Origin of the sequence: Sphaerisporangium rufum, assembly GCF_016863395.1 — a bacterium.
In the GTDB taxonomy this organism is placed as follows: Bacteria; Actinomycetota; Actinomycetes; order Streptosporangiales; family Streptosporangiaceae; genus Sphaerisporangium; species Sphaerisporangium rufum.
Genome location: NZ_BOOU01000044.1, coordinates 1 through 114,559, shown reverse-complemented (window position 1 = coordinate 114,559; position 114,559 = coordinate 1). Strand labels below are relative to the sequence as shown.

Below are 114,559 nucleotides of genomic sequence, written 5' to 3'. Positions count from 1 at the left end.
TCACCGCGCCGCCGACGGCACACGCCAGGGCCGCCAGCGTCGGCCCGCCTGTCCAGCCGTGCGCCGGCACCCCGGCCAGGGCGTACACCGACGCCGATAGCACTCCGGCGATCAGCAGCGTCCCGGTGATCGCGAACCGTTTCGCCGGCCGGTGCCGCGGCGGGGGCGCCGGGGTGGCCATGGCCAGCGCGGCGACGGCCAGCGCGATGGGGGCTTGGACGGCGAACACGCTGCGCCAGCCCAGCTGTGCCACAAGCAGGCCGCCGAGGATCGGCCCGGCCGCGCCGGCCAGCCCGATCGCGCCGGTGCGGACGGCGATGGCGCGGCCGAGCCGGTCGGCCGGGTGGGTCAGCCGCAGCAGCGCCAGCGTCGCCGGCTGCAGCAGGGCGGCGAACAGGCCCTGGAGTACGCGCAGGGTGATCAACACGCCGATGCCGGGAGCGAGTGCGATCCCGGCCGAGGCCGCGGCGAAGCCGCACAGGCCGCACAGCAGCAGCCGCCGATGGCCGTACCGGTCACCGAGCCGTCCGGCGATGACCAGCAGCGCCGCCACCGACAGCAGATAACCCGTGCTGGCCCACTGGGTCTGCGTCACGCTCGCGGCCAGGTCGCGCCGCAGCGAGGGCTGGACCATGAGCAGGACCGTGCCGTCCAGGGCGACCAGCATGGCTCCGGCCGCGCTGACGGTCAGGGCCGACCGGCGCCGGGCCGTGCCGCTCACCGGGCCTCCTGACCCAGGTGGGCGTCCAGGATCTCGGTGATGAGCCGGTCGAGCCGGTCGCCGGTCGGCGGCGGGTCCGGTTCACCCAGCATCAGCTCGACACTGCCCCACCCCGACAGCTCGGCCAGGCCGTGCACGTTCGCCCACAGCGCGACCGCGGTCACCTGGGCCGGGACTCGCCGCCGGGCGCCGGCGCCCGGCGGGCACAGATCGACCAGTTCGACGATGCGGGCGAACAGCGGCAGGCTCGCGTCGCGCAGCGGTGGCTCTCCGGTGGCGCGTGCCTGGCCGCGCAGTAGGTCGTGACGGAACATCAATTCGAACATGCCGCGGTGTTCGCCGGCGAACCGCAGGTAGGCGTGGGCCATCGCCCGCAGTCGTTGTCGTGGCGGCGCCGTCTGGCCGGTCGCCTCGGTGAACCGCCGGGCCAGGTCGATGAAACCTCGGCGGGCGATCGCGGACAGCAGTGCCGCGTGGGTGGGGAAGTACCGGCGCGGGGCGCCGTGCGACACTCCGGCCCGGCGGGCGATCTCGCGCAAGCCCAGCGCGGAGACGCCCTCGGCCTGCACGAGTTGCACGCCGGCCTCGACGAGCCGTTCGCGCAGTGAATCCTCCGGCTGCATAGACAGTGTCTACCAGAGGACGTAGACACTGTCTACTAGGGATCGGGGCAGGTGCCGGGGCGGACCAGGCCGCTTTCGTAGGCGATGACGACCAGCTGGGTGCGGTCGCGGGCGTCGAGCTTGGTCAGCAGGCGGCTGACGTAGGTGCGCGCGGTGGCCGGGCTGATGTAGAGCGCGGCGCCGATCTCGGCGTTGGAGCGGCCGGTGGCGATCTGGGCGAGGACCTCGCGCTCGCGGTCGGTCAGCGCGGCGACGCGGCCCGGGTCGAGCCGGCCCGGCACGGCGGCGACGGCGTCCATGACCCGCCGGGTCACCGCCGGGGACAGCAGCGCCTCGCCGGAGGCCACGGTGCGCACCGCCTCGCGCAGCTCGTCGGGCCGGGTGTCCTTGAGCAGGAACCCGGCCGCCCCCGCGCGGATGGCGGCGAACAGGTGCTCGTCGGTGTCGAAGGTGGTGAGCATCACCACCTGCACCTGGTGCAGGTGCGGGTCGGCGACGATCCGCCGGGTCGCCTCGATACCGTCCATGCCGGGCATCCGCACGTCCATGAGCACCACGTCGGGCCGTTCGGCGCGCACCATGGCCAGGCCGCCCTCGCCGTCGGCGGCGTCCCCGGCGACCGTGATGTCCGGGGCCCGGTCCAGCAGGGCGCGCAGCCCGGCGCGCACCAGATGCTGGTCGTCGACGATCACGACCCGGATGGCGGGCGGGGCGCTCATCGCAGGGCCGCCGTCCGGCCGGCGGACCCGCCGGCCGGCGCGGCCGTCGGCAGGGTGACCTGGACCTGGAAGCCGCCGCCCTGCCGGGGGCCGGCGTGCATCATCCCGCCCAGCAGCTCGACCCGTTCGGCCATGCCGCGCAGCCCGTGGCCGGCGCCCGCGGCGGCCGGGTCACCGCCGCGGCCGTCGTCGGTCACGGTGATCCGCAGCCCGGCCCGGTAGTCCAGGTCGATCCACGCGCGGGTCGCGCCGGCGTGGCGCAGGGTGTTGGTCAGGGCCTCCTGGACCACCCGGTAGGCGGTGGCGTCGACGACGTGGGGGAGCGGCGCCGGCCGCCCGGACACCCGCAGCGTCACCGGGAGCGCGCCGGTGGCGGCGATCAGGCGGTCCAGGGCGGCCAGGCCGGCCGCTCCGGCCGGCGGTTCGGGAGTGGGCGCGCCGGCGTCCCGGCGCAGCAGGCCGAGGGTGGCGCGCAGCTCGCCCATCGCCTCGTCGCCGGCCTGCCGGATCGCCTCCAGCGAGGAGCGGGCGGCGACCGGGTCGCCGGGCAGCGCCTCGGCGCCGACCGAGGCCTGCAGCGAGATGACGGTGACGGTGTGGGCGAGCACGTCGTGCAGCTCGCGAGCGATGCCGAGCCGTTCCTCCTGCATGCGCCGCATGGCGATCTCCTCACGTTCGGCGGCGGCGCGGGCCTCCCGGTGGCGCATCTCGGCGCGCAGCAGCCGGCGGCTGCGCAGCCCGTCACCGAGCGCGATCATGGCGACCATGAGGCCGAGCTCGGAGGTGAGTTCCAGGCCGAACAGGTAGGCGGGGTCGTCGCCCTCGGCCAGCCGGAAGTACCCCGACAGGGCGAGCATCGCGGTGGCCACGCCGGCCGCCCACCACTGCCGCCCGGCCTCGGCGGCGGAGAACAGCGCGCCGGCCACCGGCACGGCCAGGCCGATCGGCGGCAGCCCGGCGGCGTAGTACACCATCAGCCCGGTGGCGGTGACCAGCAGCATCGCGACCGGCAGCCGGCGCCGCAGCAGCATCAGCGCGCCGCAGCCGACCGCGAACAGGTAGGCGGCGACCGGCGGCGCCGACCGGCCGCCCACGTCGGCGGTCACCGCCACGGCGATCACCGCCGTGACGGCCGCCGCGATGCCGGCGTCCACCACGCCGGCCGATGGCCGCACCCTTCTCATTCCGGCAGTGTATGGAACCGGCCGGCCGGTGGTCGGCCGCCTGGCGACGTCATCGCCGGGCGGCCCGGTACGTCGAAAGGCGACAGCGGTCCGGGACGGGGGGCGGACGCGCCGGGGGAGGGGTCGCCCCTAGCGTCGTGGTTCCGCGCCGACCGGATCCGGTGCGGGGCGACCGCGGCGGGCACCGCAATGCCGGCCGCGGTCGCCGCCGATCCGCACGCCCCGGGGGCGCGCCTGGTGGACTGGAGTTGTCATGGTGAAGCCGCCGAACCTGCCGCGGGTGACCACGGTGGTGCTGCTGTACCTGGTGGTCACGGCGATGATCTCGTTCGGCGGGGTGCTCGGGGAGACGGTGATGTTGTACCCGAACATCTTCCGGGACCCGCCGGCGTCACTGGAGCTGACCAGGGAGTTCATGGTGGCGGGCAGCCCGTCGGACTTCTTCCCGCCGCTCGGGCTGAGCATCTCGCTCAGCGCCGCGGTGGGCACGCTGCTGGCCTGGCGGTCGCCTGCGCGCTGGTGGATCGCCGCGGCCACGGTGGTGTTCGTGCTCGCGGAGTTCCTGTTCTCCGCGTGGTTCTTCTGGCCGCGCAACACCATCATGTTCGTCGACCCGGTGGGGACGCACTCGGCGGACTACCTGCGGCAGGTGGCCGCGGAGTTCAACGCGGGGCACTGGGTGCGGGTGGCGGGCGGGGCGCTGACCTCGGGCCTGGCGTTCACCGGGTTTCTGCGCTGGTACCGCCTGCGCACGGGCACCGCCACGGCTCCGGCGCGGTCGCCGGCGACCGGACAATGAACTTACTTTGTAAAGCCGCTGGGTTGATGAAAAACCAAAACACCTGAACATCAAAATCCGCTACGACGCCAAGACCGCAGGCGTCGGCAGCGATGGCCGGCGACACCCGTCACGCCGTTCGAGGCGCGGGGGAGATGTCGTCAGTGGACGGCGAAGCCGCCGTCCACGTAGACCGTCTGGCCGGTGATGTAGGCGCCGGCGTCCCCGGCGAGCAGGATGGCCTGGCCGATGAAGTCGCCGGGCACGGCGTTACGCCCGATCATGGTACGGGCGGCCATGGCCTCCACCCGGCCGGGAACGGCCTGGGCGGGTGCGGTGAGCGGGGTGAGCACGAACCCGGGGATGATCGTGTTGCAGCACACGCCGCGGGCGGACCAGGCCTCGGCCTGGGAGCGGGTGAGCCCGGCGAGGGCGGCCTTGCTGACGCCGTAGACGCCGCTGTCGCCGAAGGCGCGCACGGACTGCTGGGACCCGACGTTGATGATGCGGCCCCATCCGCGCGCCGCCATCAGCGGGCCGAAGTGCTGGCCGAGCAGGTAGGGGGCGGTGAGGTTGACCGCCATGGTCTGTTCGTAGTCGGCGGTGGTGAGCTCGCCCATCGGGCGGCGAATGTTGCCGGCGGCGACGTTGGCGAGGATGTCGATGTCGCCGAGATGCCCGGCGGCCTGGTCGCACACCCGCCGCACCTCGGCCGGGTCGGCCAGGTCGGCGGGCAGCGCGGTGGCGCGGACGCCCTGGTCGCGTAGCTCGCGCACCGCGGTGTCCAGCTCGGCGGGGCGGCGGGCGACCAGTACCAGGGCGGCGCCGGCGCGGCCGAGGGCCTCGGCCATGGCGCGGCCGATGCCGGAGCTGCCGCCGGTGACCAGGGCGGTGCGGCCCGCCAGGGAGAACAGCCGTTCCAGGTAGGCGGCGGGGCCGGGCGCGTCCGTCGATCGCATGGCAGTGGACGGTATCACCGCGGGGGGTGCGGGCGGCGGGGAGGTCAGCAGGGGCCGTACAGGTCGGTGGCGGCGCGGTGCAGCGCGGTCATGACGTCGTCCATGCGGCGCAGGGTGTCGAGGTCGAGGCGGTCGAGCAGGCGGCGGTAGCCGGCCAGGCCGGCTTCGGCGAGTTCCCGGGTCATGCGGCGGCCGGCGTCGGTGAGGTGGACGCGGCGGACGCGGCGGTCGTCGGGGTCCTCGCGGCGGGTGACGAGTCCTTGGGCGACGAGGCGGTCGACGATGCCGGTGACGGTGCCGAGGCCGGTGCCGAGGGCGGCGGCGAGTTCCTGGCCGGAGGCCGAGTCGTGGGCGGCGAGGATGAGGGTCACCTTGAGCTGCTGCATGGTGAGGTTGAGCGCGAGCAGTGGCGTGGAGCGGTCGTGGGCGAAGGCGCGGGCGAGCGCGTGCTGGACCTCGCCGATGCGCGCGATCAGTTGTTCTCGCTCGTCCACGTTGACCTTCCGCCGGGGGCGCCGTCAGGTTATCAGGAGTTCACACTGGCGCTGAATGTTCGTATCAGATGAAGTGTTAGCATGGCGAGAATTCTTTCTTGACGGACATACCCCCGGAAGGTCCGGTTCCCCTTATGACCGCTCTGGCCAGGCTGAGCCTCGCCAATCGCAGCCTTGTCGTGCTGGCGGCGCTGGTGATCAGCGCGTTCGGCGTGTTCGCGATCCCCTCGCTGAAACAGCAGTTGCTGCCGTCGCTGTCGTTCCCGGGGGCGTTCGTGGTCGCCCCGTACGCCGGTGCGGCGCCCGGGATCGTGGAGGAGCAGGTCACCCGGCCGATCGAGGGGGCGTTCGAAGGGCTGGAGGGGGTCACCGAGGTGACCTCGACCTCGCAGGAGGGCCTGGCGCAGGTGCAGGTGTCCTTCGAGTACGGCACCGACGTGGAGGCGGCGGTGGGCCGGCTGCAGCAGGCGGTGGCCCGGCTCGGGCAGCGGCTGCCGGCCGGGGTGGAGCCGACGGTGGTGGCGGGCAACACCGACGATATCCCGGTGATGGTGCTGGCGGTCGGTGACGACGGGGACCAGCGGGGGATGCTGGACCGGCTGGAGCGGGTGGCGGTGCCGACGCTGCAGGGTGTGACCGGGGTGCGGGAGGTGTCGGTGACCGGGGCCCGCGAGCAGCGGGTCGTGATCACGCCGGATCTTGGCAAGATGCTGCTGGCCGGGGTGTCGCCGGCGACGATCCCGCAGGTGCTGCAGGCCAACGGCACGCCGGTGCCGGCGGGCAGCCTGGTGCAGGACGGCCGATCGCTGTCGGTGCAGGTGGGCCGGCGGCTGGCGTCGGTAGAGGATCTGCGCGGGTTGTACCTGACGCCGCAGGCGCCGTCCGGCGCCGCCGCGCAGGGCCGGCCCGCCGGTCAGGCCCAGGCACAGGCACAGCAGGGCCAGGCGGCCGGCCGGGCCACGGGCGCCGGTGCCGATGCCGTGGCAGCGGCGGCGCCCAAGCCGGTCCGGCTGGGCGATGTGGCGACGGTCGAGGCCGAGCCGGCCGAGGCGACGACGATCACCAGGACCAACGGGGCGAGCAGCCTGGGGCTGTCGATCACGATGACCCCGGACGGCAACGCGGTGCAGATCTCCCACGACGTGCGGGACGAGCTGGCCGGGCTGACCCGGGCGCTGGGCGACGCCGCGGAGATCACCGTGGTGTTCGACCAGGCTCCGTACGTGGAGCGGTCGATCGAGGACCTGTCCACCGAAGGGCTGCTGGGCCTGGTGTTCGCGGTCCTGGTGATCCTGATCTTCCTGCTGTCGCTGCGTTCCACGCTGGTGACCGCGGTGTCGATCCCGCTGTCGGTGGTGATCGCGCTGCTGGCGCTGTGGCTGGGCGACTACTCGCTGAACCTGCTGACGCTGGGCGCGCTGACCATCGCGATCGGCCGGGTGGTGGACGACTCGATCGTGGTGCTGGAGAACATCAAGCGTCACCTCGGCTACGGCGAGGGCAAGCGGCAGGCCGTGCTGACCGCGGTGCGCGAGGTGAGCGGCGCGGTGACGGCCTCGACGCTGACCACGGTGGCGGTGTTCCTGCCGATCGCGTTCGTGGGCGGGATGGTGGGGCAGCTGTTCGCGCCGTTCGCGATCACCGTGACGGTGGCGTTGCTGGCGTCGCTGCTGGTGTCGCTGACGGTGATCCCGGTGCTGGCGTACTGGTTCTTGAAGTCGCCGGCGCTGTCACCGGAGGAGGCGCGGCAGGTGCGCCGGCAGGCCGAGGCCAAGGAGTTGCGCAGCCCGTTGCAGCGCGCGTACCTGCCGGTGCTGCGGTTCGCGACCAGGCGGCGGCTGGTGACGCTGCTGGCCGGCCTGGTGATCTTCGTGGGGACGCTGGCGCTGGCGCCGGGGCTGAAGACCAACTTCATCGACTCCTCGGGCAACGACACGATCTCCATCACCCAGAAGATGCCGCCGGGTACCGACCTGTCGGCCACCGACGCGGCGGCCAAGAAGGTCGAGCAGGTCCTGTCGGGCACCAAGGACATCGCCTCCTACCAGGTGAACGTCGGGTCGGGCGGTACGTTCTCCGGCGGGGTGGGCGGCGCGGCCGACCGGGCGTCGTACTCGGTGACGGTGGCCGAGGGGGTGGAGACCCCGGCGCTGGAGGAGCGGCTGCGGCAGCGGCTGGCGGCGCTGCGGGACGTCGGCGAGGTGACCGTCGGCGGGCAGCAGGGCGGGGGGTTCGCCTCCGACCGCGCCGAGGTGATCTTGCAGGGGCCGGACCTTTCGGCGCTGGAGACGGCGGCGGATTCGGTGACCACGGCGCTGCGCGGCATCGAGGGGTTGCGGGACGTGAGCTCCAATCTGGAGGCGAGCGCGCCGCGCCTGGAGGTGCGGGTGGACCGGGAGAAGGCGGCGGCGCGCGGCCTGACCGAGGCCGGGATCGGGCAGACGGTGGCGCAGGCGTTCCGCGGCGCGCCGGTCGGGCGGATCACCGTGGACGGCCGGGAGAGCGACATCGTGCTGCGCGCGGGTGGGGACGCGCCCGATGATGTGGCGGCGGTGCGCGGGCTGCGGTTGCCGGTGGCGACGGGCACGGTGAAGCTGTCGCAGGTGGCGTCGGTGCGGCAGGTGGAGGGGCCGACGCAGATCACCCGCCGGGACGGGGATCGGACGGCGTCGGTGTCGGCGGCCGCGGATGCGGGGGATCTGGGCGCGGTGACCGCGAAGATCACCGATCGGATGCGGACGCTGGGGCTGCCGGCCGGGGTGAGTTACACGATCGGCGGGGTGAGCGCCGACCAGGAGGAGGCGTTCGCGCAGCTGGGCATGGCGATGCTGGCGGCGGTCGCGATCGTCTTCATGATCATGGTGGCGACGTTCCGCAGCTTCGCCCAGCCGCTGATCCTGCTGGTGTCGATCCCGTTCGCGGCGACCGGCGCGATCGGGCTGCTGCGGGTGACCGACACGCCGCTGGGCGTGCCGGCGCTGATCGGCATGCTGATGCTGATCGGCATCGTGGTGACCAACGCGATCGTGCTGATCGATTTGATCAACCAGTACCGGGCGCAGGGGATGGGCGTGCGGGAGGCGGTGATCGAGGGCGGCCGGCGGCGGCTGCGGCCGATTCTGATGACGGCGATCGCGACGATCTGCGCGCTCACCCCGATGGCGGTGGGCCTCACCGGGTCGGGCGGGTTCATCTCCCAGCCGCTGGCCATCGTGGTGATCGGCGGGCTGGTGTCTTCCACGCTGCTGACGTTGGTGTTGGTGCCGACGCTGTATTCGATCGTGGAGGGGATCAAGGGGCGGGTGGCGCGCCGCCGGGCGCGCCGCACCCCCGACCCCGAGCCGACGGTGTACGACGCCGAGGCCCTCGGCGCCCGCTGAGCCCGCCGCTCGGCCCCGCCCGGTCCGGCCGCCTCGCGCGGGCGGGCCGAGCGGGCCCGGGTGGGCGGGGGCCGGGCGGCGGGCCATAGACTGGGCCGACGTGACCGTCAAGCCGCACATCCCCGACGTCCTGGCCGCCCGCTACGCCTCGCCGCAGATGGCGCGGGTGTGGTCTCCTGAGCACAAGGTGATCGCCGAGCGCCGGCTGTGGCTGGCCGTGCTGCGCGCGCAGGCCGACCTGGGCGTCGAGGTGCCGGCCGGGGTGGTGGGCGACTACCAGGCCGTGGTGGACAAGGTCGACCTGGCGTCGATCGCCGCGCGGGAGCGGGTGACCCGCCACGACGTCAAGGCCCGCATCGAGGAGTTCAACGCGCTGGCCGGGCACGAGCACGTGCACAAGGGGATGACCTCGCGTGACCTGACCGAGAACGTCGAGCAGATGCAGGTCCGCGACGCGCTGGCCCTGGCCCGTGACCGGTGCGTGGCGCTGCTGGCCCGGCTGGGTGAGCAGGCGGTGCGGTACCAGGACCTGGTGGTGGCGGGCCGGTCGCACAACGTCGCCGCGCAGGCGACCACGCTGGGCAAGAGGTTCGCCACCGCGGCCGACGAGCTGCTGGTCGCCTTCGCCCGGCTGGAGGAACTGCTGGCCCGCTACCCGCTGCGCGGGATCAAGGGGCCGGTGGGCACCGCCCAGGACATGCTGGACCTGCTGGGCGCCGACCACGGCCGGCTGGCGGAGCTGGAAGGCCGGGTCGCGGCGCACCTTGGGTTCTCCTCGACGCTGACCAGCGTGGGGCAGGTGTATCCGCGGTCGCTGGACTTCGAGGCGGTGACGGCGCTGGTGCAGCTGGCCGCGGCGCCCTCCAGCCTGGCCCGGTCGGTGCGGCTGATGGCCGGGCACGAGCTGGTCACCGAGGGGTTCCAGCCCGGCCAGGTGGGGTCCAGCGCGATGCCGCACAAGATGAACACCCGCTCCTGCGAGCGGGTCAACGGCCTGGCGGTGGTGCTGCGCGGGTACGCCTCCATGGTGGGGGAGCTGGCCGGCGACCAGTGGAACGAGGGCGATGTGTCGTGCTCGGTGGTGCGCCGGGTGGCGCTGCCGGACGCGTTCTTCGCCTTCGACGGGCTGTGCGAGACCATGCTGACGGTGCTGGCAGAGTTCGGCGCGTTCCCCGCGGTGATCGCCGCCGAGCTGGAGCGGTACCTGCCGTTCCTGGCGACCACCAAGATGCTGATGGCGGCGGTGCGCGCCGGGGTGGGCCGGGAGACCGCCCATGAGTTGATCAAGGAGCACGCGGTGGCGTCGGCGCTGGCGATGCGGGAGAGCGGCTCGGCCAATCCGCTGCTGGACCGGTTGGCCGGCGACGAGCGCTTCCCGCTGGACCGGGCGGCGCTGGCGGCGCTGCTGGCCGATCCGGCACCGTTCACCGGGGCGGCCGGCGCGCAGGTGGCGGCCGTGGCCGGCAAGGTGGCGGCCGTGGTGGCGCGGCACCCGGAGGCGGCGGCCTACCGCCCGGGCGCCATTCTGTGATCCGGGAGCTGTCGGGGCCGGCGCGGCAGGCGGCGGCCGGTGGCCGGCTGCTGCCGTTGTGGGCGATGCAGGGCCTGCCCGCCGGGGTGCGGGTGTTCGCCTCCGGTGAGGCGGTCGCGGTGGCCTGCCCGGCGCTGGCCCGCCGCGACCGGCTGGTGGTGTGCGGGCCGGCCGGTGAGGCGGTGCCGCTGGTGGCGCACGCGCTGGCCGAGGTGGGGCCGTCCTACCGGCCGATGGCGGTGGAGCCGCTGGTGCGCGAGCTGGCCGCGCGGATCCCGGGTCTGGAGTTCTCCGCGGCGTTCGTCTGGATGGACTCGGCCGGCCCTGGGGGCGTGACCGGTATCCCCGCCGCACCGCGCGCCGCGGCCGCCCCGGCCCCGGACCCGCTGGTGCCGCCGCTTCCGGCGGCGCGGCCGGTTCCGGCGGGGGAGCACCGCCCGGCGGGATGGCTCAGGGAGCGGGACGCCGAACCGGTGGCGGCGCTGCTGGCGGAGGCCAACCCCGGCTCCTACGCGGTGCCCGGCCTGCCCGGGGTACGGCGCTGGTCGGGAGTGCGCGACGGCGACCGGCGGCTGCTGGCGGTCGGCGCGGACGCCTGGTCGGCGCCGCCGGTCGGGTTCATCGCCGGGGTGGCCACCCGGCCGGGGCATCGTGGCCGCGGCCACGGGACGGCGGTGTGCCGGTTCCTGGTGGAGACGCTGCGGGCCGAGCACGGCCGCGTCGCGCTGATGGTCGACCAGTGGAACGCCACCGCCATCGCGCTGTACGCGCGGCTGGGCCTGCACCCGGTCACCGTCGCCGCCGCCCGGGTGAGCGGCCACTGAAACCCCGGGCCGGTGCGGCCGCGGCGGACGGCTCCGCGGGACTGCCGGTCATGGGGCGTGCCGGTCACACCCGCGCCGCCCGGCGTGTGCCCCGGAGGGCCGGGTGTGCCCGCCCATCCGCGGCCCGACAGGCGGCCGGGTGGAAAACCAGGTGAACGGCGGCGGCCGGGGAGGCACAGTTATCGAGTGATGTCCGATTTCGCTGCCGGGTTCGTCCCCGGCCGGGAGCTGTCCCGCGCCTTCTACCACCAGGTCGTCGCCCCGCTGGCCGGCGCCGTCCCGCACGGCGCGGCGCTGATCGGCCCGGGGTCGGAGGTCCTGGCCTTCGATACCGAACGCTCCACCGACCACGACTGGGGCCCCCGCGTCCTGATCTTCACCGACCCGGCCGCGGCCCGCCCGCTGGCCGACCGGATCGCTGCGCACCTGCCCGACCGGTTCGGCGGCTACCCCACCGCCTTCGGCTCCGACCGCCACCCCCTGCACCACGGCGTCCAGGTCACCGATCTGGCGTCCTTCGCCCGCGCCCATCTCGGCTTCGACCCGCGCGGCCAGATCACCACCGCCGACTGGCTCGGCGCCTCCTGGCAGCGCCTGGCCGAGTTCACCAGCGGCGAGGTCTTCCACGACGGCTTGGGCGAGCTGGCTCCCGCCCGCGCCGCGCTGCGCTGGTACCCCGTCCCGCTGTGGCGGTACGTGCTGGCCTGCCAGTGGCGGCGCATCGGCCAGGTGGAGGCCTTCCCCGGCCGGTGCGGCGAGGTCGGCGACGACCTCGGTTCCCGGCTGGTCACCGCGCGCATCGCCGAGGACGTCATGAAGCTGTGCCTGCTGATGCGCCGCCGCTACCCGCCGTACACCAAATGGCTGGGCAGCGCCTTCGCCCGGCTGCCGGGCTCGGCGGAGATCGGCGAGGCGTTGGCCGGCGCGCTCGGCGGCCGCACCTGGCGGGACCGCGAACGTCACCTGTGCCGCGCCTACGAGCGGCTGGCCGCCCTGCACAACCGCCTGGCCCTGACCGAGCCGCTGGACCCGGCGGTTCGCCCCTTCCACGACCGGCCGTTCCAGGTGATCGGCGCCGACCGGTTCGCCGACGCCCTGCTGGCCGCCGCCGGCCCGGTCCCCGGCGCCCGGTCCCCGGCCGGCAGCGTCGACCAGGTCAGTGACGCCGTCGAGGTCCTCACCGACGCCACCCGTTCCCGGGCCGTCACCCGCGCCCTGCACCCGGCCCGGTGACCCCGGCGCCCTACCGCGCGGGGACGGGCACGTTCACCGCGACAGCTCGCCGACCGCCCGGTCCAGCCGCGCCGCGCGGCCCCGCGCCGTCCGGGCGGTCAGCAGCGGCAGGACCAGCCGGTACCGGGCGGTCTTGCCGAGTGCCTGGAAGCGGGTGGCCGCCACCGGGTCGGCGGCCAGCGCCGCGGCCAGGTCGGGTGGGAGGGGGGCGTCCCGCTGCGCGGCGTAGGCGGCCGCCCAGCGGCCGTCGGCCCGCGCCGCGGCGATCTGCGCCAGGCCGGGCGGGCGCATCCGGCCCGCGGCGATCAGCGACTCGGCGCGTTCGACGTTGACCCGCGACCACCGGCTTCCGGCGCGGCGGGGGGAGTACCGCTGCAGGTAGGTGTCCTGGTCGCCGGCCTTGCGATGGCTGTCGATCCAGCCGTAGCACAGCGCCACCTCCAGCGCCTGCTCGATGGTGACCGTCCCGGCGGTCGCCCCCCGCCTGGCGATCGCCAGCCAGATCTCGCCGGCGGTGTCGTGGTGGCCGGCCAGCCATGCCTCGAAGTGGGCCGCGTCGGTGAACCGCATCATCGCTGCAGCATCTCCAGGTAGTGCTCGTTGTACATGACGCCGAGCACGTTGCCGAACGGGTCGATGACCGAGGCGGTGACGAACCCGGGGCCGTGCTCGGTGAGCGGCTGGTAGGGGGTGGCGCCCAGCTCCAGTAGCCGGTCCAGCGCGGCCTTGACGTCGTCGACGTGCCAGTGCATCACCGCTCCTCCCGCGGGCTGCGCGGCACCGGGCGGGCCGTAGCGGCGGTCGATCAGCCCGAACTCCGCCTGGTGGTCGCCCAGCCGGAACTCCAGGTAGGCGGGCGGCAGGCCCTGGCCGGGCCGCTCGAAGTACGGCTCGACGCCCAGCAGGTCGGCGTACCACGTGCCGGCCGCCGCCACATCGTCGGCCCAGAAGTTCAGCGTGGCGAATCCGCGCAGCATCGGCGGTCTCCTTCTCCTTGTTCCGCGGCCACCTCTTGGTGGTCATCACCCATGCTCCGCCGTAAACTGCTCACCTTCTGAGCACTTTTCCGCGGGGTTTTCCACCGCCCGGAAGGGGGAGGGGCGATGCGCGCCGACCGGCTGGTGGCCGTCCTGCTGCTCATGCAGTCCCGGGGCCGGGCCACCGCCGCCGAGTTGGCCGCCGAGCTGGAGGTCTCGGTGGCCACCGCCCGCCGTGACCTGGAAGCCCTGGCGGCCGCCGGCGTGCCGGTCTACGCGCAGCCCGGCCGCGGCGGCGGCTGGTCACTGGTCGGCGGCGCCCGTACCGACCTCAGCGGCCTGACCGCCACCGAGGCGCAGGCGCTGTTCCTGCTGGCCGGACCGGCCGCCGCCGGCTCCGCCGACGTCCGTGCCGCGCTGCGCAAGCTGGTGCGCGCCCTGCCGGCGACGTTCCGCGCCGACGCCCAGGCCGCCGCCGGTGCCATGCTGGTCGACCCGGCCCGCTGGGGCGAGACCGGCCGCGACCGGCCGCCGATCGCCGGGCCGCTGCAGGCCGCCGTGGTCGCCCGCCGCAAGGTCCGCCTGGCCTACGCCGCCCGCGACCGCACCCGCACCGAACGGCTCGTCGACCCCTGGGGCCTGGTCGACAAGGACGGCGTCTGGTACCTGGTCGCCGGCACCGAACACGGCCGGCGCACCTTCCGGCTGGACCGTGTCCTGTCGGCCGAACCGACCGCCCTGCCCGCCGAACGCCCCGACGACTTCACCCTGCCCGGCACCTGGCAGCAGGTCGTCGGCGAGGTCGAGCAGCGCCGCGCCGCCACCTGGGCCACCGTGCTCATCGACCCCCGGCACGTGCCGATCTTGCGCGACCACTTCGGCCGCCATTGCCGGCCCGACGACCGGCCGGGCCCGGGCGGCCGCGCCCGGGTCCGCCTCGGCGCCCCCACCCCGCTGGACATCGCCCGCCAGCTGGCCGGCTGGGGCTCGGCCGTCGAGGTGCTCGACCCGCCGCAGGTCCGCGCCGAACTCGCCCGGATCGGCGCCGAACTCACCGGCCGCTACCCGCCGGTCCCGCCCGTTGCCTGACGCCTCCGGCGAGGTGGCGAGAGGAGGCGCCGATGGTCGATCGAGGCGACGGCGCGCCGGGATGCTCGGCTGGATGCGGGCGGGTCGCACCTTGGCCGGGTGGATCGTGGGTGCGTGTCAGCCCAGGGCTTTGCGCAGCAGCGCGGTCAACTGATCCTGCTCGTCGGGTGAGAGTCGTCCGATCGCCGTGCGGGCGAAGGTGAAGGCGTTCGCGAACCGGTCGTTGATCTCGTCTCCTCGAGACGTTCGCGCGACCAGGCGTGCGCGACGGTCCTGGGGATCCGGCTCGCGGGTCACCAGGCCGATCGTTTCGAGGCGCGCGACGATCTGGGTGATGTTCGAGGCATCGCAGCCGAGTTCCTCGGCCAGGGCGCCCATGCCGCGTCGCTCATCGAGCCGCCCGAGCACACATGCCTGCGCCGAGCTGAGCGACAGCTCGGCGGCGGCCGCCTGGTAGGCGCGGTCATAGACGTCGACCAGGTCGAACAAGACGGCCTCGGCCTCGGAGGAGGCGGCTACGGGTCCGTTCGGCAGTGCCACGGCTCCCAGCTTAGAACACATGATTACTTGATTCACTCAAATAATTATGGTCCACTACCACTTGATTCACTCAAGTAACACGGAGGACCGATGGACGGCACAGGCACCCCCACAACCGGCACGATCGTGACGCCGCAGATGAACGCGATCGTCATCGACCGGTTCGGCGGAATCGACGAACTCTCCGCACGCCGGATACCGCTCCCGCAGGTCGGCGACGACGACGTCCTCATTCAGGTGGAGTTCGCAGGCGTCGGGTCCTGGGACGCGGGCGAACGGGCAGGGGAGTTCGACGGCTATTTCGATGGCGCGTCGACCTTCCCCTACATCCTTGGCTGGGATGGCGCGGGCACGGTGGCCGCGCTCGGACGCAACGTCACCCGGTTCGAGGTGGGCGAGCGCGTCTACGCCGCGACGATGCCGGTACCGCGCGGCGGCTTCTACGCCGATTACAGCGTCGTCGAGGCGGAGTTCGTGGCCCGCGTACCCGACCGGGTGCCGACCGAACAGGCCGGCGCGATGGCATGGGACGCCCTGACCGCACTGAGCGGCCTCGATCTGCTCGACCTACGGCCGGACCAGACGCTCATGGTCTTCGGAGCCAGCGGAGGCATCGGGCACATGGCCGTACAGCTGGCGCGGCACAGCGGCATCCGGGTGCTGGCCGTGGCCTCCGGCGACGACGGTGTCGCCCTCGCCCGACGACTGGGCGCCGACCACGCCATCGACGGCCGCAAGGACGACGTGCCGGCCGCGGCGTCGGAGTTCGCGCCAGGCGGGCTTGACGCGGCCCTGGTCACCGCGGGAGGCCGGACCGCCGAACGGTCTCTGCGCGCGATCAAGAACTCGGGACGGATCGCCTGGCCGAACGGTGTCCTGCCGGTACCGGTCACCTCGCCGGGCGCACCGGTGTCCTACTACGACGGAGATCGAGGCCGCATCGCCACCGATCGGCTGAACGCGATCATCGACGCGAGCCCCTTCGAGGTCCACCTCGCCCGAACCTTCCCGATGGAGCGGGTCGAAGACGCGCACCGCGCCCTGAACGATCACTACGTCGGGAAACTGGCCCTCAAGATCCGATAGGAGGCGACAACCGGTCCGAGACACCGGCCGCCGCAGGATCCGGCGGCCGGCTCACCAGCGGTGGTGCACCAGCGGGCGGACCAACTCGTCGTACACCCCGGCCACCGCCTGGTGCGCCGCCTCGCCCAGCGGAGGCAACCCGGCCACCGCGGCGTTCGCCCGCGCCTGCCCGGCGTCGCGGGCACCCGGGATCACCACGCTCACCGCCGGATGGTCGATGATCCACCGCAGCGCGAACTGCGCCGTCGTCATGCCCTGCGGCACCAGCGGCCGCAACCGCTCCACCGCCGCCAGCCCCGTCTCATAGTCCACCCCCGAGAACGTCTCGCCCACGTCGAACGACTCGCCGTGCCGGTTGAACGCCCGGTGATCGTCGGCGGCGAACCGGGTGCCGGAGTCGTAGCGCCCCGACAGCAGCCCGCTGGCCAGCGGCACCCGCGCGATGATGCCCACCCCCGCCCGCGCCGCGGCCGGCAGCACCCGCTCCAGCGGCTTGAGCCGCAACGCGTTGAAGATGATCTGCACGCTCGCCACCCCAGGCCGGGCGATCGCGCTCAGCGCCTGCTCGCAGGTCTCCACGCTCACCCCGTAGGCGGCCATCCGACCCTCGGCCACCATCGCGTCCAACGCGTCGAACACCGCGTCGTCGGCGAACACCGCATCCGGCGGGCAGTGCAACTGCACCAGGTCGATGGTGTCCACGCCCAGGTTGCGCCGCGACCGGTCGTTCCACGCCCGGAAGTTCGCCGCGTTGTACGCCGACGGCTCCTGCGCCACCCGCCGGCCCATCTTGGTGGCCACCGTCACCCCGGCCCGCCGGGCCAGCAACCGGCCCACCAGCCGCTCGCTGCGCCCGTCGCCGTACACGTCGGCGGTGTCGACGAAGTCCACCCCCGACTCCACCGCCGCGTCCAGCACCGCCAGCGCCGCGTCCTCGCCCACCTCGCCCCAGTCGCCGCCCAGCTGCCACGCGCCCAGCCCGACGACCCCGACCTGCCTGCCCGTCCTGCCCAATTCCCGGTGTTCCACGACACCGATCGTAGGCCCACCCCGCCACCGCCCCGCCCCCGCCAACGCACCCGGGGGTGGCCTCGCTGTAGTCCTGGGGAAATTTCCAACGGATGTCCCTGGCCTGCGCTGATGCAGGCCTGCTCCGTTTGTTGATCACTTCCGCTACGGTTCGTCGGTTCGCCGGTCCTCATCGCTACGTTCGTCTCGAACCGTCCGGCCCGTGCCGTCGTTGTCGGCCATGCGCGCTCCTCCCGGTGTCGAAGCCGCCGCTCAGCCTTGGCCAAGTCCCATCGCTGGACTCAAAGCGGGTGGGCGCCGAGGCCGGACGGCCACCACGGGGCAGATCGCGTGCTGGACACAGTGCAGACTGACGGAGCCCAGGAGCATCAGGGCGAACGCGCCGCGTCCGTGACTTTCGACCACCAGCAGGTCTGCAGTGGCGGAGGCGTCGATCAGGGCGGGTGCGGGAGGGCTCTGAATCACTTCGGTGACAACGTAGACCTGCGGGTCAGCGCCCAGGACCTCCACGATGGCCTGCTGGGTCTGCTGGCGTTCTTCTTCATCGAAGTCCGCGTCGCTGTAGTCCACCGGGAAGCCTTACTGGGGTGGAAGCCGCCAAGCACGGATGACCTTCAAGCTCGCGCCTGTGAGGTGCGCCTGCTGGGCGGCCCAGCGCGGCGCGTCTGTGCTGGCTTCGGCCCCGTCTACACCGACGATGACGATGGTCTGCGATATCTCGGTCATGGTCTGCCCCTTCAGAGGTGCGGGGTAGGTAGCGTCCGTTACCAATCATGTGGTGGGCGCAGCGGCGGAAATGGGGTCCTGGCGCTGTCGGCTGGCGCGTTGCCGTCGAAGCGCCACAGCCGGTGCAAGCCAAGCGCCTTGAACACCTGCACCTTGATGAGGTCGGCGGCAAGCGCTCCGGCGAGAACCGCTGCCAGCGCGGCTACCAGAGCGATAGGTAGCAACGGCGCCATCAGCGTTCCAGTTAGGGCGAGGGCGGAGGCCGTGAGCAGCCATCGTCCCGGCGCGCTCATCCAGGCGTGGTTGCGGGTGCGCACCAGGTAGATGCTCAACTGGCTGCTGGCCACGAGGGTGACGAAGATGAGTGTGCGCAGGTGATCGAGGTCGATGCGTGGCCACAGGTCGCGTCCGATCCACAGCACGCCGATGGAGGCCGCCAGCAAAGGGGTGGCGACCACGGTGGCACCGATGATGATCTTGCGCACGTCCCAGCGGTCCGGTCGGCGAGAGGCCTGGGCGCGGTCGGTGACGATGGCCATGCTGACGACGTCGTTACCGAGCAGGAGCAGCGCCATGAGCAGGGGGGTGAAGACGAACTGGTGCCAGGCGAAGACGCTGACGGCCAGCAGGACGGGGACTTCCAGCTTCTTGACGCTGACGTTGAGGGCGTAGGTGAGGGATCGCTGGTAGGTTCTGCGGCTCTCCTTGATGAGGCCGACGATGCCGATGAGGCCTTCCTGGGGCAGGACGACACCGGCGGCGGACTTGGCGACGTCGGACTTGGCGACGTCGGTGGCTGCGGCCACAGCGATCCCGACTTCAGCCTGGCGCAGCGCGGGTGCGTCGTTGACCCCGTCACCGGTCATGCCGACGACGTGCCCGGCGGCCTGAAGGCCGCGGACGAGGCGGTGTTTGTCCTCGGGCAGGACCTCGGCCACCACGCCGAGTGCGGAAAGGTCTGCTTGGTGCTCGCGCAGGGCGCCGGCCGTGCAGGCGGTTCCAGTGATGCCTACCCGGGTGGCGATGGCTTGGGCGGTGGCGAGGCTGTCGCCGGTGACCATCACCACCCGCACGCCGAGATCGGTGAGTTGGTGGACGAGTTCGCCCGCTTCCGGGCGGGGACGGTCGGCCAACGCCACCAGCCCGGCCTGATGCCAGGAGCGGCCGTCGCTGCTGATGGCGATGGCCAGGACGCGGGCGCCGCTGGCTGCCAGTGTGCCGAGGTTCGGGTTGAGGGCTTCGGCCGCGAGGTCGGCGATGACCTGGGGGGCGCCTTTGGCCACCCGCAGGAATCCGCCGCCCGCGTGCAGGGTCGCTTCGGAGCGTTTTGTCGCCGGGTCGAAAGGCACGAACGCGGTCCGCTCGGCCTGGTCGGGGGTGTGGCTGTTGTCGGCGTGCAGGATGGCCAGGTCGATAGGGTCCTGGGTGGCCGCATCGGAGGCGGCGGCGGCCCACGCGAGAACGTCGGTGTCGCGGTAAGGGGGGCGCGCGGTGACCGCGGTGACGGTGAGCCGGTTGCAGGTGATGGTCCCGGTCTTGTCCACGCACAACACGTCTATGCCGGCGGCGTCCTGCACGGTGGCCAGCCGGGTGGTGAGGATGCCCAGCCCGGCCAGGTGCTGCGCGCCGAGCGCTCCGGCCAGCGCGAACGCCGCCGGCTCTCCTCCGTCGGCGGCCGGGGCGGCTGTTCACTGGATGAGCAGGCCGACTCCCGCCAGGATGGCCACGGTGAGGGCGAGCGCCGCGATCATCAAGAAGAAGCGTGGGTCGGGTACGGTCAGATGGCGACGCGGTGACCCTCCGTGCGCCTGGTAGCGATGTCGGTAGGCGTGCACGCCGAGTAGCACGGCGATGGCCAGACTGAGCGCCCCCGCCGCCAGCTGGGCGTCATTGCGGCCGGTCGTCAACATCACCAGGCCGGCCACCAGCGCGGTGGCGGCCGCCAGACACCGGTTCTGGGTCGCCTGACGTGCCCGGTTCTGAGCGTCATCGGCCGGCAGCCATGGTGTCGCCATCATCAGCCTCCGAGATATTGGGGCGGCGCGTCCGCGAGCGTGTCGATGCCGCGGGCCAGCGCGTCCAGCGCGGGTAGCGCCTTGGCCAGCACACGCTGGTGGTGCGGGCCGAGCCCGGCCAGTGCGGTGTGGACGAGGACGGCATTGGTACGCATCCAGCGCGCCAGTACGCTATGTCCGTCGGCGGTCAGAGACAGCGCGAACGCGCGTGCGTCACCCGCCGCCCGTGACCGGGTGACCAGGCCACGCGTGTACAGGGCGTTCACCAGCGTCGTGACCGAGTTCGGGGACAACCTCATGTGGCGGGCCACCTGGCTGGGACGGGCACCCGGTACTGCTGCCAGGCAGGACAGCACCTCAAGCTGCGCGACCGTCAACGGGCAGTCGGGATCGGCGGCGCGGGCAGCGCGGCGCATCGCCCGCCGTAGCCGGGCGACGGTGTCGGCCAGCACCAGCCCGGGGGAAGCCACCGGCCCGGCAAGACCGTACGGCGTCGCGCTCGTCGTCATCGTGTTCCTCCCTCCTCGCAATCGTCAAAGATCCGGTGCCGTGTGGTGATGATCGTGGCCGGGCGGCGCGCCGAATGAGGTGAGCGCGGCCAGTACGGCGACCACCGCGAGCACGACCAGCGCGGCCCGTGCCCCCACCAAGTAGGAGGCGCCGGCCAGATGCAGCGCCAAGGTCACCGCCGCGATGCCGAACGCCGTGCCGATGCCGCGGGCCATGTTCACCATGCCCCCGGCCGTGCCCGACACCTGTTCCGGAACCGCGACCATGACGACGCTGTTGTTGGCGGGAATGAACGTGCCCAGCCCGGCACCCATCACCAGCAGACACACCACCAGAAGTCCTACCTGGCCCGGCGACAGGACCAGCAGCCCAGCCCCTACCGCGGCCAGCACGGCACCCGTCGCGCACCGCAGCCGGTTGCTCCACCGCGCGGGCAGCACCTGCTCCGCGCCCAACGCGGCCAGCGCGAACCCGGCTGGCAACGCCGTCAGGATCAAACCTGCGCCAAGCTCACCCATGCCGCCGGCCACCAGCACCTGGGGGACCAGCACCAGCGGGCCGAACAGCACCAGATAGCCGCCCGACGCACCCGCCAGCCCGGACGCCACCGCCCGCCTGTGCAGCAATCCGACGTCGATCAGCGCGGACGGCGTTTTCCGCTCCCACAGCCAGAAGGCGGCCCCGGACGCGGCGGCGACAGTAAGCAGGGTGGGCAGCGACCATGGCGGCAACGCCAGGCCGGAGATCATCGACGCGGCCAGCAGCAGGCCGGTGGTCGTGCCGGCGAGCAGCGCCAGCCCGACCAGGTCGAAGCGGCGTGCGCGCCTGCGCCGGCGGGTACGCGGCAGCAGGTAATGGCCCGCGGCGATGGCGGCCAAGCCGACCGGCACGTTGATCCAGAACACCCATCGCCAGCCGAGCGTCCCCACCAGCAGCCCGCCCAGCGCCGGGCCCAAGGCGAGACCGAGCGCCTGAGCCGCCGCCTGCAACCCCAGCCCCGCCCGCGCCCGCGTTCGGGGGAGGCTGGAGACCACCAGCGCCACGCTGTTGGCCTGAAGCATCGCCGCCCCGACCGCCTGCACCACGCGAAAACCCGCCAGCGCCGCCAGCGACGGCGCCAGCCCGCACGCCGCGGACGCCGCCGTGAACACGACAAATCCATACAGATAGACCAGCTTGCGACCCGCCGTATCGGCCACCCTGCCCGCCCCGGCCAGCAAGGCCACAAGCGTGAGCAGGTACCCCAGCGACACCCACTGAACCGCCGCCAGCGAGGAGGCGAACTCCCCTTGCAGCGCCGGGAAGGCCAGCGTGACGATGCTCGCGTCCAACTGCCCCATGAACGCGCCGATGCACACCGCCCCCACCGCGAACCACGCCGCGTTGGGGTGCTCGCGCACCCGCAGTGGCCGGCGGGACTCCCCGAGCAGGTCAGGAAGCCCGCGACGGCTCCGCGCGTTCATCACTCGACCCGCAACTCGCAAATCAGCCAGCCGAATCGACCAACCCGAAGCCGTACTCTCCTACGTTTCGGCAGCAGGCGAAAGCGGCGTCGTCCCCAACCGCCGGAGCGCAGCCCCTGACCGCTTCCGAACAGCACATATCCCCGTCGGTGGCACATTCATGATCCCCCCGGACTACTTCTGTGCCAGAACCAATTCCACCCTACTCCCGACCATTCCGACCACCCGTGGCCAACCCCTGTCGACCGGGCACGGGCCACACACGCCTCACCTGTCCCGCAGCCGCGCCCGCCGGCGCAGGTCTGATCAACGCGCACTGCAGCCTCCTCCGCAGCCGCTACGCGAAGCAGGACAATGTCACGTAAGACCTTGGCGGCCAATTCGAGCCGGGTTGGATGTGACAGGTAATGTGAACTCGGCGTCCCGATCCCGCACAGTCCACAGCGGCCGACCGCCCGCGCCTTACCCAAACTCCGGCTTGTCGTCGCTCACGCCTTCACCGTAAGCGAATCGACACCATAGTCACAGAGCCGTGCATCGTCGCAGGTCAGGCAAATCCGTTGGAAATTTCCCCAGAACTACAGCGAGGCGCGGGTGGAGCAGTGGTGCCACGGCGCCACCGCTCCACCCGATCACCCGAAAAGGCGGATGGTGAGGGGAGCCGGGGGACGGCGGCGGCAGCCGAAACCGTCAGGCAGCGACGGCACCGCCGCGGTGCGGCCCGGTGGCCGTCAGACCGCCCGCTCATAGTCCAGGAACAGCGTCCCGTTCGCCGCCCGCGCCATCTCTTCCAGCCGCCACGACCCCAGCGCCCCGCCGTCGAACACCCGCCGGCCACGGCCCACCGTGGCCGGCGACACGACCAGCCGCAACTTGTCCACCAGCCCATCGGCCAGCAGCGACCGCGCCAGCTCCATGCTCCCGTGCACCCCGATGTCACCACCGGGCCGCCGCTTCAGCTCCGCCACATGCTCACCGGCCGGCGCGGTCACCACCGAGGTGTTCGCCCACTCCGGCGTGAACGGCCGGGAGGCGAAGACGTGCTTGGGCGTGCCGTTGATGAAATCGGCGAACGGCTGAAAATCCGACTTCGGCCAGTGCCCGGCCCAATAGTCGTAGGTGCCCCGCCCGAGCAACACGTCATCCTGCGTGCCGATCACCCGGCCGAGATAACCCACCAGCTGCGGGCCCTCATCGACGAACCACTCGTCGTCCTCGAAGGCGACCGCGTCCAGCGACATCAGATGGTAAAGCACGACATCACGCATATGAATCTCCTTGAACGACGGTCCGGCACCACACCGGACCACGACCCTTGAATCCGCTTGAACGGTGATCGGGCACCACACCCGACCGCGACCGCACCGACCCCGCCGAGCCGGCCACGGCACACCACCACCTGCGACGACTCAATCCTCGGTGGCGGGGGAGCGGCCACCCTCACCCGGGCGCAACAGCGGATGCACCCGCATCGCCACCTCCAGCTCACCCGGCAACTCGTCCCGGTAACGCCCCAGCGTCGCCAGATCGCTGTGCCCCAGCACCCGCCGCACCGCGTCCATGTCCACCGCGTCGGCCAGCAGATGCGTCGCCGTGGTATGCCGCAACCCGTGCGGCGTCACCGAACGCCGCTGAGCCGGATCCACCCGCCGCTGCACCCGGTCGATCACCGCCTGCACATCCCCCCGCGCCAGCCGCCGCCCCCGCCACGACAACAGCAACGCCTTCTCCTGCGTCACCGGCCGATGACCCGACAGGTACACCTGAAGCACCTCGGCCACATCCACCGGCAACGGCACATCACGCGTCCGCCCGCCCTTACCGAAGATCCGCCAGTACCGCACCCCGCCGTCGGTATAGAAATCCTCCACATTCGCCCGCACCAGCTCCGACACCCGCGGCCCCAGCGTCGACAGCAACAACACGATCAACGCATCCCGCACCTCGGTCCGCTGGTCCCGCCGCCCGCCCTGCGGCCCCGACTCCGAAAGCGCCCGCGCCGCCCCCACCAGCCCGCGCGCCTGCTCCCGCGTCAACGCCCGCCGCTCGGCCCGCAACCCGCCCCGCTCCCGCGCCGTCACCGTCGACGCCGTCATCGGATCGACCTGCACCCACCCCGCCAGCGCCGCATGCTTGAAGAACGCCGACACCGACCGGCGGAACCGCGCCTGCGACCACGGACTCTGCACCGCGCCGCCGCCCGCCTCCGGCACCGCCCGCCGCCCGTCCGGCTTACGGGCGAACGCCAGCAGCACCGCGTCCACATCCTCACCCGTCAAATCGTCCAGCACCCGCCCCGGCCCGGCCAGCCGCGCGAACGTCGCCACGTCCCGCGCGTACACCTCCGCCGTCGACGCCGACAACGCCCCCGTCACCGTCTTGGCCGCCACCAACTCCACATAACGGTCGGTGGACTCCTCGACGGTCAGTCGCGTCAGCTCGGCCGGCCGCATCGCCCAGCACCATCCCTTCACCCGGTGACCCGCCGACCGTACCGGCCCGCACCGACAAATCCACGGCGCACCAGGCCCGCCGACCACCCGGACCGCCCGCCCCCCCGCCACCGGCCCGCGCATGCGGCGGTCACCCGGCCGCCGCGCGAGAGGGGAGAGCGGCCCGCTCGACCACAGGACGGGGGAGAGGCGCACGTCACGACCGGTGACATCCACTTTCAACCGGCCTGACCACCCCGGCGCCCACGACATCCCTCCAGGGCGCACATCCCACGCCATACGCACGGCGACACCGCTCACCGCTCCGCGTCGCGCTCCCCGCCACCGGCACCCAGCCGGTCCAGCACCGCGTACGCCGGGTTCGCCCGCGCCGCCGCGCGCACCTCCCGCGCGGTGGACGCCACATACGCCTGCCCCGTCACGATCGAGGAGTGCCCGAGCAACTCCATCAACTCGTGCGCCGAGGCGCCCCGCTCGGCCAGCCGGGTCGCGAACTCGTGCCGCAGCGCGTGCACCAGCGTGCCCTTCTGCACCCGGTCGTGCACCCCGGCGTACCGGTAACACTGCCGCACCAGATACTGCAGCCCGCCGCGCCGCAGCGGCTCACCCCGGTTGTCCACCAGCAGCGGCGCCGACCGGGGGAGGGAGGCCAGGCCGAACCGGCTCAGCCGGCTGGCCAGATAGGCGTCCACCAGGTGCTCCACCGGCGGCTCGATCGGCAGCGACCGCGTCCGCCCGCCCTTGCCCACCACCTGGATCCGCCGGTCACCACTCGATCCGCCGATCGCCCCCGCCGTCAGGCTCAGCAACTCCGCCGACCGCATCCCGGTGACCAGCGCCAGCGCCAGCACCACCAGGTCGCGCTCCACCCACGGATCGCGCGCCTGCCGCGCGCCGGCGGCGATCCGCTCCAGCAGCGTCGCCGACGCCGACCCGTCGCCGAGCAGCGGCTTGGGCGCCTTGGCCGGCTGCTTGGGCCGGGGGACCGCCGCCATCGGGTTGCCCTCCAGCATCTGCTCGGCGACGCAGAAGGTGAGGAACTGGTTCCAGGCGCTCCACGCCCGGTTCACGCTCGCCGGCGAACGCGGCCCGGCGAACTCGGCGAACGCGCCGCGCACCAGCCGGCCGGTCAGGTCGCGCACCGGCAGCTCCTGCGGCGGGACCCCGGCCAGGCCCGCGGCCAGCTCGGCCACCAGCCGCAGGTCGCGCTGGTAGCCGGCCAGGGTGTGCGGGGACAGTTTCTTGGCGCGCAGCGCGGACAGGAACTCCGACGCGGCCTGTGGCACGCGCATCAGCACCAAAGGTGCGCGATCGTCCACCGCGGCCTCCGCACCGGTGCCGTAGCACCCTTGACCCGCCGATTCGGTGTGATTATGCGGCGAACCGGTGCGGCCTGGCCCGCCGACACACCGGGGAAGGAGCCGGATGATTGCTGCATAAGTGCGATTATGCATCAATCGCGTGATCGGAGGGGTCGGAGAAGGGCGTCACCGCATGGCCGGCCCGCGCGGGCCGCCGGATCGATCCGGCGGCGCCGGCTTGCGGCCTGTACCTGGCGCGCGCGGCCGGCACAGGGTGCAGGCGTGCCTGCCAGGCGCCGGGTCCGGCGGGCCGGACCCGGCCGATCCGGCCGGCGTCCGGTGATGACGCGGTCTGCGGCCCGGAATGATCGAACAGCTGAAATGATCAAGCCCTTCGGGGCCCACCGGTGACGCGCGCCCCGCGCGGCCGTCCGTCGGCCGGACCGCGGGGTCGCGGGGCTGCACGATGATGTTCCGGCGCCCGGGGCGCGGGACGATGCGGGGTCGGCAGCAAGATCGACATCTCCGTCTGACAGGGCTTTACCTGGGCAAATCATCTTTAACCGGACAGAAGCTGAATTCTGTTTGGTTACATTCGGCGGTTCCGCCGGGTCGTGGAGCCGGTCGCGCCGCCGTCCCGAGCCGTCCCGTCCGAGCGCGAGCCCGGTGTCTATGTACGCCAGAATGGAACCATGATCGAAGAACAGCGCCTTCCCGGGGGGAACGCCGGCGGAGCGGTCCGCGTCGGTGACACCGTCCGCCGTGTCCCCGGCCGATGGACGCCCTCGGTGCACGCACTGCTCCGGCACCTGGAGGACGTCGGCTTCGATGGGGCTCCACGGGCACTCGGATTCGACGATCAAGGCCGAGAGGTGCTCTCCTTCGTGCCCGGTGAAACGGTCGGGACCGCACGGCCATGGCCCGGCTGGGTGCACAGCGATGACGCGCTTCGCCAGGTGGGCCGCTGGCTCCGCGACTACCACACCGCCGTGGCGGGTTTCGTCCCTCCGGCGAACGCGGTCTGGCGCGAGGGTGGGACGTGGCGGCCGGGCATGATCGTCGGGCACAACGACGCCGCGCCCTACAACGCGGCCTGGACCGATGGACGCCTTGTCGGCTTCTTCGACTGGGACTTCGCCGCTCCCGTCACACCGGAGTGGGACCTGGCCTTCACCGCCTTCGCCTGGGTGCCGCTGCACGCCCGGGACGTCGTGGCCGCCGAAGGCTTCACCGCGTTCGCCGACCGGCCCAGAAGGCTGCGGCTGTTTCTCGACACCTACGGTTGGAGCGGACCGGTCGGGCCGTTCATCGACATCGTCCGCCGGCGGGTGAGCGCCTCGGCCGAAGGCATCCGGCGCATCGCGGCGGAAGGGGACCCCGCCTATCAGGCCATGGTGGCCCACGGAGTCGACAGCGCACTGGAAACGGCCATGAAGGAGCTGGCCGACTTCCCGGATGAATGAACGCCTGGGTGCGGCTCGCGGCCTGCGAATGCGCAAGGTCGCGCTGAACGGCCGTCATCAGACGCGCTGAACGGCCGTGATCAACGGCGTTCAGGTCTCCCCCGCGAGGCACGCGCGGGCAGGACGAGCACCCTTGCCGGGGATTCTCGGTGCGCGTGCGAATCGCGGCCGGGCCGCGGTCTGGTCGCTGATCGAGTTGACGGGATGTGCCGGCTGAGTGGCCGGCGGGCGGAACCGCCCGTGTGAGGGCCGCGTGAGCCCTCCTCCCCCGGCGCGGCGCTCGCCCGGAGGCCGGTCGTCCGGCACCACTCCCCCTTCGCCGGGTGAATCGGGCCGACCATGAGGTGGGGCGGCCGGATGCATGGTGCGGATACGTGGACGGCATCGTCACGCAGGGCCAGGATCGTCGCGCAGGATCAGGATGGATGACGGGTGACAAGGGGGCCGATGGTGGAAGAGTCCGAGATGCGGTACCTGCGGCGGTGTGTGGAGCTGGCCGAGGAGGCGCTGGCGGCGGGTGACGAGCCGTTCGGGTCGGTACTGGTCGGCGGGGACGGCACGGTGCTGGGCGAGGACCACAACCGGGTGGCGGGGGGCGACGGGACGCGGCATCCGGAGCTGGAACTGGCGCGGTGGGCGGCGGCGCGCCTGTCCCCCGCCGAGCGGGCGGCGGCGACGGTGTACACCTCGGGTGAGCACTGCCCGATGTGCGCGGCGGCGCACGGGTGGGCGGGGCTGGGGCGGATCGTGTACGTGTGCTCCTCGGCGCAGCTGGTGGAGTGGCTGGCCGGGTGGGGGGTGCCCGCTCCCCCGGTGCGGGCGCTGCCGGTGCGCGAGGTGGTTCCGGGCGCGGTGGTGGAGGGGCCGGTGCCGGAGTTGGTGGATCGGGTGCGGGAGTTGCATCGGCGGTTCCACGGGGGCCGGTGACGGCGCTCGCTGCGCGGGGGCGGTGCCCGGTCCACCGGGCCGGGCGGTCGGTGCCGCCGGGTGGCCGGGTAGTCCGGCGTGAGCCCTGGTGAGGGCCGGGGTGGTGGCGGCGTCTTCGGCCGGCGGGGCCCCGGGTGGCTGCGGCGGTGCCGTGCTTTCGGTGTTCCGGTGTTCTGGTGTTCCCCGTGTGTGGTCAGCGGGTGCGGCGCAGGGCGGCGAACCAGCGGCGGGCGTGGTGCCAGACGTCGGTGACGGTGTAGCCGGCGGGGTGGGCCAGGCGGGTGATGTCGTCGGCCGAGACGCTGGCCCAGGGGAACCAGGGGCCGGTGGTGGTGGCGGTGCGCAGCCGTACCTGGCCGGCTCGGCTGGGAGTGCCGGGCGGGTGGAGTTCGGTGATGAGGTCGCCGCCGGGGCGAAGGAGTTGGGCGGTTCGGTGGAGCAGTGCGGTGGGGTGGCCGCCGATGCCGATGTTGCCGTCGGCGAGCAGGGCGGTGGCCCAGCGTCCGCTGCCGGGGATGCGGTCGAAGATGTCGCGGCACAGGGCGAGGCCGCCGGCGCGGCGGGTGAGCCGGACGGCGTGCGGGGTGATGTCGATGCCGAGGGCCGGGACGGCGCGGCGGGTGAGGGCGATGGTGAGGCGGCCGGGGCCGGATCCGATGTCGAGGGTGGGGCCGGTGCAGCGGTCGAGGATGGTGTGGTCGCCGTCGATGGGGTGGAGCCAGCGGTGGGCGTCCAGGGGGTGGGTGGTGCCGTCGAGGTGTTCGATCTCGGTGGTGGTTCCGGTGAGGGATCCGGTGTAGAGGTCGCCGATCATCGCGGGGTGGGGGTGCCGGCCGGGCGGCGGGTGATGGGGCGGTCATGGGGGCTGGTGCCCGTGCCCGGACCGGTGGAGGTGCCGGTGGAGGTGAGGGCGGTGTGGGCGGCGGCGAAGCGGGTGCCGGGGGCGTGTGCGGCGACGTGGGCGGCGTCGTCGGCGGTGTCGATGTCGGTGAGTTCGGGGAGGTGGGCGGCGGTGAGGCCGGCCTCGGTGAGGCGGTGGAGCAGCGCGGCGCCGGTGGTGGGGGTGGACATGGGGACGCCGAGCAGGAGGCGGGGGTCGGGGTGGCGCAGGCCGAGGAGCCAGAAGCCGCCGTCGGTGGCCGGGCCGTAGACCGCGTCGTGGTCGTGGAGCAGGGTGGTGGCGGTGGTGAGCAGGTGGGGGGTGATCTGGGGGGTGTCCATGCCGATGAGGACGGCGGGGGCGGGGTGCAGGCGGTGGGCGTCGGTGAAGGCGGCGGCGAGGCGCTGGTCGAGGGTGTGACCGCGCTGGGCGATGACGGTGATGCCGGGGGGCAGCCAGGGGCCGGGTAGTCCGTCGAGGGCGAGGACGCGGTGGGCGGCGGGGGTGGCGGTGACGGTGTGGAGGGTGTCGGTGAGGGCGGCGGTGGCCAGTTGGGCGGCCTGGGCGGGGAGGTAGGGCGGGGTGAGGCGGGTCTTGACGCGGCCGGGGAGGGGTTCTTTGGCGATGACGATGATCTGGGTGGGGGTCATGCGGTCTCCGTCATGACGCGGCGCATGTCGGCGATGGCGCGCATGGTGCCGCGCACGGTGCCGGTGACCTTGGAGCGGCCACGGCGGGGCAGGTGGCGGACGGGGGTCTCGGTGATGCGCCAGCCGGCGCGGGCGGCTTTGAGGACCATTTCGAGGGGGTAGCCGAAGCGGCGGTCGGTGAGGTTGAGGTCGAGGAGGGCGGTGCGGCGGCAGGCGCGCATGGGGCCGAGGTCGTGGAGGGGGGCGCCGGTGTGGCGGCGCAGGTGGGCGGCGAGGGCGGCGTTGGCGAGGCGGGCGTGGGGTGGGCGGGGTGGTGGGGTGCGGCGGCCGAGGACGAGGTCGGCGGCGCCGGTGGCGATGGGCCAGGTGAGGTGTGGGAGTTGGCCGGGGTCCAGGGTGGCGTCGGCGTCCATGAAGCAGATGATGTCGGCGGTGGCGGCGAGGAGGCCGGCGTGGCAGGCGGCGCCGAAGCCGCGGTGGGGTTCGGTGACGAGGTGGGCGCCGTGGTCGGCGGCGATGCGGGCGGAGTCGTCGGTGGAGCCGTTGTCGACGACGATGGCGCGGTGGCCTGGGGGGATGCGTTGCAGGACCCATGGGAGGGCGTCTTGTTCGTTGAGGCAGGGCAGGATGACGTCGATCTTCATGGGGTGAACGGTAGTGCGGGGGTGGGTGGGCGGCTCTTACGAAGTGGTGACGTGTGTTCACCGGGTGTGCGGGGGTGTGCGGGGGCGCCTTAGCGTGACGGCGTGATCGGTGATGGTGGGCGGGTGGCGGGACGTGCCGGTGGTGGCCGTGGGCCGGTGGCGCGGTGGTCGGGGCCGGGTGGCGGGGTGGCTGGTGCTGCCGGGGTGGGTGCTGGGGTGAGCGGTTCCGCTGATCTGCCGGGGTCTGCCGGCCGGGTGGGGGTGACCGGCTCCCCCGGCTCCCGGGGTTTGTCCGGGGCCGGCCGCTCCTCTGGTCTGGGCGGCCGGACGGGGGTGGCCGCGGTGGCGGGGTGGGCCGGGCTGCTGGTGGTGGTGGCCGTGGTGGGGGCGGTGCTGCATGCGCGGGGGGTGTTGCGGATCGATCATCTGCCGCCGCTGCACGGGCATGCGCGGGTGCCGCCGGTGGGGTTGTGGGCGGCGGTGGTGGTGGGGGCGCTGGTGGTGGGGTTTTTGCCGCGGGTGTCGGCGCGGTGGCGGTTCGGGGTGTTGCTGGGGGCGGCCTACGGGTGTGCGGTGGTGTGGGCGGTGGCGTTGGCGGTGGGGGCCGGCGGGGTGGCGGGGGTGGCGGGTCCGCTGGCGCGGCCGGAGGAGTATCTGGCGGTGTTGCCGGCGGTGGGGGGTGATCCGCTGGGGTGGCTTTCGGGGTTCGTGGTGGATCTGCCGGGTTATCCGACGCATGTGCGGGGGCATCCGCCGCTGCCGGTGCTGGTGGTGTGGGTGCTGGCGGTGGTGGGTCTGCCCGGTGGGGGCTGGGCGGGGTGTCTGGTGGTGGCGGTGGGGTGTTCGTCGGTGGTGGCGGTCGGGGTGGTGGTGCGGGAGCTGGCCGGGGAGGCGGTGGCCCGCCGGGTGGTGGCGGTGGCGGTGGTGACGCCGGCGGCGGTGTGGGTGGCGACGAGTATGGACGCGTTGTTCGCGGGGGTGGCGGCGTGGGCGGTGGCGTTGGTGGTGCTGGGGCGGCGGCGCGGGGTGGCCGGGTGGGTGGCGGTGTCGGCGGGCGGGGTGGCGGCGGGGGTGTTGCCGTTCCTGAGTTATGGGCTGGTGCCGTTCTTGCTGGTGGTGGTGGCCGCCGGGTGGGTGGCGGGGGTGGGCCGGTGGCGGGCGGTCGTGGCGGTGGCGGGGGTGGCCGGGGTGGTGGGGGTGTTCGCGGTGGCGGGTTTTTGGTGGCCGGCGGGGGTGGCGGCCACGGGGGTGGAGTGGGCGGCGGATCCGGGGGCGGCGCGGCCGTACTGGTATTTCGTGGTGGCGAACGTGGCGGTGCTGGGGTTGGTGGCGGGTCCGGGTGCGGTGGCGGGTCTTGCGGAGTTGTTTCGCCGGGTCGGGGCGGCGGGCGGCGATGGGGCGGCGGGGCCGGTCGGTCGGTGGCGGGGTGCCGGTGTGGTTCGGGTGGTTCGGGTGGTCGGGGTGGTTCGGGAGGTCGTGGCCGGGTGGGTGGCGGGGCGGCCGGTGGCGGTGGTGGTGGCAGCGGTGCTGGTGGCGGTGGCGGCGTTGGATGTGGCGGGGGTGACGCGGGGCGAGGTGGAGCGGATCTGGTTGCCGTACGCGGTGTGGGTGGGGGTGGCGGCGGGGTGGGCGCCGGGGCGGCGGTGGTGGTGGGCTCAGGTGGGGTGGGCGTTGCTGGTGCAGGGGGTGGTGGTGTCGCCGTGGTGATGCGACCGGCCGGACCGCCGTTGCGGCCTGGCCGGCGGTCGGTTCGACCTGTGCACTTGTCCCCGGTGCGGGTGGCGGCCCCGGCGGCGGGCCGGCCGTGGGGTTCCTTTGTCAGGCGAGGGGGGCGGTGGCGAACTCGGTGATGCCGTCGGTGAAGGGGATGGTGGCGGTGAAGCCGAGGTGGGTGCGGGCGCGGTCGGGTGCGGCGACGATGTGGCGGACGTCGCCGAGGCGGTATTCGCCGGTGGTGATGGGGTGGGGTCCGCCGTGTGCGGTGGCCAGGGCGGTGGCCATCTCGCCGACGGTGTGGGGGTGGCCGGTGGCGATGTTGTAGGCGGTGAGGGTGGCGGGGTGGCCGCCGCGGGTGAGGGCGGCGAGGTTGGCGGCGGCGACGTCGCGGACGTGGATGAAGTCGCGGCGCTGGGCGCCGTCTTCGAAGACGCGGGGTGGGCGGCCGGCGTGCAGGGCGGAGCGGAACAGGGCGGCGACGCCGGCGTAGGGGGTGTCGGCGGGCATGTGGGGGCCGTAGACGTTGTGGTAGCGCAGGGCGATGGCGGTGCCGCCGGTCTCGCGGGCCCAGGTGGCGGCGAGGTGTTCTTGGGTGAGTTTGGTGGTGGCGTAGGCGTTGCGGGGGTCGGTGGGGGCGTCTTCGTTGATGGTGGCGGGGTTCAGGTGGTGGTCGCCGTGGGGGCAGCGGGGGTCGAAGGCGCCGCGGGCGAGGTCGTCGGGGTCGCGGGGGCGGGGGCGGACGGGGCCGTGGTCGGGGCAGGTGTAGGCGCCTTCGCCGTAGACGACCATGGATGAGGCCAGTACCAGCCGGGGGGTGTGGTGGCGGGCCATGGCGGCGAGCAGGACGGCGGTGCCGTGGGCGTTGGTGGAGGTGTAGTCGGGCAGGTCGGCCAGGCTGACGCCGAGGCCGACCTTGGCGGCCTGGTGGCAGACGGCGTCGGTGCCGGGCAGGAGGCGGTCGAGGGCGGTGGGGTCGCGGACGTCGGTGCCGGTGCGGATGTCGAGGGGGGTGACGTGGTGGCCGGCGTCGGTGAGCGCGGTGGCGATGTGGCGGCCGATGAAGCCGGCGGCGCCGGTGAGGAGGATCTTCACGCCGGTGAGGGTAGGCGGGGCGGGGGCGGTGGGGGCCGGTGGGTGGTGGTTTCGTTCGCACGTCGTAAGAAGTGGCCGGGTCTGGGGGTGCCGGGGTGCGGCGGGCGGTGCCTGCGGGTGGGGGTGGGCGGGCGTGTGCGGGTGGCGGGGGTGGGGTGGGTGGTGCGCCCCTGGTGGGGGGCGGGTGGGGTCGGGGGTGGCGGCGGGACGACCCCTGCGGATGAATCCGGTTTATGTCGGCTTTTTTGGGAGAAATGGGCAGGCAGTTCCCGTCCCCCGGAGAGGTCGCTGATGAGTTCCGAGGAGTCCTCTGGTCCCGCCCCGTTGTTGCCCGCGCCGGCGCCGCTGCTGGTGGTGATGGGGGTGAGCGGCTCGGGCAAGTCCACCGTCGGCACGGCGCTGGCGAAGCGGCTCGGGGTGCCGTACGCCGACGCCGACGACTTCCACAGTCCGGCGAACGTGGCGAAGATGTCGGCCGGGGTGCCGCTGGTGGACGACGATCGGTGGCCGTGGCTGCGGTCGATCGGCGCGTGGCTGGCCGACCATTCGACGGGCGGCGGGGTGGTGAGCTGTTCGGCGTTGCGGCGGGCCTATCGGGACGTGCTGCGGGAGGCGGCGCCGCAGGTGGGGTTCGTGCATCTGCACGGGCCGCAGGAGGTGGTCCGCGAGCGGGTCACCGGCCGGGCGGGGCACTTCATGCCGGCGTCGTTGCTGGCCTCGCAGTACGAGACGTTGGAGCCGCTGGGCGGTGACGAGCACGGGGTGGTGCTGGATGTGACCCGTGGCGTGCCGGAGCTGGTGGACGATTACCTGGCCGCCGCTCCCCCGGCGCGCGGGGGTGTGCGGTGAGCCCGGCGGGCGGGGCGCTGCTGGCGGCGGCGGCTCCGGCGGCGCAGCAGGCGGGCGGGCGGCTGGTGGTGGCCGCGTTGCTGGGGATCGCGCTGATCGTGGTGCTGATCACCCGGTTCCGGTTGCATCCGTTCCTGGCGTTGACGCTGGGGTCGTTGCTGGTGGGCGCGGTGGCCGGGCTGCCGATGGCCGACACGATCGAGTCGTTCGGGGACGGGTTCGGTTCGACGGCGGCCGGGGTGGGGACGCTGATCGCGCTGGGTGCGATGTTCGGCAAGCTGCTGGCCGACTCCGGTGGCGCCGACTCGATCGTGGACACGATGGTCGGCCGGTCGGGGCCGCGCAGCCTGCCGTGGACGATGGCGGCGGTGGGCGCGGTGATCGGGCTGCCGATGTTCTTCGAGATCGGCCTGGTGCTGCTGATGCCGGTCATCTTCCTGGTGGCGCGGCGCTCAGGGCTGTCGCTGATCCAGGTCGGTGTTCCGGCGCTGGCGGGGTTGTCGGTGATGCACGGCCTGGTGCCGCCGCATCCGGGGCCGCTGGTGGCGATCGACGCGTTGAACGCCGACCTTGGGGTGACGCTGGCGCTCGGGGTGGCGGTGGCGGTGCCGACGGTGGTGCTGGCCGGGCCGCTGTTCGCGCGGCTGGCCGCGCGGTGGGTGGACGTGCCGGCGCCGCGGATGTACCAGGGGCGCGGGGGTGAGGTGGAGGCGGCCGGTCCCGGGGAGGCACGGAACGCCGGAGCCGGCGACGGCGCCGACGACAGGACCGATGACAGGACCGGTGACCAGGCTGACGGCAGGGCCGCGGCGGGCCGGGAGGCCGGGCGGCGGCCGTCGTTCGCGGTGACGCTGGCCACGGTGCTGCTGCCGGTGGTCTTGATGATGGGCAAGGCGGTGGCCGACCTGGTGGCGGCCGAGGGCACGGTGGTGCGCTCGGCGCTGGACTTCGTCGGGACGCCGCTGGTGGCGCTGCTGATCGCCGTGGTGGTGGCCATCTTCACCCTCGGTGTGGGCGGCGGGATGGGCGGCAAGGGGATCGCCGGGTCGCTGGAGTCGTCGTTGCCGCCGATCGCGGGGATCCTGCTGATCGTGGCGGCGGGCGGCGGGTTCAAGCAGACGCTGGTGGACACCGGGATCGGCAAGCTGGTGGCCGGGTGGGTGCAGGACAGCGGGTTGTCGGTGCTGCTGCTGGCGTGGCTGGTGGCGGTGGCGATCCGGCTGGCGACCGGGTCGGCGACGGTGGCGACGGTGACCGCCTCGGGCATCTTGGCGCCGCTGGTGTCGGGCATGGACACCGCGCAGACGTCGCTGCTGGTGCTGGCGATCGGCGCGGGGTCGCTGTTCTTCTCCCATGTCAACGACGCGGGGTTCTGGCTGGTGAAGGAGTACTTCGGGTTGACCGTGGGCCAGAACCTCAAGACGTGGTCGTTGATGGAGACGGTGATCTCGGTGGTCGGGCTGGTGCTGGTGCTGGCGTTGAGCCTGGTGTTGTGAGCCCCGCGGGGCCGCGTCGTGGAGCGGCCCGCAGGGTGATGGATGGTGCCCTTCACGACCCTGCTGCCGCGATTTGGAGGTTTTCGCGGTTGTTGGGAGGATCGGGGGCGTTGACGGGACGACGGCGGATGGAGGCCGGGCCGGGTGGACATCGAGCAGACGGCGCTGCCGGGTATCGGGCTCAAGCACGAGTTCACCACGCACACCGGCCGGCGGCTGGCGGTGGTGTCGCACCGTGGTGGCCGCCGCGATCTGGTGATCTACGATCGGGGCGATCCCGACCGGGCGTGCGAGGCCATCCAGCTCAACGACGAGGAGGCCGACGCGCTGGTGGAGCTGCTGGGCGCGCCGCGCATCGTGCAGCGGCTCAACGAGCTGCACAGGGAGGTGGAGGGGCTGGTCAGCGTGCAGCTGCCGGTCACCGCCTCCTCCCCCTACGCCGGCCGGCCGATGGGCGACGCGCGGGTACGCACCCGGACCGGGGCCTCGGTGGTCGCGGTGGTGCGCGCCGGGCAGGTGCACACCAGTCCCACGCCGGACTTCGCGCTGGCCGCCGGGGACGTGGTGGTCGTGGTGGGCGACCCGGAGAACACCGCCGCCGTCGCCGACATCCTGTCCGACGGTTAGGCCGCGCGTGCACACTGCGGAACTTTTCATAGAGCTCGGCGGGATCGTCCTGGTGCTCGGCGTGCTCGGGGCGCTGGCGCTGCGGGCGGGCATCTCCCCCATCCCGTTGTATCTGGTGGCGGGGCTGGCGTTCGGGCAGGGCGGCATCCTGCCGCTGGCGACCAGCGAGGAGTTCGTGGCGGTCGGCGCCGAGCTCGGCGTGGTGCTGCTGCTGCTCACCTTGGGCCTTGAGTACAACGCCGACGAGCTGGTGGCGAGCCTGCGCGGCAACGCCGGCGGCGGGCTGGTGGACCTGGTGCTGAACGCGGCACCGGGCGCGGCGGTGGCGCTGCTGCTGGGGTGGGGGCCGGTGGCGGCGGTGGCGATGGCCGGGGTGACCTACGCCACCTCCTCCGGGATCACCGCCAAGGTGCTGTCTGATCTGGGGTGGATCGGCAACCGGGAGACCCCGGTGGTGCTGTCGCTGCTGGTGTTCGAGGATCTGACGATGGCGCTGTACCTGCCGGTGCTGACGGCGATCCTGGCCGGGGTGAGCCTGGCGGCGGGGGCGACGACGGTGGCGATCGCGCTGGGCACCGCCGGGGTGGTGCTGGTGGTCGCGCTGCGGTTCGGCGGGGTGATCGCCTCGTTCGTGGCCAGCCCGAACTCTGAGGTGCTGCTGCTCAAGGTGGTGGGGCTGGCGCTGCTGGTGGCGGGGGTCGCCCAGCAGTTGCAGGTGTCGGCGGCGGTGGGCGCGTTCCTGGTGGGCATCGCACTGTCGGGTGAGCTCGCGCACGAGGCGAGGGCGCTGCTGATTCCGCTGCGGGACCTGTTCGCGGCGGTGTTCTTCGTGTTCTTCGGGTTGCAGACCGATCCGACGGCGATCTGGCCGATGGCGGGGCTGGCGGCGCTGCTGGCGGTGGTGAGCATGGTGACCAAGCTGGCGACAGGGGTGTTCGCGGCGCGGCGGGCCGGGATCGGCCGGGCCGGGCAGGCGCGGGCGGGGATCGCGCTGATCCCGCGCGGGGAGTTCAACATCGTGATCGCGGGGCTGGCTGTGTCGGCGGGGGCGCATCCGCAGCTGGGGCCGCTGGCGGCGGGGTATGTGCTGATCCTGGCGGCGTTCGGGCCGCTGGCGGCGCGGTTGCTGCAGCCGCTGATCACCGCGGTGGGGCGGCGGGCCGCCTAGCCCCGCTCCCCCGGCCGGCGCTCGGGCGCGGGCCGGGGGGCGGGACGGGGCCGCGTCAGTGCCGCCAGGTCCAGTCGCTGATCTCGGGCAGGTCCTCGCCGTGCTCGCGGGTATGGGCGCGGGCGCGCATCCGCTCGTCGGCCATGTGCTGGCGCAGGTGGGCGCAGCGCTCGCCGAGGCCGGGGACCCGGTCGATGACGTCCATGACCAGGTGGAAGCGGTCGATGTCGTTGAGCATGGCCATGTCGAAGGGCGTGGTGGTGGTGCCCTCCTCCTTGTAGCCGCGTACGTGCAGGTTGTCGTGGCCGTTGCGGCGGTAGGTGAGGCGGTGGATGAGCCAGGGGTAGCCGTGGAAGTTGAAGATGACGGGCTTGTCGGTGGTGAACAGGGCGTCGTAGGCGACGTCGGGCATGCCGTGGGGGTGTTCGGAGGGGGGCTGCAGGCGCATCAGGTCGACGATGTTGACGACGCGGACCCGCAGGTCGGGCAGGTGGCGGCGCAGCAGGTCGGCGGCGGCCAGGGTCTCCAGGGTGGGGATGTCGCCGGCGCAGGCCAGCACGACGTCGGGTTCGGCGCCCTCGTCGGTGGAGGCCCAGGGCAGGATGCCCAGGCCGCGGGCGCAGTGGGCCTGGGCCTGGTCCATGGTCATCAGGTCCAGGACGGGCTGCTTGCCGGCGACGATGACGTTGACGTAGTCGCGTGAGCGCAGGCAGTGGTCGGCGGTGGACAGCAGGGTGTTGGTGTCGGGCGGCAGGTAGACGCGGGTGACGGTGGCCTTCTTGTTGACCACCACGTCCAGGAAGCCGGGGTCCTGGTGGGAGAAGCCGTTGTGGTCCTGGCGCCAGACGTGCGAGCTGAGCAGGTAGTTCAGCGAGGCGACCGGCCGCCGCCAGGGGATCTTGCGCGCGGATTCCAGCCATTTGGCGTGCTGGTTGAACATGGAGTCGACGATGTGGATGAACGCCTCGTAGGAGGTGAACAGGCCGTGGCGGCCGGTGAGCAGGTAGCCCTCCAGCCAGCCCTGGCACAGGTGCTCGCTGAGGACCTCCATGACGCGGCCGCCGGGGGCGAGGTTCTCGTCGGTGGGCAGGCGCTCGGCGTTCCAGGCGCGGGAGGTGACCTCGAAGACGGCGCCCAGGCGGTTGGAGGCGACCTCGTCCGGGCCGAGCAGGCGGAAGGTGTCGGGGTTTTCGGCGATGACGTCGCGCAGCAGGGCGCCCAGCACCCGGGTGGGTTCGGTGGTGGTGGTGGCCGGGGCCTCGACCTTGGCGGCGTAGTCCCGATAGTCGGGCAGCACCAGCGGTTTGAGGAGTTCGCCGCCGTTGGCGTGCGGGCTGTCGCTCATCCGGCGCCGCCCGGCCGGCACGGTGGCGCGGACGTCGGGCACCGGGCGGCCGGTGTCGTCGAACAGTTCTTCGGGGCGGTAGGAGCGCATCCAGCGTTCCAGCTCGGCCAGCGCCTCGGGATCGTCGTGCACGTGGGCCAGCGGCACCTGGTGGGAGCGCCAGGTGCCCTCGACGGGCAGGCCGCCGACGGTGGCCGGGCCGGTCCATCCCTTCGGGGTGCGCAGGATGATCATGGGCCAGTGGTCGGAGGATCCGCTCTTGACCTCGTCGATCTGGGTGAAGACGGTGTCCAGGGTCTCGGCCATCAGGTGGTGGACGGTGGCCGGGTCGTGGCCGGCGACCACGTGGGGGCGGTAGCCGTAGCCCTCCATGAGCTTGATCAGTTCGGCTTCGGGGATGCGGGCCAGCACCGTCGGGTTGGCGATCTTGTAGCCGTTGAGGTGCAGGATGGGCAGGACGGCGCCGTCGCGGCGCGGGTCGACGAACTTGTTGGCGTGCCAGCTGGTGGCCAGCGGGCCGGTCTCGGCCTCGCCGTCGCCGATGATGCACGCCACCACCAGGCCGGGGTTGTCGAACGCGGCGCCGTAGGCGTGGGCCAGGGAGTAGCCGAGCTCGCCGCCCTCGTGGATCGAGCCGGGGGTCTCGGGGGCGGCGTGGCTGGGGATGCCGCCGGGGAAGGAGAACTGGCGGAACAGCCGGCGCATGCCGGCGGCGTCCTGGGAGACGTGCGGGTAGACCTGCGAGTAGCTGCCCTCCAGCCAGGAGTGCGCGACGGTGGCCGGTCCGCCGTGCCCGGGGCCGGCGATGTAGATCATGTCCTGGTCGCGTTCCCGGATGATCCGGTTGAGGTGGGCGAAGCAGAAGTTCAGCCCCGGCGTGGTGCCCCAGTGGCCGAGCAGGCGGGGTTTGACGTGCTCGGGGCGCAGGGGTTCGGTCAGCAGCGGGTTGTCCAGCAGGTAGATCTGCCCGGCCGACAGGTAATTGGCGGCCCGCCAGTAGGCATCGATTCGCTCCAGCTCATCCATGCCTGCCAGGGTCCCCCGGGCGGCGGGGGTTATTCCAGAGACCTTGGTCCCGCGCGGCGGCGCCGTTGCGCCCTGGGCGGCGGGCGGGGAAAAGGGGTTGCCGGAGTGTCGGTGGCGGCGGCTAGGGTGGGGCGCCGTGGCTGAGCAACCCTTGATCTTCGCCCGTGGCCTGGTGAAGCGGTTCGGTGACTTCACCGCGGTGGACGGCATCGATCTGTCGGTCGCCCCCGGGGAGGCGTTCGGGTTCCTCGGGCCGAACGGGGCGGGCAAGTCCTCCACGATGCGGATGATCGGCTGTGTGTCGCTGCCGACCGCCGGTGAGCTGCGCATCCTCGGCATGGATCCGGCGCGGCAGGGGCCGGCGATCCGGGCGCGCCTTGGGGTGTGCCCGCAGCTGGACAATCTGGATCCCGATCTGACGGTCGAGGAGAACCTCATCACCTATGCCCGCTATTTCGGCATGCCGCGCGGGCTGGCGCGGCGCCGCGCGGCGGAGTTGCTGGAGTTCGTGCGGCTGGCCGACCGGGCCGGCGGGAAGGTGGAGCCGCTGTCGGGCGGGATGAAGCGGCGGCTGACCATCGCGCGGGCGCTGGTCAACGAGCCCGACATCGTGCTGCTGGACGAGCCGACGACCGGGCTGGACCCGCAGGCGCGGCACCTGCTGTGGGAGCGGCTGTTCCAGCTGAAGCGCCGCGGGGTGACGCTGGTGTTGACCACGCACTACATGGACGAGGCCGAGCAGTTGTGCGACCGGCTGGTGGTGATGGACGGCGGGCGGATCGTGGCGCAGGGGTCGCCGCGGGCGCTGATCGCCGAGCATTCGACCCCGGAGGTGGTGGAGCTGCGGTACGGGCAGGAGTCGCCGGCGGAGGTGGCGGTGAAGCTGGCCGGGGTGGGGCGGCGGGTGGACGCGTTGCCCGACCGGGTGCTGGTGTACGCCGAGGACGGCGACGCCGCGGCGGCGCAGGCGCATGAGCGGGGGCCGGCGCCGGCCAGCGTGCTGGTGCGCCGCTCCACGCTGGAGGACGTGTTCTTGCACCTGACCGGCCGGACGCTGGTGGACTGATGGCGGCGGTCGGGGATGCGCGCGGCGCGCGGCCGGTGTCGCCGGCCTCGACGCTGGCGGTGCTGGAGCGGGCGTTGACGGTGTACCGCCGGGTGTGGCGGGGGTCGGTGTTCTCGGGGTTCCTGTTCCCGGTGATGTTCCTGGTGGCGTTCGGCATCGGGGTGGGCGGCCGGGTCGGGCAGGTCGGCGGGGTGGACTACCTGGCGTGGATCGTGCCGGGGGTGCTGGCGGCCACCGCGTTCCAGACGGCGGTCGGCGAGTGCGCCTTCCCGGTGTTCGGTGACTTCCGCTGGACGCGCGCCTACCACGCCATGCGGGCCACCCCGGTGCGGGTCGGTGACATGGTGGCCGGGTGGCTGCTGTACATCGTGGTGCGGGTGGAGATCGCCACGGCGGCGTTCCTGCTGGTCAGTGCGCTGTTCGGTGCGTTGCGCTCCCCGTGGGCGCCGCTCACCCCGCTGGTGTGCGCGCTGGTGGCGCTGGCGGCGGCGGCGCCGATGATGGGGGTGGCGGCCCGGGTGGAGCACGACGGGTGGTTCGCGCTGGTGTTCCGGTTCGTGGTGATCCCCTCGACGCTGTTCGGCGGGGTGTTCTTCCCGGTGGAGCGGCTGCCGGCGGTGGTGCGGCCGCTGGCGTGGCTGTCACCGCTGTGGCACGGGGCGGAGCTGAACCGGGCCGCGACGCTGGGCGGCGTGCCGCCGTGGCCGGTGGCCGCGCATCTGGGCGTCCTTGTGGCCTTCGCGGCGGCCGGCGCGGTGTTGGCGTGGCGTTGCTTCTCCCGGCGGCTGGAGGACTGACCGTTGATGACGATGATGGCCGCCGCGAGGGTGGCGGGCCGGGCGGCCGGGGTGTCGCCCGGGCGGGTCGGGGCGGTGATCGCCCGCAACGTGGGGGCGTTGCGCTCGGGGCCGGCGTACTGGTGGGTGCTGCTGTCGGGGTTCTTCGAGCCGGTGCTGTACCTGCTGTCCATCGGGGTCGGGGTGGGCGCGATGGTCGGGACCATCGAGGCGGGCGGGCGGGTGATGTCGTACGCGGCGTTCGTGGCACCGGCGATGCTGGCGGTGGCGGCGATGTCGGGGGCGCTGGCCGAGACGACGTTCAACTTCTTCTTCAAGGTCAAGTACGGCCGGACGTTCGAGGCGGTGCTGGCCACGCCGGTGCGGCCGGTGGAGATCGCGCTGGGCGAGCTGGGCTGGGCGATGATCCGTGGCTCGGTGTACACCGGGGCGTTCATCGTGCTGCTGGTCGCCACCGGGCTGTCGTCGGTGGCGGGTGGCCTGCTGGCGTTTCCGGCGACGATGCTGGTGGGGGTGGCTTTCGGGGCGCTGGGCATGGCGGCGAGCACGCTGATGCGCGGCTGGCAGGACTTCGATCTGATGGCTGCGGGGCAGTTCGCGTTGTTCCTGTTCTCGGGCACCTTCTCTCCGGTGGGTGACTATCCGGCGGCGGTGCGGGCGCTGGTGGAGGCGCTGCCGCTGTATCACGCGGTGGAGCTGGTGCGCGGCCTGACGGTGGGGCCCGGCGGCTGGGCGCTGGCGGGGCACGCCGGCTACCTGGTGGTGCTGGCGGCGGGGTGCCTGGCGGTGGCGGCGCGGCGGCTGGAGCGGCTGCTGTGCCGGTGAGCGGCCGCCGCCGCGGCCGGGAAAGGTGCCGCGGGTCGGGCTCGCAGCCCGGGGGCGGGCGGGCCGGTGAGGCCGTGACCCGGGCGCGGGGGCGGGCCGCCGGCGCCGGGGTGAACCGAGCACGGGCCGGCCGGGCGCGGAGAAATCGGGTGCGGGAGGGCCGGGCGCGGCGGGTCAGCGCGGCGGGCCGGCGGGGGTGTAGGGGGTGACGGTGGTCACGGCGGCGACCGGGACGGGGCCGTAGATGTGCGGGAAGGCCTCGGCGGCGCCGGGCGGGACCTCGGTCACCACCGGGCAGCCCAGCCGGCCGGGGTCGATGGCCAGCACCACCAGCGGCTCGCTCACCCCGGCGTAGTAGCGGCCGGCCACGCCGTGCAGTTGCCGCTCGTCGGCGCAGGCGTGGATGAAGCCCTCTTGTGCCAGGGTGCGGCCCAGGGTGGAGACGCGGTACTCCCCCGCCGCCACCGCGGCCCGCCAGTCGGCGGCCAGCGCCAGATGAAGGATCGTCACTCCGCCCAGCCTAGGGGTGATGTCGCGGCCGGCCCAGGCCCTGTGCCCGCCGGTAGGCCCCGGCCTGCGCGACACCGGCGGTGGCGGCCGGAGAGGGCGGCCGGAGGGGGCGGGGGTGCCGGTCGCCGCGGGCGCGCCGCGCCCGCCGCTCCCCCGCCCCGCGGATGGGCCCGACCGGGCCGATTCCGGTCGGTCCGGGACGGGAAAGGCGGATCGGGGCGGTGCGGTGTTCGGGTTGCCACCGGTATCGAATGCGTGTTCCACTGTTGGTCATGCGTTTCGACGCCCTTCCTCTCGCCGGACCGGCGCCGCCGCCGCTGCCGCGGGTGGCCAGGCGCGCGGTGCGGCGCGTCGACGGCGCCACCACCTTCTACGAGGTGCCGGCCCGCACGGTGATCGAGCCGGTGCGCGACCTGGCCGAGCTCGGCCTGCGGCACGGGGTCAGCCCCTACCGGGGGTGCGGGCATTCGTGCCTGTACTGCTCGGCGCGGCCCGGGCACCGGGCGCTGGGCCTGGACGGTGCGCGCGACTTCGGCACCTCGATCGTGGTCAAGACCGATGCCGCGCGGCGGCTGCGGGCCGAGCTGGCCGCGCCGCGCTGGCGCGGCGAGATGGTCGGTATCGGGTTGAGCGGGGACTGCTACCAGCAGGCCGAGCAGACCTACCGGTTGATGCCGGGCATCGTGGCGGCGCTGCGGGACGCGGGCAATCCGTTCCAGGTGCTGACCAAGAGCCCGCTGGTGTTGCGGGACGCCGAGTTGCTGGCCGAGGCCGCCGAGGTGGCCGAGGTGCAGGTGCGGGTGTCGGTGGGGTTCGTGGACGACCGGTTGCGCCGGGCGGTGGAGCCGGGGGCGCCGCCGGCGCAGAAGCGGCTGGAGCTGTGCGCCGAGCTGGGCGAGCGGGGGGTGGCGTGCGCCGTGGTGATGGCGCCGGTGCTGCCGTGCCTGACCGACTCGGCCGACCAGTTGCGGGCGGTGGTGCGGCGGGTGGCCGAGACCGGTGCGGTGGCGGTCACCCCGGTGGTGCTGGCGCTGCCGCCGGGCACCCGCGAGTGGTATCTGGGGTGGCTGGCGGCCGAGCATCCCGGGCTGGTGGGACGCTATGAGGAGCTGTACGGGCAGGGGCCGCTGGCGGCGGAGTCCTACCGGGCACGGGTGGTGGCGCAGGTGGCCGAGCTGGCCCGGTTGTACGGCATCGGCGCGCGCCGGCGTGCCTGGCGGGCGCGCCGGTCGGCCGACCACCAGCTCTCGCTGATGTGAGCCCTGCCCGGTACGGGGCGGTCCGCACCGGCCCGGGCTCGGGCACCGGTCAGCCGGTGGGCGGGGTGCCGGGGCGCAGGGTGGTGGCGGCCTGGCCGGTGGCGGGGTCACGAGGGCTGGACAGGTGCTGGTGGATCATCGACCAGGAGCCGCCGGTGCGGCGCAGCACCCGCGTGCCGCGTGACCACATCTCCTGGGTGGTGCCGTCCGGGCCCGGCAGGCGTACCCGGTCCAGGCCCCAGGCAACGGCCAGGTCCCCGTCGCTGACCACGGTCATCTGTGGCACCGTCCATTCGGCGCTGCGCGGGGCGGCGGGCAGGTTGCGTGCGCAGACCTCCCGGACGGCGGCCGCGCCGCGGTACTCCAGCGGGCCGTCGTGCTCGTAGGAGACGACCTCGGCGGCGATGGGTTCCATCAGGCCGTCCAGGTCGCCGGCGGTGGTGCGCTCGAACCAGCGGTCGAACAGGGCGCGGATCTGGCGGTGGGCCTGTTCCGTGCCGGCGGTCCGGCCGGCCGGCCGCCGCTTTTCTGTGTCGCCGCCGGTGTCGCCGCCGGTGTCGCCGCCGGTGTCGGCGTCTCGGCCGGCGTCACGGCCGGGGTGGTGATCGGTGCCGGCATCCGGGCCGGGGGTGGCGGGGGCGTCGCGCAGCGGGAAGGAGTGGTGCTCGTGGGTGACGACCCAGCGGCCCGAGCGGCGGCGCAGGCCCAGCGTCAGCCGCAGCCGGACCCCGGGGGCCTCGGCAAGTCCGCCCTCGGTGCCGCAGCGCAGCAGGGCGTGGGCGAAGGCGACGTCCTGGCCGGCGGTGACGGTCAGGTCCGCCAGTTCGAACCGGGCGCCGCCGCGCTGCCAGGCCAGGAACGCCGGCCAGGCGGCGCGGTAGGCGTCGATGCCGCGCACGCCCTGGTCGGGGGGCGGCACGTCGAACATCACGATGTCGTCGTCGCGGCCGGCCAGCACGCCGGCCAGGTCGCCGGCGTCCACCGCCGCGACCCACCGGTGGATCAGTTCGGTGATGTGCCGCTCGGTGTCGGCGGCGGTAACGCCGGGGGCCGTGGTGTGGCCGGGTGGCGTGGTCATGGGTCCTCCAGGAGGTTGCCGGGGGCGGTCGCCGCGGTGGATGCCGCGCTCACCCCTACAACCCCCGGCGGGGGTGCCGACTCATCGCCGGACTCCACCCGGCTTCGCCCCGGGCCGGTCCGGGATGTGCGCGCGGGCCGCACCACCGCCCGTACGACGGGCCGCACCACCGCCCGTACCGGCCGGTGGTGCGGCGCGGCCAGGCCGCGTGCCGGTCGAGCGCCTTCCGCGCGGCCGGCACGCGGCCTCGGCCAGGCGGCCGCGGGGATCCGCCGGCGGTGTCCTCCGGTCCCACGGGGCCCGTCAGGTCCGGTGCGGCGGACGGCGGGCGGGGACGTGCGCGGCCGGTCAGGCGGGCAGGTTGGCCGGTAGGCCGAACGCGGCCGGGTCGGCCGACAGGAACGAGACGACCTCGGCGATGTGGTCGCCGCGCACGGTCAGCACGTCCACCCCGCCCGGGATGTAGTGGCCGCGCTCGCCGTCCCACCGGTAGGTGGCGAACGCCGGCTGGCCGTTGGCAACGGCCGGGCGGAACCGCCACCGCCACCGCAGCGGCCCGTCCGCGAGGAACGCCCTGATGGCGGCGCGGCCGCGGAACCATGCGGGTAGCGGCGGCATGGAGTACCGGGCGTCGGCGGCCAGCAGCGTGACGATGGCGTCCAGGTCGCCGGCCTGCCAGGCGGCGGCGTATCGGCGGGCCAGCTCCTTGACGCGCGGGTCGGCGGGCGATGGTGCCGGACCGCTCGCCGGCGGGCCGGGCAGCGCGCGGCGGGCCCGCTGCAGGGCGCTGTTGACGGCCGGCACGGTGGTGTCCAGCAGGCCGGCGACCTCGGCGGCGGTGAAGCCGATCACCTCGCGTAGCAGCAGCACCGCGCGCTGGCGGGCGGGCAGGTGCTGCACGGCGGCGACGAAGGCCAGCTCCAGGCCCTCGCGGGCCACCAGCGTGTCCTCCGGGGCGCCCTCGGCGGCAGGGGGGCGGGGCGGGTAGGGCTCCAGCCAGCTGATCTCGGCGGCATCGGCGCCGGCGGCCAGGCCGGTGGGCAGCTCCCGCCGGCGCCGCCGCTCGATCATGGTCAGGCACCGGTTGGTGGCGATCCGGTAGAGCCAGGCGCGGGCCGTGCCGCGCTCGTCGTAGCCGTCCAGGCCGCGCCAGGCGCGCAGCAGCGTCTCCTGCAGGGCGTCGTCGGCGTCGTGCGCCGAGCCGAGCATCCGGTAGCAGTGGGCGTGCAGTTCGGCCAGGAAGGGTCCGACCAGCGCCTCGAAGGCGTCGCGGTCGCCGGGGCGCGCGGCGGGCGGGTCGGGGAGGCGAAGGTGTGCCGGTCCGGCCATGGCGGACATCCTAGGTCCGCCCGGGCGTTGCCGGGCCGGGAGGGGGCGTGCCAGAGTGTCGGGGTGATCGCGCACAGACCGCTCACCGAGGTGCCGGTTCCCGGGCCGATCGCCGCGATCGCCGGCGGGGACGAGGTGCGCGCGGTGTGGCGCAACGAGCGGGACGGGCTGACGTTCGAGCTCACCGGGCCGCACCGGCGTCGGTTCGCCAAGTGGGCGCCGGCGGGCAGCGGGCTTGACCTGGCCGCCGAGCGGGAGCGGCTGGCGTGGGCGGTGGAGTTCACTGCGGTGCCGCGGGTGCTGGAGTGGGGGTCGGGGCAGGGCGGTGAGTGGCTGGTGACCGCGGCGCTGCCGGGTGACAGCGCGGTGTCGGGGCGCTGGCCGGCCGATCCGGCGCCGGTCGTGGCCGCGATCGGGCACGGGCTGCGGGCGTTGCACGAGGCGCTGCCGGTGGCGTCCTGCCCGTTCTCCTGGGGCGTGCCCGAGCGGGTGGCCCGGGCCCGGGCCGCCGGGCCGCAGGACGCCGAGCGGGTCGGCTACGGGGGGCTTTCGCCGGCCGAGGCGCTGGCGGCGCTGGAGCGGGTGCCGCCGGTGGACCGGGCGGTGGTGTGCCACGGCGACGCGTGCGCGCCCAACACGCTGGTGGACGGCGCCGGGCGGTGGGTGGGGCACGTGGACCTGGGCGAGCTCGGGGTGGCCGACCGGTGGGCGGATCTGGCGGTGGCGAGCTGGAGTCTGGACTGGAACTACGGGCCGGGGTGGGAGCCGCTGCTGCTGGAGTCCTACGGGGTGGCGGCCGACCCCGAGCGGATCGCCTACTACCGGCTGTTGTGGGACATGACCCCCTGAGCGGTGCCGCGCCCCCGACCGGCGACGCGGGCGATGCGGGCGGGCGGTCAGGGTTGGTGCACAGGCCGGGCGGCGGGCGCCGGGGTCGCCACCGCCCGGCCTGTCATCGTGATCACTACGTCAGGAGAGCGGGGTTCGACATGAACAAGGCGACGGGCGCCATGGCGGGAATCCTGGCCGGCCTGTTATCGGTCCAAGGATGCGCGACCGGTGAGCGGCCGCCCGGGCCCTCCCCGACCGGTTCCTCCGCCGGGGCCGGTGCCGGGAAGGGTGCGGGAGCGGGGCCGGACTCCACGGCGGGTACGCCGTCACCGGCCTCCTCGCCGGGAGTGGGCACGGCGCTGGGGGTTCGGCCGCTGGCGGTGGGCGAGCGGGTGAGGGTGGAGCTGACGGCGCTGGACCGCGTCTCGCCGCGGCGGGTCGTGGCCCGCCTGCGGGTGCGCAACGACCAGGACGAGGAGTACGTCTTCGGCGCGTCGCTGAGCATCCCGTGGAACAGCACGCGGGTGAACTCCAACAACATCGGCGGCGTCTCGCTGGTGGACGGCAAGAACGGCAAGCGGTACTTCCCGCTCGGATACCGTGACCTGTCGTGCCTGTGCACGCGCGGCTGGCCGCGGATCAAACCCCATGCCTCGGTTGATCTGGTGGCCGTCTTCCCCGCGCCGGCCGCCGACGTGACGCACCTGGACGTGCTCTTCCCGCCCGCGCCCCCCTTCCTTGACATCCCGCTGGGCAGCGCCAGGCCCGAACCGCTGACCGTCGACGACTCCGGGAATGACCCGGTCGATCCCGACTCCGCCCGGGCCGGCGCGCCTGAAGTGCTGTCCCTGGTCGAGCAGGTGGACGACGCGGTCAAGTCACGCGATGACGACGGCGAGCGGCTGACCGTGCGGCTGTCGACGGACGTGCTGTTCGCGGTGAACAAGGCCAAGCTCACCGCGCGGGCGCGGCAGGCGCTGCAGCAGGTGGCGGCCGAGATCGACCGCTCTCCCGGTGATCGGGTCACCATCGAGGGCCATGCCGACAGCACCGGCACCGACGCCATCAACGATCCGCTGTCCACCCGCCGCGCCCGCAGCGTGCGGGCGGCACTGGGCCGGTTGGTGACGCGATCCGGTCTGGACTACCGGGTGCGCGGCTACGGCTCACACCGCCCCATCGCCGACAACGACAACGCCGAAGGCCGCCGCGTCAACCGCCGCGTGAGCGTCATCTTCGCCCGTCCCCGGCCCGCCGCCACCCCCGTACCGGTCCCCCCGACGCGATCGTCGGGCCGCACCGGACAGGCGGGCCTGCCCGTCATCGGCACCGCCCCGGCCGGCTCGGCGCCCTGGATCATCGGCCCGGAGTACTGGCCGAAACGCGCTGAGGTCCGTATCAATGAGCTCAAGCGTGACATGTACGGATATGTGGCTCTCACCTGGACGGTCCGCAACGATGACGAGCGGCCGCTCAACGTCTGGAGCTCCTCCCACGACCACAGCGGCCTTTACGCCGAGGTGACCACGAGCACCAGCGCCGCCTTCCTGGCCGACGGGGACCGGCGTTACCGCGCGCTGCGCGACGATCGCATTCGCCTCGCCCTCGGCCCCAACCTGCACAGCACCGACCGCGACCAGTACCTGGTGGAAAAGGGGGAGGAGTACACCCTGTGGGCGATGTTCAAGCTTCCCTCGCAGACGGCCAGGGTCACGGTCCACATCCCGGGATTCCAGCCGGTCGCCGAGGTGCCCGTCTCCTGAGCGTGGTCTGAGGCCGGCGGCCACGTCCACGGGCCGCCGGCGGGCCGCTCGGTGGCGGCGGTGCGGGTCCGGTGGGCGTCGCCGCACCGGTCCGGCTCGCCGGGGCGAGGCGGCCGGGCGGAGTGGGTCAGCCGGTGACCTTCAGGGCGCTGCCCTTCTTCCACTGCTTGAAGGGCATCTGCCAAAAGCCCCAGCCGTTGTTCCATTCAAGGGCCCGGTTGGTGCCCTTGATGACGACCACGTCGCCGCGGTGGAAGTTCTCGTAGTACCAGCGGGCCTGGTCGGGGCGGGCGTTGAGGCAGCCGTGGCTGACGTTGGCCCGGCCCTGGGAGCCGACCGACCAGGGGGCGCTGTGCACGTACTCGCCGCTGTTGGAGATGCGCACCGCGTGGTTGACGACCTCCTTGTAGTAGCCGGGGTCGCCCTCCTTCTTGCCCGGGGAGATCATGGTGACCGGGTTGCCGCGCTCCATGGTGAGGTGGACCCCGGAGGTGGTGGTGTACTCGCGGGTGGTGGCCTTGCCGGCGCTGATCGGCATCCGCTTGACGACCTTGCCGTCCCGGCGGACGACCATGGTGTGGGTGCGGGTGTCGGCGGTGCTGATCCAGGCGGCGCCGATCTTCATGGTGGCGGTGTAGTTCTTCACGCCCCAGGTGTCCTTGCCGGATTTGACGCCCTGCAGGCGGGCGGTGAACTTCACCTTCTGGTGGGCGGGCCAGTATTTGGCGGGCCGGTAGATGGCCAGGGAGTCGTCGATCCACCGCCAGGCGCCGGTGGTCTTCTTCTCGGCGGTGACGGTGAGGGACTTCTCCACCGCCTTGCGGTCGCCGACCGGCCGGGTGAACCGCACCATGATCGGCATGCCGACGCCGACGGTCTCGCCCTTGACGTTGGGGGTGATGTCGGCGATGCGGAGTTCCTGGGCGGGTTTGAGGGTGGTGAAGGTGCTGGTCACCGTGGCCGGTCCTCCGGCGCCTTCGGCCTTGGCGGTGACGGTGTACTTGGTGGCCGGCTTGAGCGGGCCCTTGAAGACCCAGCGGGTGCGCTCGGCGTCATAGGTGCCCTCGGCGGCGACGGTCTTGCCGCCGGCCTGCAGGGTGACCTCCTGCAGGGTGCCGCCGCCGGCGGTGACCTCGACGCCCTTGTCGGGGCGGACCTTGGCGGCGCCCTTGGCGGGGGTGACGGTGATGGCGGGGGCGGGCGTCGGGGGCGCCTGGGTCTCCCCCGCGGCGCCCGGCGGCGTGCCCGTGCCGCCGGTGGAGCCCGAGCATGACGCGGTCAGCGCGGCGGCCGTCGCGACGGCCAGGGCGGCGATCGGAGTCCTCAGACGCTGACGGTTGTCCCGCACAGACCTCTCCCCCACAGCGGCAAAGTGCATTAAAAAAACCCTAATAGGGATTGGCACCTGGTCGCGCAGGTTTCGTCCGACTTAGAGCACATTTCGACAACGAGCCTGGGTACGCGCCCCGAAAAGAGTCCGCCCGGCGCGGCCGCTCAGGCCTGCCGGCCGCCGGGTGATCGGCGAAAGCGCGCGGGAGGGGCGCGTGCCGGATGACGGCGGCGCCGCCGGTCAGGCCCCGTGACGGTCTCGCGCCGCGCACGGTGAGCGCGGCGAGGGGAGGGCGGCCCCGTCAGTCCTGGCGCAGGCGGTGGGTGAGCCCGGTATGCCGGCGGCCGGCGCCGCGGGTGCGCACCGCCTGGGCCAGCGCGCGCCGCGAACCCACCAGCACCACCAGTTTCTTGGCCCTGGTCACCGCGGTGTAGAGCAGGTTGCGCTGCAGCATCGTCCAGGCGCTGGTGGCCAGCGGGACGACCACGGCCGGGTACTCGCTGCCCTGGGAGCGGTGGATGGACACCGCGTAGGCGTGGGCCAGCTCGTCCAGCTCGTCGAACGCGTAGTCGACGTCCTCGTCCTCGTCGGTGCGCACGGTGAGCCGGCCGTCCTCGGGCCGCAGGTCGACCACCACGCCGACCGTCCCGTTGAACACTCCGGCGGCGCCCTTGTCGTAGTTGTTGCGCAGCTGGGTGACCTTGTCGCCGATCCGGAAGACGCGGCCGCCGTAGCGCCGCTCGGGCATCCCCTCGCGGGAGGGGGTGAGGGTCTGCTGCAGCTCGGTGTTGAGGTTGCCGGCGCCGGCCGCGCCGCGGTGCATCGGCGCCAGCACCTGAACGTCGCGGCGCGGGTCCATCCCGAAGCGGCGGGGGATGCGCCGGGCCACCACGTCCACGGTGAGCGCGGCGATCTCCTCGGGTTCCTCGCAGGGGAACAGGAAGAAGTCGTCCATGCCCGCAAGCAGCGGGTGGCGGCCGGCGTTGATGCGGTGGGCGTTGACCACCACCCCCGACTGCCCGGCCTGGCGGAAGATCTGGGTGAGCCGTACCCGGGGGATCTGCTCGGCGGCCAGCAGGTCGCGCAGCACCTCCCCCGCCCCCACCGAGGGGAGCTGGTCGACATCCCCGACGAACAGCACGTGCGCGCCGGGCGGCACCGACTTGGCCAGCTTGTTGGCCAGCAGCAGGTCCAGCATGGAGGCCTCGTCGACCACCAGCAGGTCGGCGTCCAGCGGATTGTCGCGGTCGAAGGTGGGATCGCCGCCCGGGCGCAGCTGCAGCAGCCGGTGCACGGTGGTGGCCTCGTGCCCGGTGAGCTCGGCCAGCCGCTTGGCGGCCCGGCCGGTGGGGGCGGCCAGCACCACCTTGGCCTTCTTGGCCCGCGCCAGCTCGACGATCGAGCGCACGGTGAAGCTCTTGCCGCAGCCCGGACCGCCGGTCAGCACCGCCACCTTGCTGGTGAGCGCCAGCCGCACCGCCTGCGACTGCTCGGGCGCCAGGTCGGCGCCGGTGCGGCCGCGCAGCCAGCTCAGCGCCGCCGGCCAGTCGACGCCGGTGAAGGCGGCCAGCCGGTCGTGCCCGCCGGCCAGCAGGCGGCGCAGCGTCCCGGCCAGCGACTGCTCGGCGCGGTGGAAGGGCGGCAGGTAGACCGCCGGAACCTCGCCCTGCTCGGCCGGGACGTCCTCGGCCACCACCCCCTCGGCGGCGGCCAGCTCGGCCAGGCACGCGGTGACCTGCTCGGACTCCACTCCGAGGATCTTCACCGCCTCGGTGACCAGGTTGGGGGCCGGCAGGTAGCAGTGGCCGGCGTCGGCGGCCTGCGACAGGGTGTAGCGCAGGCCGGCCTTGATCCGCTCGGGGCTGTCGTGCGGGATGCCCACCGCCTGGGCGATGGTGTCGGCGGTCTTGAACCCGATGCCCCACACGTCGTCGGCCAGCCGGTAGGGCTCGGTGCGCACCACGGTGATGGAGGTGTCGCCGTACTGCTTGAAGATGCGCACCGCGATCGAGGTGGACACCCCGACCCCCTGCAGGAAGATCATCACCTCTTTGATGATCTTCTGTTCCTCCCAGGCGGCCGCGATCATCTTGGTGCGCTTGGGGCCAAGGCCCGGCACCTCCACCAGCCGGCCGGGTTCCTTCTCGATCACCTCCAGGGTGTCCAGGCCGAAGTGGTCGACGATCCGCTCGGCCATCTTCGGGCCGATGCCCTTGATCAGCCCCGACCCCAGATAGCGCTGGATGCCCTGCACGGTGGCCGGCAGCACCGTGGTGTAGGACCACACCTCGAACTGTCGGCCGTAGCGCGGGTGGGAGGTCCACCGGCCGGTCAGGCGCAGGCTCTCGCCCACCTGCGCGCCCAGCAGCGGCCCGACGGCGGTCACCAGGTCGGCGCCGCCGCGCTCCACCGCCACCCGGGCGATGGTGTACCCGGTCTCCTCGCTGGCGAAGGTGATGCGCTCCAGGACCGCGTTGAGGCTCACACCTGGGGGGCGATCCGATCCGGTCGACACGCGATGCCCCTCTCCCCCAACGCTTTCGCCAAGGTTAGAGCAGCCGGCCTTCTCCCTGAGCGCTTCTCCCCGAGCGATCACCGCTCGATGCCCGGCGCGCTCGGGCCGGGCATATCGGCGGTCCCGCGCGTCACCGGCGCGGGTGTTCACCGGCGTCGTCCAGGACCTCGTCAAGAGCCGGTGTCGTTCGCCCGTCGGGCGAAAGGGGCGACTCGCTGCGTCGTGCTCGGGCCGCCGGTCCCGCACGCCGTGGCGAGATGCGGGGCCAGCGGCCCGCGGTGCCGCCGATGGCCGGGTCCGCGACGGATCCGCGACGGATCCGGCCATCGGCGTCTCACCCTCAGCGATGGATCTGCACCCCACCCGATGTCATGTCGCGCGGGAAGATCGAATCGACGTCCCAGTTGCCGTCGCTCGGGGCGTTGTCGTAGACGGTCGCCCCTGTGGCGCTGTTCAGGACCACCATCCGGATCCGGTCGTTCGGTATGTTCTGGCAGCCGCCGTCACCCGGGCAGGCGTCCCAGCCGTAGGTGATCCAGGTGTATCCGGCCTGCCCGCCGATCGTCCCGCTACCGAGCGCGGCCACCTTGCCGTCGGGTGTGACGACCAGCCAGTCCATGCCGGTGCCTTCGAAGCGGAACGTGGTGCCGTCCACCCACACCTTGTTCTGCCCGCTCGGCCGGGTCGCCGAGGTGTAGGCGCCGGTGAAGTGCAGCCAGCTTTGACCTGTGGCGGCGGGCTGGGAGGTCAGCGACCCGGCCGGAGTGGTGGTCGAGCCGTCGATGTTGGCCGAACCTGCCTCGGGGTCATAGACGACGATCATGACCTTGGCGAAGCCCTGCCCGCCGTCGTCGTCGGTGACCACCAGCTCGATGCTGTACATGCCGGCGTGCTCGTAGCTGCGGGTCGTCCCGCAGTTGCGGCCGGCGGCGGCGAACGGTTCGTCCCAGGCGTCGCCGGCGTCCCAGCCGTACTGGCACTGGTGGGTGTCGTTGGCGGCGTCGGTGATGGGCGCGTCGAAGACGATCGGCTGGCCGACGCGGAAGACCTGCCAGTCCTTCGGCGTGACGAACCGCACCGACGGCGGGCGGTTGAGCACCCGTACCCGGGTCCGGCCGGTGACCGCGGGATGAACACCGTCGTCCACGGTGACCGTGGCGATGAAAGTGCCATTGTCGTCACAGGTGACGGTGGGGGCCGCGATCGTCTCCTTGCTGAACTGGCAATCGGTGCCCGGGTCGGTGTCCGAGCCGGGTTCGGGAGCGATGCTCCACTGCAACGACGATGGGTTCCCGGTCACCGACGCCAGTAACTCGATCGGTTCACCTTCGAAGCCCTGCACCTCGTCCAGCGTTCCCACCGAGGGCGGGCCGCTGACCGGGCCGCCGTCCCGGTCCCTGATCTCGACATAGAACGGATCCTGCTGGTACAGAATCCGGTCGTCATCGTAGAACCGGCGTAACAGGTTACCGGCCGACGAGTTCTGTGTCCCGGGCACGTATTTGACGGAGAAGTCCCATCGCGGACTCGATGCCCCTTGCAAGGTGCTGGCGAATGGATACTCGTCGCACTCCGGTCTTTCCATCCCGGCCGGCGGTGTGATCTTCGCGCACGCCCGCCCCACTTCGGCGCGGTTATCGCTGTAGGTGCTGCCCGTCGTCGTATCCGTGACGATCCGGGTGAGGTATCGGTCGTCGAGCAGGCCCGTATATTTCCCAGGGATGTCCTTGTCGCCGTCCGGCTTCACCGGAACGGTGCTGTTGGGATCATCCTGTGCCTGTCGAATGTGCTCGGCGACCGCGCGCTGGTTGGTGTCGTTGCCGTCCCGGTCGAGTATGGAGTACTGCAGGTGGGGGAGCACGGCGCTGAACACGCACGCCTTCGGCCGGGCGTTGAAGTAGTCGGCCGAGTCGCAGCGGAACCCGAAGTCGCCGAGCTTCTTGCTCTTGCCGTCCCAGAAGACCACATGCTGGTCGAACCAGTGCTGCGACATCTTGTCGGCGAGTGTGGAGAACGCCTCGTCGGAGCTGACGTTCCACCGGAACCAGTCGTCTGTGTTGCCGACCATCGTCAGCAGCTGGGCCATCGTGGCCCGGTGCGCCCCGCCGCCGCTACACCCGGCGGCGCCGAGGGAGCAGTCGACGGTCATCGAGATGATCGTCGCCGGTGTGTAGATTCCGCTGAACGACACGCTGGTGGGGCGGGCGTACAAGGCGACGTTGCGCGTGCCGTCGTCCCGGCCGTATCCGATCATCTGATAGGTCATGATCATGGAACCGGTCCGGGCGCCTCTCGAGTCGTACTGAATGTCAACGGCCACCGCATTGACGCACCATTCGATCCGATTCTTCACCCAGCCGTACTGGGAGCCCGATGCGGACTGGCCATGGCACTCGATCACGAAACTCGAGTCCGGAGTCGCCGGCGGCGTGAAGCGTTCCCGCAGCACGCTGAATTCCGGCGGGTCGAAGTAGGACCTGTTTCCCGACTCGCGCGCCTCCCGCAATGCCTGCCGTGTCGGGTCGGGCAGCCGCGCACGTTCGTTCGCCGCTTCGGCGGCGCGCAGGCCCGCCGCCAGATCCGGTTCACTGAACGCATAGTTCTCCGGCATCACGCCCATGACCCGCCGGCCGCTCGGAGCCGGCCCGGTAGTGGCGGCCTTGGCGGCGATCACCGGGTTCGGCGGTGGAGTCCGTGGCGCGGCCTGCGCCACGCCTGGGATCAGCAGTGTCCCGAACATCGAAATGGCCGCAACGACCGCGGCCCGCGCTCTTTTCCGCACGTTTGTCTCCCCGTATGAGACCACCCGCGAGCGAGGGTGTGAATTGAAGGGCGGGACCATGCCGCCCATGCGTACGTGCGGCGGTGACATGGCACCGCCCGAATCCCCGTTGCACACTAAAGGATCACTTTATAGTGAATATGCCGATATCGGGGACTAGTTCGCGATATGCCCATTTTCGGGTCATCCGATCGAACGCCACCGTGGCCCTTGTCCGGCCGGTCACCGGCCGGGAGCCGTTATCGGTCGACACGTTATGGAAAATATGGGGGTTTTGGGGCTCGCCAAGCAGGTGACGTGCGCCGGCAGCCTGGGGGTCGCCGGCGGCGGCGAAGGTGGTGATCGAGGCGTTAGGGTGGCTGCCGGATCAGGCGGCGGGAGAGGCGAGACAGGTATGGCGGCGGTTGGTTCGGGCACCGGGCGGGCGCTGCTGCGCCGGCTGGCCGTGGAACAGGTCGAGACGCGGATGCCGTCACTGGCGGCGATGGTGCTGCGGGCGGGGCGCCCGGTGTGGTTCGGCGGCCGCGGCCGGGTCGGCGGCGCCGAGCCCGGCACCGACACCCAGTACCGCATCGGATCGATCACCAAGACCCTGATCGGGGTGATGGTGATGCGGCTGCGCGACGAGGGCCTGCTCGATCTCGCCGACCCGCTGGACAAGCACCTCGGCGGCACCCCGGTCGGCGAGGTGACGCTCGGGCAGCTGATGTCGCACACCGCCGGCCTCACCGCCGAGCCACCCGGCCCCTGGTGGGAGCGCACGCCCGGCGCGTCGATGGACGACCTGGCCGCCGCGCTGGACGAAGGCACCGGCCGGTTCCGGCCCGGCCGGCGCTTCCACTACTCCAACCTCGGCTTCGCGCTGCTCGGCGAGCTGGTGGCCCGGCACCGGCGCACCGGCTGGGAGCAGGCGGTACGCGAGGAGATCCTGGCCCCGCTCGGCATGTCCGACACCACCGCCCGGCCGCGCGAGCCGCACGCGCGCGGGTACGCGGTGCATCCGTGGGCCGACGTGCTGCTGGAAGAGCCCGAGCACGACGCCGCCGCGATGGCGCCGGCCGGGCAGCTGTGGTCCACCCCGGCCGACCTGGCGCGCTGGGCGGCGTTCCTGTGCCAGGGCGACGAGCGGGTGCTGGCCGGCGCGACGCTGGCCGAGATGCGCGAGCCGGTCACCGTCGACGACGGCGACGCCTGGTCGGTGGGTTACGGCACCGGGCTGCAGCTGATGCGCCACCACGGCCGGCGGCTGGCCGGGCACGGGGGTTCCATGCCGGGCTTCCTGTCGCTGATATGGGCCGACCCGGCTGACGGGACGGGCGTGGTGCTGCTGGCCAACGCCACCTCCGGGCTGCGCCCGAGCCTGGCCACCGACCTGCTGGACATCCTGGACACCCTGGAGCCGGTCATCCCGCCGGCCTGGACGCCCTCGCCCGCCGACCCCGACCTGCTGGAGCTGACCGGCCCGTGGTACTGGGGGCCGGCCGCCTACCTGCTGCGCCTGCTGCCCGGCCGTGACCTGTCGCTGGGCCCGGTGGGCGGCGCGGGCCGGTCCTCCCGGTTCGTCGCCCGGCCCGACGGCACCTGGCGCGGGCTGTCGGGCTACTACGCCGGGGAGACCCTGCGGGTGGTGAGGCATGCCGACGGCACGCCGAGCCACCTGGACCTGGCCACCTTCGTGTTCACCCGCACCCCCTACGACCCGGCCGCGCCGGTCCCCGGCGGGGTCGCCGAGTCCGGCTGGACGGCCGGCTGACCCGCCCCGCACCCGCCGGGCCGCTCCCCGGCGCCCCGCCCGGCCCGTTCCGGCGGGCCGGCCGGGCACCATAGGCGCCCGGGCCGGCCAGTACCACAAGACCCGGCGGCGCGCCCGGCCGGGCGGATCCGATCGACCAGGCCGGACCGGCCTGACGAGGCTGACAGGGGCTGACGGGCCGGACACCTTCGCGCCGTCCGCGCGGCCGGAGCGGTTCCCGGTACGGCCAGGTTTCGGTAAGGCACGGCCCGGTCGTCCCGGGGCGTCCCCGGTCATACGCCGATCATCGACGCATGCGGCGCACGCCCGGACTCGGTCCCGATTCCCGGCATGCCCGCCGGTTCCCCGTCGACCCGGGGCAGGCGTGAGGGAAAGGCGCGGACATGAGCGGTGAGCGGACGACAACGGTGCGGTGGCCGTGGCACCGCCGCCGGCACGCGGCCGGCTCGGTGGCCGCGCCGGCGGTGGCCGTGGTGACGGCCGCCGTGACGGCCGCGGCGGCGGCCCTGCAGCTGATCGCCCCGCCGGCGGCCCTCGCCCAGGGGAACGTGCTGTTCGCGCAGGGCTTCCACGGCAACGTCCCCGACCCGGCCTACCCCGTCGTGCTGCCCGCCCTGCCGTCCGGGCCCGCGACCACCAACGCCGCCTGCCTGACGGCCACCGGCGGCGCTGGACCGGGCCTGCACAGCTGTGCCGACGCCGCCGACCCGCCCGGCGCGGGCGCGCTGCGGCTCACCGGCACCGGCGACTACCTCACCGGCGGGGTCTTCGCCGCCACCAGCGTGCCGGCCCCCCAAGGCCTGGACGTCCGGTTCAACACCTACCAGTACGGTGGGACCGGGGCCGACGGCATCGCCTTCGTGCTGGCCGCGGTGGACCCCGCCGACCCCCGCCCGCCCGGCACGCTCGGCCAGTCCGGCGGCGGCTTGGGCTACTCGATGGCTCAGGCCGGCCACCCGCCTGCCGGCCCGGTAGACCTACCGGGCTTGTCGCATGCCTACCTGGGCGTCGGCCTGGACGTCTACGGGAGCTTCAGCGCCTCCTGGCCGCAGGGACGCGACTGCGCCGACCCGCCGTTCATCGGCCGGCGCATGCCGGGGCAGGTGGTCGTGCGCGGCCCCGGTGACGGCACCACCGGATACTGCGGGCTGGCGAGTTCGGCGGTCAACCTGGAGTCGCCGCCGCTCAACCTGGAAGGCCCCACCCGGGCCGACTCGCGGGTCCCGGTGCAGGTGCTGATCAACCCCACCGGTACGGCGCACACTTCCGGCACCGGAGCGGTGGTGCCGGCCCGGTCGTTCTCGGTGGTGTTCACCGACCTGGGCGGCGTGCAGTACACGGTGGGCGGCCCGTTGCCCACCGTGCCCGCCGGGCTCTATCCGCCGGGGTGGCTCACCGCCGAGGGCACCCCGCGGCAGCTCGCCTTCGGCTGGGTGGCCAGTACCGGCGCCGCAACCGACGTGCACGAGATCGACGACGTCACCGTCACCGGCTTCACCGACGTACCGGTCCTGGGCGTGGCACAGACCGCCTACGCCCCGGCGACCCTGGCGCCCGGCGCCCCCGTCACCTACCTGGTGCGCCCCTCGGTCGCCGCCGGGGTGAGCGAGACCCGGCCGGTCACCGTGGTGGAGACGCCGCCCGCCGGGGTGGTGCCCATCGCCGCCGCCGGCGAGGGGTGGGAGTGCCGGCCCCCCGCCGCGGGCCGGATCAGCTGTACCAACGCCCAGACCCCGTTCCCCGCCGGGCGGCCGTTGCCGCCGCTCACCGTCAGCGCCACGGTGACCGCCGGCCGCGGCCGGGCCGGCGCGCTGGCGGTGACCCCTGACGACATCCGCACCGGGTCGGTGGTCGTCGCCTACTCCGATGACGCCGTCCCGGCCGTGGCCACCCTCACCCCGCTGGGCGTGCCGCCGGCGCCGCCCTCCGGGCTGTCGGCCACCCCGGCCGCCGGCCCGCCGGCCGGCGGCGGGCAGGTGGTCATCGCCGGCAGCGGGCTGGCCGGGGCCACCGTGGTGCGCGTCGGCACCCCCGAGCAGCAACAGGCCGGCACCGCGGTGGCGCTGCCGCGTTGCCCGGCCGGGCCGGCGGCCGGCTGCTTCACCCAGGACGCCTCCGGCCAGGTGGTCATCGCGGCGATGCCGCCCGGCGCGGCCGGCCCGGTGCAGATCACCGTGGTCACCCTGGGCGCCGCCGGTTCGGCCGCCTACACCTACCAGGCGGTGGCGCCGCCGGGCGCGCCGCGGGCCGTCTCGGCCGTCGCGGCCGAGCGTGCCGCCACCCTGACCTGGGTCGCGCCGGCCGGCCCGGTCACCGGGTACGTGGTGACGCCGTTCCGGCTGGGCGTCATGCAGCGCCCCTGGCATCTTTCCGGGGACCTCACCGGCGTCACGGTGACCGGCCTGGACGCGGGTGTGCCCTACACCTTCACCGTCACCGCGCTGAACGACTCCGGCGCCGGCCCGCGGTCGGCCGCCTCGGCGGCCGTGGTCCCCGGGCCGGTGCCGCAACCGCCCGGCGGCGGGTGCGCGGTACACCGGCCGGGCCGGTGCGCGCGCCGGTGAGCGCACGGCCGCCCGGCGAGCAGGCGGGCGGCAGACGGGCGGTTCAGCGGTCGCCGGCCAGCCGGCCGGCGACGTGGACCACCCGGCCGGCCAGGTGGTCCAGGGCCGCGAACTGCACCTCGGTCAGCGGATCGGAGTTGGAGCCGCCGGTGACATGCGAGACGCCGTAGGGGTTGCCGTCGGCGAACTTGAGCGGATCGGTGTAGCCGGGGGCGACCAGGATGCCACCGAAGTGGTGGACGGTGTTGTACAGCGCCAGCAGGGTGGACTCCTGGCCGCCGTGCGCGGTCATGGTGGCGGTGAAGCCGGCGTAGACCTTGTCGGCGAGCAGGCCCTGCTGCCACTGCGGGCCCAGGGTGTCGAGGTACTGCTTGAGCTGGCTGGCGACGTTGCCGTACCGGGTGGGGGTGCCGAACAGCACCGCGTCGGCCCACACCAGGTCGTCGGGGGTGGCGACCGGGATGTCCTTGGTCTGTTCGGCGTGCCGGCGCCAGTCCTCGTTGGCTTCGATGGCCTCGGCGGGGGCCAGCTCGGCGACCCGGCGCACGCGCACCTGCGCGCCGGCCTTCTCGCCGGTCTGGGCCAGCCGCTCGGCCATCGCGTGCACGGTGCCGGTGGAGGAGTAGTAGATGATGGCCAGCTTGACGTTGCTCATGCGGACGGCTCCCAGCCCCCCGATTGGGGGTTCTGTCGTGATTTATGTCCACCGGCATGTACTCGCTGGGCGAAGGGGTAAACCCCCGGCGCCGCCCGGCCACCGGTGCCGGCAGGCCCGCCCGGAACACGCCCGCCCATCGCCGCCATCCCGGCCGGCCTGCTCGCCGTCCCCGTCACGGGCGCCGCCCGGACCCGCCGGCGTCGCGGGGGGCCTCGTCGCGGGGGGCCTCAGGGTCGCCCGGGGCGCCGTCGTCGTCCAGCCGGGCGAGCACCTGGCCGGCCAGGGTGTGCAGCGCGGCGACCTGGTCTTCGGTGAGCGGGTCGAAGAACAGCCGGCGCACCGTCTCGACGTGGCCGGGGGCGGCGGTGGTGATCGCCTGGCGTCCGGCGTCGGTGAGCAGCACGTGCGCCCCGCGCCGGTCCTCGCCACAGCGCTCGCGGGTCACCAGGCCGCGCTGCCGCATCCGGGCGAGCTGGTGGGACAGCCGGCTCTGCTCCCAATCCAGCGCGCGCTGCAGCTCGTGCGGGCGCGCCCGGCCGCCGGCGGCCTCCGACAGGTGGACCAGCACCTCGTAGTCGGCCAGCGACAGGCCGCAGGCGGCCTGTAGTTGCCGGTTGAGCCGCGCGGCCAGCCGGGAGTGCATCAGCAGGAAGGCACGCCAGGCGCGCTGCTCGTCGGCCGCCAGCCATCGGGGCTCGGTCATGGCGCCATCCTACCTCCATAGATGATGTGTCATGGAGATGGAATAAACGGCCGGCCGCCCGCCTTTCACGCGGTACATGACACATCATGTGAACGAGGAGCGATGATCATGATCCGAACCGCCCCGGCTCCCCGGGTGGACGTCCGCCGCGCCGCCGACCGCTTCGCCACCCGCATCGCCTGGCTGGACAGCAAGCACTCCTTCTCCTTCGGCCACCACCACGACCCGGCCAACACCCACCACGGCCTGCTGCTGGTGAACAATGACGACGTCGTGGCGGCCGGCGACGGGTTCGACACCCACCCGCACCGGGACATGGAGATCGTCACCTGGGTGCTGCGCGGCTCGCTGGTCCACCAGGACTCCACCGGGCACAACGGCGTGATCTACCCGGGCCTGGCCCAGCGGATGAGCGCCGGCACCGGCATCCTGCACTCGGAGAAGAACGACTCCTGGCGGCTGGATGGCGGCGACGCCCACCGCGACCCGGTGCATTTTGTCCAAATGTGGGTGGTTCCGGACGAGAGCGGCGTCACTCCCGGCTACGAGCAGCTGGAGATCGACGGCGAGCTGCTGTCCGGCGGGCTGGTCCCCGTGGCCTCCGGCATGCCGGCCCACGCCGGCGAGGCCGCCATCCGGATCCGCAACCGCTACGCCGCGCTGCACGCCGCCCGGCTGGAGCCCGGCCGCGGCGTGCAGCTGCCCGAAGCGCCCTTCCTGCACCTGTTCGTGGCGCGGGGCGCGGTCGAGCTGGAAGGCGCCGGGCCGCTCGCCACCGGGGACGCGGTGCGCTTCACCGCCACCGGCGGCCAGCGGGTCACCGCCACCGAGCCCGCCGAGATCCTGGTCTGGGAGATGCACGCCACCCTGGCCGCCTGACCGCCTCGCCCGCCTTTCACCCGCCCACCCGCGACCCGGGGATCCGCCATGACCGCCCAGCGCACCGACACCACGCACCCCACCACCGGCACGCCCCGCACCAGGCGCGGCCCTCTCGGCGACACCGCGGCCGCCGGCACCGCCCCGGCCGGCACCGCCGCCGGCGGCCTGGCCGGTCCTGCGGCCCCGGCCCCGCACGCCAAGGCCGCCGACACCGCCGTCCCGGTGCACCCGCTGCTGGCCGGCCGCTGGAGCCCGCGCGGCTTCGACCCGGCGCACGAGCTGGACGACCACGCCCTGCTGGCGCTGCTGGAGGCCGCCCGCTGGGCGCCCTCGGCCGTCAACAGCCAGCCCTGGCGCTTCGCCGTCGCCCGCCGCGGCGAACCGGCCTTCGCCGAGCTGCTCGCCGCGCTGGCCCCGGGCAACCGGTCCTGGGCGCACACCGCCGGCGCGCTGGTGCTGGTCGCCGCGCGCACCACCGACGCCCAGGGCAGGTCGCTGCCCTGGGCGCACTACGACGCCGGTCAGGCGGTCGCCGCCCTCACCCTGCAGGCCGGGCACGACGGGCTGAGCGTGCACCAGATGGGCGGATTCGACGCCGCCGCCACCCGCCGCGTCCTCGGCCTGCCGGACACGCTGGCCCCGCTGGTGATCCTCGCCGTCGGCCGGCACGACCCCCGCGCCGACCTGCCCGCGCCGCTCGCCGAACGCGAGCGCGCCCCCCGCACCCGCCTGCCGCTGGCCGACCTGCTGCTCTCCCTGCCCGCCGGCCACCGCCGGGCCGCCTAGCACCGCCCCGGGCGGGCTCAGCGGGGGGCGGCGCCGATGGCCTCGATGATGCGGGGACGAAGTTCCGCGGCGCCGATGACCGCGTCGACCGAGCCGACCCGCACCGCGCGCCGGATGTCGTGCACGCGGTCGAACTCGGCGGCCACCTCGCCGAGCTTCTCGGCGCGCACCGCCGAGCGCAGCTCGTCCAGCTCGGCGGCCAGCGCGCCGCGGTCGGCGCCGGAGGCGGCCGCGGCGCGGGCCTCCAGCTCCCGCACCCGCGCATCGGCCGCGGTGCGGGCGTCGACGTCGCCGGAGAACACCACCGCGGCGGCCGGCGCGCCGCCGAGGACCGAGGCGAACGAGCCCTCCAGCGCGAGCACGGTCATGTTGGGGTTCAGCGCCTTGGAGAACACCACGAACGCGCCGCCGTGGTAGCGGGAGATGACGCAGAACACGATGGGCCCGCGGAAGTTGACGATCGCCCGGCCGATCTCGGCGCCGTACTCCAGCTGCAGCCGGCGCATCGACTCCGGGGAGCCGTCGAAGCCCGACAGGTTCGCCAGCACCACCAGCGGCCGGTTGCCGCTGGCCGCGTTGATCGCCCGCGCCGCCTTCTTGGACGACCTCGGGAACAGCGTTCCCGCGGTGTAGGTGTCGGGGCCGTCGGTGGGCGGGAAGCCGCGCCGCGGCACCGACCGCGACTCGATGCCGAGCAGGCAGACCGGCATGCCGCCCAGGTGCACGTCCTGCACGACCGCGGTCTCGGCCTCGGCCATGCCCGCCCAGCGTTCCAGCACCGGGTGGTCCTGGTCGGACAGGGCCCGCATCACGGTGCGGATGTCGAACGGCTTCTTGCGGTCGGGGTTGGCCTCGGCGGAGAAGATCTCGCCGACGGTGGTGAAGTCGCTCCCCGGCAGGGCGTGCGGGAAGTCGCGGACGTCGCGGTCGATCGGGTCGGAGGTCGCCGCCCGTCGCGGCGCGCTCTCGCCGGGGGCCACATAGGTGTGGTCGTAGTACGACATCAGCACGTCCCGCGCGGCGGCCAGGTTCGGCGCCCAGTACTGGGCCTGCCCGTTGGGGCCCATCACCCGGTCGTAGCCGCCGATGCCGAAGTTGTCCTCCGCCGACACCCCGCCGGAGAAGTCCAGCGACTGCTTGCCGGTGAGCACCATAGCCGAGTCCGGCGTCATCACCAGGATGCCGCGGGTGTGCATCAGCATCGTGGCCTCGGCGTTCCAGTACGGCTGCGCGCCGACGTTGATGCCGGCCACCACGATGTTGATCTCGCCGCCGGCCTGGGTGAACTCCACGATGCGCTTGAGCGCCGCGGCCACCCAGTCCATGTTCTCGGTGCCCGACTCCATGGAGATCCGGGCACCGGCCGACAGCGCGTACCACTCCAGCGGCACACCCATCCGCTCGGCCAGGTCCAGCGCCGCGATCACCCGGCGGCACTCCGGCTCCGACAGCGCGCCGAGCGATTTGGTGGGATCGCCGAGCAGCACGACCCGGGTCACGCCCTGCGGGTGGCGGCGGGTCGGCGTGCTGACCACGCCCGCGACGATCGCCGCGGTGTTGCGTCCCCGCGGCCGCTCCACCGGGACCAGCGCGTGGCCGGCGTCCAGGTCGTACTCGGTGAACTCACCGAGCAGCCCGGTCAGCTCGTAGGGGTACACGGTGTTGCGGGCGGCGGCGCGCAGCACCTTCTGCCGGTAGTCGTCGACCGGCTCGACCGGCTCGACCGGCGGCTCGCCGACGCTCACCCGGGTGCGGCCGGTGACGTCGAAGGCGACCCGCACCGCGATCTTGGCGAGCTCGCCGGTCCGCGGGTCGCGCTGCCGCGCGATGATGAGGATCTCCTCCAGCCCGGCGCCGGCGGTCGTCGGCAGCACCCGCCGGGCGATCCGCTGCAGCTCGGCGCGGGTGATGTCGCTGGGCGGCCACACGTAGAGCACGATCCGGTTGGTGGTGGAGTGCTGCCGGGACGACCGCTGGGAGCGGGCGCGGCGGATGGAGTCCAGGCAGGCGGCCAGGGTGTCCTCGGCCGTCGGCAGCGCGACCAGCCGGCCCGAGTGCTCGCGCAGCGCGGTCAGGTCGCGCACCTGGGCGAACGCGACGAGGCGGTCGTCGGCCGGGTTGCCCCGGGCCACGCACCGGAACAGGTAGACCTCCTCGTCGGAGGACGGCAGCCGGGTGAGATCGAAGGCGCTCAGCCGTTCCATCTGCATCCGCTGCGCGATGTAGGGGTGCAGGCCGCGGATCAGCCGTTCCTCGGCCATCCCGGTGGCCGAGGGGCGGAAGGTGAAGTGGTGGTGCATCACCGCGCCGCCACCGCCGGCGACGGTGGCCGTCAGCCTGCGGACCTGGGGCGGCAGCGGGTGCGCGGCGATGACCTGCTGCAACTCGGCCGCCATGGTCTCGGGGTCGGCCGGCTGCCGTTCCCAGGCCAGGTAGACGTCGGCGTCGATGGCGTCCTCGCCGCCGGCCAAGGCGGCGAGCCCGCGCAGCGCGCCGCCGAGGGCGGTGAAGTCGACCGCGCAGGAGGCCAGGCACGAGCCCGCCCGCTCGGCGACCACGAACGTGCAGCCCGACGCCTGGCGGGTGCGGACGCCGGTGAGACCCTTGTTGCCGTAGTAGCGCCGGGTCAGCACCTCCAGCATGACGCTGTTGTCCAGGTCGGTGCGGAGCAGCCGGCGGCCGAGCAGCCGCACCAGCGGTTCGGTGCTGCGCACCATGGCGGCGATGCGCTCGTCGCGGTCGGCGGCGCCGGGGTCGGCGTCCAGGTGGCGCAGGTGCCTGCGGACGTCGGCGTAGACGCGGGCGCGGTTGCGGCGCAGCAGCGGCTGGCCGAACCAGGCGAACACCAGACCGCGCGCCAGGTCGGCGATCACCGGGAAGCGGACCTGGGTCGCGGCCACCAGCCGCTCCAGCGCCAGGCCGGTGGGCTCGCGCAGCGTCTGGTCCGGCGGCGGCTCGCGCAGCCACGCCCGCAGCAGCGCGGCGATGATCGCGGCGTCGGCGGCCGCGCGCTGCTGGGCCAGGAAGATCCGGAACACCGCGGCCTCGAGCTCGGCAGAGGGCGTCAGGGTGGTGACGCCGTAGTGGCCGAGAGCCTTGGCGAGCCTGGCCTGGAAGGCCTCCGGCAGCCGGGCGCGTTCGACGTCCAGGCTCTGCAGGTAGGTGTGGAAGTACTCGCGGGCGCTGTGCACGTGGCCCTCGCCGCCGCCGTCCTCGCCGGCCGGGCGGTTGCGGCTCAGCTCGGCCAGGTCGGCGAACACGTCGAGCAGTTCGAGCTCCTCGGCCAGCGGCCGGTGGCCGCCGTCGGCGGCCTCCCGGCGGGCGGCCAGGTAGTCCTCCACGACCCGGCGTTCGTCGTGCGGGTCGACGTCGAAGCCGAGCAGCAGGCCGCGCAGGTCCTCCCGGCCGCGGGTGGCGCGCTGCCGGGCCGGGACGGCGGCGGGTGCGGCGGGCAGGTCCAGCTCGACGGTGGGCACCGCCGCGGCCGGGGCGGCGGCCCCGGCGTCGGTTCCGTCACCGAGCGGCTCCAGGCGCAGCAGCGGCGCGCCGGTCTCCACCTGGCCGCCCACCGACACGGCGCATTCCTTCAACCGCGCCCGGAACGGCGCCCGAAGCACCGTCTCCATCTTCATGCTCTCCAGCACCAGCACCGGCGCGCCGGCCTCCACCTCGGCGCCGACCGGCACCGGCGTGGCGACGACCAGCGCGGGCGCGGGCGAGCGGACGACGCCGCCCTCGTCGCGGCCGACCCGGTGGGTGACGCCGTCCACCTCCACCAGGTGGACCGGCCCGTGGGTGCCGGTGAGCAGGCGGTAGGGGGTGCCGTTGACGACGATCCGGCCGGTGTGGGCGTCGAAGCGCTCGAGTTCGACATCGGCGGTGCGGACCTCGCCGCCGGCCTCCACACCGACGCGGAACCGCTGCGCGCCGATCCGGGCGACGCGCACGCGGTAGGCGGCGCCACGCAGCGTGAGGTCCAGCGGGCGGCCGCTTCGATGCCGCACCTGCGGGCGGCCGCCGTAGGCGGTCGACAGCAACCGCCGGCGTTCGGCGTGCTCCTCCTCCTCGTAGGCCTCGATGGCGGCGGCGGCCAGCGCGACGGCCGAGTGGCGGTGGCCGACCAGGTCGCCCTGGGCGCGGACGCGGTCGATCCAGCCGGTGTCGGCGGTCGCGCCGATCACCTCGGGCCGGTCCAGCAGGTCCAGCACGAAGCTCTTGTTCGTCGCGCCGCCCTCGATGATCACCGTGGTCTGCGCCATCGCGCGGCGCAGCCGGCCGAGCGCCTCGTCGCGGTCGTGCCCGTAGGCGATGATCTTGGCGATCATCGAGTCGAAGTCGGCGGGGATGGTGTCGCCCTCGCTGACGCCGGTGTCCACCCGGATGCCGGGCCCGGCGGGCAGGTCCAGCCGGGCGATGCGGCCCGGGGCGGGGGCGAAGTCGCGGTCGGGGTCTTCGGCGTTGAGGCGGGCCTCGATGGCATGCCCGCGCTCGGGCGGGGGCGCGCCGGTCAGCCGGCCGCCGGAGGCCACCTGAAGCTGCGCCTTGACCAGGTCGAAGCCGGTGGTGGCCTCGGTGATCGGGTGCTCGACCTGCAGCCGGGTGTTGACCTCCAGGAAGGCGAAGAGCTCGTCGCCGGGGTGGTAGAGGAATTCGACGGTCGCCGCGCCGCGGTAGTCCACCGCCAGGGCCAGCCGCTCGGCCGACGCCTTGAGCTCGGCCACCTGCGCCGGGCCGAGCACCGGCGAGGCCGACTCCTCGATGATCTTCTGGTTGCGGCGCTGCACCGAGCAGTCGCGGACGCCGAGCGCCCAGGCGGTGCCCTGGCCGTCGGCGATCACCTGGACCTCGACGTGCCTGGCCCCGGTGACCAGGCGTTCCAGGAAGACCACGCCGCTGCCGAACGCCCGCGCGGCCTCCTGGCTGGTGCGCTCGTAGGCGTCGGCGAGCTCCGCCGCGTCGTTCACCACCCGGATGCCGCGCCCGCCGCCGCCCGCGGTCGCCTTCAGCATCAGCGGGTAGCCGATCTCCGCCGCCGCCGCCAGGGCGTCGTCCAGGGTCTGGACCGCGCCGCGGCTCCACGGCGCGACCGGCACGCCGACCTGTTCGGCGATCAGCTTGGCGCCGATCTTGTCGCCGAGCCTGCGCATGGCCTGCGGGCTCGGCCCGACGAAGGTGACCCCGATCTGCTCGCACAGCTCGGCGAACGCCGGGTCCTCGGCCACGAAACCCCAGCCCACCCAGGCGGCGTCGGCACGGGTGTGCACCAGCGCACGTTCCAGCGCCTTGAGGTCCAGGTAGGGACGCGCGGCGGCCGGGCCCAGGTCGTAGGCGAGGTCGGCCTGGCGCACGAAGGTGGCAGCACGGTCGACGTCGGTGTGCAGTGCGACGGTCTCGATCCGCGTCCCGGCTTCGGCGGCCAGTTCCCGGACGGCGTGGATGAGCCGCATCGCGGCCTCCCCGCGGTTGACGATGGCGACACGACTGAACACCCGACCAAGCCCCTTTCCGATGGACCGACCTCTGCGCGCGCGGGACATGGTCGCCCCCACGGCATTGTCCACCCTTTCGCCTCTAAGACCGCGACGCCATGTCGGCGCCAGCGCACGCTTGGTGGCTTCAGTTGTGGAAACCGGCCAAGCCGCCGCCGAGCCGCCACCGAGCCGCCCTGCCGGCGCCGGCACGCTCCGGCCGGGTGTACCGTGTAGTTGGGCAGTCGACCAAGGCGGTCGCCCAACTCGGTTGCCCGGCAGACATCCCGACCGGTCAGGAGAGCGGATGGCGACGACGGCGGAGCGGGGAAGACAGGTGCGCCAGCGGCTGCTGCGTGCCGCCGCCGAGCTCATCGCCGAGCGGGGCTGGACGGCGGTCAGCACCCGGATGGCCGCCGAGCGGGCCGGGGTCGCCGCCGGGCTGGTGCACTACCACTTCGGCTCAGTGCAGGCCCTGCTCGGCGAGGCCGCGCTCGGCGTGATCCGCGCGGTGGCCGCCGACGCCGGGCCGGCGCTGCGCCGGGCCCGCGGCCCCGGCGAGCTGGTCGATCTGCTGCTGGCCGCCCTGGACGGCTTCAGCGGTACCGACCCGGTCTCCCTGCTGTTCACCGAGACCTACCTGGCCGCCACCCGCGACCCCGTCCTGCGCGCGGCCCTGGCCGAGGTCACCGGCGCCGCCCGCGCCGAGATCGCCGCCCGGCTCGCCGAGTTCGGGGTGGCCGCGCCGCACCGGGCGGCCGCGACGCTGACCGCCGCCGTCGACGGCGTGATGCTGCACCGGGCACTGGACCCGGACCTGACCGCCGCGAACGTCGCGCCCGTGCTGCGCGCGATGCTCCAGGGTGCCGGCAGGACCGGCTCGGCGCCGCAGACCGATTCGAGAGCAGGTGGACGAGGATGAAGGCACTGATCTGCGGGGCGGGCATCGCCGGGCTCGCCCTGGCCGAGCGGCTGGACGCCATCGGCTGGCAGGTGACCGTCGCCGAGCGGGCGCCGGGCCCCCGCCCCCAGGGCTACATGATCGACTTTTTCGGCCCCGGATACGACGCCGCGCGCGCCACCGGCCTGCTCCCGCGGCTGCACGAGCTCGGCTACCAGGTACAGGAGCTGGCCTACCGCGACGCGGCGGGACGGCGGCGGGCCGGGCTGGACTTCGGGCGGTTCGCCGGCGCGCTGGGCGGCCGGCTGGTCAGCATCATGCGGCCCGACCTGGAGCTGGCCCTGCGCGAACGCCTGCCGGACACGGTCGAGCTGCGCTTCGGCGCGGCGGTGACCGCGCTCGAGCAGCACGCCGGCGGCGTGCGCGCCACCCTGAAGGGCGGCGAGCAGGTCGAGGCCGACCTGCTGGTGGGCGCGGACGGGATCCACTCGGCCGTCCGCGCCCTGGTCTTCGGCGATGAGCGGCGCCATCTGCGATATCTCGGTTTCCACACCGCCGCCTTCGTGTTCGACGACGCCGCCGTGCATGCCGAGGTCGCCGGCACCTTTTCGCTGACCGACACCGCCGGCCGTCAGATGGGCTTCTACGGCCTGCGCGATGGGCGGGTCGCGGCGTTCGCCGTGCACCGCGCCGCCGACCCGGCGCTGCCCGCCGACCCGCGCGCGGCGCTGCTCGCCGCCTACGCCGGGCTCGGCTGGGTCGTCCCCCGCGCGCTGGCGGCCTGCCCGCCGGGCGAGCGGCTGTACTACGACCAGGTGGCCCAGGTCGAGCCGCCGGCCTGGAGCAGCGGGCGGGTCACCCTGGCCGGGGACGCCTGCGGGGCGGTGTCGCTGCTGGCCGGCCAGGGCGCCTCGCTCGCCGTCGCCGGCGCCTACGTGCTGGCCGACCGACTGGCCCGCGGCGGCCCGGTCGAGGCGGCGCTGGCCGACTACGAACGGCTGTGGCGTCCGGTGGTGGCGGACAAGCAGCGCGCGGCCCGCTCGGGGGTGAACTGGTTCCTGCCCGACACCCCGCTGCGGCTCGGGGTGCGCCGCGCGGCGCTGCGGCTGTCGGCCCTGCCGGGCGTGGACCGCCTGGTCGCCGGCGCCCTGACCGGCAAGTCCACCGCCCTGGTCACCGAACTCGCCGCCGCCGGCGATCGCCGCGGCGCCACGGGGCCCGGCCTGACCTCACGATAGGGACGATGATCGCGTGCGGCGGCCTCGGGTAGGCCTTGGGCGAGCCGGCCGGCACCGGGCGAGGCAAGGACCGTCGAGCCCCCGTCCCTGGGCCGGCTCGCGGCGGCTGGACCGGGGCGGCGGTGCGGGGCGGTCCGCCCGCAAGGTACCCGGGTCGGTCACTTGTGGTCGTTCTCGGCCAGCGGCACCACGTACGCCCGGCGCTCGCGGATCAGGCCGTCGCGCATCACGAACACCTCTGCCATCGCGGCGCGCATCACGGTGCCGTCCTTCTGGAGCGCGCGCAGGGTCATCTCCGCCATGACGACGTCGTTCTCCTCGACGATCCGGGTGATCGTGACCTCCGGGGGAACGCCGACCGGGTCGGGGCCTTCGATGTTGGCGTCGTAGGCCTCCTTGCCGGTGATCCGGAAGTGGCCGAACACGGTCCACTCGATGTCGTCGGTCAGGCACGCCAGGATCTGCTCGTGGTCGGACCGGTTGAACCCCTCGATGTACCGCTCGACGGTCCGCTTGTTGACGGAGCCCGCAGTGGACATGGTGCCTCCCTGGTTCGGTGTCGATCGTCCACTGGTCGTCGCCGATGGAGGGTTCTCGACATGCCGAGGAAGGAAAAGGCGATCGCCGGCGATGCGCCCGGACGCCGGCCGGCCAAGGCGGGGAGCACGCACCGCGGTACGGGCCCGGGCCCCGGCTGCCGGAGGTCGTGTCCGCGCGCGGGTGGCTTCGATATCACGCACCGGGCTGCCGGCGGCGGTGACGGCCGGGCCGGCGCGTCACGGGCCGGGCGAGGCGGCGCGGTGGCGGGGGCGGCCCTGGCAGCGGGGGTCGTCGTAGAGGCCGCGGCTGTCGGGGGCCAGCCAGGAGACCATGCTCTGCTCGACGTACCAGCCGAGCAGGTCGACCCGGCTGCGCGGCACCTCCCCCGGCTCCGGGCACAGGATCTTGGAGATCAGCGCGGTGTTGGGGATGAAGCGGACGGTGCCCTCCCGGTCCAGCATCGTCGACATCCGGTCGTCCACCGCGATCTCGTTGCCCACCACCACCTCGACCTCGCCGGACCGCGCCGGTGCCGGTGCCGCGCCGGCCGGGGCCGTGCCGTCCCGGTCCACCGCGACCTCGACGGCCACCAGCGGCAGGACCGGCACCCGCAGGAACACCGCGCCCACCATGATCGGCAGCAGGACGGCCACCGCCATCGCGATGCCGTGGGTGAACAGCCACGCCTGCGCGCGGGGGATCGGCCCGGTCAGCAGCAGGGCCAGACCCGGCGGCACGGCCAGCAGCGCCAGGGTGACCGGCTCTCCTTCGCGGACCGCGTCCACGATGGCCGGCGCCAGCGCCACGTAGGCGATGGCGCCCACCACCGCCGGGACCACGACGCAGGCCATCCGCACCGCGACGACCTGGTCGGGGAACCGGTCGCGCACCGAAAGCCCGGCGACCGCCAGCACCATCATCAGCAGGGCGGGCAGGAACCGCAGTTGCCAGCCCAGCAGCCCCGCGAACGCGGCCGCGACCACCACCCAGTCCGGCACCCGGTCGGCCAGCCCCACCAGCCATGACTTGGTGCCGGCGCTGACCTGGTACAGCCCGCCGAGCGCCCGGACGGTCAGCACGACGGCGGGGACGATCCAGACCGCGATGATGAGGATGGAACTGAGCATGCCGAGCGGGCTGACGTACTGCACCAGCAGCAGCAGGGTCTGGGTGTCCTGCCGGCCGGCGTACCAAAGGCGCAGCACCAGCAGCACCAGCGGGAACGCCGGCAGCATCCCGAGCAGCCACTGCTGGTTGTCCGGCGCGGCCCGGTCGCGACGCGGGCGCAGGGCCGGTGGCCGGCGAGGCGTCATCGGCGCGGGACGCCCCGCTCCCAGGGCCACCGGCGCACCTGCGGCTCGGCCACCCGGGGCTGCTCGCCGACGGCGACCTGCTGCCGCTCGTTGGCCTTCTGCGCGGGGGCGAGGTACCGGGCGAAGGCCTCCTCCCACCGCCGGTCGCCGGGGTCGGCGTAGGACCGGTACAGCGACAGGTCGACCAGGGTGCGCAGCGCCTTGTTGGTGCCGGTGTTGACGGCCCACTTCTCCGGGAGCGTCAGGCCGATGTCGTGGGCGCGCAGCTCGCCGGGCGCGGCGGCCACGAACCCGGCGAGGATGGTGGCGTCGGTGGACACCGCGTCGTAATGCCCCTCCTTCAGCCCCTTGATGCAGTCGCTGATCTGGTTCTTGCCGGTGACCAGCGCCCCCGCCCGGCCCACCGCGGTCTCGGAGGTGGAGGTGCCGAGGGTGCACACCTTCCTGCCGCGCAGATCTCCCAGGGCGGTGACGGGGTCGTGGCGGCGACGGGTCACCACCGTCTGCTCGTTCTCAAGGTAGGGGGCCGAGAAGGTGACCCCCGGGTTCTCCAGGCGTTCCTTGGTGATGCTGAAGGTGGCCACCACCAGGTCGACCGTGACGAACCGCCCGTCGAACTCGCGGGCCTGCATGCGCTCGCGGTCCTCGGTCTCGATGGACAGGAACCGCACCTGGCCGGGGGTGAAGCCCAGGTCAGAGGCGATCATGTAGGCGATCTCGACGTCGAACCCGGTGAACCGGCCGGTCGTCGGGTCGCGCAGGCTCACCCCGGGGGTGTCATCCTTGACGCCGACGAGCAGTTCCTTCTTGCCCACCAGGCCGGCCTCCTCGCGCAGGTCGGCCTCGGTCGGCGGCCCGCTCACCCACACCGTCCACGTCGCGACGACGACGGCCAGCACCACGGCGGTGACCAGGCCCAACAGCCGCAACCCCTGGAGCCGGTCGGCCGCCGGTGTGGCGGGCGCCCGGTCCGGTGCCGGTACGCGTGCCGCCGATCCCGGCTCCGAAGTGACCGGCTCCGAAGTGACCGGTTCGGTGTCGACCGGTTCGGTGTCGACCGGTTCCGAAATGGCCGGCCCGACGCCCTGTTCCGGGTCCTGCTCCTTGTTCGCGTTCTTCCCCGCACCCGGCCAGATACGGCGGCGCCTGCCCTCCGGCTCCGGCCGGTCGCTCACCCGCGCCTCCCGCCGGCCGCCCGGGGCGCGCCCACCCGGCGGGGCAAGTTCCTCACCCGTAAGCGCCTGCCGGCCCGCCCGCCCATCGTCCTGCCCTCAGTCATCGTCCCCCCTGCGACCGGGAAGGTCTGGGGGAAGGCTAGCGGCGCGGACGCGCACCGCGACAGCCTTGCCGCCATATATCCCGGATATGGCCGCGGGCCGGCGGGCTGGTCGCCCTGCTGCCCGAGGACGCGGTGCTGGAGATGCCGCCCGTCCCGCTGTGGTACCGCGGCCAAGAGCTCTACGGCCGGTTCATCGCCCGGGTCAGGGGGATGCGCGGTACCGGGTGGCGGATGGTGCCCGTGCCGGCCAACACCCGGCCGGCGCTGGCCGCGTACCGCCCAGCGCCGGGCGGCGGGCACGTGCTGCACACCCTGCAGGTGCTCACCGTCACCCGCGGGGAGTGCCCCGCACCGTGGTGTTCCAGGATCCGCGGGAGTTCCGCGCCTTCGCACGGCCCGCCGCGCCGCCCGGCTCCGGGAATCGGTGAGCCCGGCCACCCGGGTGGGGTCACCGCCTCCAGAACAGCAGGTGGGTGACGCCGCTGGGGCTCGGCACCGCCTCCAGGTGGAAGCGGTCGGTCAACTCGCGGGGATCCCTCCACAGCCGCTCGCCCCGGCCGAGGTCGATCGGCGCGATGGCGATGTGCAGGGTGTCGACCAGATCCGCATCGAGGAACGCGCGGATGGTGGCCACCCCGCCGCCCAGGCGCACGTCCTGCCCGCCGGCGGCCTGCCGGGCGCGGGCCAGCGCCTCGGCCGGGGTGGCGGTGAGGAAATGGAACGTGGTGTCGGCCAGGGTGAAGGACGGCCGGGGATGGTGGGTGAGCACGAAGACCGGCGTGTGGAACGGCGGGGTGTCCCCCCACCAGCCCTGCCACTCGTGGTCGGCCCACGGGCCGCGCTGCGGGCCGAACTTGTTGCGTCCCATGATCTCGGCGCCGATGCCGCGGGGGTAGTCGCGGGTCAGGTGGTCGTCCAGGCCGCGGGTGCCGCCGGGTTCGGTGCGGTTCACCCAGCTCGCGGTGTCACCCGCCCAGGACACGAGGTCGGCGGGGTCGACGTGGCCGAACGGCCGCGCAAGGCTCTGCCCCTCCCCCGCGCCGAACCCGTCCCGCGACACCGTGAAGCACTGCACCCTCAACAACTGCGACATGCGCCCTCCTGACACTTTGCGGACGCCCGGGGCGGGCGTCCGCAAAGGTGGTCGGAGCTGAGGGTGGATTCTTGATGTCCGCCGCGTGGTCCCTTCGCCGGCCGTCGGGCCGCCGGCCGGCGGTAGGGGTCCACGGTCGTCCGGTGCCGGAACGCCGCGGCCACGCGGGAGCGGCGGTCCGGCCGCGTGGACGCCGGTAAATGCGTTGCGGGGCCGCGACAGGCGGGGCATGCTGGGGCGATCGAGCGGCGGAGAGCGCTGCCTGGACTAAGGAGGGCTGACGGATGGCCATCACTGTGCTGCGGCATGTCCGCATCTGTCCCACCTCTCTGTTCAGGAGCACACCCGTTGTCTTCCGAGTACTACGAACTCTCTGACGTCCACGCCGACCTCGACTCCGCCCGCCCCGGCGAATCCGCCGGTGACCGGTCCCGGCCGGACCCGGCCGGATCCTTCGGCTTCACCTTCCATTCGGTCGATGAGGAGCTGGGGCCGGGCCAGCGGTGGTCCACCTGGCTGGACGTCGAGCGCGGCTCTCGCGGCCCGGAACCACGTCCCGGGTGGGTCGTCACCGACCAGGCCGCGATCGACACCGAGCTCGGCATCCTCAAGACCGGCAAGGAGGCCAACGTCTTCCTGCTGGAACGGGCCGTCGAGGCCATCGGTGACAATCCGGCGAAGTCCTCGCTGCTGGCCGCCAAGCGGTACCGCACCGAGGAGCACCGGTCCTTCCACCGCAGCACCTCCTACGTCGAGGGCCGCCGGACCCGCAACAGCCGCGACAGCCGGGCGATGGCCAAGAAGACCGCGCACGGCCGCAGCGTCGCGGCAGGTCAGTGGGCCTACGCCGAATGGGACGCCCTCAACCGGCTGTGGACGGCCGGCGTCCCGGTGCCCTATCCCGTGCAGGTCGACGGCACCGAACTGCTGATGGAGTTCATCGATGACGGCGAGGGGGGCGCCGCGCCCCGGCTCGCCCAGGTCCGGCCGTCCAGGGAACTGCTCGGCGTGTACTTCGAGCAACTCCGCGACGGCATGCGCGAGCTGGCCCGCGCGGGGCTGGCGCACGGCGACCTTTCGCCGTACAACGTCCTGGCGCAGGCCGAGCGGATCGTGATGATCGACCTGCCGCAGGTCGTCGACATCATCGGCAACCCCAAGGGCATGGACTTCCTGCTGCGCGACTGCCACAACATGGCCACCTGGTTCACCGGCCGCGGCCTGGAGATCGACGAGCAGGAACTGTTCGCCGACCTGCTGGCGATGGTGTTCTGAGCGGGAGCGGTGGTCAGGTGGTGGCGCGGGGCACCAGGGTGCAGTCCAGGACGATGTCGGCGGCGGGTTCGGCGTGGCGCATCCGCCGGTGCAGCCGTTCCAGGGCCAGCTCGCCGGTCTCGGCCAGCGGCTGGCGAACGGTGGTCAGCTCCAGGACCGCGGCCAGCTCGCCGTCGTCGTACCCCACCACCGCCAGCTCGCCCGGGACGGCGAGCCCCAGCTGCCGCGCGGCCGCCAGCACGGCGGCCGCCAGCAGGTCGTCGGAGGCGAACACGGCGGTGGGACGGCCGGGTGCGGTGAGCAGCTCGCGCGCGGCGGCGGCCGCGGCGGCCGGGTCGCGCACGGTGGCGGCCCGCCGGGCGTCGTCGACCGGGTGGCCGGCCTCGGCGAACGCGGCGGCGAACCCGGCCAGGCGCCGCTCGGCGGGTGAGACGTAGGCGTGCGAGCGCTGGGACTCGCCGAGGAACGCCACCCGCCGGTGGCCGCGCTCGAGCAGGTGCGCGGCCGCCCGCCGGCCGCCGGCGGTGTCGTCGGTGCGCACCGAGCCGAGCCCGGGGTGCCGCATGTCCACCAGCACGGCCGGCAGGTCCAGCTCGATCAGGCGGGCGACCACCGGCTCGTCCAGCGGCTGGCTGACGATCAGCAGGCCGTCCAGGCGGCCGGATCTGGGGAGCGAGGCCAGTAGCGGGGCGGGGGTGCGGGCGGCCGACGGCTGGTCGAACACCACCACCTCCAGCCCGTGGCGGGGCGCCGCGCGCAGCACGCCGCCGAGCCGGGCGGCCGCCGCCGGATAGGTGGTGAACGGGCCCACCGCGCCGACGCGGCCCACCCCGCGGCGGGCCCGCGCGACCGCCTCGGCCTTGGGAACGAACCCGAGGGTGTCGGCGGCGGCGATCACCCGCTCGCGGGTGGCGGCCGCGACCCGGTGCGGGGCGTTCAGGCTCAGCGAGACGGTGGAGACGCTGACCCCGGCCGCGGCCGCGACGTCGCGGATCGTCACCTGGGCCATCGTCGCGGTCTCCTTCCGGCCGGCGGCGTTGCGCCGTCCCGATGGTGGAGGCTAGCGTATCGAACTGGTTCGAAGAAATCAGTTCGACAGATGGGGGCAGGCGATGTCGGTGCAGGTTCACGTGGTCACCGGTGGCGGTGGCGGCATCGGCCTGGCGGTGGCGCGGCACCTGCTGGCCCGCGGTGACCGGGTCGTCGTCATCGAGCGGGACCGGGACGCGGCCGGGCGGGCCACGGCCGCGGGCGCGGTCGCGGTGCTCGGCGACGCCGGTGCCCGCGAGACCGCCGAGCGGGCCGCCGCCACCGCCGCCGGCCTCGGCACGCCGGCCGGCTGGGTCAACAACGCCGCCGTGTTCGACGACCCGCCACTGGAGCAGGGCCCCGAACCGGTGCTGGCCGCGATCACCGCCAACCTGGCGCCGGTGCTGGCCGGCTGCGCCGCCGCGGCCGGCGCCTTCCGCACCGCCGGCACGCCCGGCGCGATCGTCAACGTCTCCTCCCACCAGGCCGCCCGCCCGGTTCCCGGCGCCCTCGCCTACGCCACCGCCAAGGCCGCGGTGGAGGGGCTGACCCGGGCACTGGCCGTCGAGCACGGCCCGGCGGGCATCCGGGTCAACGCCGTCGCGCTCGGCTCCATCCGCACCGAGCGGTACGAGGCGCTGCTGGCCGGACGCTCCCGCGCCGAGGCCGGCCGGATCGAGCGGCAGATGCGGCTGCTGCACCCGCTCGGCCGGCCGGGCACCCCCGAGGAGGTCGCCGGCGTGATCGCCCACCTGCTGTCGGAGCAGGCCGCCTTCGTCACCGGCGCGGTGATCCCGGTGGACGGCGGCCGGGCCGCCCTGGGCCTGGACCCCGAGGCCCGCGGGCCCGGCATGCCGGACCCGTGCTGACCCGGCGGCCGTACCCGGCGCCGGTCGACCGGCTTGACCGGCCGGCGCCCGGGAGGCGCCGGCCGCGGCGGCCGGTACCGGGGCGGCCCGTCGAGGCCGGCGGCCGGGCGGACGGTCCGCTGCGATGACCGGTCAGGTGCCGGTCGGCCTGTCCAGGCCGGTGAGCCGGGTCAAGACGACCAAGCCCTCGTCGGTGCCCGGCCAGTGCCGGCGCACCACCTGCGGCCCGGCCCGGCGCACGACCGAGCGCAGCACGGCGGTGACGATGATGGCGTCGTCGGCGTAGCCGAGCACCGGGATGAAGTCGGGCACCAGGTCCAGCGGGAAGGCGAGGTAGGCGAGCAGCAGCGCGAGCCGGACGCGCACCCCGCGCGGCAGCGCGGGGTCGGCGGCCAGGCGGCGCACCAGGCGCAGCACGTCCGGCAGCAATCGCAGCGCCTCGCGCAGCAGGCCGCCGCGCGGGCGCAGGACCACCAGGGCGCCGGCCAGGGCGAGCCAGGCCACCAGCAGGCCGGCCGCGAGACCGATCAGCAGGTCCCAGCCCCACCGGCCGGTCACCGGCGCCCCTTTGCGGGCCGGGCGGGTGCCGCGGCGGACGGCGCCGGTTCCACCAGGTCCGCCAGGTCCGCTGGGTCCGCCGGGTCCGCCGGGCCTGCCGGGTCCGCCGGGCCTGCCGGGTCCGCCGGGCCTGCCGGGTCCGTCGCGTCGCCGGCCGTCTGGCCGGGGACGGCGGGCAACAGCCGGGCGAGCAGGGCGCGCAGCTCGCGGTCGCCGCCGGCGCCGAGCGCGTGTGACACCGTCGCCTGCAGTTCCTCGGCGGCCCGCCGGGCGGCCGTCACGCTCTGGCGGCCGGTCTCGGTGAGCTGTAGCGCGTAGCGGCGGCGGTCGTGGGGGTCGCGGCCGCGGGTGACCAGCTCGAGGCGGACCAGCTCGTCGACGATCTGGGCGGCGGCCGGCTCGGTGACCGCCAGCTCGCGGGCCAGCCGCTGCTGGGGGCAGGGCGCCAGCTCCTCCAGCACCGCCAGCGACTTGAAGTGCCGCGAGCGCAGCCCGGTGCCGGCCAGCAGGGCGTCGCCGGCGCGCCGCAGCCGGTAGTGGGCCTGGGCGATGAGGTGGGAGGTGGTGCGGGCCGGCTCGGGCTCGGGCAGCAGGGCGCCGAGCAGCTCGTTCAGCCGCCGCCGCTCGGCGGGCGTCAGCGCCGCGGTGAGCCGGGTGTCGCGCTCGGCCACCGCGCCGCGCATGTCCTCCCGGGCCCGCCGGCCGGCCTCGGTGATCGACAGCGTGTAGGAGCGCCGGTCGGTGGGGTTGCGGGTGCGAGTCACCTGGCCCGCCTCCTCCAGGCGGTCGACCAGCCGCACCATGATCGTGCGGTTGATGCCGAGGCGTTCGGCCAGCTCGTGCTGGGAGTCGGCGTCCTGGTCGGCCAGGGTGTCCAGCACCACGAAGTCGCGGGCCCGTGCGTCCTCGCGCAGCGCCTCCGCGGTGAGGCGCGCGTATACCTGGCGCAGCAGGCCGCCGGTGGACCGCCGCACCGCCGCCGCGAGTGTCCGCTCCGCCACGTCCCCACCTCCGACCGGCAGCCTACTCCGGCCCGGCCCGCGGGCCGGCCCGACCTGGCGGCCCGGCCCGCGGCCCGGGGCGGTGCCGGGTGAGCGTGCCGGACGTCGAGCAGGCTCCTCGGTCCGCCGCCGGGGAGCGGGCGGTGCCGGAGCCGGCGGCGACGGGCCCGGACGTGCCGGACCAGAAATTAGTTTAGCAAGTTGACGGTTAAGCAAGTCGATGGTTAACGTCATTGACGTTGACAGGAGGAAAGACATGCCCGAACCCCTCGACACCACGATGATGATCGCCGTCCACGACGCGCTACGCCGCGAGCTGGACCGGCTCGCCCGGGTCGCCGCTCGCGCCGGGGACGACCCTCGCCAGGTGCTGCGCACCGCGGCCGGCTGGCGGCTGTTCACCACCTACCTGCACGCCCACCACACCGCCGAGGACACCGCGCTGTGGCCGGCGACCGCCGCCCGGCTGGCCGGCCGTCCTGACGAGCTGGCCCTGCTGGCCGCCCTGGAGCACGAGCACGCCGCCGTCGACTCCCTGGTGAGCGCGATCGACGCCGAACTGGCCGGCCCCGCCGCGCCGGCCGGGCGCCTCGGCGACCTCATCGACGCGCTCGGCGTCGAACTGCGCGCCCACCTGCGGCACGAGGAGGCCGACGGGCTGCCGCTCATCGCCGCCACTCTGACCGAGCAGGACTGGGCCGGCTTCTCCGCGGCGCACCGCGAGCGGATCGGCGATGACGTGCCCCGATACCTGCCCTGGCTGCTGGACGGCGCCGGCGACCCGGCCGCCGACCGCGTCCTCTCCCGGGTCCCCGCCCCGGCGCGCGCCGCCTACCAGGCCGAATGGCGCGACGCCTACGCGGCGCTGGACCTGTACGCCGGAAAGGACGCCTGATGATGACACCTCCCGGCACGTTGCCCGCCCCGGCGGCCGCGCCGGCGCGTGCCGGCCTGGCGCTCCTGGTCATCGCCGCCGCCCAGCTCGTGCTGGTCCTGGACGGCACCATCATCAACGTGGCGCTGCCCGCGATCCGGTCGGCGCTGGCCATCCCCCCGGCCGACCTCAACTGGGTGCTCACCGCCTACGCCCTGACCTTCGGCGGCCTGCTGCTCGCCGGCGGCCGGGCCGGCGACCTGTACGGCCGGCGCCGGATGTTCCGGGCGGGCCTGGTGCTGTTCACCGCGGCCTCCCTGCTCGGTGGCCTGGCCACCACCGGCCCGGTCCTGGTCGCCGCCCGGGCCCTGCAGGGCGCCGGCGCCGCGGTGGCCGCGCCCACCGCGTTGTCCCTGCTCGCCGCCGCCTTCCCCGCCGGGCCGGCCCGCACCCGGGCGCTCGGCGTGTACGGCGCGATGGGCGGGCTCGGCTCGGTGGCCGGGCTGCTGCTCGGCGGGACGCTCACCCAGTACCTGGACTGGAGGTGGGTGTTCTTCGTGAACATTCCCCTCGCCGCCCTGGTGCTGGCCGGCACCGCCGTCCTGCCCGAGGGCGGGCGCGACGGGGGCGGCGCCGACCTGCCCGGCGCGCTGACCGCCACCCTCGGCCTGGGCTCGCTCGTGTTCGGCATCAACCGGGCCACGGTGGCCGGCTGGACCGCACCCATCGCCATCGGATCGCTGGCCACCGCCGTGGCACTGCTGGCGGCCTTCCTGCTCCTCCAGCGGCACGCCCGGGCGCCGATGCTCCCCCGCGGCGTGCTGCGTGACCGCGGCCGGGCGGGCGCCAACCTGATCATGTTCCTCACCGGGGCCGGGATGTTCGCCACGTTCTACTTCCTGACCCTCTACATGCAGGGCGTGCGCGGGTACGGGCCGCTGGTCACCGGGGTGGCCTACCTGCCGTTCGCACTCGGCATCGGCCTGGGCTCGGGCGCCGCCGGCCCGCGGCTGCTGGCCCGGCTGAGCGAGCGCGCCGTCACCCTCACCGGGCTGGTGCTCGCCGTGGCGGGCATGCTCTGGCTGGCCATGCTCACTCCCGCCACGCCTTATGCCGTGGTACTGCTCCCGGGGCAGCTCACCGCCGGGATCGGCCTCGGTCTCACCTTCGTCACCACCGTGACCGCCGGCGTGCGGGGCGTCGCGCCGGGTGACACCGGGGCGGCCTCCGGCCTGGTCAACACCAGCCAGCAGATCGGTGGGGCGCTCGGCCTGGCCGTGCTCACCGCGGTCGCCGCCGCGGCCACCGCCGACATGGGCGCGCCGGCCTCGGTCACCACCGGGTACACCACCGCGCTGCTGGCCGGCGCGGCCCTGTACGCCGCCGCCCTGCCCGTCACCGCCGTCACGCTGAGGCACCACCGGGCGGCGCCCCGGCCGGCGGACGGGGACGGCGGGCCTGCCCCCGCCCCTCGCCGCGATCGCCGGTGAGCAGGTCGGTCACCGGCCGGTCGGAGTCCGGTGGGGGCCAGGTGGTCAGGGCCGGCGAATCGCGTCGCGGCCGGCGGCCGGTCGGACGCCGGGTCGAACCCGCACTGTCAGACGTTGCCGAGGACCCGGGTGACGCGGATCTCCAGCACCACCCGGGCGGGGTTCGGCCGGGGCTGCCGATAGCGGGCGGCGTAGCGGCGCTCGGCGTCGGCCACCTGCTCCGGCTCGGCGCGCACCACCGCGCGGCCCTCCAGGGTCGACCAGCGGCGGCCGTCCACCTGGCACAGCGCCACCGGTGCCCCGGCCGGGCCGGCCGCCGCCACCAGCCGGGCCTTGTGCGAGGTGCCCGAGGTGATCACCCGGGCGACGCCGCCGGCCACGTCCAGCGTGGCGCCGACCGGCACCGCGTGCGGCGCCGCGCCGTCGCGGGCGGTGGCCAGCGTGCACAGGTGCCGTTCGGTCCAGAACGCGGCGAACGCCGCGCCCAGCTCTGCCAGGTCCACCGGACTCCTCCCCCTCGATCGGCCGGGACGCGTGACCACCGGGCAACCCTCGCCTATACCGCCGGAACAGGCGGTGGCCTGCCGATCTCCCGCCCCGAGCAGACCGTAGCATCGCTCCCGGCGACGGCTCGGGCGCCGTAGGCTCTCCTCGCCGCCCGGTGTCGAGAGCGCCCGGCCGGCTCCGACGTCTCCGATGAAAGGGCGCGACCGCAGGCGCCCGGCGGAGCGAGAAGGAGATCGTCCGATGAAATATGTGATCCTCATCCACGCCAACCCCGACCCCTGGGGGCACCCGACGTCGCATTACACCCCGGAGGGCCGGGCGCTGCCGGCCGAGCACCACCAGGAGATGGACCGGCGGTTCGAGGCGCTGCTGAGCGAGATCTCCGACTCCGGGGAGCTGGTGTCCGCCGAGGCGCTGGCCGATCCGTCGTCGGCCACCCTGTACCGGTGGAGCCCGCAGGGCCATCTGGCCACCGAGGGTCCCTACGCGGAGGCCAAGGAGCACCTGGCCGGGTTCTTCCTCATCGACTGCGCCTCCCGCGAGCGCGCCGAGGAGATCGCCGCCCAGTTCGCCCAGCCGGGAGGTGCGATCGAACTCCGCCCGGCGATGTGGCCCGGCGGAGATGATCGGTGACCGACCTGGAACGGGTGTGGCGCGAGTGCGCCCCGGACGTGCTGGCTGCCCTCGTCCGGGGCCACGGCGACTTCGACGCCGCCGAGGACGCCGTCCAGGAGGCGCTGCTGGCCGCCGCCCGGCAGTGGCCCGCCGACGGGGTGCCGGACAACCCCAAGGGCTGGCTGATCACCGTGGCCTCGCGGCGGCTGACCGACCGGTGGCGCAGCGAGCGGGCCCGCGCCGGCCGGGAGCTGCTGGTCGCCCGGCGCACCCCGCCCGGCGAGCTGCTCGTCCCCGCCCCGGACGCCGCCCCACGAGGCGGGCATGACGACTCGCTGACGCTTCTGCTGCTGTGCTGCCACCCGGCGCTCCCCGCGCCCTCGCAGGTGGCGCTGACGCTGCGGGCCGTCGCGGGGTTGAGCACCGCCCGGATCGCCCGGGCCTTCCTGGTGCCCGAGGCCACGATGGCGCAGCGGATCAGCCGGGCCAAGGCGAGGCTGCGGGAGAGCGGGGCCCGGTTCGGCGTCCCGGCCACCGAGCAACTGCCCGGCCGGATCGGGGCGGTGGCCCACGTGCTGTATCTGGTGTTCACCGAGGGGCACACCAGTACGGCCGGGGCGGGGCTGTGCGACACCTCGCTGGCCGTGGAGGCGATCCGGCTGACCCGCCGGTTGCACGCCTGCCTGCCCGCGGAGGGCGAGGTGGCCGGACTGCTGGCGCTCATGCTGCTCACCGACGCCCGGCGCGCCGCCCGCACCGGCCCCGAGGGAACGCTGGTGCCGCTGGCCGAGCAGGACCGCGCGCTGTGGGACCGGCAGGCCATCGCCGAGGGCATCGGGCTGGTCGAGCGCGCGCTGCCGGCCGGGCCGGTGGGTCCCTTCCAGTTGCAGGCCGCGATCGCCGCCGTGCACGCCGAGGCCGCCAGCGCGCCCGACACCGACTGGCCGCAGATCAAGGTCCTGTACGGCATGCTCCACGACCTCGCGCCCAGCCCGGTGGTCACGCTCAACCACGCCGTCGCCGTCGCCATGGTCGACGGCCCGGCCGCGGGACTCGCCATGCTCGACCCCTTGGTGCCGGAGGGGCCGCTGCGCCGGCACCACCGGTTGCACGCCGTGCGCGGCCACCTGCTGGTGATGGCCGGCCGCGACCGGGAGGCCCGGGCCGCCTACGCCCTCGCCGCCCGGCTGGCCACCAGCATTCCCGAGCAGCGGTACCTCAACGCCAAGGCGGCACCGCCGCCGGCAGATCCCGGGTGAGGCCCGATCCCCGGCACACCACCCGCGCAACCTCGACCCGCATCCGGTGACGCCCGTGGAAAGGACGCCATGTCCGACTCGATCATTCTCAGTTCGGTCGCCGTCAACTGTCCCGACGCCGGGAAGCCGGCCGCCTTCTACGCCGGCGTGCGGTGCCCTACCAGTGGGCGGGCCGGGTGTGGGACGGGGGAAGCACGGTGGTGGCGTCGCCGCGGGCGGCGTCCAGCTGGGAGCGCAGCAAGAACAGGGCGCCGGTGAGGTCGGCGCCGCGGACGTCGGCGTCGCGCAGGTCGGCGCCGGTGAGGTCGGCCGAACGCAGGTCGGCACGGCGCAGGTCCGCGCCGATCAGGCAGGCGCCGCGCAGGCTCGCGCCGCGCAGGTCCGCGCCGGCCAGCCGGGCACCGGCCAGGTCGGCGCCCCGGTGGTCCCGTCCCCGGCGGCGCACGCTCGTGCGGGCCAGCTCGCTGGCGCGCAGCAGCAGCGGGTTGGCCCGGACGCGCAGTGCGCTCACGTCCAGGGCGAGCAGCTCGGCGGCGGGACGCCCGGTCAGCGCGTCCACCTCGTCCCGGGCGGCGCGCAGCTCGCGGTGCACCGGCCGGGCGGCCGGCAGTTCCAGCGCCTCGGTCAGGTACCACAGCAGCTCGTGCAGGTCCCGCATGACCGGGAACACCGCGAACATGTCCGCGGCGACCTCGGGGTACGCGCGCCAGTCCCGGCCGGCGAAGGTGTGCCGGGACACCTGCTGCCCGGCGCCGAAGCAGTCGTAGACCGTGCACCCCTTGAAGCCCGCGGCGCGCAGCCGGGTGTGGATGCCGCACCGGAAGTCCGGCCGCAGGTTGGCGCAGGGCGACCCGGCGGGCTTGGCGACCGCGAAGTCGGCGGAGGCCGCGAACGCGGGCGCCACGCAGCACAGCGCGAAGCAGTCGCCGCAGTCGGCGCTCAGCCGTGCGCGTTCGGTGGAAGCGGGCACTGTGACGCTCTCCTGGGAGACGGGATTGCGGCCGGTGGACGGGCCGAGATTACCCGCGCCGGCAATGGGCGGCCTAATCCCCGTGACCGGTCCGGCGTCGAGATCAGGGCAGGCCGGCCAGGCGGAGCAGGGCCGTGGTGGCGGCCGCGGCCACCACGATCACCGGGAACGGCGCCCGGCGCAGTGCCAGGACGGCGGCGACCAGCACGCCGGCCGGCCGGGCCCACCCGGCGAACCCGCCGCCCTCGGTGAGGGCGCTTGTGACCACCAGCGCGACCAGCAGGACGACTGCGGCGATCGACAGCAGCCGCTCCAGCCGCTCGGGGAGCCGGATCCGGTCGCGCAGCAGCGGGCCGGCGATCCGGAAGGCGTAGGTTCCGGCCGCCAGGACGACGATGGCGAGCAGGGACATCAGCCGTCCTCCCCCTCGCGGCCGGTCCGCGATGCCGCGGCGTCGGGCCCGTCCGAGTGTGTTGAGCCGTCTGCGCCGGTCGCCGGCCGGCGGCGGGCCGCGAAGGGCAGGCCGGCGAGCGCGAGCAGCACCGGCAGGCCGGCGGGCAGGAACGGGGTGGCGGCGACGGCGACGGCCGCCCCCGACAGCGCCGCGGTCCGGGTGCGGCGGTCCTTCAGCGCCGGCACGACCAGGGCCAGCAGCACGGCGGGGAAGGCCGCGTCCAGGCCCAGGGCATCGGTGTCGCCGATGCCCTGGCCGGCCAGGGCGCCGAGCGCGACGGCGAGGTTCCACACGGCGAACAGGCCGACGCCGCTCACCCAGAACGCCGCGCGGCGGCGGCGCTGATCGGGCTGGCGCAGCACGAACGCGACGGACTCGTCGGTGATGACGTGGGCCCCGGCCAGCCGGGCCGCGCGGCCGCGGCCGAGCACGTCGGCGACCGCGAAGCCGAACGGCAGCAGGCGGGCGTTGAGCACCAGCGCCGCCGTCACCGCGGCCACCGCGCCGCCGCCGGCCAGCGTGACCGCGACCGCGGCGAACTGGGCGCCGCCCGCGAAGACCAGCAGGGACATGGCCATGGGAACCCACAGCGGCAGCCCGCCGGAGACGGCGATCGCCCCGAACGCGGCGCCGACCAGCGCGTCGGCCACGCAGACCAGGCCGATGTCGCGCAGGGTGGCCCGATCGAGTGTTCGCCAGAACGAATACATGTCCATTAGAATGAACGCACAGGTCAATGTTCGTCAAGCCGAACAATCCGTAGTCTGGAGCGAACAGGTGGGGAACGGGTCACCGGGGCCGGCCGACCGGCGGCCGGACGGGCTGATCGCGTCGATCTCGGCGTCCATCCGCCGCGAGCGCGAGCACGCCGGGATGTCGCTGACCGAGCTGGCCCGCCGGGCCGGCGTCGCCAAGTCCACCCTGTCCCAGCTCGAGTCCGGCTCGGGCAACCCCAGCGTGGAGACGCTGTGGGCGCTGGCGGTCGGCCTGGACGTACCGCTGAGCCGGCTGGTGGACCCGCCGCGGACCCAGGTGCGGGTGATCCGGGCCGGCGAAGGGCCGGTCACCTACTCCGAGCAGGCCGAGTACGCCGCCACCCTGCTGGCCTCCTGCCCGCCGCACGCCCGCCGCGACATCTACCGGATCACCGCCCAACCGGGCGAGCCACGTGTCTCGGCGCCGCACATGCCGGGCACCGGCGAGCACGTCATGCTCGGCGGCGGCCGGGCGCTGGTCGGCCCGGCGGACGCCCCGGTCGAGCTCGGGACCGGCGACTACATCGCCTACCCCGGCGACGTGCCGCACATCTTCCGCGCCCTGGAGCCGGACACCATCGCCGTGATCGTCATGGAGCACGTCTGACGCTCCGCCACCTCCGGTGAACCCGACATCCGGTGGCTAAAGGTACAATTACCAGTGGTGTGCCGGGAAGTCTGGTCGGCGAGCACGCGACCCGTCCCTGCGCACGAGCGGAGCCACATGCCCGGCACCACCTCACGTCCTTACCGCCTGCTCGACCGCGGAACCTGGCCGGAGGCGCGGCGGATCGCCGACATCCTGCGCAAGGAGACCATCGGCGGGATGCTGTTGCTGGCCGCCGCCGTCGCGGCGCTGGCGTGGGCGAACTCGCCATGGTCGGCCGGATACGAGGATCTGCGCGCGCTGCGGCTCGGCCCGGCCGCGCTGCACCTGGACCTGGACCTGGCCACCTGGGCCGCCGACGGGCTGCTGGCCGTCTTCTTCTTCGTGGCCGGGCTGGAACTCAAGCGCGAGTTCGTCGCCGGCGATCTGCGCGACCCGCGGCGGGCGGCGGTGCCGGTGGCCGCGGCGTTCGGCGGGGTGCTGGTGCCCGCGCTGCTATACGTGGCGGTGGCCGGCGGCGGCGCGGCGCGCGGCTGGGCCATCCCCACCGCCACCGACATCGCCTTCGCCCTGGCGGTGCTGGCGGTGGTCGGCCGCTTCCTGCCCGCGGCGCTGCGCACCTTCCTGCTCACCCTGGCGGTGGTGGACGACCTGATCGCCATCGCCATCATCGCCGTCTTCTACACCGCCGAGCTGTCGTTCCTGCCGCTGCTGGCCGCGCTGGTCCCGCTGGCCGCCTTCGGGGTGCTGGTCCAGCGGCGGGTGCGCTCGTGGTGGCTGCTGCTGCCGCTCGCGTTCGTCACCTGGGCGCTGGTACATGCCTCGGGCGTGCACGCCACGGTGGCGGGCGTGCTGCTGGCGCTGACCGTGCCGGTGATCCGCAGCCGCAAGGGGGGCGGCCCCGAGGCCGGCCCGGGGCTGGCCGAGCACTTCGAGCACCGGTTCCGGCCGATCTCCGCCGCCGTCGCGGTCCCGATCTTCGCCTTCCTGTCGGCCGGGGTGACCGTGGGCGGGCTCGCCGGTCTCGGCACGGCGCTGACCGACCCGCTCGCGATGGGCATCATGGCCGGGCTGCTCATCGGCAAGCCGGTCGGCATCCTGGCCGCCACCTGGCTGGTCGCCCGGTTCACCCGGGCCCGGCTGGACGACGACCTGGCCTGGATCGACATGCTCGGCCTGTCGATCCTGGCCGGCATCGGCTTCACCGTCTCGCTGCTCATCGGCCGGCTCGCCTTCGGCGAGGGCAGCGCGCAGGACGACCTGGTCAAGGTGGCAGTACTGGCCGGCTCGGTGGCCGCCGCGCTGCTCGCCGCGGTCGTGCTGCGGCTGCGCTCGGCCGCCTACCGCCGCATCCACGAGCTGGAGACCCTGGACGCCGACCACGACGACATCCCCGACGTCTACGAGCAGCCGGCTCGCTGACCGGCGGATTCCTCGGCGATCGCTTCGTGTCGTGCGGGGGTTGCGCCGGCGCCCGCATGTCCTGCGATCGCGGCCGGGGTGCGGGCCCGGCCGTGATCGGCCGCCGTCAGGCGCCGGGTCCGGAGCCGAGCCAGACCAGGCTCAGCCCGAGCCGGTCGGCGGGCCGCTCGCAGCTCGTCCAGCACCCGTGCGGCCGCCCGCCCGTCGTGATCGTCGCCGCCGTGCCGTCCGGCAGCCGGATCCCGTAGAACTCCACGCCTCCCTCGTCACCGTACTCCTCGTCGGCCTCCCGCAGCAGCGCGAACAGCCGCACCCCGCCATCCAGCCCCACCCGGGGCGCTTTCGCCTCGCTGTTACCACCACCGTGATCGACAGCCGGCACGCTGGAATCGGGCCACTCATCCACTGAATCCTCCCTTTCTCCGGCGATCCGGCCGGAACGGGCACAGCTGCCGCAAGCACGCCTCACCCAGGCCTGTCATGTCGACTTCCATGCGCTCTGTAGTCGGAGTATCACGGAAAGCATGTCGGCGAACCGGAAACTATGCAAGATTGGGCGGGCAAGAAATTGATGACATGCAATTCATTAAGATATGTCCGTTTTGCGTAAAGGGTGAGGTGCATGGCCGTCCGGAAAGGGTCGACGCTTCGCGCCCAGTGGCTGGGCAAACAACTCCGCGAACTTCGTGAATCAGCGAAACTCACGTTGAAAGACGCCGGAGATTACATCCAGCGCGACCCATCGTCTCTCAGCCGAATGGAACAGGGCATTACGCCCATGCGGGTCCCTGACGTCCTCACGTTGCTGAACCTCTACGGAGTGAGCGACGCCCGCCTGCGGGATGGTCTCGAACGTCTCAGTCGCGACATCTGGCAGAAGAACTGGTGGGACGGCTATTCGGACGTCTTCACCGGTCGCATCATCGACCACGCGTGGCTGGAGTCCCGTGCGCAGAGACTGCGCTCCTACGACGCCATGGTCGTGCCAGGGCTTCTCCAGACCCGCCGGTACGCCGAAGCGGTGATCGGGGCGGCCGACCCGCACAAGCCCAAGGAACGCATCGCCCGCTGGGCCGAGTTCCGGCTGCATCGGCAGCGAGTGCTGAGCGGCGACTGCCCGTTGCGTCTGTCCGTCATTCTCGATGAGGCGGTGTTCTATCGTGCCGTGGGCGGTCCGGAAGTTCTCCGCGACCAACTCGGGCATCTCGTCGACCTGGCGCAATGCTCCACGATCAGCATCCGAGTCCTGCCTTTTCGCGCGGGCGTCGGCGCGAGCCCTGAAGGCCCGTTCACAATCTTCGACATGCCCGACCCGTATCCCGATGTGGCCTACATCGAGACGCGAGCCGGTGCTCTCTACGTAGAAGGAGACGAGGCGGCAGGTTTCGCACATGCGTACGCGAGTCTCGACGAAACCGCCCTTGCGCCAGACGAGTCCGTCGCGTTCATTAGAAATGCGGCAGAGCAGACTATTTGACCGTTGGAGGCGTCGTGCAGGCCACTCCCGAAGAGATCGCGAGCGTTCCCGTCTGGCATGTCAGCACCGCGAGCGCCAACGGTGGCGGTGAGTGCGTCGAGGCGGGTCCGTTGGGGGACGGGTCCGGGCGGGTGGCCGTGCGGCACAGCCGGCGCCCGGACGCGGAGGTCATCGTCTACACGCGCGGTGAGTGGGAGGCCTTCCTGGCCGGCGTCCGCGCCGGCGAGTTCGACTTCTGAGGCGGGGCCGGGCGGCTCAGGTCGTGGGCCGGCCGGGAGGAACCTTCAACGGCGGCTCGCCGGCTGCTCGGCCTGCTGACCGTCCGGCTTGGACGTCCGCCGCCGTCCGGGCCGCGGTCAGCCCCAGGCCGGCGAACGCGGCGCAGGCCAGCGTCACGGCACCCGCGGCGAGGAAGGCGCTGTCGAGACCGGATTCGAAGGAGCCGCCGCCGGACTGCCGCGACTGGACGATCGCCCCGAGCACCGCCACGCCGAGCACCGCGCCGATCTGCCGGGTGGTGCTGCTGACGCCCGAGGCCAGGCCGCCCTCCTGCGGGCCGACCGCCTGGATGGCGGCCCCGGTCAGCGGCGAGATGGTGAGCGCGAACCCGATGCCGACGACCGCCAGCCGCCACCACACGTTGCCGTAGCCGGTATCGGCGTGCACCAGGCCCAGGGCCAGCAACCCCAGCCCGGCCAGGGCCAGGCCGGCGCCGGCGATGGCGCGGAAGCCGTACCGGGCGGCGAGCCGGCCCGCGTACGGGCTGACGAGCACCATGGCCAGCGTCGTGGGCAGGGTCCGCAACCCGGCGACCAGGATCGAGGTGCCCTGGACGTGGACGAAGAACTGCGAGAAGAAGAACGTCGACCCCATCAGCGCGAACCCGACCACGACCATCGCGGTGTTGGACACCGTGAACAGCCGCCGGCGGAACAGCCGCAGCGGCAGCATCGGCGCCGACGAACGCCCCTCGACCACGACGAACGCGGCCAGCAGCACCAGCCCGGCGGCGAAGGCACCCATGATCACCGGCGAGGTCCAGCCCCGGGAACCGCCCTCGATCAGGCCGTAGGTCACCGCACCCACCCCCGCGACGGACAGGAGCGTGCCGGGGACGTCGATCGGCGGTGCGCCCGGGTTACGGGACTCGCGCAGCACCCGCAGCCCGGCCGGCAGCAGGACCGCCCCGATGGGCACGTTGACCAGGAAGATGGCGGGCCAGCCAAAGGATTCCACCAGGATCCCGCCCGCCAGCGGTCCGGCGGCCAGGCCGATGCCGCTGAACCCGGCCCAGAGCCCGATCGCCCGGACCCGATCCTTCGGGGCGGGATAGGCGGCGGCGAGCAGCGCCAGCGAGGCGGGGCTCAGCGCCGCGGCCCCGACGCCCTGCAGCACCCGCCCGGCGACCAGCCAGCCCATCGAGGACGCGAGTGCGCACACCACCGACGCGGCCGTGAACACCACCACCCCGGCCAGGAACACCCGCCGGCGGCCGAACCGGTCGGCGAAGACGCCGCCCGGCAGCAGCAGCATCGCCACCAGCAGCACGTAGGCGTCGACGATCCACTGCAGGCCGGTCAGCCCGGTATGCAGCCGCTGCTGCATGTCGGGCAGCGCGGCACCGACGATCGTATTGTCGAGCAGCACCATGAACTGGCCTGCGCAGGTCAGTGCGAGCAACGATTTCCCGCGAATCCCGGTCGATTCCATGAATGTGCACCCTAATGGCCTGCCATGAGCGCCGGAAAACCCGGAAAAACCGCTTCCGAGACATCACGTCCCAGGTCAGCGGACTAGTGATAGGGGGGCCACAAAATGGCGGCCTGGGCAATGAGATACATATCTCCATCGTCGCCGGAGCGTGGCCATGGCGAGCGGCATTTGTCCAGTGGTCGAAATGACTATTCTGGAGCCCGCGTGTCGGCGGGTGCAGACCCACAGGTGGGACGGGCGGGTCAGCGGTGGTCGTCGGGGACGGTGACGAGTCCGGCTTCGTAGGCGGCGATGACGAGCTGGGCCCGGTCCCGCGCCGGCAGTTTGGCCAGGAGACGGCCGATATGGGTTTTGACCGTGCCGACGGTCAGGTGGAGGTGCCCGGCGATCTCGGCGTTGGACATCCCCTCGCCGACGAGGGTGAGCACCTCGCGCTCGCGCAGGGTGATGCCGTTCAGATCGCGCACGATCGGGGCGGGCTGCGCCTCCTGCAGGAACCGGGTGATGAGCCGGCGGGTCACGGTGGGCGCGAGCAGCGATTGGCCGGCGGCCACGATCTGGACGGCGGCCAGCAGCTCGGCCGCGGAGGAGCTCTTGAGCAGGAACCCGCTCGCTCCGGCGCGCAGCGACGCGTACACATACTCGTCCAGGTCGAACGTCGTGAGGATCAGCACCCGGACACCGGCACCGTCCGGGGCGCCGCAGATGCGCCGGGTCGCCTCGATGCCGTCCATATCGGGCATGCGCACGTCCATCAGGACGACGTCGGGCCGGTGACGGCGGGCCAGGAGCACCGCCTCGGCGCCGGTGCCGGCCTCGCCGACGGTGGCCATTCCCGGCGTGGTGTCGATGAGCACCTTGAGGCTCTCGCGGACCAGTGCCTGGTCCTCGGCGATCAGCACCCGGACAGGCGAAGGCTGGGGGTGCGAAGCGGTGTCCGGAGTCACGCGCCGCCGCCGTCCGGTTCGTACGGCAGCCGGGCCGACACGCGAAAACCGCCTTCGGGCCGGCGGCCCGCGTGGAAGGTGCCGCCGTACATCCTGACCCGCTCGCGCATGCCGACCAGGCCGTGGCCGCCCCGGCGGATACGCGACTGCCGGCCGTGGCGCGGGCCGTCGTCGACGACCTCGATCACCGCCTCCCGCTCGTCGATGTCCACGGTGACCGAGCAGCGGGTGCGCGCCGCGTGCGTGACCACGTTGGTCAGCGCCTGCTGCACGATCCGGTACACCGACATCGCGACCGCGGGCGGGAGCGCGGCCTCCTCGCGGACGGCCAGATCCACCTCCACGCCGGCCGAGCGGGCGTGGACGGCCAACTCGGGCAGGTCCGCCGTACCGGGCATGGGTGCCGGAGGCTGGTGGGAGTCGCCGTCGGAGCGCAGCAGGTCGAGCACCCGATGGATCTCGGTGAGCGTGCTGCGGCTGGTCTGCTCGATGACGGCCAGCGCGGCGCGCGCCTCCTGCGGCCGGGCCTCGGCGACGTGGTTGGCCACGGTGGCCTTCACGGCGATCAGGCTCATGCTGTGCCCGATGACGTCATGCAGTTCGCGGGCGATACGCCTGCGCTCGTCGGCCACCGCCGACTCGGCGAGGTGACGGACCAGACGATCGGTGGTGCCGCGCTTCCAGCGGACGGCGGTCCCGACGGTCCATCCGGCGGCCAGCAGCACGCAGATCACCCCGATCTCGATGGGCCAGGCCGTTGGCAGCTCGCTGGGATGGGCGGCGGGGACGAGACGCGGAAAGATCTGTCGGTAGAAGATCAGCACCGCGATCACCGCGGTGGACGCGCATCCGGCCAGCCCCGCCACCGACCATGCCGCCGAGGTGGTGGCGGCCACCAGGTAGAGCACGAGCGCGGCCGGGAGGAACGACATCCAGATCGCGCCCGCCGCGACGGCACCGGCCACGGTCGCCAGCCCGGCGGTGGCACACGCGAGGGCGAGCATGGCCCGCGGCCGGCGGCGGCGAACCGCGACCGGCAGGCCGACGATCGCACCCACCGGCCAGGCCGCCCAGTCCGGCCACCACGACGAAGCCCCAGGTGGATCCACGACGGCGTAACCGATGAACAACGCCAGCACGACCGCGGCCACCGCATCGGCGACGTCTCGTCTGGCGAAGCGCCGTCCCGCCCGTTCCATGTACCGGACGCTATCGTCCCGGCGGTTCCCTGGCATCTGCCCACGGTCGGACATCCGACCCGGTCCAGGGTCGTAGCACCCCGCCGGCGGCCGGCACCGGGATGCGACCCGGGCCAGACGCGCCCGCCCCCTGCCGGCCGCCACCATACCGATGTGCCCGGCGAACCCACCGGGCGGCCGGAACCGACAGGACGGGAAAGACCATGACCATCGATCTTCGCGGACGGGTGACGCGGTGGCGGCAGGCCACCACGGATCGGCGCGCGGCCAACGCCGCGGCCGTCCGGGACCACCCCTACCCGTTTCCCGGACGCTGGGTGGGCGGCGTCTCGCTGATCGCCGGTCCCCTGCTGATCATGACCGGGACCATCCTGCGCTCGCAGTTCTACTTCTTCGTCCCGTACCAGCTCGCCGCGTACAGCCGGCATCCCGCTCTCATCACCGCCGCCTACACCTGCTTCGCCGCCGGGTTCGTGCTGTTGTGGCCGGCGGTCCTGACGCTGGCGCAGCGGATCACCGCCACCAGTCCATTGTGGGGACTGTGGGGTGGCTGCCTGGTCATGGTGGGACTTTTCACCCGGGTCTTCCAGTTCGGCACGGATCACCTGGCCTTCCACCTGACCGACAGCCTCGGCCTGCCGGCGATGCTCCACGGCATCGACGCCTATTACACGGCGTGGCGGGACACGCTCTGGCATCCGTTCAAGACCATGTCCGCGCCGGCGTTCTTCGGCTGGGTGGTGCTCGCCATCGGCGCCTACCGCTCCGGTGCCCTGGGGCTGGGCCGCGCCATCGCACTCGGGCTGATGTCGGCCCTGGCCCTCGGGACGCTCAAGGGCACCGAGATCCCGCAGTCCTTCATCGCCGTCGGCGGCCTGTGCGTCGCCTTCATCCCGATGGGCATCTCGCTGCTGCGCAGCGGCCCCCCACCGACCCGGCGCGCCATGGTGTGGATCGTCATCCTCATTCTCGTCCACATCCTGATGACGGCCTTCGGTCCTCGAGGCTGAGAATTCCGCCATTGTCCGCGCCGGTTCGCGATCGCGGACCTGGTGAGCGCGGTCAGCGCCTACCCGTGCCGACCGGTGCACGGTGAATAGGCGCCTACGGTGACGGTGTCTTTCGCGGTTATGGCTGAATCCTAATACCACAGTAAGATCATTTGGACGCTGCCCGAGATGGCGGGTGCCGTCCGGCCGCGAGCGGGTCGGCCGGCGCGCGGGCGGTGAAATTCTGGCGTTTCCCGCGGACACGTAGTGAGCGAAGCGCAAAACTACGGAGGTCCGATGGGGATGGCGCGTGGATGAGTCAGATGACCGGCACCGGTTCGAGACCGTGTACCGGCAGACGTACGAGCGGATCCTCGGTTACGCCATGCGGCGATGTTCCTCGCCGGAGGACGCGGCCGATGTGGTGGCCGAGACCTACGTGGTCGCCTGGCGGCGGATCGCGGAGTTGCCCGGCGGGGAGGCCGCCAGGTTCTGGCTGTACGGGGTGGCCCGGCGGGTCCTGGCCAACCACCACCGGGGTGAGCGGCGCCGGGCCACCCGGCACGCGGAACTCACCTCCGAGGCCGAGGCCCTGTACGCCGCGTCCGCTGCTCCGGCCGCGAACGACCGGGTGGGTGCGGCCCTGGATCTGCTCTCCGACGCCGATCGCGAGCTGCTGACCCTGGCGGTCTGGGAGGAGCTCGACCCGGGGGAGATCGCCGTGGTGCTGGGCTGCTCGCGCAACGCCGCCCGGGTTCGCCTGCACCGGGCGCGCAGGCGCTTCGCCAGGGCGCTGGAGAAGACCCGCCCGACCATGCCCCGCCTCGACGCGCGGCCGCTCACCGAGAAGGAGTCCCGATGATCAACGACCAGATCCTGAAGAACCGGGCCCGGGTGCTGGACACCGACCTGGCCGGCCGGGCCTCCAGCGCGGGGGCGGATGAGCTGCTGGCGGAGGTCGTCCGGCTGGAGCGGGTGCCGGCCCGCCGGCGGGTCCTGCCCTCCCCGCGTCGGGCGCTGCTCGGCCTGGCCGCCGCTTCGGTGCTGGCCGGCGGCTTCGTCGTCGTGCCCTCCTTCTTCTCGGGGGCCGAGCAGGTGTACGCGAGCCAGGCGGTGACCATCGACCGCGACGGTGACTCGTTCGTCTTCTACATCACCGACGGCGACCTTGATCCCGCGGAGCTGGAGAAGGCCTTCCGGAAGGTCGGGCTGGACAACCTCACCGTCGGGCTGATTCCCGTCTCACCGCGGCAACGCGAGCCCGTCGTCGGCTTCGACAAGACCGACCCGGACGCCGTCATGGGATCCACTACCGGCGACTGTCGCGTGCGGGTCGAAGGGTGCCTGACGGCCTTCCGGGTCACCGCCGACATCGAAGGGCCCGCGGAGTTCCGGCTGGGCCGCCCGGCCAGGCCGGGCGAGAGGTACGCCTATCCGGCCGACGCCGGCTGGCCGGGTGAGGCGCTGGCCGGGATCCGGCTGCGGGGACGTTCGGTCGCCGAGGCGGTCGAGGTCGTGCGCGAGCACCACCTGAAGGTGGCTTACGGGCTGGACTGGCCGATCCGGAACGGGGAGGTGGGGATCCGCACCGAGCAGGATGTGCCCGCGTCCCGCATCGATCCCGGCTGGCAGGTGACGGCGGCCGAGACCTACAACGACGGCGTGATCACCTTGCGCGTCGCCCCGGGGGACGGCGCGACCCCGCCACCCGGCTTCTGAACCCCGGAAGAGTGGGGCCGGAACCACCGGCCCCACTCAATAAGACTTGACTTATATAAGTGCTCTTTGAAACTATGACGAGGTGCACGCGTTCGACGTACTCGGTGATCCGGTTCGCCGGCGGATATTGGAGCTGCTCGCGGCGGGCGAGCAGCCGGCCGGCGCGCTGGGGGCCGTCGTCCAGCGCGAGTTCGGCATCTCCCAGCCCGCCGTGTCGCAGCACCTGCGCGTGCTGCGGGAGTCGGGGTTCGCGACCGTCCGGGCCGAGGGCACCCGCCGCCTTTACGCGGTCGACGCCGAGCCGCTGCGGGAGGTCGACATCTGGCTGGAGAACTTCAGACGGTTCTGGAACCAGCACCTGGACGCGCTGGGCACCGAACTCCGGCGCGGCCGGCGCGACCGCCACGAACGGCCCGCAGATCAGGCGTCGGACGACCCGCCATCCATCGAGAGTGAGGAAGAAACGTGATAGACGTCATCAACCAGGTCAACGCCGCGCACCGAGAGATCGGCGAGCAGCCGGTCGCCGCGGGACCGGGGCGCTCGTTGCTGCTGCGCCGCACCTACGACCACGCCATCGAAGAGGTGTGGAGCGCGTGCACCGAACCGGACCGGATCGGCCGGTGGCTGGCACCGGTCAGCGGCGACCTGCGGCTCGGCGGCACCTTCCAGCTCGAAGGCAACGCCGGCGGGGAGATCCTGCGCTGTGAGGAGCCGCACCTGCTCAAGGTGACCTGGACCTACGGGGAGGGCATGGCCACCGAGGTCGAGGTACGGCTGGCCAAGAGCGACGATGGTGGCACGCTCTTCGAGCTGGAGCACGCCTCCCCCGCCGCGTTCGTCGACGAGATGGTGAAAGCCCACGGTCCCGGCGGCACGATCGGGATCGGCACCGGCTGGGATCTCGCGCTGCTCGGGCTGGACCTGCACCTGCGCGGCGAGGACCTCGATCCGGCGACCTGGCAGAACGCGCCCGGGGTCAAGGAGTTCGCGGCCGGCAGCAGCCAGGCGTGGGGCCGGGCGATCCAGCAGGCCTGGGGCACCGGCGACGAAGAGATCGCCGCGGCGGTCGCCTTCGCGACGCAGTTCTTCGCCCCGGGAACCGGCGGCTGAACCATGCCGGCGGCCTTTCCGTAGGCTGGTGCTCGCGGTGACGGACAGGAGGCGGAGATGACCGAGGCGACGCCGGTCGAGGACGTGACGGTGGCCGAGGTGATGGCCGAACTGGCCGCGCTCGAGGACCCGAGGGCACGCGGGGTGAACGAGCGACACGGTGACGACCACGGCGTGAACCTCGGCAGACTGCGTGCCCTCGCCAAGCGGCTGAAGACCCAGCAGGAACTCGCCGGCCGGCTCTGGGAGACGGGCGACACCGCGGCACGGCTGCTGGCGCTGCTCATCTGCCGCCCGAAGGCGTTCGGGGATGCCGAGCTGGACGCCATGCTGCGCCAGGCGCGCACCCCCAAGGTGCACGACTGGCTGGTGAACTACGTGGTGAAGAAGAGTCCGCACGCCGAAGAGCTGCGGTTGATCTGGTCGGCCGATCCGGATCCGGTGGTCGCGAGTGCCGGCTGGGCGCTGACCACCGATCGGGTGGCGAAGAAGCCCGCCGGCCTCGACCTTGCCGGGCTGCTCGACGTCATCGAGGCCGAGATGAAGGCCGCACCCGATCGCCTGCAGTGGGCGATGAACGGCTGCCTGGCGCAGATCGGCATCGACCACGCCGAGCACCGCGCCCGTGCCATCGCCATCGGCGAGCGCCTGCAGGTGCTCAAGGACTACCCCACTCCCCCGAACTGCACCTCCCCGTACGCACCCATCTGGATCACCGAGATGGTGCGCCGGCAGGACCGGGGTTGACGCGCTGCCCGGCGTGAGGCCCGCGACCGCAGAGCCCCGCACGCCGCGGTAGCGCGTTCGGTCATCATTTTTCCCGCCATGGCCGCGACGGCCAAGTCGAGCATCAGTCACCTCGGCGCGTCCAGGCCCGCCTCCTCGAAAGCCCTGCGCGGGACTCGTCCCCGGGCAACCGCTCCCCGGTCACCGGTCTCCATCCGCCCGCGGTTCAGGTTCACGCCTCGAGTATTCGGTGTTGCTAGGTACCGGTAGTCAGTGTTACTTTGTACCGGTAGTCAGCGACACCGAGTAGCGGGAAGGGGGGGTCCATGGGCAAGCAGGCGACGGAGATGCTCAAGGGAACGCTGGAGGGCATCGTCCTGGCGATCCTGGCCGGCCGGCCCGCGTACGGCTACGAGATCACCGCGTGGCTGCGCGACCAGGGCTTCTCCGACATCGCCGAGGGCACCATCTACGCCCTGCTGGTGCGAGTCGAGCAACGCGGCCTGGTCGACGTGGCGAAGGTCCCGTCCGAGAAGGGCCCGCCGCGCAAGGTGTACTCGCTCAACGCCCAGGGGCGGGAGTACCTCGAAGAGTTCTGGACGACCTGGAGCTTCCTCGCCGAAAGGCTCGAGCAGCTCCGCAAGGGAGGAAAGTAGACATGGCCACCGAGTCGAACGAGGAGAAGGGCCGCTACCTGCGGTACCTAGAAGTGATCACCGGATCGCTGGACGACAAGCGGCGCTACCGGGAGTACAAGGCGCGCGTCCGGCGGCTTCCGGAGAACTGGCGCACGGCGGTCGAGGCGCTGGAGCGGTACCTGATGCACTTCGGCCCGATGGACGGTGCCGGGTGGATCTCGATGTACGAGGATCTCGCCGATCTGGTCGAGCGGAGCGTGGCGGACGGCACGCCGGTCCGCGACGTCTTCGGGGAGGACCCGGTGGAATTCGTCGAGGCGTTCATGGCCAACTATCCGGCCGGGCGGTATCGGGCCCGGGAGCGCAGGCGCTTCACCGACGCCGTGCGGCGCGCCGCCGGTGAGGCGCCGGGAACCGAGGACGAGGCCGGCTGATCGGGTGCGGCGTCCCGGGCGACGCGAAGTCCACGGCCCGCGCCGCCGGCAGCGCCGGCAAGCTTGCCTCAGCGGACATTCTTAAGAAAATCAAGATCAACATAAATAAAGTTGAGAAAGATGTGCCGCAGTCGAGAAGATCGAGCTATAACTGAACTGTGAGCATGCTGTCGAGCGTGAGGGGCCGCGGGTGGACTGGCAGGAGCTGACCGACCTGACGCGCGGGCGACCGTTCGTGGTGGAAAGAGTCCGGCTGACCGGGAGCGACATCGCGATCGAGGGCCGGTTCGAGCCGCCGCAGCTGGCCCGGCTCAGCGTGGAGGACCAGGTGTTCGTCGCCGCGTTCGTCCGGGCGCACGGGTCGATCAAGGAGATGGAGCGGATCTTCGGGGTCAGCTATCCGACGGTCAAGTCCCGGCTGAACCGGATCGCCGGGCAGCTGGACTTCGTCGAGACCGATCCGGCCCCGAGCGGCGCCGACGTCGTCGACCGGCTGCGGCGCGGGGAGATCAGCGTCCAGCAGGCCCTGGCCGAGATCGAAGGCCCGTGATGATCCCGCAGCTGGTGACGATACGGCACCGGCGCGACGGCCGGGTGCGGCGGCTCTACATCCCGGTCGTGCCGCTGCTGCTGGTGCTGTCCCCGCTGCTGCTGCCGGCCGTGGCGGCCAGCCTGATCACCTGCCTGTTCTACCAGGTGCGCCCGGTGAGGGCGCTGTACGCGCTGGGGCGGCTGTTGTGGACGCTGCCCGGCACCCGGATCGAGTACGTGGAGGGCCGGACGGCCCTGCTGGTCAGCGTCAGATGAATCAGAGGGTGAGGAACCGACCATGAACGAGCAACGCCGGCAGATCCTGGAGATGCTGGCCGAAGGAAAGATCACCGCGGACGAGGCCGAGCGGCTGATCACCGCCCTCGAACGATCACAGCCAGAACCACCGCCGGCGGGCGCGACCGGCCCGAAAACCCGGCCCCGATATCTGCGGGTGCTGGTGACCTGGGTGGACGACACCGTGGGCGGCGAGCCGGGCCGGATCAACGTCCGGGTCCCGCTGCAGCTGCTGCGGGCCGGGGTCCGGCTCGCGACCCTCGTCCCCCCGCAGGCGCTCACCAGGGCCAACGACGCGCTCAGCCGGTCGGGGGTACCGATCGACCTTACCCAGCTCAAGCCGCAGGACCTCGAGGAGCTCGTCGAACACCTCGAGGAGGTCGACATCGACCTGGACGAGCCCTCCTCCACGGTGAAGGTGTTCTGCGAGTGAGCCTCCGACAGCACGACGAAGGAAGAAGCACATGACGACATACGCCATCCAGGTCCAGGGCCTGGAGAAGTCGTACGACAGGCTGCGCGTGCTGCGCGGCGTGGACTTCGCGGTGGCGCGGGGCAGCATCTTCGCGCTGCTCGGCTCCAACGGGGCCGGCAAGACCACGGCGGTGAACATCCTGTCCACCCTGCTCAAGGCGGACGCGGGCACCGCCCGGGTGAACGGCTTCGACGTCGCCACCCAGGCCGCGCAGGTTCGGGAGTCCATCAGCCTCACCGGCCAGTTCGCCGCGGTCGACGAGATCCTCACCGGCCGGGAGAACCTGGTGCTGGTCGCCCGGCTGCGGCACCTGAACGACGCCGGCGCGATCGCCGACGACCTGCTTCGCCGTTTCTCGCTGACCGACGCCGGCGCGCGCAGGGTGTCGACGTACTCGGGTGGCATGCGCCGCCGGCTGGACATCGCGATGAGCCTGATCGGCGATCCCCCGGTCGTGTTCCTCGACGAGCCGACCACCGGGCTCGACCCCCAGGCGCGCATCGAGGTGTGGCAGGCCGTCCGGGCGCTCGCCGACAACGGCACGACCGTGCTGCTCACCACGCAGTACCTGGAGGAGGCCGAACAGCTCGCCGACCGCATCGCCATCCTGCACCAGGGCCGCATCATCGTCGACGGCACCCTCGCCGAGCTGAAGCGGCTGCTCCCGCCGGCCAAGGTCGAGTACGTCGAGAAGCAGCCGACCCTGGAAGAGGTCTTCCTCTCGCTCGTCGGCGCCGGCGGCAAGGACGGCGACCCCGGCGGACCCCGCGCCCTGCTACCCCGGTAAAGGAACCACGTTGAACAGACACTTCTTCGGCGACACCATCGTCCTGCTGGGACGGTCCCTGCGCCACATCACCCGCAGCCTGGACACGATCATCACGACCGCCGTCATGCCGATCGCCTTCATGCTGCTGTTCGTCTACGTGTTCGGCGGCGCGATCGACACCGGATCGGTCCCGTACGTGAACTACCTGCTGCCCGGCATCCTGCTCATCACGGTCGCCTCCGGCATCGCCTACACCGCCTTCCGGCTGTTCACCGACATGAAGAGCGGCATCTTCGCGAGATTCCAGTCGATGCCCACCGCGCGGTCGTCCCTGCTGTGGGCGCACGTGCTGACCTCGCTGGTCGCCAACGCCATCTCCCTCACCGTCGTCGTGATCGTCGCGCTGCTCATGGGCTTCCGTTCGGCGGCGGGGGTGGCGGCATGGCTGGCGGTCGCCGGGATCCTGGTCCTGTTCACCCTCGCGCTGACGTGGATCGCCGTCATCCCCGGACTCACCGCCAAGACCGTGGACGGCGCGAGCGCGTTCTCCTACCCGCTCATCTTCCTGCCGTTCATCAGTTCGGCGTTCGTGCCCACCGGCACCATGCCCGGCTGGCTGCGCGCCTTCGCCGAGAACCAGCCGGTCACCGCCATCGTCAACACCATCCGCGCCCTGTTCGCCGGGCAGCCGGCCGGCGACGGCATCTGGACCGCCCTGGCCTGGTGCGCCGGCATCCTCGTCATCGCCTACTTCCTGGCCATGAACACCTACCGCCGCAAGATCTCCTAGTCCCGCCGAGCGGCCCCGCCGGGCCTGGCCCGGTCCGGCCCCGAGACGCGACTCCCCGAACCGCCGCCATCAGCAGGCGCGCGTCCCCCATCGTCCCGGGCAGGCGTCCATGCCCCTGCCACCCCGATGTCCTCCACCGGGGTTCCCCGCGCGGCCGCCCGCCGGCCGCCGTCCCGCCGCTGCAGGACGCCGCGGTTCCGCGCGACGCATCTCGCGAACTCCACTTCACTTCCTCCAGCGGCTTCCTCCAGCGTCAGACAAGGAACGACCATGCCCGAATCCGTGTACACCGTCACCACGATGCCCGCCGCGCGCCGGCCCGGCTGTCCGTTCGATCCGCCCGCGGAGCTGCTCGAGGCCCGCGAGCACGGCCCGATCAGCCGCTACCTCTTCCCCGACGGCCACCAGGGCTGGCTGGTCACCGGCTACGACCTGGTCCGCGCGGTGCTGGCCGACCCACGGTTCAGCTCGCGCAGGGAGCTCATGCGCCACCACCCGCTGATCGACTACGGCGACATCGAGGTCCCCCCGGCGCCGCCCGGCGAGTTCCTTCTCATGGACGAGCCGCGGCACGGCCGCTACCGCAAGCCGCTGGTCGGCAAGTTCACCGTCCGCCGGATGCGGCAACTCACCGAGCGCGTCGAGCAGATCACCGCCGAGCACTTGGACGCCATGCAGAAGGCCGGTCCGCCGGTGGATCTGGTGACCGCGTTCGCCAAGCCCATCCCCGCCATCATGATCTGCGAGCTGCTCGGCGTGCCCTACGCCGACCGGGGCCTGTTCCAGGAGCACATCGACCTGCTACTCGGCGGCGAGGCCACCGACGAGGAGCAGGTCGCGGCCTACCTCGAGGTGCAGCGGTACCTCGCGGCACTCGTGGCCGCCAAGCGGGCGGATCCGACCGACGACGTGCTCAGCGACCTCACCGACGGCGACCTCACCGACGAGGAGCTGCAGGGAATGGCATTCATCCTGCTGGCGGCCGGCTTCGACACCACCGCCAACATGCTGGCGCTCGGGACCTTCGCCCTGCTGCGCCACCCGGCGCAGCTCGCCGCGCTGCGCGCCGACCCCGCACTCGCCGAACCGGCGGTGGAGGAACTGTTGCGCCATCTGAGCGTCGCCAAGACGTTCCTGCGGACGGCGCTGGAGGACGTCGAGCTGGCCGGCCACACCATCGAGACCGGTACGACGGTGATCCTGTCCTACAGCACCGCCAACCGCGACCCCGGCCGCTTCCCCGATCCGCACACCCTCGACCTGGGCCGGCAGCAGGGCGGGCACCTGGCCTTCGGCCACGGCATCCACCAGTGCCTGGGCCAGCAGCTCGCCCGGGTCGAGATGCGGGTCGCCTTCCCCGCGCTGTTCGCCCGCTTCCCCACGCTGCGCCTGGCCGTGCCGGCCGACCAGGTCCCGCTGCGCCCGGAGACCGCCGACATCCACGGCGTCAAGAGCCTCCCGGTCACCTGGGACACCTGAGCCCGGGCCGCCGGGCGGTCACGCCGGCACCCTGACCGGCCGCGGCCCTCGCTTCTGGACAGGGCGGTCAGGGGCGCGGGGTGACCAGGCCGGACTCGTAGGCCAGCACGACGAGCTGGGCGCGGTCGCGGGCGTGCAGCTTGGTCATCGCCCGGCTGACGTGGGTCTTGGCCGTGGTCGGGCTGATCACCATGTGCGCGGCGATCTCGTCGTTGGACATGCCGCGCGCCACCAGGGCCAGCACCTCGCGCTCGCGGTTGGTGAGCACCGCCAGCGCGTCCGCCGCCGGCCGCGGGCGGCGGGCCAGGTACTCGCCGATCAGCCGGCGGGTGATCGACGGGGACAGCAGCGCGTCGCCGCGCGCCGCGGTCCGCACGCCCTGCAGCATGTCGGCCGGGTCGGTGTCCTTCACCAGGAACCCGCCCGCGCCCGCGCGCAGCGCGTCGTAGACGTACTCGTCCAGCCCGTAGTTGGTGAGGATCACCACGTGCACCCCGGCCAGCTCGGGGTCGGCGGCGATCCGGCGGGTGGCCTCGATGCCGTTCATCACCGGCATCTGCACGTCGACCAGCGCGACGTCCGGCCGGTGCGTGCGGGCCAGCTCGACGGCCTGCCGCCCGTCGGCGGCCTCGGCCACCACCGCCATGTCGTCCTCGGCCTCCAGCAGAGCGCGGAATCCGGCCCGGATCAGCGCCTGGTCGTCGGCCAGCAGCACCCGGATCACGGCCGCTCCCCCGCGGGCAGCTCGGCGCGCACCGAGAATCCGCCGCCGGGCCGGGGCCCGGCCGCCAGCCGGCCGCCCAGCGCGGTGACCCGCTCGCGCATGCCGGACAGGCCCACGCCGGGGGCCACCGGTGCCTGCGGGCGGGCGTCACCGTCGTCGTCGACCTGGACGACCAGCCGTTCGGGGTCGTAACCGAGGTGGACGTCGGCCGCCGCCGGGCCGGCGTGCCGGGCCACGTTGGTCAGCGACTCCTGGACGATGCGGTAGGCGGCCCGGTCCACCGCCGCCGGTAGCGGGCGGCGCTCGCCGCTGACCGTGACCGTCACCGGCAGGCCCGCCGCGCGCGCCCGGCCCACCAGCTCCTCCAGCCGGTGCAGCCCGCTGGCCGGCGGCCCGGCGGCCGGATCGTCGCCGCCGGGTGTGGCCGGGGCGCCGCCCGGTCCGCCGCCGTCACCGGCGGCGGCGCCCGGATCGGCGGTGTCCGAGCCGGTGGCGGGCGGGTCGGCGGTGCCCGGGTCGGCGGGGGGCGGGTCGCGCAGCACCTCCAGCGTCTCGCGCAGCTCGCGCATCGCCGCCGCGCTCGCCTCCTGGATCGCCAGCAGCGCCGGCGGGACCTCGTCGCCGCGCTTGCGCGCCAGGTGCACCGCCACCCCGGCCTGCACCTTGATGATCGAGATGCTGTGCGTCAGCGAGTCGTGCAGCTCGCGGGCGATGCGCAGCCGCTCCTCCCCCGCCCGGCGCAGCGCCGCCTCCTCGCGGGTGCGCTCGGCGTCCAGCGCCCGCTGCTCGACCTGCGCCAGGTAGGCCTGCCGGTGCCGGGCCATCGCGCCGGCCACTCCGGCGGCGACGAACCAGCCGAGCAGCAGCGGCGTGCCCTGCACGACCTGCGGGTCGGGCCGGCCGCCGGCGGCGGTGTAGGCGGCGGCCAGCGTGCCGCCCAGGTACGCGACGGAGGCCAGCGCGGCGGGCACTCGGTGACCGGCGAAGGTGGCGGTGGCCATGGCGATCAGCACCGGGAAGGCGGCCGCCGGCCCCGGCTGCGCGCGCACCGTGTACAGCAGCATGCACGCGGTCGTCACCGCCAGGACCGTCCGCGGGGCCCGCCGCCGGCCGGCCAGTACCAGCGAGCCCGCCAGGATGGCCAGGTGATCGGCCAGGCCGACGTCGGCCGGCGAGGACACGGCCCCGATCTCCTGGAACGCGGCGATCGCCACGGCCAGGGCGCCGTCGGTCATCGCCGGGGACCACCGGCGCGCAAGGTTCACCGTTGCACCCTAGGACGCCGGCCAGGGCGGTGTCCTCCTCGCCGGGTCGTATCCCGCGCCTACTCCCGGCGGGGTAGCCGCCGTCCACCGGCACTCCCGCAAGGCGCCGCCGGTGCCATCACGTGGACGACGACCGGTGGCCGTCGGATGCGCGACGATCGGCCGCGGGCGCGCGGCCGACGGCGTGCCCAAAGGAGAATAGGAGAGACGATGGCACGCTTCCGGTACGTGAGACCGGTGGACCCCAGGGACGCGGCCGGGCGGGTGGCCGGCGTCTACCGGCAGATCGCCGCCGACTTCGGGATGGCCCGCATGCCGGTGTTCATGACGCTGTCCCCGGACGAGGACGTCCTCGTGGCCGCCTGGGCGGCGGTCCGCGAGTCGCTGCTGGCCGGGCCGGTGCCGCGGGCCGGCCGGGAGATCGTCGCGCTCGGGGTGTCACTGGCCAACCGCTGCCCGTTCTGCGTCGACGCGCACACCACGCTGCTGCACGCCACCGGTGACCACCGGTCGGCCGAGACGATCGCCGCCGGCGGCACGCCCGAGGATCCCGGGCAGGCGGCGCTGCTGGCCTGGGCCCGGTCCACCCGCGCCGCCCGGGCCGCCGCGCCGCCGTTCGAACCGGGCACCGCCGCCGAGCACATCGGTACCGCCCTGGCCTTCCACTTCATCAACCGGATGGCCTCGGCGCTGCTCACCGACAACCTGCTCCCGGGCAATCTGCAGCGGTCCCGGCTGGTGCGGGCGGCGGGCGGCCGGGCGCTGGCCGGCGCGGTCCGGCGCCGGCTGCCGGCCGGCGAGAGCCTGCCGCTGCTGGACGGGCCGCCCGCCGCGCCGGCGCCGGACTGGGCCGGCGGCGCCCCGGCCGGCCGGGCGCACGCCGCGCTGCGCGCGGTGGCCGCCGCCGGTGGCGACCTGCTCGGCCCGCCCGCCCGCCGGGCGGTGGAGCGCGCGGTCGCCGGCTGGGACGGCCAGCACCCACCGCCGGGCGCCGGGTGGCCGGCCGAGGCCCTGCCCGGGTTGTCCACCGCCGACCGGCCCGGGGCCCGGCTGGCGCTGCTGGCGGCGGTGGCGCCCTACCGGATCACCGACGCCGAGGTGGCCGCCTGGCGCGGTCCCGGCCGTACCGACGCGGAGTTGGTCCGGCTGGTCGCCTTCGGCGCCGGCATCGCGGTGGGCCGGGCCGAGGCGGCCATCCTGGCGGGCGCCCGCGACCCCTCGGCGGCGCGGGCCGGGCAGGGCGGATAGGAGGGACGGCATCGACAGGGCCGGGCACCTGGACCGGCGGCCCCGGTCGCCGTCCCGTCTCCGCGGCGGGCCGGCCGGGCGGGGTCAGCGGGCGCTGCGGGGGCGCATGTCGGTCCAGACCTCCTCTATGTGGGCCAGGCAGGCGTCCTTCTCGCCGCGGAACCCGGTGGCCCGCCAGCCGTCGGGGGTGTCCCGGTCCACCGGCCACACCGAATACTGCTCCTCGTCGTTGATCACGACCTGGTAGTCGCTCATCAGCTCTCCTTCGCCAGGGCCCCGCGGCTGCGCAGGGTCTCGAATCCGATCAGGTCGTCGGGCAGCGCGTCGGGCACCAGCTCGTCGAAGTCCCACAGCACCCGGCGCCGGCGCGCCACCAGCACGCACAGCGCGATGGCGGTGCCCAGCAGCACGTAAAGCAGGCCGATCCCGCGGCCGGCGCCGGTGCCGATCACCTGGCCGACGGTGCCGGCCAGCGCGCCGCCGGGCATCAGCATCGGCTCCAGCCAGGCGGTGCCCAGCGGGGCGACCACGGCGTAGCCGAGCGGCAGGGTGGAGAAGGCGACCAGCTGGTTCAGCGCGAACACCCGGCCGTGGTAGCGCTGCGGGATCTTCACCTGGACGATCGTGGTGTAGACGCCGTTGAGCAGGGTGAGTGACAGGAACATGCCGAACACCCCGGCGGTGATCACCACCAGGTCCTCCCGCGACCCGATGACCACCGCGGCCAGGCCGAGCGTCAGGGTGAACATCAGCTGGCCGCGGAAGCGCCGTTCCCGCGGCCCGCCCCACACCGCCATGGTCATGCCGCCGAGGAACACGCCGAGCCCGCCGAAGAACGAGACCCGGCCGACGTCGCCGAGGGTGGCGAACGACAGCACCAGCGGCGAGATCATCATGAACAGCGCGGCCATGAACAGGTTGACCACCGCGAAGAAGGTGACCATGCGGCGGAAGCCCTTGTTGCCGAACGAGTAGCGGAAGCCGTTGATCAGCTCGGCCGTCATCGACTCGCGGCGGCGCAGCGCCATGGTGGCCGGGAAGCGGATGAGCAGCAGGCTGCCGATGGCGATCGCGTAGCTGACCACGTCGATGACCAGGATGCCCTCCAGGCCGATCAGCGCCATCAACCCGGCCGCGGCCAGCGGGACGATCAGCTGCGCCACGCCGTTGATCATGCCGACCACGCCGTTGGCGTGCCCGAGGAAGCGTTTGGGCACCAGTTGCGGGATGGCCGAGCCGTAGGCGATGCGCTGGAAGGCCAGCGCCACCGACAGGCAGCCCAGCAGCGGGTAGATGTGCCAGATCTGCAGGTTGCCGGTCCACAGCAACAGGCCCAGCGTGAGCTGCGCGCCGCCGGCGCCGACGTCGCCGAGCAACATGACGCGGCGCCGGTCGTTGCGGTCGATGATGGTGCCGGCCAGCGGCGAGACCAGCATGCCGGGCACCAGGGCGAGCACGGAGAACAGCGCGAAGTCGATCAGCGACCCGGTGGTCAGGTAGATCCAGATGGGGATGGCGAACTCGGTGAGCGCCGAACCGATGATGGACAGGGCCTGCCCGCCGGCGACGCCGAAGAACCGCCGCATGCTGGGCCGCGGCCCGGCCGCCTCGGCGGTGACCGCGTCCGGGCCGCCGCCGGGGGTGTCGGGGGCGGTGGAGACGCCCTGCAGCCACCAGGTCTCCTCGCCGGTGGCCCGCTCCAGCGGCGCGGTGCGGCCCTCGGCGATCGCCCGGTGGGTGCGGGTGACGATCTCGGCCAGCTCCCCGGCGCGGTACTTCACGAAGAAGTGCGCGGCCTCGTCCAGCACCGTGCAGGCGGTGACCGGGGACAGCACGTGCCACTCCCGGTACCGCTCCTGGTAGAACTCCGTAATCGGGTCGCGTTCCCCGGCGACCGTGATCACCGGTGCGGCCAGCCGCGACGCCTGCCGCTCGAACAGCCGGGTGAAGTACCGCTCGGCCTCTCGGGTCTCCTCGCGCCGGTTGCGGACGATCAGCGTCAGCTCTTCGGGGGTGAGCTCGGAGACGTCCAGCCCGGAGGCGGTCAGCGCGTTCACCCGGGCCTGGTCGCCGCGCAGGTCGTCCAGCCGGTGCCGCAGCCGGGTCAGCCGGCCCTCCGGCCGGGCGAACGGGAAGACCCCGCCCAGGTAGACGGCCTCGACCGTTCGGCCGGCGGCCTCCACCAGCCGGGCGATCTCCGCGACGATCAGGGCGCCGATCCCGCAGTGCCCGTACAGCACCAGCGACCCCGGGACGGTCGCCAGGATCTCTTCGGCGCAGCGCCGGGCCACCTCCTCCGGCGGCACCGCCTCCTCGCCGAGCTCGTGGCCGGGCACCGCGATCGAATACAGCGCCCAGCCGCCGGGCAGGGCGTCGGCCAGCGGCTTGTAGATCACCGCGCTGCCGCCGCCGTAGGGCGCGCACACCAGGGAGGTGGCCGCCGCGCGCGGCGGGGTGAGCCGGTGCAGCAGCCCGCCGGCGCCGGTGTCCGCCCCTTCGGTCAGCAGTTCGGCGGTCTCGCGCACGGTGGTGCGCTTGAACAGGTCCATCAGGGTGATCCGCCGGTCCGGCGCCAGCCGGCGCAGCCGGGTCAGCACCTGCATGGCCAGCAGCGAGTGACCGCCGAGGTCGAAGAAGTCGTCCAGCGCGCCCACCTGGGCCAGGCCGAGCACCTCGGCCCAGATGGCGGCGACCGACTCCTCGGCCGGGGTGGCCGGCGGCACGAACGCGGCGCCGGCGGCGGCCTGGTCGTCGGCGGGGTCGGGGAGCCTGGCCCGGTCGACCTTGCCGTGCGATTTCAGCGGCAGCTCGTCCAGCCACACGTACCGGGCGGGGATCATGTAGTCGGGCAGCCGGTCGCGCAGCCAGGCGCGCACCTCGGCGGCGGGCGGCCGCTCCGGGCCAGCGGCCTCGTCCGGCAGCAGGTAGCCCACCAGCCGGTCGCCGCGCAGCTCGGCCACCGCCTGGGCGACGGCCGGGTGCTCGGCCAGCACCGACTCCACCTCGCCCAGCTCGACCCGGTAGCCGCGCACCTTGACCTGCAGGTCGCGGCGGCCGAGGAACTGCAGGCTGCCGTCGGGCAGCCACCGGCCGAGGTCGCCGGTGCGGTACATGCGGGCGCCGGGCGGGCCGGCCGGGTCGGGCAGGAACCGCTCGGCGGTGAGGGCGGGCCGGCCCAGGTAGCCGCGGGCCAGCCGGTCGCCGCCCAGGTAGATCTCCCCGGTCACCCCGACGGGCACCGGGCGCAGCCGCGCGTCCAGCACCTGGACGCGGGCGCCGGGCAGCGGGCGGCCGATCGGCAGCGTCGTCGCCTGCTCGGGTTCGGCCGGGTCGACCGCGAAGGTGGTCATGCCGACCGTCGCCTCGGTGGGGCCGTAGTGGTTGACCACCGCGCAGTGGCCGAGGGCGGCCAGCTCGCGGGCCCACGCCCAGCCGGAGGCCTCGCCGCCCAGGATCAGCAGCCGGCGCGGCAGCAGCTCGGCCGGCGCGGCCTCGGCCAGCAGCGCGGCCAGGTGCGACGGAGTGATCTTCAGGTAGTCGGCGGGCTCCCGGGCGAAGTGCTCGGCCAGCTCCAGCGCCGAGGTGCGCGACGGGATCAGCTCCAGCCGGCCGCCGGTCATCAGCGCCAGGTAGAAGACGGTGACGCCGAAGTCGAAGGCCAGCGACTGCAGCAGCGCGAAGCGGGCGCCCGGCTCGACGGCGAACCGCTCACGGACCCCGGCCAGGTAGGTGACCACCTCGCGGTGCTGCACCGCCACGCCCTTGGGCCGGCCGGTGGTGCCGGAGGTGTAGATGACGTAGGCCAGGTCCGCGGGGCCGATCCCGGCGTCCACCGGCTCGGGCTCGGCGTCCGGCATCGGCTGCTCGTCGATGAGGATCTCGGTGAGTCCGGCGGGCAGCGGCCCGCGGGCCGGCGCCGAGGTCACCACGGTGCGCACCCCGGCGTCCTGGACCATGTAGGCGATCCGCTCGGCGGGCTGCTCGGGGTCCAGCGGCACGTATGCCGCGCCGGCCCGCAGCACGCCGAGCAGGGCCACCGCCACCTCGGCGGACTGCTCCAGGCAGACCGCCACCCGGTCGCCGGGGCGGACCCCGAGGTCGCGCAGCCGGCGGGCCAGATGGCCGGCCTGGTGCTCCAGCCCGCGGTAGGTCAGCGTCGCCCCGGCGAAGGCGACCGCCGGGGCGTCGGGGGTGCGGGCCGCCTGGGCGGCGACCAGCTCGTGCAGCAGCTGCGCCCCGGCCGGGGCCGGCGGCGGGGCGGCGCCCAGCTCCAGCAGCCGGGACCGCTCGGCCGGCGACAGCACCTCCAGGTCGGCCAGCCGGGTGTGCGGGGCGGCCACCGCCGAGCGCAGCAGCGCGGTCAGGCCGGCCGCCATCCGCTCGACGGTGTCCGGCCGGAACAGCGCGGTGTTGTAGACCAGCGTGCCGTCCAGCCCGCCCGCGCCCTCGTGCAGGTAGAGGCTCAGGTCGAACCGGCTGACGTGGGTGTCGGTGGCGAACCACGACACCGAAAGGCCGCGCGGGTCGACCGGGCGGGCGGTGTAGTTCTGCAGCGCGAACATCACCTGGAACACCGCCGACCGGCTGACGTCCCGCTCGACGTTCAGCTCGTTGACCAGCTGGTCGAAGGGCAGTTCCTGGTGGGAGTAGGCCGACAGCGCCGTGTCGCGCACCCGGCCCAGCAGCTCGGCGAAGGTCGGGTCGCCCGACAGGCGCGCCCGCATGGCGAGCGTGTTGACGAACATGCCGACCAGCCCGTCCAGCTCCGGCAGCCCGCGCCCGCTGACCGGGGTGCCGACCGCGAAGTCGTCCTGGCCCGACCAGCGGCCGAGCAGCGCCTGGAAGGCGGCCAGCAGCACCATGTACCGGGTGGCGCCGTGCGCCTCGGCCAGCGCCCCGGCCGCCGCCACCAGATCCGGCTCCAGGCGGAACCCGTGGGCGGCGCCGGCGAAGCCCTGCTCGGCGGGTCGCGGCAGGTCGGTGGGCAGCTCCAGCGGCGCAACCCCGGCCAGTTCGTCCAGCCAGTACTCCACGTCCGCCCGGTGCGCCGGGGTGCCGGCCCGGGCCCGCTGCCAGATCGCGTAGTCGCCGTACTGCACCGGCGGCGGGGGCGGCGGCGCGGGGTCGCCGCCGCCGGCGGCGGCGTGCAGCGCGAACAGCTCGTTCAGCAGGACGTCGCCGCTCCACCCGTCGGTGACCGCGTGATGGGCGGCCAGCAGCAGCACGTGGTCGCGGTCGTCCAGCCGGACCAGCAGCACCCGCAGCAGCGGGCCGGCCGCCAGGTCGAAGGGCCGGGTCAGCTCGGCGGACACCATGGTGCGTGCCGCTTCGGCGGAGGCGGCCTCGGTCACCCGGAATTCGGTGCCCGGCTCGGGGTCGATCACCACCCGGGGGGTGCCGTCCTCGGCGGTGACGAACCGGCTGCGCAGGGTCTCGTGCCGGGCCGTCACCTCGTGCACGGCCCGGCGCAGCGCCTCGGCGTCCAGATCGCCGCGCACCCGCGCGGTGCACGAGACGGTGTAGGCGGGGGTGCCGGGCAGGTACTGCTCCAGGAACCACAGCCGCTCCTGGGCGTGCGACAGCGGCGGCTCGGTGCCCGGCGGGCGCGGGGTGATGGTGGCGGTCGCGCCGCGGCGGCGCAGCCGCTGGGCCAACAGCGCCTGCTTGGCCGGGGACAGGCTGGTCACGGCACCTCCGTGGTGTCGAGCAGGCGCATGGCCTCCTCATCGGACAGGCCTTCCAGGTCGGCCAGCAGCAGCTCCTCCACCGCGGCCGCGAGCCGCTCCACCGTGCGGTGGGTGAAGAAGGTGCGGATCGGCACCTCGACGTCGAGGGTGGCCTTCAGCCGCGCGGCGGCCCGTACCGCGAGCAGCGAGTGCCCGCCGAGATGGAAGAAGTCGTCCAGCGCGCCGACCCGGGTGACGCCGAGCAGGTCGCTCCACACGTCGGCCACCAGGGCCTCGGCGTCGCTGCGCGGCGCCAGGTGACCGGGCCGGCCACCGGCGCGCGGCACGCCGACGGTGGGCTGTGCCCCGAACGGGCCGAGCCGCGTCACCCGCCCGCCGGGATGGCGGCGGGCTCGCAGCCCGGTCGGTGCCGGGCGGCCGTCCTCGCCCGGCACATGCAGCTCGCCGATCGCGCCGGGCGGGACCGGGGCACCCCACGGGTCGAGCACCAGGTCGTCGCCGGTCCAGCCGGCGATCTCCGCCTCGTCGGCCGGAGTGTGCGACGGCAGTTCGGAGACGCGGCGGCCGGGGCCGGCGGCGATCCGGTCCAGCAGTACGGCGAACCGCCCGGCGATCCGCTCGACGGTCGCCGCGTCCAGCAGCGCGGCGTCGAAGTCGAAGTCCAGTACGAGGACATCGCCGGAGCGCCGGGCGATCAGGGCCAGGTCGTAGGTCGCCTCCGGCGGGCGGGACGCGAACTCCTCGTGCGCCGGCCCGCCGAACGTCGCCGGCACCGGGGCGGGCTCGCCGGGCAGGGCCAGCACCGTCTGGAAGAGCGGTTCCTGCGCCGGGTCGCGCTCGACACCGAGCGCCGAGACCAGCCGCTCGGCCGAGATGTCGGCGTGCTCGGCCGACTCCGCCTCGGCGGCCCGGGTCCGGGCCAGCAGCTCGGTGAACGGCGGGTCGCCGGACAGGTCGGCCCGCAGCACCAGGTGGCGGGTGAGGTTTCCCACGACCGCATGGAGCTCGGGCAGCTCGCGGCCGGTGACCGGGCGGCCCACCAGGAATCCGCTCTGGCCGGTGTGCCGGGCCAGCAGGATCTGGTAGGCGGCGAGCAGCACGGTGGACAGGCCGCCACCGGCCGCGGCGCCCAGCCGTTCCAGCGCCTCGGCGCCGGCCAGGCGCAGCTCGTGCCGCCCGTGCGCGCGGGCCGCCACCGCCGGGCGGGGGCGGTCCAGCGGCAGGTCCAGTACCGGGGCGCCGGCCAGCCGGCCGCACCAGTCCTCCAGCACCGCCGCGGCCGCGGTCTCCCGCCGGCTCCGCCAGATCGCCACGTCACCGGCCTGCACCGGCGGCGCCGGTAGCTCGCGCCGTTCGTACAGCGCGGACAGGTCCGCCAGCAGGATGTCGAGCGACCGGTGGTCGGCGGCGATCGGATGCACTGCCAGGCACAGCACGTGGTCCTCGGTGGCCAGCCGGATCAGTGCCGCCCGGACCGGTGGCGCGGCGGCCAGGTCGAACGGCTCGTCGGCGCAGGCGCCGGCCAGCCGGCGCGCCTCGCCTTCGGCCGCGCCCGTGGGCAGGCCGGTGAGGTCGTGCCGGTCGAGCCGCGGCGTCCAGGTGATCTCCACCACCGGCCGGGGCCGGCCGCTCTCGCCCTGGTACCGGGTGCGCAGGCTCTCATGCCGGGCGGTGAGCCTGGCCAGCGCCGCGGTCAGCGCGTCCACGTCCAGCGGCCCGCGCAGCCGGCGGGTCAGGGCCAGGTGGGCGGCGGGCTCGCCGCCGAGGAACTCTTCGACGAACCAGATGCGTTCCTGGGCCGGCGAGGGCGGCACCGGTGTTCCCGGCTCGCGGGGACGCAGCGGGACCTGCACGGCGGCCCGGTCCCCGGGGA

Annotated in this window: 103 protein-coding genes (1 of these 103 cut by a window edge); 51 read left to right on the top strand and 52 right to left on the bottom strand. The window is 73.7% G+C overall.

From position 1 onward, the window contains the following. The 4 genes in view from Sru01_RS15040 to Sru01_RS15025 are tightly spaced (at most 35 nt apart) and all read right to left on the bottom strand, a layout consistent with a single transcriptional unit that may run on beyond the window. A protein-coding gene (locus Sru01_RS15040) for an MFS transporter (RefSeq protein ID WP_239137434.1) crosses the window boundary here: on the bottom strand, positions 1-721 show its 5' portion. The gene continues 719 nt to the left of window position 1, outside the view; only the first 721 of its 1,440 coding nucleotides appear in the window; it begins with the start codon at positions 719-721; its stop codon lies beyond the left edge, outside the window. Beyond that, positions 718-1,344 (bottom strand): TetR/AcrR family transcriptional regulator, encoded by a 627-nt coding sequence (locus Sru01_RS15035; protein ID WP_203985119.1) that lies wholly within the window; start codon positions 1,342-1,344, stop codon positions 718-720. Before Sru01_RS15035 ends, Sru01_RS15040 begins: the two co-directional genes overlap by 4 nt. Before the next feature lie 35 nt (positions 1,345-1,379). After that, entirely contained in the window at positions 1,380-2,063 is a 684-nt protein-coding gene (locus Sru01_RS15030) for a response regulator transcription factor (protein ID WP_203985118.1), read from the bottom strand. Then, the gene (locus tag Sru01_RS15025) at positions 2,060-3,247 is read right to left on the bottom strand and encodes a sensor histidine kinase (RefSeq protein WP_203985116.1); all 1,188 of its coding nucleotides are present in this window, start codon (positions 3,245-3,247) and stop codon (positions 2,060-2,062) included. The genes Sru01_RS15030 and Sru01_RS15025 overlap by 4 nt, the downstream gene beginning before the upstream one ends. Before the next feature lie 253 nt (positions 3,248-3,500). Here Sru01_RS15025 and Sru01_RS15020 point away from each other — a divergent pair, with 253 nt between their 5' ends. Beyond that, positions 3,501-4,046, top strand: a complete 546-nt coding sequence (locus tag Sru01_RS15020; RefSeq protein ID WP_203985115.1) for a DUF1772 domain-containing protein — start codon at positions 3,501-3,503, stop codon at positions 4,044-4,046. Between the two features lie 140 nt (positions 4,047-4,186). Here the strand turns inward: Sru01_RS15020 and Sru01_RS15015 are convergent, their stop codons facing one another. Next, positions 4,187-4,984: an SDR family NAD(P)-dependent oxidoreductase gene (locus Sru01_RS15015; RefSeq protein ID WP_203985114.1), complete on the bottom strand. Its 798-nt coding sequence runs from the start codon at positions 4,982-4,984 to the stop codon at positions 4,187-4,189. A 44-nt stretch (positions 4,985-5,028) separates the two neighbouring features. Beyond that, the gene (locus Sru01_RS15010; protein ID WP_203985113.1) at positions 5,029-5,478 is read right to left on the bottom strand and encodes a MarR family winged helix-turn-helix transcriptional regulator; all 450 of its coding nucleotides are present in this window, start codon (positions 5,476-5,478) and stop codon (positions 5,029-5,031) included. A gap of 134 nt (positions 5,479-5,612) precedes the next feature. Between Sru01_RS15010 and Sru01_RS15005 the strand changes: the two genes are divergently transcribed. The 4 genes from Sru01_RS15005 (at position 5,613) to Sru01_RS14990 (ending at position 12,446) form a co-directional block, all read left to right on the top strand. Then, positions 5,613-8,858, top strand: a complete 3,246-nt coding sequence (locus tag Sru01_RS15005) for an efflux RND transporter permease subunit (RefSeq protein ID WP_203985112.1) — start codon at positions 5,613-5,615, stop codon at positions 8,856-8,858. A gap of 100 nt (positions 8,859-8,958) precedes the next feature. Further along, positions 8,959-10,389, top strand: a complete 1,431-nt coding sequence (gene purB / locus Sru01_RS15000) for an adenylosuccinate lyase (protein ID WP_203985111.1) — start codon at positions 8,959-8,961, stop codon at positions 10,387-10,389. Beyond that, positions 10,386-11,213 carry a GNAT family N-acetyltransferase gene (locus tag Sru01_RS14995; protein ID WP_203985110.1) on the top strand — a complete coding sequence of 276 codons (828 nt, stop codon included), beginning with the start codon at positions 10,386-10,388 and terminating at the stop codon, positions 11,211-11,213. Before purB ends, Sru01_RS14995 begins: the two co-directional genes overlap by 4 nt. 189 nt (positions 11,214-11,402) lie before the next feature. Continuing rightward, positions 11,403-12,446, top strand: a complete 1,044-nt coding sequence (locus Sru01_RS14990; RefSeq protein WP_203985108.1) for a DUF4037 domain-containing protein — start codon at positions 11,403-11,405, stop codon at positions 12,444-12,446. Positions 12,447-12,479: 33 nt separating this feature from the next. Here the strand turns inward: Sru01_RS14990 and Sru01_RS14985 are convergent, their stop codons facing one another. Together Sru01_RS14985 and Sru01_RS14980 are read right to left on the bottom strand one after the other, a co-directional pair. Further along, positions 12,480-13,019 carry a YdeI/OmpD-associated family protein gene (locus Sru01_RS14985; protein ID WP_203985107.1) on the bottom strand — a complete coding sequence of 180 codons (540 nt, stop codon included), beginning with the start codon at positions 13,017-13,019 and terminating at the stop codon, positions 12,480-12,482. Beyond that, the gene (locus tag Sru01_RS14980; protein ID WP_203985106.1) at positions 13,016-13,423 is read right to left on the bottom strand and encodes a VOC family protein; all 408 of its coding nucleotides are present in this window, start codon (positions 13,421-13,423) and stop codon (positions 13,016-13,018) included. Before Sru01_RS14980 ends, Sru01_RS14985 begins: the two co-directional genes overlap by 4 nt. A gap of 126 nt (positions 13,424-13,549) precedes the next feature. On the opposite strand from Sru01_RS14980, the gene Sru01_RS14975 reads away from it, so the two are divergent. Further along, a complete protein-coding gene (locus Sru01_RS14975; protein ID WP_203985105.1) occupies positions 13,550-14,512 on the top strand; it encodes a helix-turn-helix transcriptional regulator in 963 nt (320 codons plus the stop codon). A 117-nt stretch (positions 14,513-14,629) separates the two neighbouring features. Here the strand turns inward: Sru01_RS14975 and Sru01_RS14970 are convergent, their stop codons facing one another. Beyond that, positions 14,630-15,052, bottom strand: a complete 423-nt coding sequence (locus tag Sru01_RS14970) for a MarR family winged helix-turn-helix transcriptional regulator (RefSeq protein WP_203985104.1) — start codon at positions 15,050-15,052, stop codon at positions 14,630-14,632. Between the two features lie 90 nt (positions 15,053-15,142). Here Sru01_RS14970 and Sru01_RS14965 point away from each other — a divergent pair, with 90 nt between their 5' ends. Next, a complete protein-coding gene (locus Sru01_RS14965) occupies positions 15,143-16,138 on the top strand; it encodes an NADP-dependent oxidoreductase (protein WP_239137433.1) in 996 nt (331 codons plus the stop codon). Positions 16,139-16,189: 51 nt separating this feature from the next. Here the strand turns inward: Sru01_RS14965 and Sru01_RS14960 are convergent, their stop codons facing one another. The 9 genes from Sru01_RS14960 to Sru01_RS14920 all read right to left on the bottom strand — a co-directional run bounded on the left by Sru01_RS14960 (position 16,190) and on the right by Sru01_RS14920 (position 25,626). Continuing rightward, complete coding sequence (locus tag Sru01_RS14960) at positions 16,190-17,167, bottom strand: aldo/keto reductase (protein ID WP_203985102.1); 978 nt, start codon at positions 17,165-17,167, stop codon at positions 16,190-16,192. Between the two features lie 252 nt (positions 17,168-17,419). Beyond that, positions 17,420-17,737 (bottom strand): universal stress protein, encoded by a 318-nt coding sequence (locus tag Sru01_RS14955; RefSeq protein WP_203985100.1) that lies wholly within the window; start codon positions 17,735-17,737, stop codon positions 17,420-17,422. Positions 17,738-17,931: 194 nt separating this feature from the next. Continuing rightward, positions 17,932-19,500 (bottom strand): HAD-IC family P-type ATPase, encoded by a 1,569-nt coding sequence (locus Sru01_RS14950; RefSeq protein WP_275412177.1) that lies wholly within the window; start codon positions 19,498-19,500, stop codon positions 17,932-17,934. An 81-nt stretch (positions 19,501-19,581) separates the two neighbouring features. After that, positions 19,582-19,911 carry a hypothetical protein gene (locus Sru01_RS14945; protein ID WP_203985097.1) on the bottom strand — a complete coding sequence of 110 codons (330 nt, stop codon included), beginning with the start codon at positions 19,909-19,911 and terminating at the stop codon, positions 19,582-19,584. Further along, a complete protein-coding gene (locus Sru01_RS14940; protein WP_239137432.1) occupies positions 19,911-20,378 on the bottom strand; it encodes a MarR family winged helix-turn-helix transcriptional regulator in 468 nt (155 codons plus the stop codon). Before Sru01_RS14940 ends, Sru01_RS14945 begins: the two co-directional genes overlap by 1 nt. Before the next feature lie 63 nt (positions 20,379-20,441). Then, the gene (locus Sru01_RS14935; RefSeq protein WP_203985093.1) at positions 20,442-21,881 is read right to left on the bottom strand and encodes an MFS transporter; all 1,440 of its coding nucleotides are present in this window, start codon (positions 21,879-21,881) and stop codon (positions 20,442-20,444) included. A gap of 731 nt (positions 21,882-22,612) precedes the next feature. Next, positions 22,613-23,149 (bottom strand): dihydrofolate reductase family protein, encoded by a 537-nt coding sequence (locus tag Sru01_RS14930; RefSeq protein WP_203985091.1) that lies wholly within the window; start codon positions 23,147-23,149, stop codon positions 22,613-22,615. 141 nt (positions 23,150-23,290) lie between these two features. Next, positions 23,291-24,334 (bottom strand): tyrosine-type recombinase/integrase, encoded by a 1,044-nt coding sequence (locus Sru01_RS14925; RefSeq protein ID WP_203985089.1) that lies wholly within the window; start codon positions 24,332-24,334, stop codon positions 23,291-23,293. 296 nt (positions 24,335-24,630) lie between these two features. After that, positions 24,631-25,626 (bottom strand): tyrosine-type recombinase/integrase, encoded by a 996-nt coding sequence (locus tag Sru01_RS14920; protein ID WP_203985088.1) that lies wholly within the window; start codon positions 25,624-25,626, stop codon positions 24,631-24,633. A 797-nt stretch (positions 25,627-26,423) separates the two neighbouring features. Between Sru01_RS14920 and Sru01_RS14915 the strand changes: the two genes are divergently transcribed. Next, the gene (locus Sru01_RS14915) at positions 26,424-27,098 is read left to right on the top strand and encodes a phosphotransferase (RefSeq protein WP_203985087.1); all 675 of its coding nucleotides are present in this window, start codon (positions 26,424-26,426) and stop codon (positions 27,096-27,098) included. A 447-nt stretch (positions 27,099-27,545) separates the two neighbouring features. Further along, positions 27,546-28,025 carry a nucleoside deaminase gene (locus tag Sru01_RS14910; RefSeq protein ID WP_203985086.1) on the top strand — a complete coding sequence of 160 codons (480 nt, stop codon included), beginning with the start codon at positions 27,546-27,548 and terminating at the stop codon, positions 28,023-28,025. A gap of 193 nt (positions 28,026-28,218) precedes the next feature. Here the strand turns inward: Sru01_RS14910 and Sru01_RS14905 are convergent, their stop codons facing one another. From Sru01_RS14905 to Sru01_RS14895, 3 genes are read right to left on the bottom strand one after another with little or no spacing between them, the layout of a single operon-like run. Continuing rightward, positions 28,219-28,839 (bottom strand): class I SAM-dependent methyltransferase, encoded by a 621-nt coding sequence (locus Sru01_RS14905; protein ID WP_203985085.1) that lies wholly within the window; start codon positions 28,837-28,839, stop codon positions 28,219-28,221. Beyond that, positions 28,836-29,555 (bottom strand): TIGR04282 family arsenosugar biosynthesis glycosyltransferase, encoded by a 720-nt coding sequence (locus Sru01_RS14900; RefSeq protein ID WP_203985084.1) that lies wholly within the window; start codon positions 29,553-29,555, stop codon positions 28,836-28,838. Before Sru01_RS14900 ends, Sru01_RS14905 begins: the two co-directional genes overlap by 4 nt. Continuing rightward, entirely contained in the window at positions 29,552-30,199 is a 648-nt protein-coding gene (locus Sru01_RS14895; protein ID WP_203985083.1) for a glycosyltransferase family 2 protein, read from the bottom strand. Before Sru01_RS14895 ends, Sru01_RS14900 begins: the two co-directional genes overlap by 4 nt. A gap of 342 nt (positions 30,200-30,541) precedes the next feature. Here Sru01_RS14895 and Sru01_RS14890 point away from each other — a divergent pair, with 342 nt between their 5' ends. After that, entirely contained in the window at positions 30,542-31,906 is a 1,365-nt protein-coding gene (locus Sru01_RS14890; RefSeq protein ID WP_203985082.1) for a hypothetical protein, read from the top strand. Positions 31,907-32,017: 111 nt separating this feature from the next. Here the strand turns inward: Sru01_RS14890 and Sru01_RS14885 are convergent, their stop codons facing one another. Continuing rightward, positions 32,018-33,007 carry an NAD-dependent epimerase/dehydratase family protein gene (locus Sru01_RS14885; RefSeq protein WP_203985080.1) on the bottom strand — a complete coding sequence of 330 codons (990 nt, stop codon included), beginning with the start codon at positions 33,005-33,007 and terminating at the stop codon, positions 32,018-32,020. Positions 33,008-33,298: 291 nt separating this feature from the next. Here Sru01_RS14885 and Sru01_RS14880 point away from each other — a divergent pair, with 291 nt between their 5' ends. The 4 genes from Sru01_RS14880 (at position 33,299) to Sru01_RS14865 (ending at position 37,147) form a co-directional block, all read left to right on the top strand. Further along, positions 33,299-33,856: a gluconokinase gene (locus Sru01_RS14880; RefSeq protein WP_203985078.1), complete on the top strand. Its 558-nt coding sequence runs from the start codon at positions 33,299-33,301 to the stop codon at positions 33,854-33,856. Further along, positions 33,853-35,352, top strand: coding sequence for a GntP family permease (locus Sru01_RS14875; protein WP_203985076.1), 1,500 nt, complete (start codon positions 33,853-33,855; stop codon positions 35,350-35,352). The genes Sru01_RS14880 and Sru01_RS14875 overlap by 4 nt, the downstream gene beginning before the upstream one ends. 144 nt (positions 35,353-35,496) lie before the next feature. Further along, positions 35,497-35,979, top strand: a complete 483-nt coding sequence (locus Sru01_RS14870; protein WP_203985074.1) for a cation:proton antiporter regulatory subunit — start codon at positions 35,497-35,499, stop codon at positions 35,977-35,979. A gap of 7 nt (positions 35,980-35,986) precedes the next feature. Beyond that, on the top strand, positions 35,987-37,147 hold the full coding sequence (locus Sru01_RS14865; RefSeq protein WP_203985072.1) for a cation:proton antiporter: 1,161 nt from the start codon (positions 35,987-35,989) through the stop codon (positions 37,145-37,147). A gap of 55 nt (positions 37,148-37,202) precedes the next feature. Here Sru01_RS14865 and Sru01_RS14860 read toward each other — a convergent pair whose 3' ends face one another. Then, entirely contained in the window at positions 37,203-39,518 is a 2,316-nt protein-coding gene (locus tag Sru01_RS14860) for a phosphoketolase family protein (protein ID WP_203985070.1), read from the bottom strand. A 136-nt stretch (positions 39,519-39,654) separates the two neighbouring features. Here Sru01_RS14860 and Sru01_RS14855 point away from each other — a divergent pair, with 136 nt between their 5' ends. The 3 genes from Sru01_RS14855 to Sru01_RS14845 are packed head-to-tail and all read left to right on the top strand — an operon-like array spanning position 39,655 to position 42,206. Then, positions 39,655-40,584 (top strand): ABC transporter ATP-binding protein, encoded by a 930-nt coding sequence (locus Sru01_RS14855; protein ID WP_239137431.1) that lies wholly within the window; start codon positions 39,655-39,657, stop codon positions 40,582-40,584. Next, positions 40,584-41,381 carry an ABC transporter permease gene (locus Sru01_RS14850; protein ID WP_203985068.1) on the top strand — a complete coding sequence of 266 codons (798 nt, stop codon included), beginning with the start codon at positions 40,584-40,586 and terminating at the stop codon, positions 41,379-41,381. The genes Sru01_RS14855 and Sru01_RS14850 overlap by 1 nt, the downstream gene beginning before the upstream one ends. A 6-nt stretch (positions 41,382-41,387) precedes the next feature. Beyond that, on the top strand, positions 41,388-42,206 hold the full coding sequence (locus Sru01_RS14845) for an ABC transporter permease (protein ID WP_203985067.1): 819 nt from the start codon (positions 41,388-41,390) through the stop codon (positions 42,204-42,206). Positions 42,207-42,380: 174 nt separating this feature from the next. Here Sru01_RS14845 and Sru01_RS14840 read toward each other — a convergent pair whose 3' ends face one another. Then, complete coding sequence (locus Sru01_RS14840) at positions 42,381-42,716, bottom strand: DUF952 domain-containing protein (RefSeq protein WP_203985066.1); 336 nt, start codon at positions 42,714-42,716, stop codon at positions 42,381-42,383. A gap of 272 nt (positions 42,717-42,988) precedes the next feature. On the opposite strand from Sru01_RS14840, the gene Sru01_RS14835 reads away from it, so the two are divergent. After that, positions 42,989-43,975 (top strand): radical SAM protein, encoded by a 987-nt coding sequence (locus tag Sru01_RS14835; protein ID WP_203985065.1) that lies wholly within the window; start codon positions 42,989-42,991, stop codon positions 43,973-43,975. A gap of 49 nt (positions 43,976-44,024) precedes the next feature. On the opposite strand, the gene Sru01_RS14830 is transcribed toward Sru01_RS14835, so the two are convergent. Further along, the gene (locus Sru01_RS14830) at positions 44,025-45,053 is read right to left on the bottom strand and encodes a YybH family protein (RefSeq protein WP_203985063.1); all 1,029 of its coding nucleotides are present in this window, start codon (positions 45,051-45,053) and stop codon (positions 44,025-44,027) included. 348 nt (positions 45,054-45,401) lie between these two features. After that, positions 45,402-46,382, bottom strand: coding sequence for an RNA polymerase subunit sigma-70 (locus Sru01_RS14825; protein ID WP_203985062.1), 981 nt, complete (start codon positions 46,380-46,382; stop codon positions 45,402-45,404). 63 nt (positions 46,383-46,445) lie between these two features. On the opposite strand from Sru01_RS14825, the gene Sru01_RS14820 reads away from it, so the two are divergent. Both Sru01_RS14820 and Sru01_RS14815 read left to right on the top strand, forming a co-directional pair. Further along, the gene (locus tag Sru01_RS14820; RefSeq protein WP_203985061.1) at positions 46,446-47,231 is read left to right on the top strand and encodes an aminoglycoside 3'-phosphotransferase; all 786 of its coding nucleotides are present in this window, start codon (positions 46,446-46,448) and stop codon (positions 47,229-47,231) included. A 329-nt stretch (positions 47,232-47,560) separates the two neighbouring features. Then, positions 47,561-48,976, top strand: a complete 1,416-nt coding sequence (locus Sru01_RS14815; RefSeq protein WP_203985060.1) for an OmpA family protein — start codon at positions 47,561-47,563, stop codon at positions 48,974-48,976. A 127-nt stretch (positions 48,977-49,103) separates the two neighbouring features. Here Sru01_RS14815 and Sru01_RS14810 read toward each other — a convergent pair whose 3' ends face one another. The 3 genes from Sru01_RS14810 to Sru01_RS14800 form a co-directional block, all read right to left on the bottom strand. Beyond that, on the bottom strand, positions 49,104-50,324 hold the full coding sequence (locus Sru01_RS14810; RefSeq protein ID WP_239137430.1) for a L,D-transpeptidase: 1,221 nt from the start codon (positions 50,322-50,324) through the stop codon (positions 49,104-49,106). A 283-nt stretch (positions 50,325-50,607) separates the two neighbouring features. Continuing rightward, positions 50,608-52,791: an SF1B family DNA helicase RecD2 gene (recD2, locus tag Sru01_RS14805; RefSeq protein ID WP_239137429.1), complete on the bottom strand. Its 2,184-nt coding sequence runs from the start codon at positions 52,789-52,791 to the stop codon at positions 50,608-50,610. Positions 52,792-53,161: 370 nt separating this feature from the next. Beyond that, entirely contained in the window at positions 53,162-55,534 is a 2,373-nt protein-coding gene (locus Sru01_RS14800) for a NucA/NucB deoxyribonuclease domain-containing protein (RefSeq protein ID WP_203985057.1), read from the bottom strand. A 463-nt stretch (positions 55,535-55,997) separates the two neighbouring features. Between Sru01_RS14800 and Sru01_RS14795 the strand changes: the two genes are divergently transcribed. Both Sru01_RS14795 and Sru01_RS14790 read left to right on the top strand, forming a co-directional pair. Beyond that, the gene (locus Sru01_RS14795) at positions 55,998-57,356 is read left to right on the top strand and encodes a serine hydrolase domain-containing protein (RefSeq protein WP_203985055.1); all 1,359 of its coding nucleotides are present in this window, start codon (positions 55,998-56,000) and stop codon (positions 57,354-57,356) included. A 383-nt stretch (positions 57,357-57,739) separates the two neighbouring features. Then, positions 57,740-59,920, top strand: a complete 2,181-nt coding sequence (locus tag Sru01_RS14790) for a fibronectin type III domain-containing protein (RefSeq protein WP_203985053.1) — start codon at positions 57,740-57,742, stop codon at positions 59,918-59,920. 43 nt (positions 59,921-59,963) lie between these two features. Here the strand turns inward: Sru01_RS14790 and wrbA are convergent, their stop codons facing one another. Then, positions 59,964-60,575: an NAD(P)H:quinone oxidoreductase gene (wrbA, locus tag Sru01_RS14785; RefSeq protein ID WP_203985051.1), complete on the bottom strand. Its 612-nt coding sequence runs from the start codon at positions 60,573-60,575 to the stop codon at positions 59,964-59,966. Between the two features lie 175 nt (positions 60,576-60,750). Next, positions 60,751-61,281 carry a MarR family winged helix-turn-helix transcriptional regulator gene (locus Sru01_RS14780; RefSeq protein WP_203985050.1) on the bottom strand — a complete coding sequence of 177 codons (531 nt, stop codon included), beginning with the start codon at positions 61,279-61,281 and terminating at the stop codon, positions 60,751-60,753. 108 nt (positions 61,282-61,389) lie between these two features. Between Sru01_RS14780 and Sru01_RS14775 the strand changes: the two genes are divergently transcribed. Continuing rightward, positions 61,390-62,160 (top strand): pirin family protein, encoded by a 771-nt coding sequence (locus tag Sru01_RS14775; RefSeq protein ID WP_203985049.1) that lies wholly within the window; start codon positions 61,390-61,392, stop codon positions 62,158-62,160. Between the two features lie 48 nt (positions 62,161-62,208). After that, on the top strand, positions 62,209-62,949 hold the full coding sequence (locus Sru01_RS14770) for a nitroreductase family protein (protein WP_203985048.1): 741 nt from the start codon (positions 62,209-62,211) through the stop codon (positions 62,947-62,949). Between the two features lie 17 nt (positions 62,950-62,966). On the opposite strand, the gene Sru01_RS14765 is transcribed toward Sru01_RS14770, so the two are convergent. Then, complete coding sequence (locus tag Sru01_RS14765; RefSeq protein WP_203985047.1) at positions 62,967-68,438, bottom strand: ATP-binding protein; 5,472 nt, start codon at positions 68,436-68,438, stop codon at positions 62,967-62,969. A gap of 286 nt (positions 68,439-68,724) precedes the next feature. Between Sru01_RS14765 and Sru01_RS14760 the strand changes: the two genes are divergently transcribed. Then, complete coding sequence (locus Sru01_RS14760) at positions 68,725-69,339, top strand: TetR/AcrR family transcriptional regulator (protein ID WP_203985046.1); 615 nt, start codon at positions 68,725-68,727, stop codon at positions 69,337-69,339. Then, complete coding sequence (locus Sru01_RS14755; RefSeq protein ID WP_203985045.1) at positions 69,336-70,556, top strand: FAD-dependent monooxygenase; 1,221 nt, start codon at positions 69,336-69,338, stop codon at positions 70,554-70,556. Before Sru01_RS14760 ends, Sru01_RS14755 begins: the two co-directional genes overlap by 4 nt. A gap of 158 nt (positions 70,557-70,714) precedes the next feature. Here the strand turns inward: Sru01_RS14755 and Sru01_RS14750 are convergent, their stop codons facing one another. The 4 genes from Sru01_RS14750 to Sru01_RS14735 form a co-directional block, all read right to left on the bottom strand. Beyond that, on the bottom strand, positions 70,715-71,095 hold the full coding sequence (locus tag Sru01_RS14750; protein ID WP_203985043.1) for a nuclear transport factor 2 family protein: 381 nt from the start codon (positions 71,093-71,095) through the stop codon (positions 70,715-70,717). A 237-nt stretch (positions 71,096-71,332) separates the two neighbouring features. Next, positions 71,333-72,439: a hypothetical protein gene (locus Sru01_RS14745; RefSeq protein ID WP_203985042.1), complete on the bottom strand. Its 1,107-nt coding sequence runs from the start codon at positions 72,437-72,439 to the stop codon at positions 71,333-71,335. Then, positions 72,406-73,584: a transporter substrate-binding domain-containing protein gene (locus tag Sru01_RS14740; protein WP_203985041.1), complete on the bottom strand. Its 1,179-nt coding sequence runs from the start codon at positions 73,582-73,584 to the stop codon at positions 72,406-72,408. The genes Sru01_RS14745 and Sru01_RS14740 overlap by 34 nt, the downstream gene beginning before the upstream one ends. A 552-nt stretch (positions 73,585-74,136) precedes the next feature. After that, positions 74,137-74,781 (bottom strand): dihydrofolate reductase family protein, encoded by a 645-nt coding sequence (locus Sru01_RS14735; protein WP_203985040.1) that lies wholly within the window; start codon positions 74,779-74,781, stop codon positions 74,137-74,139. A gap of 348 nt (positions 74,782-75,129) precedes the next feature. Here Sru01_RS14735 and Sru01_RS14730 point away from each other — a divergent pair, with 348 nt between their 5' ends. After that, complete coding sequence (locus Sru01_RS14730) at positions 75,130-76,056, top strand: serine protein kinase RIO (RefSeq protein WP_203985038.1); 927 nt, start codon at positions 75,130-75,132, stop codon at positions 76,054-76,056. Between the two features lie 13 nt (positions 76,057-76,069). Here Sru01_RS14730 and Sru01_RS14725 read toward each other — a convergent pair whose 3' ends face one another. After that, positions 76,070-77,065 carry a LacI family DNA-binding transcriptional regulator gene (locus tag Sru01_RS14725; RefSeq protein ID WP_203985036.1) on the bottom strand — a complete coding sequence of 332 codons (996 nt, stop codon included), beginning with the start codon at positions 77,063-77,065 and terminating at the stop codon, positions 76,070-76,072. Between the two features lie 103 nt (positions 77,066-77,168). Between Sru01_RS14725 and Sru01_RS14720 the strand changes: the two genes are divergently transcribed. Next, positions 77,169-77,954, top strand: a complete 786-nt coding sequence (locus Sru01_RS14720; RefSeq protein ID WP_239137428.1) for an SDR family NAD(P)-dependent oxidoreductase — start codon at positions 77,169-77,171, stop codon at positions 77,952-77,954. A 132-nt stretch (positions 77,955-78,086) separates the two neighbouring features. On the opposite strand, the gene Sru01_RS14715 is transcribed toward Sru01_RS14720, so the two are convergent. Next, entirely contained in the window at positions 78,087-78,512 is a 426-nt protein-coding gene (locus Sru01_RS14715; protein WP_203985035.1) for a YkvA family protein, read from the bottom strand. Then, positions 78,509-79,513, bottom strand: a complete 1,005-nt coding sequence (locus Sru01_RS14710; RefSeq protein ID WP_203985034.1) for a MarR family winged helix-turn-helix transcriptional regulator — start codon at positions 79,511-79,513, stop codon at positions 78,509-78,511. Before Sru01_RS14710 ends, Sru01_RS14715 begins: the two co-directional genes overlap by 4 nt. A 256-nt stretch (positions 79,514-79,769) precedes the next feature. Here Sru01_RS14710 and Sru01_RS14705 point away from each other — a divergent pair, with 256 nt between their 5' ends. Further along, on the top strand, positions 79,770-80,408 hold the full coding sequence (locus Sru01_RS14705) for a hemerythrin domain-containing protein (RefSeq protein WP_203985033.1): 639 nt from the start codon (positions 79,770-79,772) through the stop codon (positions 80,406-80,408). Continuing rightward, positions 80,408-81,877, top strand: a complete 1,470-nt coding sequence (locus tag Sru01_RS14700) for an MFS transporter (RefSeq protein WP_203985032.1) — start codon at positions 80,408-80,410, stop codon at positions 81,875-81,877. Before Sru01_RS14705 ends, Sru01_RS14700 begins: the two co-directional genes overlap by 1 nt. Positions 81,878-81,984: 107 nt before the next feature. Here Sru01_RS14700 and Sru01_RS35620 read toward each other — a convergent pair whose 3' ends face one another. Beyond that, on the bottom strand, positions 81,985-82,380 hold the full coding sequence (locus Sru01_RS35620) for a pyridoxamine 5'-phosphate oxidase family protein (protein ID WP_239137427.1): 396 nt from the start codon (positions 82,378-82,380) through the stop codon (positions 81,985-81,987). A gap of 244 nt (positions 82,381-82,624) precedes the next feature. Between Sru01_RS35620 and Sru01_RS14690 the strand changes: the two genes are divergently transcribed. Together Sru01_RS14690 and Sru01_RS14685 are read left to right on the top strand one after the other, a co-directional pair. After that, entirely contained in the window at positions 82,625-83,017 is a 393-nt protein-coding gene (locus tag Sru01_RS14690; protein WP_203985030.1) for a YciI family protein, read from the top strand. Next, positions 83,014-84,258 carry an RNA polymerase sigma factor gene (locus Sru01_RS14685; protein ID WP_203985028.1) on the top strand — a complete coding sequence of 415 codons (1,245 nt, stop codon included), beginning with the start codon at positions 83,014-83,016 and terminating at the stop codon, positions 84,256-84,258. The genes Sru01_RS14690 and Sru01_RS14685 overlap by 4 nt, the downstream gene beginning before the upstream one ends. A gap of 157 nt (positions 84,259-84,415) precedes the next feature. On the opposite strand, the gene Sru01_RS14680 is transcribed toward Sru01_RS14685, so the two are convergent. The 3 genes from Sru01_RS14680 to Sru01_RS14670 form a co-directional block, all read right to left on the bottom strand. Then, on the bottom strand, positions 84,416-85,228 hold the full coding sequence (locus Sru01_RS14680) for a pentapeptide repeat-containing protein (RefSeq protein ID WP_239137426.1): 813 nt from the start codon (positions 85,226-85,228) through the stop codon (positions 84,416-84,418). 103 nt (positions 85,229-85,331) lie between these two features. Then, positions 85,332-85,640, bottom strand: a complete 309-nt coding sequence (locus tag Sru01_RS14675) for an AzlD domain-containing protein (protein WP_203985027.1) — start codon at positions 85,638-85,640, stop codon at positions 85,332-85,334. Next, on the bottom strand, positions 85,640-86,392 hold the full coding sequence (locus Sru01_RS14670; RefSeq protein WP_203985026.1) for an AzlC family ABC transporter permease: 753 nt from the start codon (positions 86,390-86,392) through the stop codon (positions 85,640-85,642). Before Sru01_RS14670 ends, Sru01_RS14675 begins: the two co-directional genes overlap by 1 nt. Positions 86,393-86,459: 67 nt before the next feature. On the opposite strand from Sru01_RS14670, the gene Sru01_RS14665 reads away from it, so the two are divergent. Then, positions 86,460-87,044 carry a helix-turn-helix domain-containing protein gene (locus tag Sru01_RS14665; RefSeq protein WP_239137425.1) on the top strand — a complete coding sequence of 195 codons (585 nt, stop codon included), beginning with the start codon at positions 86,460-86,462 and terminating at the stop codon, positions 87,042-87,044. A 117-nt stretch (positions 87,045-87,161) separates the two neighbouring features. Then, on the top strand, positions 87,162-88,466 hold the full coding sequence (gene nhaA / locus Sru01_RS14660) for a Na+/H+ antiporter NhaA (RefSeq protein WP_203985024.1): 1,305 nt from the start codon (positions 87,162-87,164) through the stop codon (positions 88,464-88,466). A 106-nt stretch (positions 88,467-88,572) separates the two neighbouring features. On the opposite strand, the gene Sru01_RS14655 is transcribed toward nhaA, so the two are convergent. Next, complete coding sequence (locus tag Sru01_RS14655) at positions 88,573-88,848, bottom strand: hypothetical protein (RefSeq protein WP_203985022.1); 276 nt, start codon at positions 88,846-88,848, stop codon at positions 88,573-88,575. Positions 88,849-89,088: 240 nt separating this feature from the next. Between Sru01_RS14655 and Sru01_RS14650 the strand changes: the two genes are divergently transcribed. Next, the gene (locus tag Sru01_RS14650) at positions 89,089-89,943 is read left to right on the top strand and encodes a helix-turn-helix domain-containing protein (RefSeq protein WP_203985021.1); all 855 of its coding nucleotides are present in this window, start codon (positions 89,089-89,091) and stop codon (positions 89,941-89,943) included. Between the two features lie 14 nt (positions 89,944-89,957). Then, a complete protein-coding gene (locus Sru01_RS14645; RefSeq protein WP_203985020.1) occupies positions 89,958-90,182 on the top strand; it encodes a DUF397 domain-containing protein in 225 nt (74 codons plus the stop codon). Positions 90,183-90,198: 16 nt separating this feature from the next. Here Sru01_RS14645 and Sru01_RS14640 read toward each other — a convergent pair whose 3' ends face one another. The 3 genes from Sru01_RS14640 to Sru01_RS14630 form a co-directional block, all read right to left on the bottom strand. After that, positions 90,199-91,653 (bottom strand): MFS transporter, encoded by a 1,455-nt coding sequence (locus Sru01_RS14640; RefSeq protein ID WP_203985019.1) that lies wholly within the window; start codon positions 91,651-91,653, stop codon positions 90,199-90,201. Positions 91,654-91,898: 245 nt separating this feature from the next. After that, positions 91,899-92,558, bottom strand: a complete 660-nt coding sequence (locus Sru01_RS14635) for a response regulator (protein WP_239137424.1) — start codon at positions 92,556-92,558, stop codon at positions 91,899-91,901. A gap of 41 nt (positions 92,559-92,599) precedes the next feature. Further along, entirely contained in the window at positions 92,600-93,802 is a 1,203-nt protein-coding gene (locus Sru01_RS14630; protein WP_203985017.1) for a sensor histidine kinase, read from the bottom strand. Between the two features lie 203 nt (positions 93,803-94,005). Between Sru01_RS14630 and Sru01_RS14625 the strand changes: the two genes are divergently transcribed. The 14 genes from Sru01_RS14625 (at position 94,006) to Sru01_RS14560 (ending at position 103,762) form a co-directional block, all read left to right on the top strand. Further along, complete coding sequence (locus Sru01_RS14625) at positions 94,006-94,812, top strand: hypothetical protein (protein WP_203985016.1); 807 nt, start codon at positions 94,006-94,008, stop codon at positions 94,810-94,812. Positions 94,813-95,101: 289 nt separating this feature from the next. Then, positions 95,102-95,653 carry an RNA polymerase sigma factor gene (locus tag Sru01_RS14620; RefSeq protein ID WP_203985015.1) on the top strand — a complete coding sequence of 184 codons (552 nt, stop codon included), beginning with the start codon at positions 95,102-95,104 and terminating at the stop codon, positions 95,651-95,653. Then, on the top strand, positions 95,650-96,510 hold the full coding sequence (locus tag Sru01_RS14615; protein WP_203985014.1) for a hypothetical protein: 861 nt from the start codon (positions 95,650-95,652) through the stop codon (positions 96,508-96,510). Before Sru01_RS14620 ends, Sru01_RS14615 begins: the two co-directional genes overlap by 4 nt. 82 nt (positions 96,511-96,592) lie before the next feature. After that, positions 96,593-96,979, top strand: a complete 387-nt coding sequence (locus tag Sru01_RS14610) for an ArsR/SmtB family transcription factor (RefSeq protein WP_203985013.1) — start codon at positions 96,593-96,595, stop codon at positions 96,977-96,979. Beyond that, positions 96,976-97,623: an SRPBCC family protein gene (locus tag Sru01_RS14605; protein WP_203985012.1), complete on the top strand. Its 648-nt coding sequence runs from the start codon at positions 96,976-96,978 to the stop codon at positions 97,621-97,623. Before Sru01_RS14610 ends, Sru01_RS14605 begins: the two co-directional genes overlap by 4 nt. A gap of 57 nt (positions 97,624-97,680) precedes the next feature. Further along, the gene (locus Sru01_RS14600; protein WP_239137423.1) at positions 97,681-98,370 is read left to right on the top strand and encodes a DNA alkylation repair protein; all 690 of its coding nucleotides are present in this window, start codon (positions 97,681-97,683) and stop codon (positions 98,368-98,370) included. Positions 98,371-98,675: 305 nt separating this feature from the next. Beyond that, on the top strand, positions 98,676-99,005 hold the full coding sequence (locus Sru01_RS14595) for a PadR family transcriptional regulator (RefSeq protein WP_203985010.1): 330 nt from the start codon (positions 98,676-98,678) through the stop codon (positions 99,003-99,005). A gap of 2 nt (positions 99,006-99,007) precedes the next feature. Next, the gene (locus Sru01_RS14590; RefSeq protein ID WP_203985008.1) at positions 99,008-99,421 is read left to right on the top strand and encodes a DUF1048 domain-containing protein; all 414 of its coding nucleotides are present in this window, start codon (positions 99,008-99,010) and stop codon (positions 99,419-99,421) included. Between the two features lie 190 nt (positions 99,422-99,611). Further along, entirely contained in the window at positions 99,612-99,971 is a 360-nt protein-coding gene (locus Sru01_RS14585) for a DUF2089 domain-containing protein (RefSeq protein WP_203985007.1), read from the top strand. Beyond that, positions 99,968-100,228: a hypothetical protein gene (locus Sru01_RS14580; RefSeq protein WP_203985006.1), complete on the top strand. Its 261-nt coding sequence runs from the start codon at positions 99,968-99,970 to the stop codon at positions 100,226-100,228. Before Sru01_RS14585 ends, Sru01_RS14580 begins: the two co-directional genes overlap by 4 nt. Positions 100,229-100,250: 22 nt before the next feature. Next, complete coding sequence (locus Sru01_RS14575; protein ID WP_203985005.1) at positions 100,251-100,682, top strand: SHOCT-like domain-containing protein; 432 nt, start codon at positions 100,251-100,253, stop codon at positions 100,680-100,682. 31 nt (positions 100,683-100,713) lie between these two features. Further along, a complete protein-coding gene (locus Sru01_RS14570) occupies positions 100,714-101,511 on the top strand; it encodes an ABC transporter ATP-binding protein (RefSeq protein ID WP_203985004.1) in 798 nt (265 codons plus the stop codon). A gap of 10 nt (positions 101,512-101,521) precedes the next feature. Next, positions 101,522-102,283, top strand: coding sequence for an ABC transporter permease (locus Sru01_RS14565; protein WP_203985003.1), 762 nt, complete (start codon positions 101,522-101,524; stop codon positions 102,281-102,283). A 270-nt stretch (positions 102,284-102,553) separates the two neighbouring features. Continuing rightward, a complete protein-coding gene (locus tag Sru01_RS14560) occupies positions 102,554-103,762 on the top strand; it encodes a cytochrome P450 (RefSeq protein ID WP_203985001.1) in 1,209 nt (402 codons plus the stop codon). A gap of 67 nt (positions 103,763-103,829) precedes the next feature. On the opposite strand, the gene Sru01_RS14555 is transcribed toward Sru01_RS14560, so the two are convergent. Further along, on the bottom strand, positions 103,830-104,486 hold the full coding sequence (locus tag Sru01_RS14555; RefSeq protein ID WP_203984999.1) for a response regulator: 657 nt from the start codon (positions 104,484-104,486) through the stop codon (positions 103,830-103,832). After that, positions 104,483-105,751: a sensor histidine kinase gene (locus Sru01_RS35615; RefSeq protein WP_239137422.1), complete on the bottom strand. Its 1,269-nt coding sequence runs from the start codon at positions 105,749-105,751 to the stop codon at positions 104,483-104,485. The genes Sru01_RS14555 and Sru01_RS35615 overlap by 4 nt, the downstream gene beginning before the upstream one ends. A gap of 210 nt (positions 105,752-105,961) precedes the next feature. On the opposite strand from Sru01_RS35615, the gene Sru01_RS36220 reads away from it, so the two are divergent. Continuing rightward, positions 105,962-106,999 (top strand): carboxymuconolactone decarboxylase family protein, encoded by a 1,038-nt coding sequence (locus Sru01_RS36220; protein WP_203984998.1) that lies wholly within the window; start codon positions 105,962-105,964, stop codon positions 106,997-106,999. An 84-nt stretch (positions 107,000-107,083) separates the two neighbouring features. Here the strand turns inward: Sru01_RS36220 and Sru01_RS14540 are convergent, their stop codons facing one another. The 3 genes from Sru01_RS14540 to Sru01_RS14530 form a co-directional block, all read right to left on the bottom strand. Next, positions 107,084-107,254, bottom strand: coding sequence for an MbtH family protein (locus tag Sru01_RS14540; RefSeq protein WP_203984997.1), 171 nt, complete (start codon positions 107,252-107,254; stop codon positions 107,084-107,086). Further along, positions 107,254-112,686 carry a non-ribosomal peptide synthetase/MFS transporter gene (locus Sru01_RS14535; protein WP_203984996.1) on the bottom strand — a complete coding sequence of 1,811 codons (5,433 nt, stop codon included), beginning with the start codon at positions 112,684-112,686 and terminating at the stop codon, positions 107,254-107,256. Before Sru01_RS14535 ends, Sru01_RS14540 begins: the two co-directional genes overlap by 1 nt. After that, positions 112,683-114,559, bottom strand: a 1,877-nt coding sequence (locus Sru01_RS14530; RefSeq protein ID WP_239137421.1) for a condensation domain-containing protein, incomplete at its 5' end; no start/stop codon positions are given. The genes Sru01_RS14535 and Sru01_RS14530, both read right to left, overlap by 4 nt.

Coding starts and splice junctions, on each gene's coding strand:
- Sru01_RS14975 (WP_203985105.1), top strand. CDS start 13,550: ATGCGCGCCGACCGGCTGGTGGCCGTCCTGCTGCTCATGCAGTCCCGG.
- Sru01_RS14990 (WP_203985108.1), top strand. CDS start 11,403: ATGTCCGATTTCGCTGCCGGGTTCGTCCCCGGCCGGGAGCTGTCCCGC.
- Sru01_RS14825 (WP_203985062.1), bottom strand. CDS start 46,382: ATGGCCGGACCGGCACACCTTCGCCTCCCCGACCCGCCCGCCGCGCGC.
- Sru01_RS14790 (WP_203985053.1), top strand. CDS start 57,740: ATGAGCGGTGAGCGGACGACAACGGTGCGGTGGCCGTGGCACCGCCGC.
- Sru01_RS14590 (WP_203985008.1), top strand. CDS start 99,008: ATGGCCACCGAGTCGAACGAGGAGAAGGGCCGCTACCTGCGGTACCTA.
- Sru01_RS15025 (WP_203985116.1), bottom strand. CDS start 3,247: ATGAGAAGGGTGCGGCCATCGGCCGGCGTGGTGGACGCCGGCATCGCG.
- Sru01_RS14615 (WP_203985014.1), top strand. CDS start 95,650: ATGATCAACGACCAGATCCTGAAGAACCGGGCCCGGGTGCTGGACACC.
- Sru01_RS14735 (WP_203985040.1), bottom strand. CDS start 74,781: ATGTCGCAGTTGTTGAGGGTGCAGTGCTTCACGGTGTCGCGGGACGGG.
- Sru01_RS14575 (WP_203985005.1), top strand. CDS start 100,251: ATGAACGAGCAACGCCGGCAGATCCTGGAGATGCTGGCCGAAGGAAAG.
- Sru01_RS14900 (WP_203985084.1), bottom strand. CDS start 29,555: ATGACCCCCACCCAGATCATCGTCATCGCCAAAGAACCCCTCCCCGGC.
- Sru01_RS14630 (WP_203985017.1), bottom strand. CDS start 93,802: ATGGAACGGGCGGGACGGCGCTTCGCCAGACGAGACGTCGCCGATGCG.
- Sru01_RS14985 (WP_203985107.1), bottom strand. CDS start 13,019: ATGATGCGGTTCACCGACGCGGCCCACTTCGAGGCATGGCTGGCCGGC.
- Sru01_RS14925 (WP_203985089.1), bottom strand. CDS start 24,334: ATGCGGCCGGCCGAGCTGACGCGACTGACCGTCGAGGAGTCCACCGAC.
- Sru01_RS14780 (WP_203985050.1), bottom strand. CDS start 61,281: ATGACCGAGCCCCGATGGCTGGCGGCCGACGAGCAGCGCGCCTGGCGT.
- Sru01_RS14760 (WP_203985046.1), top strand. CDS start 68,725: ATGGCGACGACGGCGGAGCGGGGAAGACAGGTGCGCCAGCGGCTGCTG.
- Sru01_RS14540 (WP_203984997.1), bottom strand. CDS start 107,254: ATGAGCGACTACCAGGTCGTGATCAACGACGAGGAGCAGTATTCGGTG.
- Sru01_RS15030 (WP_203985118.1), bottom strand. CDS start 2,063: ATGAGCGCCCCGCCCGCCATCCGGGTCGTGATCGTCGACGACCAGCAT.
- Sru01_RS14675 (WP_203985027.1), bottom strand. CDS start 85,640: ATGTCCCTGCTCGCCATCGTCGTCCTGGCGGCCGGAACCTACGCCTTC.
- Sru01_RS14570 (WP_203985004.1), top strand. CDS start 100,714: ATGACGACATACGCCATCCAGGTCCAGGGCCTGGAGAAGTCGTACGAC.
- Sru01_RS14905 (WP_203985085.1), bottom strand. CDS start 28,839: ATGATCGGCGACCTCTACACCGGATCCCTCACCGGAACCACCACCGAG.
- Sru01_RS15015 (WP_203985114.1), bottom strand. CDS start 4,984: ATGCGATCGACGGACGCGCCCGGCCCCGCCGCCTACCTGGAACGGCTG.
- Sru01_RS14770 (WP_203985048.1), top strand. CDS start 62,209: ATGACCGCCCAGCGCACCGACACCACGCACCCCACCACCGGCACGCCC.
- Sru01_RS14775 (WP_203985049.1), top strand. CDS start 61,390: ATGATCCGAACCGCCCCGGCTCCCCGGGTGGACGTCCGCCGCGCCGCC.
- Sru01_RS14690 (WP_203985030.1), top strand. CDS start 82,625: ATGAAATATGTGATCCTCATCCACGCCAACCCCGACCCCTGGGGGCAC.
- Sru01_RS14980 (WP_203985106.1), bottom strand. CDS start 13,423: ATGCTGCGCGGATTCGCCACGCTGAACTTCTGGGCCGACGATGTGGCG.
- Sru01_RS14945 (WP_203985097.1), bottom strand. CDS start 19,911: ATGATGGCGACACCATGGCTGCCGGCCGATGACGCTCAGAACCGGGCA.
- nhaA (WP_203985024.1), top strand. CDS start 87,162: ATGCCCGGCACCACCTCACGTCCTTACCGCCTGCTCGACCGCGGAACC.
- Sru01_RS14560 (WP_203985001.1), top strand. CDS start 102,554: ATGCCCGAATCCGTGTACACCGTCACCACGATGCCCGCCGCGCGCCGG.
- Sru01_RS15020 (WP_203985115.1), top strand. CDS start 3,501: ATGGTGAAGCCGCCGAACCTGCCGCGGGTGACCACGGTGGTGCTGCTG.
- wrbA (WP_203985051.1), bottom strand. CDS start 60,575: ATGAGCAACGTCAAGCTGGCCATCATCTACTACTCCTCCACCGGCACC.
- Sru01_RS14700 (WP_203985032.1), top strand. CDS start 80,408: ATGATGACACCTCCCGGCACGTTGCCCGCCCCGGCGGCCGCGCCGGCG.
- Sru01_RS14625 (WP_203985016.1), top strand. CDS start 94,006: ATGACCATCGATCTTCGCGGACGGGTGACGCGGTGGCGGCAGGCCACC.
- Sru01_RS14600 (WP_239137423.1), top strand. CDS start 97,681: ATGACCGAGGCGACGCCGGTCGAGGACGTGACGGTGGCCGAGGTGATG.
- Sru01_RS14705 (WP_203985033.1), top strand. CDS start 79,770: ATGCCCGAACCCCTCGACACCACGATGATGATCGCCGTCCACGACGCG.
- Sru01_RS14750 (WP_203985043.1), bottom strand. CDS start 71,095: ATGTCCACTGCGGGCTCCGTCAACAAGCGGACCGTCGAGCGGTACATC.
- Sru01_RS15035 (WP_203985119.1), bottom strand. CDS start 1,344: ATGCAGCCGGAGGATTCACTGCGCGAACGGCTCGTCGAGGCCGGCGTG.
- Sru01_RS14720 (WP_239137428.1), top strand. CDS start 77,169: ATGTCGGTGCAGGTTCACGTGGTCACCGGTGGCGGTGGCGGCATCGGC.
- Sru01_RS14880 (WP_203985078.1), top strand. CDS start 33,299: ATGAGTTCCGAGGAGTCCTCTGGTCCCGCCCCGTTGTTGCCCGCGCCG.
- Sru01_RS14920 (WP_203985088.1), bottom strand. CDS start 25,626: ATGCGCGTGCCACAGGCCGCGTCGGAGTTCCTGTCCGCGCTGCGCGCC.
- Sru01_RS15005 (WP_203985112.1), top strand. CDS start 5,613: ATGACCGCTCTGGCCAGGCTGAGCCTCGCCAATCGCAGCCTTGTCGTG.
- Sru01_RS14930 (WP_203985091.1), bottom strand. CDS start 23,149: ATGCGTGATGTCGTGCTTTACCATCTGATGTCGCTGGACGCGGTCGCC.
- Sru01_RS14860 (WP_203985070.1), bottom strand. CDS start 39,518: ATGGATGAGCTGGAGCGAATCGATGCCTACTGGCGGGCCGCCAATTAC.
- Sru01_RS14835 (WP_203985065.1), top strand. CDS start 42,989: ATGCGTTTCGACGCCCTTCCTCTCGCCGGACCGGCGCCGCCGCCGCTG.
- Sru01_RS14895 (WP_203985083.1), bottom strand. CDS start 30,199: ATGAAGATCGACGTCATCCTGCCCTGCCTCAACGAACAAGACGCCCTC.
- Sru01_RS14935 (WP_203985093.1), bottom strand. CDS start 21,881: ATGAACGCGCGGAGCCGTCGCGGGCTTCCTGACCTGCTCGGGGAGTCC.
- Sru01_RS14965 (WP_239137433.1), top strand. CDS start 15,143: ATGGACGGCACAGGCACCCCCACAACCGGCACGATCGTGACGCCGCAG.
- Sru01_RS14910 (WP_203985086.1), top strand. CDS start 27,546: ATGGTGGAAGAGTCCGAGATGCGGTACCTGCGGCGGTGTGTGGAGCTG.
- Sru01_RS14725 (WP_203985036.1), bottom strand. CDS start 77,065: ATGGCCCAGGTGACGATCCGCGACGTCGCGGCCGCGGCCGGGGTCAGC.
- Sru01_RS14670 (WP_203985026.1), bottom strand. CDS start 86,392: ATGTATTCGTTCTGGCGAACACTCGATCGGGCCACCCTGCGCGACATC.
- Sru01_RS14755 (WP_203985045.1), top strand. CDS start 69,336: ATGAAGGCACTGATCTGCGGGGCGGGCATCGCCGGGCTCGCCCTGGCC.
- Sru01_RS14845 (WP_203985067.1), top strand. CDS start 41,388: ATGACGATGATGGCCGCCGCGAGGGTGGCGGGCCGGGCGGCCGGGGTG.
- Sru01_RS14830 (WP_203985063.1), bottom strand. CDS start 45,053: ATGACCACGCCACCCGGCCACACCACGGCCCCCGGCGTTACCGCCGCC.
- Sru01_RS36220 (WP_203984998.1), top strand. CDS start 105,962: ATGGCACGCTTCCGGTACGTGAGACCGGTGGACCCCAGGGACGCGGCC.
- Sru01_RS14595 (WP_203985010.1), top strand. CDS start 98,676: ATGGGCAAGCAGGCGACGGAGATGCTCAAGGGAACGCTGGAGGGCATC.
- Sru01_RS14650 (WP_203985021.1), top strand. CDS start 89,089: ATGGCCGTCCGGAAAGGGTCGACGCTTCGCGCCCAGTGGCTGGGCAAA.
- Sru01_RS14640 (WP_203985019.1), bottom strand. CDS start 91,653: ATGGAATCGACCGGGATTCGCGGGAAATCGTTGCTCGCACTGACCTGC.
- Sru01_RS14795 (WP_203985055.1), top strand. CDS start 55,998: ATGGCGGCGGTTGGTTCGGGCACCGGGCGGGCGCTGCTGCGCCGGCTG.
- Sru01_RS14850 (WP_203985068.1), top strand. CDS start 40,584: ATGGCGGCGGTCGGGGATGCGCGCGGCGCGCGGCCGGTGTCGCCGGCC.